This window comes from Micromonospora sp. NPDC047740 (assembly GCF_043204735.1).
GTDB lineage: Bacteria > Actinomycetota > Actinomycetes > Mycobacteriales > Micromonosporaceae > Micromonospora.
The window spans coordinates 167197-277103 of sequence record NZ_JBIDCT010000010.1; the positions used below are offsets into that span (position 1 = coordinate 167197).

Annotated in this window: 117 protein-coding genes, 2 pseudogenes and 1 riboswitch (2 of these 120 only partly in view); of the genes and pseudogenes, 61 read left to right on the forward strand and 58 right to left on the reverse strand. The window is 73.3% G+C overall.

Annotated features, from left to right (window positions below; translation table 11 throughout):
* Positions 1 to 571: the beginning of a lysine 2,3-aminomutase gene (locus ACGF4F_RS20225; protein WP_357438879.1), read on the reverse strand. 836 nt of this gene lie to the left of the window's left edge; 571 of the gene's 1407 nt are visible here — the first part of the coding sequence; it begins with the start codon at positions 569 to 571; the stop codon falls past the left edge of the window.
* Between the two features lie 149 nt (positions 572 to 720).
* On the opposite strand from ACGF4F_RS20225, the gene ACGF4F_RS20230 reads away from it, so the two are divergent.
* The 6 genes from ACGF4F_RS20230 to ACGF4F_RS20255 all read left to right on the forward strand — a co-directional run bounded on the left by ACGF4F_RS20230 (position 721) and on the right by ACGF4F_RS20255 (position 7463).
* Complete coding sequence (locus ACGF4F_RS20230) at positions 721 to 1779, forward strand: zinc-binding alcohol dehydrogenase (protein ID WP_393079335.1); 1059 nt, start codon at positions 721 to 723, stop codon at positions 1777 to 1779.
* 4 nt (positions 1780 to 1783) lie between these two features.
* The gene (locus ACGF4F_RS20235; protein ID WP_393079103.1) at positions 1784 to 3355 is read left to right on the forward strand and encodes an amidohydrolase; all 1572 of its coding nucleotides are present in this window, start codon (positions 1784 to 1786) and stop codon (positions 3353 to 3355) included.
* 64 nt (positions 3356 to 3419) lie between these two features.
* Positions 3420 to 4982, forward strand: coding sequence for a lysine 5,6-aminomutase subunit alpha (locus ACGF4F_RS20240; protein WP_393079105.1), 1563 nt, complete (start codon positions 3420 to 3422; stop codon positions 4980 to 4982).
* On the forward strand, positions 4979 to 5740 hold the full coding sequence (locus ACGF4F_RS20245; RefSeq protein ID WP_357438871.1) for an OAM dimerization domain-containing protein: 762 nt from the start codon (positions 4979 to 4981) through the stop codon (positions 5738 to 5740). Before ACGF4F_RS20240 ends, ACGF4F_RS20245 begins: the two co-directional genes overlap by 4 nt.
* Positions 5737 to 6129 (forward strand): hotdog domain-containing protein, encoded by a 393-nt coding sequence (locus tag ACGF4F_RS20250; protein ID WP_357438869.1) that lies wholly within the window; start codon positions 5737 to 5739, stop codon positions 6127 to 6129. Before ACGF4F_RS20245 ends, ACGF4F_RS20250 begins: the two co-directional genes overlap by 4 nt.
* Complete coding sequence (locus ACGF4F_RS20255) at positions 6126 to 7463, forward strand: glutamate mutase L (protein ID WP_357438867.1); 1338 nt, start codon at positions 6126 to 6128, stop codon at positions 7461 to 7463. Before ACGF4F_RS20250 ends, ACGF4F_RS20255 begins: the two co-directional genes overlap by 4 nt.
* A 411-nt stretch (positions 7464 to 7874) precedes the next feature.
* Here the strand turns inward: ACGF4F_RS20255 and ACGF4F_RS20260 are convergent, their stop codons facing one another.
* Positions 7875 to 9164, reverse strand: a complete 1290-nt coding sequence (locus tag ACGF4F_RS20260) for a low temperature requirement protein A (protein ID WP_357438864.1) — start codon at positions 9162 to 9164, stop codon at positions 7875 to 7877.
* A 232-nt stretch (positions 9165 to 9396) separates the two neighbouring features.
* Here ACGF4F_RS20260 and lnt point away from each other — a divergent pair, with 232 nt between their 5' ends.
* From lnt to ACGF4F_RS20275, 3 genes are read left to right on the forward strand one after another with little or no spacing between them, the layout of a single operon-like run.
* Complete coding sequence (lnt, locus tag ACGF4F_RS20265) at positions 9397 to 11001, forward strand: apolipoprotein N-acyltransferase (protein WP_393079338.1); 1605 nt, start codon at positions 9397 to 9399, stop codon at positions 10999 to 11001.
* Positions 11002 to 11023: 22 nt separating this feature from the next.
* Positions 11024 to 11818, forward strand: coding sequence for a polyprenol monophosphomannose synthase (locus ACGF4F_RS20270; protein WP_393079110.1), 795 nt, complete (start codon positions 11024 to 11026; stop codon positions 11816 to 11818).
* 54 nt (positions 11819 to 11872) lie between these two features.
* On the forward strand, positions 11873 to 12394 hold the full coding sequence (locus ACGF4F_RS20275) for an FxsA family protein (protein ID WP_357438858.1): 522 nt from the start codon (positions 11873 to 11875) through the stop codon (positions 12392 to 12394).
* Between the two features lie 63 nt (positions 12395 to 12457).
* On the opposite strand, the gene ACGF4F_RS20280 is transcribed toward ACGF4F_RS20275, so the two are convergent.
* Entirely contained in the window at positions 12458 to 12799 is a 342-nt protein-coding gene (locus tag ACGF4F_RS20280; protein WP_046564157.1) for an RNA polymerase-binding protein RbpA, read from the reverse strand.
* A gap of 223 nt (positions 12800 to 13022) precedes the next feature.
* Here ACGF4F_RS20280 and ACGF4F_RS20285 point away from each other — a divergent pair, with 223 nt between their 5' ends.
* A complete protein-coding gene (locus ACGF4F_RS20285; protein WP_393079113.1) occupies positions 13023 to 14504 on the forward strand; it encodes a peptide MFS transporter in 1482 nt (493 codons plus the stop codon).
* A gap of 11 nt (positions 14505 to 14515) precedes the next feature.
* Here ACGF4F_RS20285 and ACGF4F_RS20290 read toward each other — a convergent pair whose 3' ends face one another.
* From ACGF4F_RS20290 to ACGF4F_RS20300, 3 genes are read right to left on the reverse strand one after another with little or no spacing between them, the layout of a single operon-like run.
* A complete protein-coding gene (locus ACGF4F_RS20290; protein WP_357438852.1) occupies positions 14516 to 15106 on the reverse strand; it encodes a pyridoxamine 5'-phosphate oxidase family protein in 591 nt (196 codons plus the stop codon).
* Between the two features lie 54 nt (positions 15107 to 15160).
* A complete protein-coding gene (locus tag ACGF4F_RS20295) occupies positions 15161 to 15799 on the reverse strand; it encodes a hypothetical protein (RefSeq protein WP_357438849.1) in 639 nt (212 codons plus the stop codon).
* Between the two features lie 14 nt (positions 15800 to 15813).
* Entirely contained in the window at positions 15814 to 16932 is a 1119-nt protein-coding gene (locus ACGF4F_RS20300) for a hypothetical protein (protein ID WP_393079117.1), read from the reverse strand.
* Between the two features lie 69 nt (positions 16933 to 17001).
* Here ACGF4F_RS20300 and ACGF4F_RS20305 point away from each other — a divergent pair, with 69 nt between their 5' ends.
* Entirely contained in the window at positions 17002 to 17511 is a 510-nt protein-coding gene (locus ACGF4F_RS20305) for an NUDIX domain-containing protein (protein WP_393079120.1), read from the forward strand.
* Between the two features lie 24 nt (positions 17512 to 17535).
* Here the strand turns inward: ACGF4F_RS20305 and ACGF4F_RS20310 are convergent, their stop codons facing one another.
* A complete protein-coding gene (locus ACGF4F_RS20310) occupies positions 17536 to 18186 on the reverse strand; it encodes a LysE family translocator (protein WP_393079123.1) in 651 nt (216 codons plus the stop codon).
* A gap of 227 nt (positions 18187 to 18413) precedes the next feature.
* Between ACGF4F_RS20310 and ACGF4F_RS20315 the strand changes: the two genes are divergently transcribed.
* Both ACGF4F_RS20315 and ACGF4F_RS20320 read left to right on the forward strand, forming a co-directional pair.
* Positions 18414 to 18962, forward strand: coding sequence for a GNAT family N-acetyltransferase (locus ACGF4F_RS20315; RefSeq protein WP_357438840.1), 549 nt, complete (start codon positions 18414 to 18416; stop codon positions 18960 to 18962).
* 94 nt (positions 18963 to 19056) lie between these two features.
* A complete protein-coding gene (locus ACGF4F_RS20320) occupies positions 19057 to 19545 on the forward strand; it encodes a DUF1992 domain-containing protein (protein WP_357438838.1) in 489 nt (162 codons plus the stop codon).
* Positions 19546 to 19552: 7 nt separating this feature from the next.
* Here ACGF4F_RS20320 and ACGF4F_RS20325 read toward each other — a convergent pair whose 3' ends face one another.
* The gene (locus ACGF4F_RS20325) at positions 19553 to 20119 is read right to left on the reverse strand and encodes a maleylpyruvate isomerase N-terminal domain-containing protein (protein ID WP_393079341.1); all 567 of its coding nucleotides are present in this window, start codon (positions 20117 to 20119) and stop codon (positions 19553 to 19555) included.
* A 34-nt stretch (positions 20120 to 20153) separates the two neighbouring features.
* A complete protein-coding gene (locus ACGF4F_RS20330; RefSeq protein WP_393079127.1) occupies positions 20154 to 21356 on the reverse strand; it encodes an erythromycin esterase family protein in 1203 nt (400 codons plus the stop codon).
* A 58-nt stretch (positions 21357 to 21414) separates the two neighbouring features.
* Here ACGF4F_RS20330 and ACGF4F_RS20335 point away from each other — a divergent pair, with 58 nt between their 5' ends.
* The 6 genes and pseudogenes from ACGF4F_RS20335 to ACGF4F_RS20360 all read left to right on the forward strand — a co-directional run bounded on the left by ACGF4F_RS20335 (position 21415) and on the right by ACGF4F_RS20360 (position 27505).
* Positions 21415 to 22182 carry a TioE family transcriptional regulator gene (locus ACGF4F_RS20335; RefSeq protein ID WP_393079130.1) on the forward strand — a complete coding sequence of 256 codons (768 nt, stop codon included), beginning with the start codon at positions 21415 to 21417 and terminating at the stop codon, positions 22180 to 22182.
* 238 nt (positions 22183 to 22420) lie between these two features.
* Complete coding sequence (abc-f, locus tag ACGF4F_RS20340) at positions 22421 to 24055, forward strand: ribosomal protection-like ABC-F family protein (protein WP_393079133.1); 1635 nt, start codon at positions 22421 to 22423, stop codon at positions 24053 to 24055.
* A 78-nt stretch (positions 24056 to 24133) separates the two neighbouring features.
* Positions 24134 to 24583 (forward strand): annotated as a pseudogene (locus tag ACGF4F_RS20345) (ATP-binding cassette domain-containing protein); the annotation flags it as partial.
* Positions 24584 to 24605: 22 nt separating this feature from the next.
* Entirely contained in the window at positions 24606 to 25841 is a 1236-nt protein-coding gene (locus ACGF4F_RS20350; RefSeq protein ID WP_393079135.1) for an ATP-binding cassette domain-containing protein, read from the forward strand.
* 117 nt (positions 25842 to 25958) lie between these two features.
* Complete coding sequence (locus tag ACGF4F_RS20355) at positions 25959 to 26363, forward strand: YciI family protein (RefSeq protein WP_357438823.1); 405 nt, start codon at positions 25959 to 25961, stop codon at positions 26361 to 26363.
* Positions 26360 to 27505 carry a DUF6596 domain-containing protein gene (locus ACGF4F_RS20360; RefSeq protein ID WP_357438821.1) on the forward strand — a complete coding sequence of 382 codons (1146 nt, stop codon included), beginning with the start codon at positions 26360 to 26362 and terminating at the stop codon, positions 27503 to 27505. Before ACGF4F_RS20355 ends, ACGF4F_RS20360 begins: the two co-directional genes overlap by 4 nt.
* Positions 27506 to 27657: 152 nt before the next feature.
* Here the strand turns inward: ACGF4F_RS20360 and ACGF4F_RS20365 are convergent, their stop codons facing one another.
* The 8 genes from ACGF4F_RS20365 to ACGF4F_RS20400 all read right to left on the reverse strand — a co-directional run bounded on the left by ACGF4F_RS20365 (position 27658) and on the right by ACGF4F_RS20400 (position 35151).
* The gene (locus ACGF4F_RS20365; RefSeq protein ID WP_393079139.1) at positions 27658 to 28143 is read right to left on the reverse strand and encodes a DUF1062 domain-containing protein; all 486 of its coding nucleotides are present in this window, start codon (positions 28141 to 28143) and stop codon (positions 27658 to 27660) included.
* 350 nt (positions 28144 to 28493) lie between these two features.
* The gene (locus ACGF4F_RS20370; RefSeq protein WP_393079142.1) at positions 28494 to 29165 is read right to left on the reverse strand and encodes a DUF5946 family protein; all 672 of its coding nucleotides are present in this window, start codon (positions 29163 to 29165) and stop codon (positions 28494 to 28496) included.
* Positions 29166 to 29641: 476 nt separating this feature from the next.
* Complete coding sequence (gene helR / locus ACGF4F_RS20375; protein WP_393079145.1) at positions 29642 to 31879, reverse strand: RNA polymerase recycling motor ATPase HelR; 2238 nt, start codon at positions 31877 to 31879, stop codon at positions 29642 to 29644.
* A 232-nt stretch (positions 31880 to 32111) separates the two neighbouring features.
* Positions 32112 to 32579 (reverse strand): HNH endonuclease, encoded by a 468-nt coding sequence (locus ACGF4F_RS20380; protein WP_357438809.1) that lies wholly within the window; start codon positions 32577 to 32579, stop codon positions 32112 to 32114.
* Between the two features lie 64 nt (positions 32580 to 32643).
* Positions 32644 to 33273 carry a maleylpyruvate isomerase family mycothiol-dependent enzyme gene (locus ACGF4F_RS20385; protein WP_357438807.1) on the reverse strand — a complete coding sequence of 210 codons (630 nt, stop codon included), beginning with the start codon at positions 33271 to 33273 and terminating at the stop codon, positions 32644 to 32646.
* A 130-nt stretch (positions 33274 to 33403) separates the two neighbouring features.
* On the reverse strand, positions 33404 to 33688 hold the full coding sequence (locus ACGF4F_RS20390; RefSeq protein ID WP_357438804.1) for a hypothetical protein: 285 nt from the start codon (positions 33686 to 33688) through the stop codon (positions 33404 to 33406).
* 44 nt (positions 33689 to 33732) lie between these two features.
* Positions 33733 to 34041: a hypothetical protein gene (locus tag ACGF4F_RS20395; protein ID WP_357438801.1), complete on the reverse strand. Its 309-nt coding sequence runs from the start codon at positions 34039 to 34041 to the stop codon at positions 33733 to 33735.
* Between the two features lie 75 nt (positions 34042 to 34116).
* Positions 34117 to 35151 carry a LacI family DNA-binding transcriptional regulator gene (locus tag ACGF4F_RS20400; protein WP_357438799.1) on the reverse strand — a complete coding sequence of 345 codons (1035 nt, stop codon included), beginning with the start codon at positions 35149 to 35151 and terminating at the stop codon, positions 34117 to 34119.
* A gap of 281 nt (positions 35152 to 35432) precedes the next feature.
* On the opposite strand from ACGF4F_RS20400, the gene ACGF4F_RS20405 reads away from it, so the two are divergent.
* Both ACGF4F_RS20405 and ACGF4F_RS20410 read left to right on the forward strand, forming a co-directional pair.
* Positions 35433 to 36383, forward strand: a complete 951-nt coding sequence (locus ACGF4F_RS20405; RefSeq protein WP_357438796.1) for a LamG-like jellyroll fold domain-containing protein — start codon at positions 35433 to 35435, stop codon at positions 36381 to 36383.
* A 38-nt stretch (positions 36384 to 36421) separates the two neighbouring features.
* Positions 36422 to 38530 (forward strand): PQQ-dependent sugar dehydrogenase, encoded by a 2109-nt coding sequence (locus ACGF4F_RS20410; RefSeq protein WP_393079150.1) that lies wholly within the window; start codon positions 36422 to 36424, stop codon positions 38528 to 38530.
* 138 nt (positions 38531 to 38668) lie between these two features.
* Here the strand turns inward: ACGF4F_RS20410 and ACGF4F_RS20415 are convergent, their stop codons facing one another.
* Positions 38669 to 39751, reverse strand: coding sequence for a hypothetical protein (locus ACGF4F_RS20415; RefSeq protein WP_393079153.1), 1083 nt, complete (start codon positions 39749 to 39751; stop codon positions 38669 to 38671).
* Positions 39748 to 40314 carry an RNA polymerase sigma factor gene (locus ACGF4F_RS20420; protein WP_357438786.1) on the reverse strand — a complete coding sequence of 189 codons (567 nt, stop codon included), beginning with the start codon at positions 40312 to 40314 and terminating at the stop codon, positions 39748 to 39750. The genes ACGF4F_RS20415 and ACGF4F_RS20420 overlap by 4 nt, the downstream gene beginning before the upstream one ends.
* Before the next feature lie 125 nt (positions 40315 to 40439).
* On the opposite strand from ACGF4F_RS20420, the gene ACGF4F_RS20425 reads away from it, so the two are divergent.
* Positions 40440 to 40946, forward strand: a complete 507-nt coding sequence (locus ACGF4F_RS20425) for a SigE family RNA polymerase sigma factor (protein ID WP_357438783.1) — start codon at positions 40440 to 40442, stop codon at positions 40944 to 40946.
* Positions 40943 to 42304 carry a hypothetical protein gene (locus ACGF4F_RS20430; RefSeq protein ID WP_357438780.1) on the forward strand — a complete coding sequence of 454 codons (1362 nt, stop codon included), beginning with the start codon at positions 40943 to 40945 and terminating at the stop codon, positions 42302 to 42304. Before ACGF4F_RS20425 ends, ACGF4F_RS20430 begins: the two co-directional genes overlap by 4 nt.
* Before the next feature lie 40 nt (positions 42305 to 42344).
* Here the strand turns inward: ACGF4F_RS20430 and ACGF4F_RS20435 are convergent, their stop codons facing one another.
* The 7 genes from ACGF4F_RS20435 to ACGF4F_RS20465 are packed head-to-tail and all read right to left on the reverse strand — an operon-like array spanning position 42345 to position 49355.
* Complete coding sequence (locus tag ACGF4F_RS20435; protein ID WP_393079156.1) at positions 42345 to 43439, reverse strand: glycerate kinase; 1095 nt, start codon at positions 43437 to 43439, stop codon at positions 42345 to 42347.
* Positions 43439 to 44278, reverse strand: coding sequence for a sugar phosphate isomerase/epimerase family protein (locus ACGF4F_RS20440; protein WP_357438774.1), 840 nt, complete (start codon positions 44276 to 44278; stop codon positions 43439 to 43441). Before ACGF4F_RS20440 ends, ACGF4F_RS20435 begins: the two co-directional genes overlap by 1 nt.
* Positions 44275 to 45438 (reverse strand): dihydrodipicolinate synthase family protein, encoded by a 1164-nt coding sequence (locus ACGF4F_RS20445; RefSeq protein WP_393079157.1) that lies wholly within the window; start codon positions 45436 to 45438, stop codon positions 44275 to 44277. The genes ACGF4F_RS20440 and ACGF4F_RS20445 overlap by 4 nt, the downstream gene beginning before the upstream one ends.
* Positions 45435 to 46586, reverse strand: coding sequence for a Gfo/Idh/MocA family protein (locus tag ACGF4F_RS20450; protein ID WP_393079159.1), 1152 nt, complete (start codon positions 46584 to 46586; stop codon positions 45435 to 45437). Before ACGF4F_RS20450 ends, ACGF4F_RS20445 begins: the two co-directional genes overlap by 4 nt.
* 25 nt (positions 46587 to 46611) lie before the next feature.
* Entirely contained in the window at positions 46612 to 47433 is an 822-nt protein-coding gene (locus ACGF4F_RS20455; RefSeq protein WP_073833085.1) for an ABC transporter ATP-binding protein, read from the reverse strand.
* A gap of 7 nt (positions 47434 to 47440) precedes the next feature.
* Positions 47441 to 48460 carry an ABC transporter substrate-binding protein gene (locus tag ACGF4F_RS20460; protein ID WP_357438762.1) on the reverse strand — a complete coding sequence of 340 codons (1020 nt, stop codon included), beginning with the start codon at positions 48458 to 48460 and terminating at the stop codon, positions 47441 to 47443.
* A 16-nt stretch (positions 48461 to 48476) separates the two neighbouring features.
* The gene (locus ACGF4F_RS20465; RefSeq protein ID WP_357438759.1) at positions 48477 to 49355 is read right to left on the reverse strand and encodes an ABC transporter permease; all 879 of its coding nucleotides are present in this window, start codon (positions 49353 to 49355) and stop codon (positions 48477 to 48479) included.
* Positions 49356 to 49549: 194 nt separating this feature from the next.
* Between ACGF4F_RS20465 and ACGF4F_RS20470 the strand changes: the two genes are divergently transcribed.
* Positions 49550 to 50578 (forward strand): LacI family DNA-binding transcriptional regulator, encoded by a 1029-nt coding sequence (locus tag ACGF4F_RS20470; RefSeq protein ID WP_393079164.1) that lies wholly within the window; start codon positions 49550 to 49552, stop codon positions 50576 to 50578.
* A 25-nt stretch (positions 50579 to 50603) separates the two neighbouring features.
* Entirely contained in the window at positions 50604 to 51770 is a 1167-nt protein-coding gene (locus ACGF4F_RS20475; protein ID WP_387423998.1) for a mandelate racemase/muconate lactonizing enzyme family protein, read from the forward strand.
* An 18-nt stretch (positions 51771 to 51788) separates the two neighbouring features.
* Here ACGF4F_RS20475 and ACGF4F_RS20480 read toward each other — a convergent pair whose 3' ends face one another.
* The 3 genes from ACGF4F_RS20480 to ACGF4F_RS20490 all read right to left on the reverse strand — a co-directional run bounded on the left by ACGF4F_RS20480 (position 51789) and on the right by ACGF4F_RS20490 (position 54191).
* Complete coding sequence (locus tag ACGF4F_RS20480; RefSeq protein ID WP_393079167.1) at positions 51789 to 53252, reverse strand: hypothetical protein; 1464 nt, start codon at positions 53250 to 53252, stop codon at positions 51789 to 51791.
* 112 nt (positions 53253 to 53364) lie between these two features.
* Positions 53365 to 53955 (reverse strand): ankyrin repeat domain-containing protein, encoded by a 591-nt coding sequence (locus ACGF4F_RS20485; RefSeq protein ID WP_393079170.1) that lies wholly within the window; start codon positions 53953 to 53955, stop codon positions 53365 to 53367.
* Between the two features lie 80 nt (positions 53956 to 54035).
* Positions 54036 to 54191: a hypothetical protein gene (locus ACGF4F_RS20490; RefSeq protein ID WP_393079173.1), complete on the reverse strand. Its 156-nt coding sequence runs from the start codon at positions 54189 to 54191 to the stop codon at positions 54036 to 54038.
* A gap of 127 nt (positions 54192 to 54318) precedes the next feature.
* Between ACGF4F_RS20490 and ACGF4F_RS20495 the strand changes: the two genes are divergently transcribed.
* Positions 54319 to 55794, forward strand: a complete 1476-nt coding sequence (locus tag ACGF4F_RS20495; protein ID WP_393079176.1) for a von Willebrand factor type A domain-containing protein — start codon at positions 54319 to 54321, stop codon at positions 55792 to 55794.
* Between the two features lie 31 nt (positions 55795 to 55825).
* On the opposite strand, the gene ACGF4F_RS20500 is transcribed toward ACGF4F_RS20495, so the two are convergent.
* From ACGF4F_RS20500 to ACGF4F_RS20515, 4 genes are all read right to left on the reverse strand, one after another.
* The gene (locus ACGF4F_RS20500) at positions 55826 to 56242 is read right to left on the reverse strand and encodes a hypothetical protein (protein ID WP_393079179.1); all 417 of its coding nucleotides are present in this window, start codon (positions 56240 to 56242) and stop codon (positions 55826 to 55828) included.
* Positions 56242 to 56532, reverse strand: a complete 291-nt coding sequence (locus ACGF4F_RS20505) for a hypothetical protein (protein WP_357438740.1) — start codon at positions 56530 to 56532, stop codon at positions 56242 to 56244. Before ACGF4F_RS20505 ends, ACGF4F_RS20500 begins: the two co-directional genes overlap by 1 nt.
* A gap of 66 nt (positions 56533 to 56598) precedes the next feature.
* On the reverse strand, positions 56599 to 57414 hold the full coding sequence (locus ACGF4F_RS20510) for a TIGR04222 domain-containing membrane protein (protein ID WP_393079182.1): 816 nt from the start codon (positions 57412 to 57414) through the stop codon (positions 56599 to 56601).
* A 31-nt stretch (positions 57415 to 57445) separates the two neighbouring features.
* Positions 57446 to 58990, reverse strand: a complete 1545-nt coding sequence (locus tag ACGF4F_RS20515) for a glycosyltransferase family 39 protein (RefSeq protein ID WP_357438736.1) — start codon at positions 58988 to 58990, stop codon at positions 57446 to 57448.
* A gap of 126 nt (positions 58991 to 59116) precedes the next feature.
* On the opposite strand from ACGF4F_RS20515, the gene ACGF4F_RS20520 reads away from it, so the two are divergent.
* On the forward strand, positions 59117 to 59602 hold the full coding sequence (locus ACGF4F_RS20520) for a GNAT family N-acetyltransferase (RefSeq protein WP_393079185.1): 486 nt from the start codon (positions 59117 to 59119) through the stop codon (positions 59600 to 59602).
* A 20-nt stretch (positions 59603 to 59622) separates the two neighbouring features.
* Positions 59623 to 60018 carry a cupin domain-containing protein gene (locus tag ACGF4F_RS20525; RefSeq protein WP_357438731.1) on the forward strand — a complete coding sequence of 132 codons (396 nt, stop codon included), beginning with the start codon at positions 59623 to 59625 and terminating at the stop codon, positions 60016 to 60018.
* 9 nt (positions 60019 to 60027) lie between these two features.
* Here the strand turns inward: ACGF4F_RS20525 and ACGF4F_RS20530 are convergent, their stop codons facing one another.
* Complete coding sequence (locus ACGF4F_RS20530; protein ID WP_357438728.1) at positions 60028 to 61263, reverse strand: MFS transporter; 1236 nt, start codon at positions 61261 to 61263, stop codon at positions 60028 to 60030.
* A 69-nt stretch (positions 61264 to 61332) separates the two neighbouring features.
* Between ACGF4F_RS20530 and ACGF4F_RS20535 the strand changes: the two genes are divergently transcribed.
* From ACGF4F_RS20535 to ACGF4F_RS20545, 3 genes are read left to right on the forward strand one after another with little or no spacing between them, the layout of a single operon-like run.
* The gene (locus ACGF4F_RS20535; protein WP_393079190.1) at positions 61333 to 61836 is read left to right on the forward strand and encodes a MarR family winged helix-turn-helix transcriptional regulator; all 504 of its coding nucleotides are present in this window, start codon (positions 61333 to 61335) and stop codon (positions 61834 to 61836) included.
* A gap of 43 nt (positions 61837 to 61879) precedes the next feature.
* Positions 61880 to 62425 carry a GNAT family N-acetyltransferase gene (locus ACGF4F_RS20540; protein WP_357438722.1) on the forward strand — a complete coding sequence of 182 codons (546 nt, stop codon included), beginning with the start codon at positions 61880 to 61882 and terminating at the stop codon, positions 62423 to 62425.
* Between the two features lie 35 nt (positions 62426 to 62460).
* Positions 62461 to 62892: an Hsp20/alpha crystallin family protein gene (locus ACGF4F_RS20545; RefSeq protein WP_357438719.1), complete on the forward strand. Its 432-nt coding sequence runs from the start codon at positions 62461 to 62463 to the stop codon at positions 62890 to 62892.
* A 14-nt stretch (positions 62893 to 62906) separates the two neighbouring features.
* Here ACGF4F_RS20545 and ACGF4F_RS20550 read toward each other — a convergent pair whose 3' ends face one another.
* Positions 62907 to 63929, reverse strand: a complete 1023-nt coding sequence (locus ACGF4F_RS20550) for a YafY family protein (protein ID WP_357438717.1) — start codon at positions 63927 to 63929, stop codon at positions 62907 to 62909.
* A 141-nt stretch (positions 63930 to 64070) separates the two neighbouring features.
* Here ACGF4F_RS20550 and ACGF4F_RS20555 point away from each other — a divergent pair, with 141 nt between their 5' ends.
* From ACGF4F_RS20555 to ACGF4F_RS20570, 4 genes are all read left to right on the forward strand, one after another.
* Entirely contained in the window at positions 64071 to 65063 is a 993-nt protein-coding gene (locus tag ACGF4F_RS20555; protein WP_393079194.1) for a tyrosine-type recombinase/integrase, read from the forward strand.
* A gap of 41 nt (positions 65064 to 65104) precedes the next feature.
* Entirely contained in the window at positions 65105 to 65740 is a 636-nt protein-coding gene (locus tag ACGF4F_RS20560) for a helix-turn-helix domain-containing protein (protein ID WP_357438713.1), read from the forward strand.
* Positions 65737 to 66111 (forward strand): VOC family protein, encoded by a 375-nt coding sequence (locus ACGF4F_RS20565; RefSeq protein WP_357438710.1) that lies wholly within the window; start codon positions 65737 to 65739, stop codon positions 66109 to 66111. The genes ACGF4F_RS20560 and ACGF4F_RS20565 overlap by 4 nt, the downstream gene beginning before the upstream one ends.
* Before the next feature lie 80 nt (positions 66112 to 66191).
* Positions 66192 to 66698 (forward strand): VOC family protein, encoded by a 507-nt coding sequence (locus ACGF4F_RS20570; RefSeq protein WP_357438707.1) that lies wholly within the window; start codon positions 66192 to 66194, stop codon positions 66696 to 66698.
* A 100-nt stretch (positions 66699 to 66798) separates the two neighbouring features.
* On the opposite strand, the gene ACGF4F_RS20575 is transcribed toward ACGF4F_RS20570, so the two are convergent.
* A complete protein-coding gene (locus ACGF4F_RS20575; RefSeq protein ID WP_357438704.1) occupies positions 66799 to 67203 on the reverse strand; it encodes a helix-turn-helix domain-containing protein in 405 nt (134 codons plus the stop codon).
* Positions 67204 to 67300: 97 nt separating this feature from the next.
* Between ACGF4F_RS20575 and ACGF4F_RS20580 the strand changes: the two genes are divergently transcribed.
* Positions 67301 to 68122 (forward strand): SDR family oxidoreductase, encoded by an 822-nt coding sequence (locus ACGF4F_RS20580; RefSeq protein WP_393079199.1) that lies wholly within the window; start codon positions 67301 to 67303, stop codon positions 68120 to 68122.
* A 55-nt stretch (positions 68123 to 68177) separates the two neighbouring features.
* Here ACGF4F_RS20580 and ACGF4F_RS20585 read toward each other — a convergent pair whose 3' ends face one another.
* A complete protein-coding gene (locus ACGF4F_RS20585; RefSeq protein WP_393079202.1) occupies positions 68178 to 68549 on the reverse strand; it encodes a VOC family protein in 372 nt (123 codons plus the stop codon).
* A gap of 56 nt (positions 68550 to 68605) precedes the next feature.
* On the reverse strand, positions 68606 to 70312 hold the full coding sequence (locus tag ACGF4F_RS20590; protein ID WP_357438696.1) for an acyl-CoA dehydrogenase family protein: 1707 nt from the start codon (positions 70310 to 70312) through the stop codon (positions 68606 to 68608).
* Positions 70313 to 70419: 107 nt separating this feature from the next.
* Here ACGF4F_RS20590 and ACGF4F_RS20595 point away from each other — a divergent pair, with 107 nt between their 5' ends.
* Positions 70420 to 70878: a hypothetical protein gene (locus tag ACGF4F_RS20595; protein WP_357438693.1), complete on the forward strand. Its 459-nt coding sequence runs from the start codon at positions 70420 to 70422 to the stop codon at positions 70876 to 70878.
* A gap of 43 nt (positions 70879 to 70921) precedes the next feature.
* Positions 70922 to 70999, forward strand: a riboswitch (ZMP/ZTP riboswitch).
* Positions 71000 to 71007: 8 nt separating this feature from the next.
* Positions 71008 to 71910 carry a metallophosphoesterase family protein gene (locus ACGF4F_RS20600; RefSeq protein WP_393079207.1) on the forward strand — a complete coding sequence of 301 codons (903 nt, stop codon included), beginning with the start codon at positions 71008 to 71010 and terminating at the stop codon, positions 71908 to 71910.
* Positions 71911 to 71921: 11 nt separating this feature from the next.
* Here ACGF4F_RS20600 and ACGF4F_RS20605 read toward each other — a convergent pair whose 3' ends face one another.
* The 3 genes from ACGF4F_RS20605 to ACGF4F_RS20615 all read right to left on the reverse strand — a co-directional run bounded on the left by ACGF4F_RS20605 (position 71922) and on the right by ACGF4F_RS20615 (position 74899).
* Positions 71922 to 72638, reverse strand: a complete 717-nt coding sequence (locus ACGF4F_RS20605; RefSeq protein ID WP_357438688.1) for a thymidine kinase — start codon at positions 72636 to 72638, stop codon at positions 71922 to 71924.
* An 87-nt stretch (positions 72639 to 72725) separates the two neighbouring features.
* On the reverse strand, positions 72726 to 74117 hold the full coding sequence (locus ACGF4F_RS20610; protein WP_393079210.1) for an MFS transporter: 1392 nt from the start codon (positions 74115 to 74117) through the stop codon (positions 72726 to 72728).
* Between the two features lie 14 nt (positions 74118 to 74131).
* On the reverse strand, positions 74132 to 74899 hold the full coding sequence (locus ACGF4F_RS20615; RefSeq protein WP_357438683.1) for a glycerophosphodiester phosphodiesterase family protein: 768 nt from the start codon (positions 74897 to 74899) through the stop codon (positions 74132 to 74134).
* 99 nt (positions 74900 to 74998) lie between these two features.
* On the opposite strand from ACGF4F_RS20615, the gene ACGF4F_RS20620 reads away from it, so the two are divergent.
* The gene (locus tag ACGF4F_RS20620) at positions 74999 to 75454 is read left to right on the forward strand and encodes a helix-turn-helix domain-containing protein (protein WP_357438680.1); all 456 of its coding nucleotides are present in this window, start codon (positions 74999 to 75001) and stop codon (positions 75452 to 75454) included.
* The gene (locus ACGF4F_RS20625; RefSeq protein WP_357438677.1) at positions 75447 to 75818 is read left to right on the forward strand and encodes a DUF4180 domain-containing protein; all 372 of its coding nucleotides are present in this window, start codon (positions 75447 to 75449) and stop codon (positions 75816 to 75818) included. Before ACGF4F_RS20620 ends, ACGF4F_RS20625 begins: the two co-directional genes overlap by 8 nt.
* 31 nt (positions 75819 to 75849) lie before the next feature.
* On the opposite strand, the gene ACGF4F_RS20630 is transcribed toward ACGF4F_RS20625, so the two are convergent.
* The gene (locus ACGF4F_RS20630; protein WP_357438674.1) at positions 75850 to 76629 is read right to left on the reverse strand and encodes a lysophospholipid acyltransferase family protein; all 780 of its coding nucleotides are present in this window, start codon (positions 76627 to 76629) and stop codon (positions 75850 to 75852) included.
* Positions 76630 to 76805: 176 nt separating this feature from the next.
* Here ACGF4F_RS20630 and ACGF4F_RS20635 point away from each other — a divergent pair, with 176 nt between their 5' ends.
* Genes ACGF4F_RS20635 through ACGF4F_RS20645 form a run of 3 tightly spaced genes read left to right on the forward strand, consistent with a single transcriptional unit; the run spans position 76806 to position 80328 of the window.
* Positions 76806 to 78218 carry a cytochrome ubiquinol oxidase subunit I gene (locus tag ACGF4F_RS20635; RefSeq protein ID WP_357438671.1) on the forward strand — a complete coding sequence of 471 codons (1413 nt, stop codon included), beginning with the start codon at positions 76806 to 76808 and terminating at the stop codon, positions 78216 to 78218.
* Between the two features lie 14 nt (positions 78219 to 78232).
* Complete coding sequence (cydB, locus tag ACGF4F_RS20640) at positions 78233 to 79231, forward strand: cytochrome d ubiquinol oxidase subunit II (protein WP_393079215.1); 999 nt, start codon at positions 78233 to 78235, stop codon at positions 79229 to 79231.
* 59 nt (positions 79232 to 79290) lie between these two features.
* Positions 79291 to 80328, forward strand: a complete 1038-nt coding sequence (locus ACGF4F_RS20645; protein ID WP_393079218.1) for an NAD(P)H-dependent flavin oxidoreductase — start codon at positions 79291 to 79293, stop codon at positions 80326 to 80328.
* 5 nt (positions 80329 to 80333) lie between these two features.
* On the opposite strand, the gene ACGF4F_RS20650 is transcribed toward ACGF4F_RS20645, so the two are convergent.
* On the reverse strand, positions 80334 to 81014 hold the full coding sequence (locus ACGF4F_RS20650) for a hypothetical protein (protein WP_357438662.1): 681 nt from the start codon (positions 81012 to 81014) through the stop codon (positions 80334 to 80336).
* A gap of 155 nt (positions 81015 to 81169) precedes the next feature.
* Between ACGF4F_RS20650 and ACGF4F_RS20655 the strand changes: the two genes are divergently transcribed.
* On the forward strand, positions 81170 to 81898 hold the full coding sequence (locus ACGF4F_RS20655) for an SDR family NAD(P)-dependent oxidoreductase (RefSeq protein ID WP_393079221.1): 729 nt from the start codon (positions 81170 to 81172) through the stop codon (positions 81896 to 81898).
* A 53-nt stretch (positions 81899 to 81951) separates the two neighbouring features.
* Here ACGF4F_RS20655 and ACGF4F_RS20660 read toward each other — a convergent pair whose 3' ends face one another.
* The 3 genes from ACGF4F_RS20660 to ACGF4F_RS20670 form a co-directional block, all read right to left on the reverse strand.
* Positions 81952 to 82077: a hypothetical protein gene (locus ACGF4F_RS20660; RefSeq protein ID WP_274534520.1), complete on the reverse strand. Its 126-nt coding sequence runs from the start codon at positions 82075 to 82077 to the stop codon at positions 81952 to 81954.
* Entirely contained in the window at positions 82074 to 83486 is a 1413-nt protein-coding gene (locus ACGF4F_RS20665) for an OFA family MFS transporter (protein WP_357438656.1), read from the reverse strand. Before ACGF4F_RS20665 ends, ACGF4F_RS20660 begins: the two co-directional genes overlap by 4 nt.
* A gap of 254 nt (positions 83487 to 83740) precedes the next feature.
* On the reverse strand, positions 83741 to 84979 hold the full coding sequence (locus tag ACGF4F_RS20670) for an MFS transporter (RefSeq protein WP_393079224.1): 1239 nt from the start codon (positions 84977 to 84979) through the stop codon (positions 83741 to 83743).
* A 460-nt stretch (positions 84980 to 85439) separates the two neighbouring features.
* On the opposite strand from ACGF4F_RS20670, the gene ACGF4F_RS20675 reads away from it, so the two are divergent.
* From ACGF4F_RS20675 to ACGF4F_RS20690, 4 genes are all read left to right on the forward strand, one after another.
* Positions 85440 to 87242 carry a CocE/NonD family hydrolase gene (locus ACGF4F_RS20675; protein ID WP_393079227.1) on the forward strand — a complete coding sequence of 601 codons (1803 nt, stop codon included), beginning with the start codon at positions 85440 to 85442 and terminating at the stop codon, positions 87240 to 87242.
* 261 nt (positions 87243 to 87503) lie between these two features.
* A complete protein-coding gene (locus ACGF4F_RS20680) occupies positions 87504 to 87629 on the forward strand; it encodes a hypothetical protein (RefSeq protein WP_393079230.1) in 126 nt (41 codons plus the stop codon).
* A gap of 73 nt (positions 87630 to 87702) precedes the next feature.
* Positions 87703 to 88710 carry a tyrosine-type recombinase/integrase gene (locus tag ACGF4F_RS20685; protein WP_393079233.1) on the forward strand — a complete coding sequence of 336 codons (1008 nt, stop codon included), beginning with the start codon at positions 87703 to 87705 and terminating at the stop codon, positions 88708 to 88710.
* Positions 88711 to 88772: 62 nt separating this feature from the next.
* The gene (locus ACGF4F_RS20690; protein ID WP_357438645.1) at positions 88773 to 88973 is read left to right on the forward strand and encodes a hypothetical protein; all 201 of its coding nucleotides are present in this window, start codon (positions 88773 to 88775) and stop codon (positions 88971 to 88973) included.
* A gap of 6 nt (positions 88974 to 88979) precedes the next feature.
* Here the strand turns inward: ACGF4F_RS20690 and ACGF4F_RS20695 are convergent, their stop codons facing one another.
* The 3 genes and pseudogenes from ACGF4F_RS20695 to ACGF4F_RS20705 form a co-directional block, all read right to left on the reverse strand.
* Positions 88980 to 89519, reverse strand: a complete 540-nt coding sequence (locus tag ACGF4F_RS20695) for a DUF6194 family protein (RefSeq protein ID WP_357438642.1) — start codon at positions 89517 to 89519, stop codon at positions 88980 to 88982.
* A gap of 72 nt (positions 89520 to 89591) precedes the next feature.
* Positions 89592 to 89789, reverse strand: a complete 198-nt coding sequence (locus ACGF4F_RS20700) for a hypothetical protein (RefSeq protein ID WP_393079347.1) — start codon at positions 89787 to 89789, stop codon at positions 89592 to 89594.
* 53 nt (positions 89790 to 89842) lie between these two features.
* Positions 89843 to 89947 (reverse strand): annotated as a pseudogene (locus ACGF4F_RS20705) (hypothetical protein); the annotation flags it as partial.
* 471 nt (positions 89948 to 90418) lie between these two features.
* Here ACGF4F_RS20705 and ACGF4F_RS20710 point away from each other — a divergent pair.
* From ACGF4F_RS20710 to ACGF4F_RS20735, 6 genes are all read left to right on the forward strand, one after another.
* Positions 90419 to 91018 carry a DUF998 domain-containing protein gene (locus ACGF4F_RS20710; protein WP_393079236.1) on the forward strand — a complete coding sequence of 200 codons (600 nt, stop codon included), beginning with the start codon at positions 90419 to 90421 and terminating at the stop codon, positions 91016 to 91018.
* 7 nt (positions 91019 to 91025) lie between these two features.
* The gene (locus ACGF4F_RS20715) at positions 91026 to 92282 is read left to right on the forward strand and encodes a sensor histidine kinase (RefSeq protein WP_393079239.1); all 1257 of its coding nucleotides are present in this window, start codon (positions 91026 to 91028) and stop codon (positions 92280 to 92282) included.
* Positions 92283 to 92284: 2 nt separating this feature from the next.
* On the forward strand, positions 92285 to 92983 hold the full coding sequence (locus ACGF4F_RS20720) for a response regulator (protein WP_393079344.1): 699 nt from the start codon (positions 92285 to 92287) through the stop codon (positions 92981 to 92983).
* A 114-nt stretch (positions 92984 to 93097) separates the two neighbouring features.
* On the forward strand, positions 93098 to 94681 hold the full coding sequence (locus tag ACGF4F_RS20725; RefSeq protein WP_393079242.1) for a metallophosphoesterase family protein: 1584 nt from the start codon (positions 93098 to 93100) through the stop codon (positions 94679 to 94681).
* A 31-nt stretch (positions 94682 to 94712) separates the two neighbouring features.
* A complete protein-coding gene (locus ACGF4F_RS20730; RefSeq protein ID WP_393079245.1) occupies positions 94713 to 95738 on the forward strand; it encodes a hypothetical protein in 1026 nt (341 codons plus the stop codon).
* A 94-nt stretch (positions 95739 to 95832) separates the two neighbouring features.
* Entirely contained in the window at positions 95833 to 96711 is an 879-nt protein-coding gene (locus ACGF4F_RS20735) for a bifunctional 5,10-methylenetetrahydrofolate dehydrogenase/5,10-methenyltetrahydrofolate cyclohydrolase (RefSeq protein ID WP_393079247.1), read from the forward strand.
* Between the two features lie 11 nt (positions 96712 to 96722).
* Here the strand turns inward: ACGF4F_RS20735 and ACGF4F_RS20740 are convergent, their stop codons facing one another.
* The 3 genes from ACGF4F_RS20740 to ACGF4F_RS20750 all read right to left on the reverse strand — a co-directional run bounded on the left by ACGF4F_RS20740 (position 96723) and on the right by ACGF4F_RS20750 (position 99565).
* Complete coding sequence (locus tag ACGF4F_RS20740; protein WP_393079250.1) at positions 96723 to 97760, reverse strand: alpha/beta hydrolase; 1038 nt, start codon at positions 97758 to 97760, stop codon at positions 96723 to 96725.
* The gene (locus tag ACGF4F_RS20745) at positions 97757 to 98671 is read right to left on the reverse strand and encodes a hypothetical protein (protein WP_393079253.1); all 915 of its coding nucleotides are present in this window, start codon (positions 98669 to 98671) and stop codon (positions 97757 to 97759) included. Before ACGF4F_RS20745 ends, ACGF4F_RS20740 begins: the two co-directional genes overlap by 4 nt.
* A gap of 114 nt (positions 98672 to 98785) precedes the next feature.
* The gene (locus ACGF4F_RS20750) at positions 98786 to 99565 is read right to left on the reverse strand and encodes an endonuclease/exonuclease/phosphatase family protein (protein WP_393079256.1); all 780 of its coding nucleotides are present in this window, start codon (positions 99563 to 99565) and stop codon (positions 98786 to 98788) included.
* Positions 99566 to 99752: 187 nt separating this feature from the next.
* On the opposite strand from ACGF4F_RS20750, the gene ACGF4F_RS20755 reads away from it, so the two are divergent.
* Entirely contained in the window at positions 99753 to 100526 is a 774-nt protein-coding gene (locus tag ACGF4F_RS20755; RefSeq protein WP_393079259.1) for a sulfite exporter TauE/SafE family protein, read from the forward strand.
* 22 nt (positions 100527 to 100548) lie between these two features.
* Here ACGF4F_RS20755 and ACGF4F_RS20760 read toward each other — a convergent pair whose 3' ends face one another.
* Entirely contained in the window at positions 100549 to 101148 is a 600-nt protein-coding gene (locus tag ACGF4F_RS20760; RefSeq protein ID WP_357438614.1) for a malonic semialdehyde reductase, read from the reverse strand.
* Between the two features lie 93 nt (positions 101149 to 101241).
* Here ACGF4F_RS20760 and ACGF4F_RS20765 point away from each other — a divergent pair, with 93 nt between their 5' ends.
* The 3 genes from ACGF4F_RS20765 to ACGF4F_RS20775 all read left to right on the forward strand — a co-directional run bounded on the left by ACGF4F_RS20765 (position 101242) and on the right by ACGF4F_RS20775 (position 104135).
* Entirely contained in the window at positions 101242 to 101604 is a 363-nt protein-coding gene (locus ACGF4F_RS20765) for a winged helix-turn-helix transcriptional regulator (RefSeq protein WP_393079262.1), read from the forward strand.
* A 24-nt stretch (positions 101605 to 101628) separates the two neighbouring features.
* Positions 101629 to 102402: a GNAT family N-acetyltransferase gene (locus ACGF4F_RS20770; protein ID WP_393079265.1), complete on the forward strand. Its 774-nt coding sequence runs from the start codon at positions 101629 to 101631 to the stop codon at positions 102400 to 102402.
* A gap of 158 nt (positions 102403 to 102560) precedes the next feature.
* Positions 102561 to 104135 (forward strand): VWA domain-containing protein, encoded by a 1575-nt coding sequence (locus ACGF4F_RS20775; protein WP_393079268.1) that lies wholly within the window; start codon positions 102561 to 102563, stop codon positions 104133 to 104135.
* A 46-nt stretch (positions 104136 to 104181) separates the two neighbouring features.
* On the opposite strand, the gene def is transcribed toward ACGF4F_RS20775, so the two are convergent.
* Together def and ACGF4F_RS20785 are read right to left on the reverse strand one after the other, a co-directional pair.
* Positions 104182 to 104691, reverse strand: coding sequence for a peptide deformylase (gene def / locus ACGF4F_RS20780; RefSeq protein ID WP_357438607.1), 510 nt, complete (start codon positions 104689 to 104691; stop codon positions 104182 to 104184).
* 10 nt (positions 104692 to 104701) lie between these two features.
* On the reverse strand, positions 104702 to 105022 hold the full coding sequence (locus ACGF4F_RS20785) for a TetR/AcrR family transcriptional regulator C-terminal domain-containing protein (protein WP_393079271.1): 321 nt from the start codon (positions 105020 to 105022) through the stop codon (positions 104702 to 104704).
* On the opposite strand from ACGF4F_RS20785, the gene ACGF4F_RS20790 reads away from it, so the two are divergent.
* Positions 104990 to 105385, forward strand: a complete 396-nt coding sequence (locus tag ACGF4F_RS20790; RefSeq protein WP_393079274.1) for an ABC transporter permease — start codon at positions 104990 to 104992, stop codon at positions 105383 to 105385. The genes ACGF4F_RS20785 and ACGF4F_RS20790 overlap by 33 nt on opposite strands.
* Before the next feature lie 46 nt (positions 105386 to 105431).
* Here the strand turns inward: ACGF4F_RS20790 and ACGF4F_RS20795 are convergent, their stop codons facing one another.
* Positions 105432 to 105923, reverse strand: coding sequence for a MarR family winged helix-turn-helix transcriptional regulator (locus ACGF4F_RS20795; RefSeq protein ID WP_393079277.1), 492 nt, complete (start codon positions 105921 to 105923; stop codon positions 105432 to 105434).
* A 51-nt stretch (positions 105924 to 105974) separates the two neighbouring features.
* Between ACGF4F_RS20795 and pip the strand changes: the two genes are divergently transcribed.
* Positions 105975 to 106922, forward strand: a complete 948-nt coding sequence (pip, locus tag ACGF4F_RS20800) for a prolyl aminopeptidase (protein ID WP_393079280.1) — start codon at positions 105975 to 105977, stop codon at positions 106920 to 106922.
* A gap of 58 nt (positions 106923 to 106980) precedes the next feature.
* On the opposite strand, the gene ACGF4F_RS20805 is transcribed toward pip, so the two are convergent.
* Positions 106981 to 108162 (reverse strand): chorismate-binding protein, encoded by a 1182-nt coding sequence (locus ACGF4F_RS20805; protein WP_393079283.1) that lies wholly within the window; start codon positions 108160 to 108162, stop codon positions 106981 to 106983.
* 123 nt (positions 108163 to 108285) lie between these two features.
* Here ACGF4F_RS20805 and ACGF4F_RS20810 point away from each other — a divergent pair, with 123 nt between their 5' ends.
* Positions 108286 to 108486: a DUF5999 family protein gene (locus ACGF4F_RS20810; protein ID WP_036371784.1), complete on the forward strand. Its 201-nt coding sequence runs from the start codon at positions 108286 to 108288 to the stop codon at positions 108484 to 108486.
* 85 nt (positions 108487 to 108571) lie between these two features.
* On the opposite strand, the gene gcvP is transcribed toward ACGF4F_RS20810, so the two are convergent.
* Positions 108572 to 109907, reverse strand: the final stretch of a protein-coding gene (gene gcvP, locus ACGF4F_RS20815; RefSeq protein ID WP_393079286.1) for an aminomethyl-transferring glycine dehydrogenase. Its footprint extends 1484 nt past the window's final position; 1336 of the gene's 2820 nt are visible here — the last part of the coding sequence; its start codon lies off the right edge, out of view; its stop codon occupies positions 108572 to 108574.

Below are 109907 nucleotides of genomic sequence, written 5' to 3' on the forward strand. Positions count from 1 at the left end.
CGACGAGGTCCATCCGGGTGCAGTGGCCGCAGTACTGCGGGCAGGTGGAGAGCAGTTCGGCGAGGACCTTGGTGGGGTAGCGGTGGGTGAGGCCTTCGGCGACCCACATGTCGTGCTCGTGGAGGCTGTCGCGGCTGGCGTAGGGGTGGGAGGGCCAGTCGGTGCGCCGGTCGGAGGCGACGGGGATCATGTAGCGGCGGATCGGGTCGGCGAGGAAGGCCTCGGTGGTCATGGGCGCGAACGGCACCATGGTGTTGAGCATTTGTGGGGGCACCAGCATGGACATGGTGGCCAGGGCCTTCTGGTCGGCCTCGAGGTCGGCGTAGAAGGTCTCGTCGACGAGGTCACCGAGGACGGTGCGCAGCTGCTTGATGTTCTTGACGCAGTTGACGCGCTGCCACTGGGCGTTCTCCCACTGTTCGCGGGTGACGTGGCGCCAGCCGGGGAAGCGGGTCCAGTCGGGTTCGACGAGTGGGCGGCGGCGGTATTCGTAGGGCTGTCCGGCGGTGGGGACCGCGGCCGGTGCGGGGTGGGGCGCTGGGATGGTCTCCACCGGTTGGGTCTGGGTCACGGCCCCTCCTGCTGGTCGGTGCGGGTGGATCAACGGTCACGAAGGCTACTGGAAAATATCCGGTGAAGAAATTAGTCTGCCGGAAGTTTTCCCGCGACGCGAGTCCTGGCCAGGGGCTTCGAGCGGCTGGACGGAGGAGGGTCGGCGTGATGTCACCGGTGGGACTGCACCGTGTCGTGGAACCCGCGGGGGTGCTGCCGCAGGCGGCCTGGCGGCTGGACGCCGATCCGCGGATCGCTTCGAACGAGGTGCGGATCCGGGTGGAGCGGCTGAACCTCGACGCGGCGAGCTTCCGGCAGCTGTCGGAGAAGCACGGCGGTGACGGGGAGAAGGTCCGCGCCGAGGTGCTGGAGATCATCTCGACCCGGGGGAAGATGCAGAATTCGGTCACCGGGTCGGGCGGCATGCTGATCGGCACGGTCGAGGAGGTGGGCCGGCGGTCCCCGCTGGGGCTCACGCCGGGTGACCGGGTGGCCACGCTGGTGTCGTTGACGCTGACGCCGCTGACGATCCTGGACGGGCTGGCCCGCTGGGACGGGCGCAGCGAGCAGGTGCCGTGCGACGGGTACGCGATCCTGTTCGCCCGGTCGATCGCGGCGGTGCTGCCGGCGGACCTGCACCCGGAGCTGTCGCTGGCGGTGCTGGACGTGTGCGGGGCGCCGGCGTTGACCGCGCGGGTGGTCGACGAGCAGGTGCAGCGCCGGCGGCGGGCCGGTGACGCCCGGCCGGTGCGGGTGGCGGTGATCGGCGGTGCCGGCAAGAGCGGGTCGCTGTCCCTTGCTGCGGCGCGGCGGGCGGGTGCCGGGCGGACGGTCGGGGTGGTGCCGGTGGTGGCGGAGCGGGACGCGCTGACGGCGGCCGGGCTGGCCGACGTGGTCGCGTTGGCCGACGCGCGGGACCCGGTGGGGTTGTCCACGGCGGTGACCACCGCGTTGGGTGCGCCGGCGGACGTGACCGTGGTGTGCGTGGACGTGCCTGGTTGTGAGCACGGGGCGGTGCTGGCCACCGAGGACGGCGGCACGGTGATCTTCTTCTCGATGGCGACGAGCTTCGCGGCGGCGGCGTTGGGTGCGGAGGGCCTGGCGGCGGACGTGACGATGCTGGTCGGCAACGGGTACGTGCCGGGGCACGCGGAGTTGGCGTTGGAGCTGCTGCGCGCCGAGCCGGGGGTGCGTCGTCTGTTCGAGGCGCGGTTGGCGGCAGACTGACACCATGACGAACCCCTCGACGTTGTACCGCGGCGGCGTGCTGCACTGTCCGGCCGATCCGAGCGCGACCGCCCTGCTGGTGCGGGACGGCCGGATCGCCTGGTTGGGGGCGGACGCGGACGCGCCGGCTGCCGACCGGGTGGTGGATCTGGCCGGTGCGCTGGTGACCCCGGCGTTCGTGGACGCCCACGTGCACGCCACCGACACCGGGTTGGCCCTGTCGGGCCTGGACCTGTCCGGGGTGCGGTCGGCGGGTGAGCTGCTGGACGCGGTGGCGGGGTTCGCGACGGGCCTGCCGGGTGACGCGGTGGTGCTGGGGCACGGCTGGGACGAGTCGTCCTGGGCGCAGCGGGCGTTGCCGGACGCGGCGGCGCTGGACCGGGCGGCCGGGGGGCGGCGGGTGTATCTGTCGCAGGCGTCGATCCATTCGGCGCTGGTGTCGCGGGCGTTGCTGGCGGCCTGCCCGGACGTGGTGGCCGCCGCCGGGTACGACCCGTCGGGCTGGTTGCGGCGTGACGCGCATCACGTGGTGCGGGCGGCGGCGTTCGCGTCGGTGACCCGGCCGCAGCGGGTCGCCGCGCAGCGGGCCGCGTTGGCGCACGCCGCGTCGCTGGGCATCGCCGCGGTGCACGAGTGCGGCGGCCCGGAGATCTCCGACGAGGAGGACTTCACCGGGCTGCTGGGCATCTCCGGCGCGGGGCTGCCCGAGGTGTACGGGTACTGGGGTGAGCTGCTGGGTGCGGCGCGGGCGCGGGAGTTGGGTGCGGTCGGGGCCGGTGGTGACCTGTTCGCCGACGGGGCGCTGGGGTCGCGGACGGCGCACGTGTCGCAGGCGTACCTGGACGGGGAGCCGGGCGGGTGCGGGCACGGGTATGTGAGCGCCGAGCAGGTGCGGGAGCACCTGTTGGACTGCGCGGCGCACGGGCTGCAGGGTGGTTTCCACGCGATCGGCGACGCGGCGATCTCCACGGTCCTCGACGGGTTCGCGCAGGCGGCGGAGAAGTTGGGGGTGGATCGGCTGCGGCTGGCCCGGCACCGGGTGGAGCACGCGGAGATCATGAACAAGCGGTTGATCGCCGGGTTCGTGGAGTACGGGATCGTCGCGTCGATGCAGCCGGCGTTCGACCGGCTGTGGGGCGGCGCCGGCCGCATGTACGAGTCGCGGCTGGGGTTGTCGCGGTCGTTGGAGTCCAACCCGATGGGGGCGATGCACGCGGTCGGGGTGACGTTGGCGTTCGGGTCGGATTCGCCGGTGACGCCGCTGGACCCGTGGGGGTCGGTGCGGGCGGCGGCGGCGCACCACAACCCGGTGCAGCGGATGAGTGTGCGGGCGGCGTTCGCCGCGCACACCCGTGGCGGGTGGCGGGCGGTGCATCTGGACAACGAGGGTGTCCTGGCGCTGGGCGCGCCGGCGACGTTCGCGGTGTGGTCCTCCCCGGCCGGGGTGGACAGGGGTCTGCCGGTGTTGCAGGCCGAGGATCCGGAGCTGCGCGGCGCGGACGATCCGACGCCGCTGCCGGTGTGCCGGGCCACGGTGCTGCGCGGTGACCTGATCTATGAGGAAGGGTCTGCGTGAGCGAGGGAAGCATCGGGACGGGGGCGTGTCGCGCCGCCGTCGCGGAGCGAAGCGGAGTGGCGGCGTGAGCGGCAAGCTTGAGCTGGATCCGGCGCTGGTGGCGCGGGCGCGGGAGTTGGCGCGCCGCGCCGGGCAGCCGGTGGTGGAGTTGGCGCGTAGCCACACCACCGTGTCGGTGGAGCGGGCGGTGCTGCGGCTGGCCGGGGTGACCGGCGCGGACCCGGACGGGATCCCGTGGGTGAACCGGCTCGTCGACGCGGTCGTGGCTGATGTGGGGCTGGGGCACGGGGTGGCCGTGCCGGTGTTCGACGCCCTGGCGCGGGAGCAGATGACCGACGTGACGTTGCTGGCGCAGAAGGCCGCGGCGGGGTCGGTGCGGTTCACCCAGCCCACCGGCCGGGCGGCCACTGCGGCCCGCAGGGCCGCCCGCAAGGCGGTCGCGGCGGGCATCCGGAGCATCGACCGGCGCCGCGCGGAGCGGGACCGGCTGGTGCGGCGGTACGGGGATCCGAAGCAGCGGCCGTGGATCTATCTGATCGTGGCGACGGGCGACATCTACGAGGACATCCCGCAGGCGCAGGCCGCCGCGCGGGCGGGGGCGGACATCATCGCGGTGATCCGTTCGACGGGGCAGTCGCTGCTGGACTACGTGCCCGAGGGGGCGACCCGGGAGGGGTTCGCGGGCACGTACGCCACGCAGGAGAACTTCCGGCTGATGCGGGCCGCCCTGGACGAGTCGTCGAAGGAGCTGGGCCGGTATGTGCGGTTGACGAACTACGCGTCGGGCCTGTGCATGCCGGAGATGGCGACCCTCGCCGGTCTGGAGCGGCTGGACATGATGCTCAACGACTCGATGTACGGGATCCTGTTCCGCGACATCAACCCGATCCGCACGTTCGTCGACCAGCGGTTCTCGCGGCAGGTGCACGCCCGCGCCGGGATCATCATCAACACCGGTGAGGACAACTACCTGACCACCGCCGACGCGGTCGACGAGGCGCACACGGTGACGGTGTCGCAGCTGCTCAACGAGTATTTCGCGCACGAGGCGGGGTTGGCCGACTGGCAGTTGGGGCTGGGGCACGCGTTCGAGATCAACCCGGATCTGCCGGAGTCGTTCCGGCTGGAGTTGGCGCACGCGCTGCTGGCCCGGGAGTTGTTCCCGGACGCGCCGTTGAAGTGGATGCCGCCGACGAAGCACATGACCGGGGACGTGTTCCGCGGCAACCTGCTCGACGGGTTCTTCAACCTGGTCGGCGCCATGACCGGGCAGGGGATCCTGCTGGTCGGCATGATGACCGAGGCGGTGGTGACGCCGTGGCTGTCCGACCGGGACATCGCCCTGCAGAACGTGCGGTATGTGCTGGGTGCCGCCGGTGGGCTGCACGAGGACTTCGTGCCCGCGCCGGGCGGGTTCATCCAGCAGCGTGCCCACCGGGTTCTCGGTGAGGCCGTCGACCTGCTCGACCGCATCGGCGACCAGTCGCTGCTCACGGCGATCGCCGAGGGCACGTTCGGGATCATGAAGCGGCCCGCGGACCGCGGCAAGGGCCTCGACGGGGTCGCGAAGCACGAGGCCGACTACTACAACCCGGCCACCGAGATCCTGGAAGGAGACCGTCCGTGACGGCCCCGGCGGAAAAGAAGATCGTCCGACCGTACGGGGACACCACCGGCGACGGCATGGTGCAGGTGTCGTTCACGCTGCCGGTGCCGCACGACAAGCGGGCCGAGGGCGCGGCGGTGCAGCTGGCCAACAAGATGGGCATCGACCCGGCGATGCTGGTGCACGCCAAGCAGATGGGCGACGAGTTCACCTTCTTCGTGGTGTACGGGCGGGTGAACCATCTGGTGGACCTGTCGCAGGTGCAGGTGGTGGAACGGGACTTCCCGCTGCTGTCGGCCAAGGAGGTCAACGCGGTGGTGAAGCAGAAGTTGCGGCGCAAGCTGTCGGTGGTGGGGGCGTGCATCGGCACGGACGCGCACACCGTCGGCATCGACGCGATCCTCAACGTCAAGGGCATCGCGGGGGAGAAGGGCCTGGAGTACTACCGGGAGTTGAAGGTCAGCAACCTGGGCGCGCAGGTCAGCGTTCCGGAGCTGGTGGAGGCGGCCCGGCGGGAGAAGGCCGACGCGGTGCTGGTGTCGCAGGTGGTGACGCAGCGTGACGCGCATCTGCACAACACGCGGGAGATGTCCGCGGCGTTCCGGGAGGCGATGCCGGCCGGGAAGCGGCCGCTGCTGATCGTCGGCGGGCCCCGCTTCGACGAGACGATGACCGGGGAACTGGGCGTCGACCGGATCTTCGGCCGCGGCACCACCCCCGGCGAGGTGGCCAGTTATCTGGTCCACGCCCTGATCACGAACAAGAAGGCGAGAGCATGAGCGATTCCCGCGTCGGTCTGACGGTGACGCATCGGCGGTACGTGCCGTACTCGCACGCCCACTACGCCGGGAACCTTGTCGACGGGGCGTACGCGCTGGGCCTGTTCGGGGACGTCGCCACCGAGGTGTGCATCCGCACCGACGGTGACGAGGGGCTGTTCGCCTCCTACTCCGATGTGCAGTTCAAGGCGCCGATGAAGGCCGGGGACGTGCTGGAGGTGGTGGCCACGGTGACCCGGGTGGGCACCCGCAGCCGCACCATCGACTTCGAGGCGCGGGTGGTGTGCCGGGGACGCCCCGACAGGAGCGAGTCCGCCGCCGAGGTCCTCGCCGAGCCGATCGTGGCGGTCACCGCGACCGGCACCGTGGTCGTCCCCGCGGCGGCGTGAACGCCGCCGTCTGCGCCGACGTCGGGTCCACGTACACCAAGGCCGCGGTGGTCGACCTCGACGACGGCCGGCTGGTCGCGGCGGCGTCCGCGCCGACCACCGTCGGCACGGACGTGCTGCACGGCCTGGACGCCGCCGTCGGCGCGGCCACCGCCCGCGCCGGGGTCCGGGACCTGCCCTGGTACGTGTGCTCGTCGGCCGGTGGTGGGCTGCGGCTGGCGGTCGTCGGCTACGAGCCGCTCGTCACCGCGCAGGCCGGCCGGCGGGTGGGGCTGTCGGCCGGGGCGAACGTGGTGCACGTGGCCGCCGGGCGGCTCGGCGCGGCCGAGCTGACCGCGTTGCGCGCCGCCCGTCCCGATGTGGTGCTGCTCGTCGGCGGCACCGACGGCGGTGACGTGGAGACGTTGACGCACAACGCGACCCGGCTGGCGAAGGCCCGCTTTCGGGTGCCGGTGGTCCTTGCCGGCAACGTCGAGGTCCGTGACGACCTGCATGCGCTGCTCGCCGCCGCGAAGGTGCCGGTGACCGTCGCCGACAACGTGCTGCCCCGCATCGGGGTGCTCGCCCCCGCGCCGGCGCGGGCGGCGATCCGGGAGGTGTTCCTGCGGCACGTGATCGGCGGGAAGAAGCTGTCCCGCGGTGGCCGGTTCGCCCGGCTGGTGCGGGCGGCCACGCCCGACGCGGTGCTGACCGGGGTGGAGGTCCTCGCCGACGCGCTCGGCGGGGATCTGGCCGTCGTTGACGTCGGCGGCGCCACCACCGACGTGTACTCGGTGCTCACCCCCGACGAGCGGGACAGCGGGCCGGGCCGGGAGGTCGCCGGCACCCTGTGGCGGGCCCGCACCGTGGAGGGGGACCTGGGCATGCGGTGGAGCGCCCCCGGTGTGGTCCGCGCCGCCGCCGAGGAACGTCTGCTCACCGGCGGGGAGGAGGAGCAGTTGGCCGCGGCGGCGGCGGTGCGGGCCGCCGATCCCGGGTTCCTGCCCGCCGACGACACCGGCCGGGCCGTCGACCGGCGCATCGCCGGGCTCGCCGCGACGGTGGCGTTGCGCCGGCACGCCCGCGGCGCGGCCACCGGGGAACGCGCCGGCCGGGACCTGCGCGACGTGAAGCTGATGGTCGGCTCCGGTGGGGTGCTGCGGCACGCGCCGGCCGGCGACGCGGCCGCGGTGCTGGCCGCGGTGCTCACCGACCACGCCGGCGGGTGGCCGCTGCCCCGGGCCGCCCGCGCGGTCGTCGACGTCGACTACGTCCTCGCGGCCGGTGGGCTCCTCGCCGCCGACCACCCGGTAGCGGCGGCCCGGCTGCTGCGCCGGCATCTGGGCGGAGACTGAGCCGCCACCCGGCACGGATCGAGACGCGCCGACGCGACACGCCGTGGCGCAACACACGACAGGCCGGGGTGGGTTGACAGCGGCGGGGGTGCACGCCGTACCGTCTTTGAGTCCTACCACGGGAAGCGGCTGTTGTTCGCTTCGTCCCTTCGTCCGCTGGCCGAGCGACCCGAGTGGTTGCGGCGGCCAGGTCCAGCGGGCGGGGGTCGGCGGGGCGGCGCGAACCGGCCGCGGTTACCGGTGTACGGGCAGGGTGAAAGGCACGGCCAGTAGACAACGGCCAGGCGGGGGCAGCCAGTCCGCGTCCGGTCGGTCCGAAGGTCGGCGCCGCTCATTCTCGCCCCACCGGCCGGGAAGGGCCTGGGAGCATCGGGGCGCGGCTCGCGCCGCGCCCCGATTTTCGTTGCGCCGTCACAGGTGGCGGCGGCGCCACTCGGACTGTTCCTGCTCGGTGGCGATCTGCTCCTGCAGCGCGACCTGCCGGACGTGGCGGCGCAGCGGGTCGCTGGTGCGCAGCCCGGCCAGCACCAGCGCGACGCAGGCCGCGGCGAGCACTGCCAGGCCGGCGACCGCCGGCAGGCGGCCCGCGGGCAGCAGCACGACGGCCAGCGCCACCACCGTCACGGTCGGCAGCAGCCGTACCCGGTGGCTGGCCCGCACCCACAGCGCCAGCAGGCCCACGATGTAGATGATCACGCCGGCGAACAGCACTCGGTTGTCCAGGCCGACCGCCCGCACCCGCCACGGGTCGACATGCGGGTCGGCGATCACGGCGAGGTAGCGTTTCAGGCCGAGGGCGAACAGGATGATCCCGACGACCAACGGCAGATGCAGATACGCGTAGACGTCCCGGGCGAAGGTCGCCCGTTCGTCGACGTCGCGGGTGCGGTGCAGCTTCTGTTCCAGGGCCGGCGCCAGGGTGTCGAAGTACATCCACCACAGCGCCGCGATGGTGGTGACGCCGAACACCGACGCCACGATCACCGCCCAGCTCAGCGGGAGGCCGACGGCCGGTTTGGGGCCCAGCCCCAGCGAGATGATCGACTCGCCGAGCGCGATGAGCAGGATCAGCGCGTACCGCTCCGCCCAGTGGGCGGCGGAAACCACTGCCAGGCCGACGCTGCGGACCTGGCCCCCGGCGGTGAACTCGATGACCACGGCGGCCGCCCACAGCGCCACCCGCAGCCAGGTCGGCCCGACCCCCGGCTGTTGCGGCAGCGCCCCGGCGACCACGATGAGCGTCACGCTGGCCAGCAGCGGCAGGCCGAAGCGCAGCGCCGCGTGGCCCGGGGCGTCGGCGCGGGTCAGCACCACCAGCACCTGCACCGCCCGGATGATCAGGTAGCAGGCGGCGAAGACGAGCGGGCCGGGTGGCCCACCGGGACGGCTGGTGAACGCCTGCGGCAGGCTCAGGTTGAGCACGAACAGGGCGACCACCGTCACCACACCGATCAGCGGCAGCACCCCCTGGTCGGTGCGGACCACGTTGCCGAGGGCGGCGAACGAGACCCAGCACCACCACAGCAGGGCCAGCACCACGAGCCCGGCGAGCAGCGTGCGCACGCTCAGGCTCGCCGCCAGCAGGACGGTGACGTTGAGGAACGACAGCACGAACACCAGGTCGTAGAACAACTCCAGGCGGGTGACGCCGGACCCCGGCGCGGCGGGCAGGATGCGACCCCGCCATCGGCCTGCGCTCATGCTGCCGAGTCTGGCAGCGCCGGCCGCCGCCGCGCGCCAAAGCCGCCGAACCCGGACGCGCGGCGGCCGGCCGGGCCGCCGTGCGCTGCCACCTCGACCTGGCCACCACTGCGCTGCCGTGTTTCACCCACGACGCCCCGGATCCTGCCTGGGCTGGCCCCGTTCACCGGGGCACGGGCCGGCGGCCGGGCCGGGCGGGTAGCCTTCGGCGCGTGATCGTGGTGAGGTGCCGGTGACGACGCTGGACCGGGAAGAGGTGCGTGCCCCGCAGGGGGCACACGAGGCGGCGGGGCCGCGTCCGCTGCCGCTGCGGGTGGCCGCGCCGCTGGCCGTCGCGGCCGGGCTGGCCCTGCTGGTGGCGTTCCCCCCGTACGGGGTGTGGCCGCTGGCGCCGGTCGGGGTGGCGCTGCTCGCGGCGGCGGCGCACCGGCGGCGGCTGCGTGCCGGTGCGGGGCTGGGTTTCCTCACCGGGCTGGCGCTGTTCGCGCCGCTGCTGGAGTGGACGAACCTGCACACCGGCGCCCTGCCGTGGATCCTGCTGTCCCTGCTGCAGGCCGGCTACCTGGCGCTGCTCGGCGCGGCCACCGCCTGGGTGTCCCCGCTGGTCGACCGGCACCGGGCGGCGTGGCCGCTGCTGACCGGGGTGCTGTGGGTGGGGCAGGAGGCGCTGCGGGACCGCACCCCGTTCGGCGGGTTCCCGTGGGGGCGGCTGGCGTTCAGCCAGGACACCTCCCCGCTGCTGCGGCTGGCCGCCCTCGGCGGCGCCCCGCTGGTCACCTGCGCCGTCGCGCTGGCCGGCGGGCTGCTGGTCACCGCCGCCTGGCGGGACTGGCGCCGGCCCGCCGGGCACTGGCGGCCCGTGGCGGGGCTCGCCGCCGCCCTGGCGGCTCTGCTGGCCGCCGGGTCGGCCGTCCCGGTCGGGGTGCGCGGGGGTGGCGACACCGTCACCGTCGCCATCGTGCAGGGCAACGTGCCCCGCCTCGGGCTGGACTTCAACGCCCAGCGGCAGGCCGTGCTCAACAACCACGTCGACGCGACCCTGCGACTGGCGCAGCAGGTCACCGCCGGTACGCAACGCCGCCCCGACCTGGTGGTGTGGCCGGAGAACTCCAGCGACATCGACCCGCTGCGCAACCCGGACGCCGCGGACCGCATCTCCCAGGCCGCCGACGCGATCGGCGCGCCGATCCTGATCGGTGCGGTGCTGCTCGGCCCCGACGCCGGGCAGGTCCGCAACGCCGGCCTGGTGTGGCGGCCCGGCACCGGTCCCGACCTCTGGCAGCTGTACGTCAAGCGGCATCCGGTGCCGTTCGCCGAGTACGTGCCGCTACGCAAGATCGCCCGGATGGTCAGCGATCAGGTCGACCGGGTCCGCGCCGACTTCGTGCCCGGCGCCGCCCCCGGCGTGCTCAACGCCGGGGCGGTCACCCTCGGCGACGTGATCTGCTTCGAGGTCGCCTACGACGGCCTTGTCCGGGACACCGTCACCGGCGGCGGGCAGCTGCTGGTGGTGCAGACCAACAACGCCACCTTCGACGAGGCGGAGGCCCGCCAGCAGTTGGCCATGGTGCGGCTTCGTGCCGTCGAGCACGGCCGTGCGGCGTTGATGGCCTCCACGGTCGGCGTGTCCGGGTTCGTTTCCCCCGACGGGCGGGTAGACGGGGCCACCGGGTTCAACACCGCGGCGGTGGTGGTCCGGCAGCTGCAGCTCGGGCACGGGCGTACCACGGCCACCCGGGCGGGGGTGTGGCCGGAGGTGGCTCTCGCGGCGCTGGCCGTGGCGGCGCTGGCCGGCGCGGCGGTGCTGCGCCGGCGGCGGGAGGTCACCCCCGGGTAGGACGAGGGAAGGGCGGTACGAGGTGGGCGTGGCAGCCGGGAAACGGACGGCCGGCCATCCCGGGGTGGGCCGGGTGCTGGTGGTCATCCCCACCTACAACGAGGCCGACAACGTCCGGACGATCGTCGCGCGGGTCCGCGAGGCCGCGCCGGCGGTGGACATCCTCGTCGCCGACGACAACAGCCCCGACGGCACCGGCGCGATCGCCGACAGGCTGTCCCGTACCGACCCGCACGTGCACGTGCTGCACCGGCAGGGCAAGGACGGCCTCGGCGCGGCCTACCTGGCCGGTTTCGCCTGGGCCCGGCAGCGCGGCTACGACGCCGTGGTGGAGATGGACGCCGACGGCTCGCACGCCCCGGAGGACCTGCCGGCGCTGCTGGCCGCGGCCCGCGACGCCGACGTGGTGATCGGCTCCCGGTGGACCCGCGGCGCGCGGGTGCTGAACTGGCCGCTGCGGCGGCTGCTGCTGTCCCGCTGCGCCAACCTGTACACGCGGCTGGCGTTGGGCATGCCGGTCTCCGACGCCACCGGCGGCTACCGGGTGTACCGGACGACCGCGCTGGACGCCATCGACCTGGACTCGGTGTGCTCGCAGGGGTACGCGTTCCAGGTCGAGCTGTCCCGGCTGGCCCACCGGGCCGGGGTGCGGATCGTGGAGGTGCCGATCACGTTCGTCGAGCGGGAGCACGGCGACAGCAAGATGAGCCCGCTGATCATGGCGGAGGCGTTGTGGCGGATCACCAGCTGGGGGCTGCGGGACCGGCGTCCGTCGGTGCGTCGGGGCGCCCCCGCCGAGTTGGCGCGGTGGCCGTGAGCGCGGGCGTGTCATGCTGGAGGGGCGTGATGACACCCTGGCTTGTGAGGTGAGATGCGCCGAGGACTGAGGTACGTGCCGCCGGCCCTGCTGCTGCTCGCGGTGCTGGAGCTGACCGTGTTCGTCCTGGTGGGGCGGGGCGTCGGGTTCGGGGCGGCGTTGCTGCTGGTGTTCGCGGCGTCTCTGCTCGGCCTGGTGCTGCTGCGCCGGGAGGGGGTTCGGGCCTGGCGGGGTTTCCGGGCGGCTGTGGAGTCCGGGCAGCCGCCGGGGCGGCAGGTCACCGACGGGCTGGTGGGTCTGCTGGGGGCGTTGCTGCTGGCGTTGCCCGGCCTGCTCAGCGGCGCGGTGGGGCTGCTGTTGCTGGTGCCGCCGGTGCGGCGGCTGGCCCGGGTCGGGGTGCAACGTCTCGCCGAGGGCCGGGTGTCGTCGATGGTCGCCGGTGACCTGTTCGGCCCGCGCCGGGTCCGGGTGTACCGGGGCGCGCCGCAGCCACCGCCGGCCCCGCAGCAGCAGCCGCCGGTTGTCGAGCCGGGCCGGCCGATCGAGGGGGAGATCATCGAGCCGGGCCGGCCGTGACCGCCCAGACGTGACGAAGCGCCCCCGGGGTGATCCCCGGGGGCGCTTCGGTCGTTGGTGCGCTCAGGCGCGGCCGCGGCGGGTGCGGACCTCCTGGAGCCGCTCGGCGAGGATGTCCTCCAGTTCGGCGATGGAGCGCCGCTCGAGCAGCATGTCCCAGTGGGTACGCGGCGGCTTGGCCTTCTTCTGCTCCGGCTCGCTGCCGTCGACCAGCCGGGCGACGCTGCCGTCGAACTTGCACTCCCAGGTCGTCGGGACCTCGGCGTCGACGGCGAACGGCACCTCGAACTGGTGTCCCTTGGCGCAGAGGTACTCGCGGGTCTGGCGCGGCGCGAGCTCCGTGTTGCGGTCGGATTCGTAGCTGACCGCGCCCAGGCGGCTTCCGCGCAGCATGCGCTCGCCCATGATCGGCTTCCCCTCGTTCGTGGTGCTGGTCTTCTCGGTGTAACGGTCCCTGCCCGCCCGGCCATTCCCGCCCACGCGGAACCGGCCCGCATCGGTCGGGACCCTGCAAGGGTAGCCGGCCATGACAGGTGCCCGGCGGGGTCGTCCCCGGCCGGGTCGAATGGGTGGAGTGATTTGGCTGTCATTGGGGATGTTAGCCGCCGCAGGTGTGCGGGAGGTGACGATGACCAGTGACGCGCCGATAGACGCCCGACCGCCCGGGGGAAGGACGTTTTTCGGCCACCCCCGGGCGCTGTCGACGCTGTTCCTCACCGAGATGTGGGAGCGGTTCAGCTTCTACGGCATGCGGGCGATCCTGGTGCTGTACCTGACCGCGGCCGTCGCCGACGACGGCCTGGCCATCCCGGAAACCACCGCCAACGCCGTGTACGGCACCTACAACGCGATGGTCTACCTGATGGCGCTGCCCGGCGGTTGGGTCGCCGACCGGCTGCTCGGCGCCCGGCGCAGCGTGCTGTGGGGTGGCATCGTCATCGCCGCAGGCCACTACGTGATGGCGGTGCCGGCAAGGTGGAGCGTGTTCGCCGGCATGACCCTGATCGTGCTCGGCACGGGCCTGCTCAAACCGAACATCTCCACCATGGTCGGCGACCTGTACGACCGGGACTCCCCGCGCCGCGACGCCGGCTTCTCCATCTTCTACATGGGCATCAACCTGGGTGGGTTCATCGCGCCGCTGGTGACCGGTTTCCTCGGCGAGAAGATCAACTGGCATTTGGGGTTCGGTGCCGCCGCGATCGGGATGACCTTCGGTGTCCTGCAGTACGTGCTGGGCCGGCGGAACCTGGGGGAGGCCGGCGCGCGGCCGGTCGACCCGCTGCTCGGGGCCGACCGGCGGCGGGCGCTGACCCGCATCGGCGTGGTCGTCGTGGTGGCGCTGGCGGTGCTGGCCGCACTCGCCGTGACCGGACTGTTCACCGTCAACACCGTGGTGAACCTGCTCACCGTGCTCACCGTGCTGGTGGCCATCGGCTACTTCGCCCGGATCCTCACCGACCGGGAGATCAGCCGGACCGAGCGCAGCCGGATGAAGGCGTACCTGTGGCTGTTCGTGTTCGCGGCCGCGTTCTGGCTGATCTACGACCAGGCCGGGTCGGTGCTGAACATCTTCGCCGCCGACAAGACCGACCGGTCCGTGCTCGGCTTCACGTTCCCGGCGTCCTGGCTGCAGTCGGTGAACCCGATCCTGATCATCATCGGGGCGCCGCTGGCTGCCTGGCTGTGGCTGAAGCTGGGGCACCGGGTGTCCACGCCGATGAAGTTCGCCGTCGGGCTGGTCCTCAACGGCCTGTCGTTCGTGCTGATGGCCGCCGCCGCCCGGGCTGCCGTCGGTGGCGAGCTGGTGTCGCCGTGGTGGCTGGTGGCCGTGTACGCCATCCAGGTCGCCGGTGAGCTGTCGCTGAGCCCGGTGGGCCTGTCGGCCACCACGAAGCTGGCCCCGGTCAAGTACGCCAGTCAGATGATGGGGCTGTGGTTCCTCGCCACGGCCGTGGGTGACGCGATCGGTGGCCAGGTGGCCCGGCTGGCGGGGACCTGGTCGGAGTCGACGTATTTCCTCACCTTCGGGCTCGCGTCGGTGGTGCTGGGGGTGAGCGCGGTGATGTTCACCCGGCACATCCGGCACCTGATGGCCGGGATCCACTGACGTGCGGGGGGTCAGGGTGCCGGGGTGGGTGGCAGCGGCAGCGGCAGGCCGGGCAGTCCGTCGATGCTGGTGGCGATGTGCGGCTTGCCGGCGAAGTAGGCGCTCAGGGACGCGTCGTCCTCCCGGGCGAACCGCCGGCCGTGCAGGTCGCGGTCCGCGTCGTAGGTCATCAGCGGGACCGCGTACCCGCAGGTGTCGCGGATCAGGTCGGCGCGGACCACGATGATCGCCCGCAGCCCGTGCACGCTGGCGTCGATGTCGGGGAAGTGGCGCAGCAGGTCCGCCCAGCGGGGATCGTCGCGGAACACCGGCTCGCCGCGTCCGTGCACCCGCACGATGTTCGGCGGGCCGGTGAACGCGCACCACATCAGCGTGATGCGGCCGTTCTCCCGCAGGTGGGCGATGGTCTCCGCGTTGCTGCCGGCGAAGTCGAGGTAGGCGACCGTGTGCTCGTCGAGCACGGCGAGGCAGCCGCGCAGGCCCTTCGGGGACAGGTTGACGGTGCCGTCGCCGGCCAGGGGGGCGGTGGCGGTGAAGAACATCGGCTGCGCCTCGATGAAGGTGCGCAGCCGACCGTCGATGCGCTCGTACGTCTTTCCCACACCCGCATCATCGCCGTCGCCGGGCTGTCGGCGCCGCCCCGTCCCAGCCCGTGATCAGGCGGACAGCCGCTCCCGCAGCCAGTCGGACAGGCCGGTGAGGGCGGGCGGGGCGATCTGGTGGCCGACTGGGTCGCGTCGGGCGGTGGCGGCCGCGCCGGACTCGCCGCGCAGGTACGCCCAGGTGCGGTCGAGCAGCTCGCGGGGGATGACGGTGTCGTGCTCGCCCTGGGCCACGAACACGGGCACCCCGGCCAGCCGGCCGGGCGTGGTGGGCACCCCGGCGTCGAACGGCAGGGTGCCGTGGAGGATCGCGGCGCCGGCGTACCGGGTCGGGTCGTCGAGCAGCAGGCCACCGGCGAACGCGGCGCCGCCGCTGAAACCGACCAGCGCCACCGGCCGGCCGGCGGGGGCCACCTCGTCGAGCCAGCCGCGGAACCAGCCCATGGCGGCGCGCAGCGACGCGGCGACCGGGCGGCCGACGCCCCGGTTGGCGAACCAGGCGTAGCCGCCGCCCTCGGCGATCGGCGCGCGGACCGCCGCGTACGCCGGGCCGGCGGGCAGGTGGCCGGCCAGGGAGAGGATCTCCTGCTCGTGGCTGCCGCGGCCGTGCAGCAGCACGACCAGCGGGGCCGCCGGGTCGGGGTTGCCGGCGGTGGCCGTCACCGGCGGCGGGAACGCCATGTGGTTGTGCATTCAACCAAAATACGTCAGGTGTCGCGGGCGCCGAGCCTCGCCAGGGCGCTAGCCAGGTCGCTGACCTGGTCGGCGAGCTGGGCGGCCCGCCGCTGCGCCGCGTCGCGGTCGGTCTCGGCGGCGCGCAGCCGTACCGTCAGCTCGGCCAGCCGAGCTTCGGCGGCGCCGGCGGCCTCCCGCGCGGCCGCCAGGTCCGCGGCGAGGGCGTCCCGCTCGTCGGCGCGGGCCGCCGCCTCCTGCCGCGCCGACTCGGCCGCCGCTACCGCCTCCGCCCGGGCGGCCTCGGCCTGCTGCGCGGCGGTCCGCGCCTGCTGCTCGCCCCGCCGCGCCTCGGCGGTCTCCGTGCCGGCCCGCTCGGCTGCCGCCCGGGCCGTCTCGGCGTCGACCCGGGACCGGTCCGCCTCGGCGGCCAGCCGCTCGGCGCGTGCCACCGCCTCCCCGGCCGAACGGGTGGCCCGCTCGGCGTCACCGCGGGCGGCGTCCCGCTCGGCGGTCAGGTCGGTGACCCGCCGCCGCTGGCCGTCGAGCTCGGTGCGCGTGGTGCGCAGCTCGTGGCGGGCGGCGTCGCGGTCCCGTTCGGCCTGCACCCGCAGCGCCTGCGCGGCGCTGGCCTGCCCGCGCGCCTCGTCCCGGGCCGCCTCGGCGTGCCGCGCCCCCGCCACGGCCTGGGCGGCCTCCGCCTCGGCCTGGTCGGCCCGCTGCCGGGCCGTGTCCCGTTCGGTGGCCGCCGTCTGGGCGTCCTGTCGGGCGCGGGCGGCGGCCGCGGCAGTGTCCTCGGCGTCGCGGCGGGCGTCGTCGCGTTCGGTGTGCGCGGCTGCGACCTGGGTGGCCGCCTCGGCACGGACCTGGGCGACCTGCCGCTCCACCCCGGCCGGGGACAGCTCGGCGTGCAGCGCCTCGGTGAGGCTCTCGACGATCTGGTCGAGCCGGTCCACCGCCTCCCAGGTGCGGGCCACCTGCCCGGGCAGGCCGGGAGCGTTGCGGTGGCGCATCCGGGAGTTTCGGGAAGCCCGCTGGCAGGCGCCGTCGTTGTCCCGGCAGTAGCGGAACGGGCGGCCGGCGCCGGCACGCTGCGGCACCTCCCGTCCACAGTGCGCGCAGGGGCGGGTGTCGGGGGTGGGGTGGGCGTCCATCGGGGCGAAGTGTAGTGACCGGTCCGGGCGGCCCGGCGGGCCGCGCCGGCGGCGGGTAGGTTGCCGGGCATGCCTGTCTCGCCGTACGTCGCGCGGCTGCGCCAGCACATCGGACACGATCTGCTCATGCTCTTCGGGGTCAGCGCGGTGGTGACCGACGACGCCGGGCGGCTGCTGCTGGCCCGCCGCGGCGACAACGGCCGCTGGTCGCTGCCTGCCGGGATGGTCGACCCGGGTGAGCAGCCGGCCGAGGCGCTGCTGCGCGAGGTGTACGAGGAGACCGGGGTGCGGGTGGCGATCGACCGGATCGGCGGGGTGGCCACCCATCCGGTGCGCTACCCGAACGGCGACACCTGCGAGTACCTCAACGTGTGGTTCCGCTGCCGGGCGGTCGGCGGCGCCGCCACCGCCGACGGCGACGAGTCCGTCGCGGTCGGCTGGTTCGACCGGACCGACCTGCCGGAGCTGGACGACTGGAGCCGGCTGCGCATCGACACGGCGCTGCGCGAACAGGCGCGGGCCTGGTACGCCGCGCCGGGTGAGCGGCATCCGGGGCTCACCGGACCCGACAACCTCTGACCGTGCGGCGGCCGCGCGTGCCGGTCAGGGGGTGGCGACGGCGGCGCGGGACCGGTCCGCGGCGATGCGGACCGCGAGCCCGGCCAGCACGCTGCCCATCACGTACCGCTGCGCCCGCTCCCAGGCCGGCCGGCGGGTCAGGAACGACGACACCGTGCCGGCGGTGAGCACGATCAGCCCGTTGACCGTCAGCGCGATGCTGATCTGGGTCAGCCCCAGCAGCAGGCTCTGCACCGCCACGTGACCGCGCGCCGGGTCGATGAACTGCGGCAGCAGCGACACGTACAGGATGGCGATCTTCGGGTTCAGCAGGTTGGTGACCAGGCCCATGGTGAACAGCCGCCGGGGGCGGTCCGGCGGCAGCGCCGTGGGCGTGAACGCCGACCGGCCGCCCGGGCGCAGCGTCCGCCAGGCCAGCCACAGCAGGTACGCCGCCCCGGCCAGCTTCACCGCCACGTACAGCGGCGGCACCAGCACGAACACCGTGGCGATCCCGGCGACCGCCGCGACCAGGTAGACCAGGAAGCCGGCGGCCACCCCGAGCAGCGAGATCAGCCCGGCCCGCCGGCCCTGGGCGACCGACCGGGACACCAGGTAGACCATGTTCGGGCCGGGCGTGAGCACCAGGCCCAACGCCACCAGGCCGATACCCACCAACGCTCCGGCAGTGACCATGACGCCCCCGTTCCGGTGAATCTGCCGATCACCCTACGCCTGGGCCGTCGCGCCCGGATCCGGTGGACACTGGCCGTCCCACCCGACGGGCCGGCGCAGCCGGGCTGCGTGACGTGGCTACGGAACCGGCGGCGGTCGGCGCACACCCCTTACGTCCGGCGGCTCAGGCGACCAGGAGATGATCGACCCGCTTCCGGCGGGCGGCACCGAGGCGCGAGAATGCGGGCATGTCCATGGTCCTGCGCGCCGACGCCACGGCCACCGCCCCCGCACTCGTGCTCCGACCGTGGCGCGCCGGCGACGCCGAAGCCCTGCTGGCGGCGTACCGGGACCCGGTGCTGCGCAGCTGGACCCGGTTTCCGGTCACCACCGCCGCGGACGCCCGGACGTTCCTGCGCCGGGCCCGCCAGGGCTGGGCGGCCGGCCGCCGGTTCAGCTTCGCCGTGCTGGAGCCGGAGCCGGACGGGGAGCGGCTGGTGGCGAACGTGGTGCTCAAGGAGATCACCCCCGGCCGCCCGTACGCCGAGGTCGGCTACTGGACCGCGGCGCCGGCCCGCGGTCGCGGGGTCGCGCCCCGCGCGGTCACCGCGGTGAGCGACTGGGCCTTCGCCCGCTTCGCCGCCGGCGGGCTGACCCACCTCGAGTTGCTGCACCAGGTGGACAACCTGGCCTCCTGCCGGGTGGCGGAGAAGAGCGGGTACGCCTTCCAGGAGGTGCTGCCCGCCCGGCCCCCGTTCCCCCGTGACGGGCACCGGCACGTGCGCTGGCACCGCTGACCCTGCTGGAGGCCGGGTGGGAATGGTCCGCCACCGCCTCGGCGCTGACCTCGCAAGGGAGCGGCGGCTACGGTGGGAGCGGGAGGTGACGGCGGTGACAACCAGCTGGGATGCGGCGGTCGAGGCGCAGATCCGCTCGGCCCAGGAGCGCGGCGAGTTCGACAACCTGCCCGGCGCCGGCAAGCCGATCCCCGGGCGGGGCCTGCCCTACGACGAGTCGTGGTGGATCAAGAGCTTCCTGGAGCGCGAGCGGATTCCGGGCGACCTGCTGCTGCCCACCCCGTTGCAGCTGCGCCGCCGGGTGGAGCGGCTGCCCGGCGAGGTGCGGGACCTGCCGACCGAGGAGTCGGTGCGGGCGGCGGTCACCGCCCTGAACCGGGAGATCGTGGACTTCCTGCGCGCGCCGAGCGGACCCCGGGTGGTGGTCCGCCCCGTCAACGTCGAGGAGACCGTCCGGGTCTGGCGGGAGGAACGCGCACGGGCCACCGCCGAGCGGATCGCGGCCGCCGCGACGGCGGACAGCGCCGGCGTCCCGGTCCGCGGGCAGCGCCGACGTTGGCGGCTGCCCTGGCGCCGCCGCTGACCCTGCCTCAGCCGAGTGCGGCCCGCCAGGTCCACGCGGTACGCCGCGGCCGGTCGCCGAGCCGTGCCCGGCCGGTCATCCAGAGCAGCACCGCGACAGGATCGCCGTCCGGCGCGTCCGGGAACAGCCGGCCCAGCACCCCGGCGCACAGCTGTGGTGGCGGCGACCAGTCCAGCCCGAGGCCGCCGGTGATGTCCCGGGTGTGCAGCAGGGTCTCGGCGACGCCCATCGCCGCGAAGCCGCCCGGATCGCACGGCCCCCAGTGCCAGGCGCGGCTGTCGGGGGCGGCGGTGTCGACGGCGGCGGCGAGCAGCCCGGCGCTCGCGGCGATCACGGTCAGCAGGTCGGCCGGGGTCGCGTCGGCGCGTACCCGCAGGTCGAGGGGGAGGTAGCCGTCGGCCGGCAGGCCGGTCAGCTGCGCCGCGTAGGCGAGCAGGTCGTGGGCGACGTGCGCCGCGGTCGTCCAGCAGGTCCACTCCAGGTCTGCTGCCGGCACGGTCCAGACGCGGTCCACGGCGGGCCGCAGCACCCGGGTCATCTCGGCGGCGGCGCGGTGGACGTCCGCCGCGGTCATCCCCGTCATGTGTCCTGTGGGCACCACGGTGATCCTAGTTCCGCGGGGCGTCCTTGACGAACACGATCCCGTCGCTGCTGGCCAGGTGGGCCGGGTCCAGCGGGGCGTAACCGAACCAGGGGGACACCCGGGCAGCGGGCGTCACGTCGCCGAGGGCGTCGGCCAGTCGGCGGGCGTCGACGACGTATCGGTCCTGCGGTAGCGCGTACAGGAGCCCTTCGATGGTGTCCGGGGGTGGGGTCTGCACACCGTGGTGGCGGATCGTGCCGAGGGCCGTGGCCAGGACGGCGTACCCCTCACCCAGTTGGACGCTGACGATCGCGCCGGCGCTCCACCACTGCACCGGTCCCTGCCACATCTGCATCGTGCTCTTGTCCCGCTGCAGATGTGCGTTGTGGGCGTTCACCAGCGTCGGACCCCGCTCGGCGAGGGCGAGCAGGTTGGCGGCCATCATCGAATCCCGCACGCCGAGCAGCCATGCCATGCGCCTCGGCGCCGGGTCGGCCATCCAGAAGTGGTAGCGCAGCAGGCCGGTGGCGGTGCGCCCGTACAAGCGGGCCCGGTCCCAGTCGTCGGGTGAGGACGCCGCGATCAGGTGGGGCGTCTGCGCGTCGAGCAGGGCTACCAGGTCGTCGGCGAGCAGTCGCAGCTGGGTGGCCCCGGGCGTCTGCCCCACGGACTGGGACGGGTCCATCATGGCGGCGGGATTGGTCCACCGGTAGTCGGCGCCGAGCAGGCGGTCGAGCGTTTCCGCGGTGCAGGGGAGCAGGTCGGCGTCCACCCGGGCGGTGAGGTAGGAGTGGAGTGCGGTGAGGGCCTGGCGGGGGCTCGCGGCGCCGGTGATCTCCAGCGGGCCGTCGAAACCGGCGAAGCGCACCTGCTCGGACGCGGGCCGGCCGTCGTTGTACGCGCGCATCCAGCGCACCAGCTCGCGGTTGGCCGCGAATTCGCCCCACTCGTGGCTGAAGCCGCGCTGCATGACCTCGTCGAGGGTGCCCGTACCCGACGTGACGTAGTCGTCCACGACCAGGCCCATCATGCAGTCGCTCTCGATCGCGATTGTCCGGTAGCCCTCCTGCTCGACGAGTTGCCGGAAGAGATCGTTGCGCACCTCGAGCAGTACGTCCTCGCCGTGGGTGGGCTCACCCAGGGCAAGCAGCCGCGGCCGGGCCGGGAGCAGTCCCATGACGGTCGCGGCGTCAACGGCGTGGGCGGTGTCTGTGATGCCAGCAGTCATGCTGTCAACGGTATCGTTGAATCAACGGTTGAAACTTCTCCGCGATATTGGCAGGACAGTGAGGCGAAACCTTCAAGACAGCGGCCGGCTGAGGCCGATTGACCTGGCGCGCGGGCACGGCCTGTCCACGCAGGCGATCAGGAACTACGAGGCGGCGGGCATCCTGCCGGGCGCGGAACGCACCCCGCACGGCTACCGCACCTACACACGGCTGCACGCGAACGCCCTGCAGGCGTTCCTCGCCCTCGTACCGGGACACGGCCACCAGACGGCCACGTCGATCATGCAGGCGGTCAACCGGGACGCGACCGAGGAGGCGCTTCGGCTCATCGACGAGAGCCATGCCCAGCTGCTCGACGACCGCCGTACCCTCCGGGCCGTCGAAGCCGCGCTGCACGACCTCAGTCCCGTACCGCCGGAACGCGGCGACACGTTCGTCGGCCCCCTGTCGAGAAGGCTCGGCATCCGCCCGGCCACCCTGCGCAAATGGGAACGCGCCGGCCTGGTCCAGCCGCGCCGCGACCCGCGGACCGGCTACCGGGTCTACCGCGCGGCCGACGTACGCGACGCCCTGCTGGCCCACCAGCTCAGACGAGGCGGCTACCTGCTGGAGCAGATCGCCCCGCTGATCGCCCAGGTCCGCTCCGCCGGAGGCGTCGCACCCCTGGAGTCGATGCTGCGTGACTGGCGCGCCCGCCTCTCGGCCCGTAGCCGCGCCATGCTCACCGGCGCCGCCGCACTGGATGCCTACCTCGGCTGCCGACCGGTCGGAGGCAGGCCGAATGCCGCACCCGCAGCGCCGGGCCCCCTGCGGCCGGCCGGATGATCCGTCGTGTCTCCGGTCCCACGCCCGCTGCTGTTAGAGTGGTGGCGGCGTTGATCGTTTGTTGAGGAGACCAGACATGGTGGTGGACGACGACATCTCCGGGTGATACCCGGACCCGACAGGCCACCGGCCCGGCGCGTGGAAGCGCCGCCGACGTGGCCTTGCTGTCGTCCCCTCTTTCCCTGTCTGCCCCGGGGCAGAAGTGTCTTCCCTGCCCCCTCATCACGAGGTCACCTCCATGTCCGACGTCTCCATCGTCTGCTCGAACCTGTCCTTCGCCTGGCCCGACGACACTCCCGTCTTCCAGGACCTGTCCTTCACCGTCGGCTCCGGCCGCACCGGCCTCGTCGCGCCCAACGGCACCGGCAAGAGCACGCTGCTCAAGCTCATCGCCGGTGAACTACGGCCCGACACCGGGTCGGTCTCCGTGACCGGCACCCTCGGCTACCTCCCGCAGAGCCTCCCCCTGACCGGCGACCTCACGGTCGCCGAGGTGCTGGGCGTCGCCGCGATCATCCAGGCCATCGACGCCGTGGAGTCCGGGGACGTCGACGAGAACCACTTCACCACCATCGGCGACGACTGGGACATCGAGGAACGCACCCGCGCCCAGCTCGACCGTCTCGGTCTGGCCGACCTCGCCCTGGACCGCAGCCTGAGCACCCTCAGCGGCGGCCAGGTCATCTCCCTCGGTCTCGCCGCCCAGTTGCTGAAGCGGCCCGACGTGCTGCTGCTCGACGAGCCCACCAACAACCTCGACCTCGACGCCCGGCACAAGCTCTACGACGTGCTGGAGGACTTCAACGGCTTGCTGCTCCTGGTCAGTCACGACCGCGCCCTGCTCGACCGCATGGAACGCATCGCCGAACTCGACCGCGGCGAACTGCGCTTCTACGGCGGCAACTTCACCGAGTACGAGGAGACCGTGCGGGCGGAGCAGGAAGCCGCCGAGAAGCACGTCCGCAACGCCGAGCAGGAGCTGAAGCGGGAGAAGCGGGAGATGCAGCAGGCCCGCGAGCGCGCCGAACGCCGGCAGAGCAACGCCGCCCGCAACCTGAAGAGCGCCGGCCTGCCCCGGATCTTCGCCGGCACCATGAAGCGGGGCGCGCAGGAGTCCGCGGGCCGGGCGGGCCAGATGCACGCCAACCGGGTCAGCGAGGCGAAGGCCCGGCTGGACGAGGCCGGGCGTGCGCTGCGCGAGGAACAGAGCATCACGCTGGCCCTGCCGGACACCGACGTGCCCGCCGGACGCACCCTGTTCCTCGGCGAGCAGCTCCGTGTCCGCCTCGGCGACCGGGACGTGTTCGCCGGCCAGGGCGTCGACCTGACCGTCCGAGGCCCGGAGCGCATCGCGCTGACCGGTCCCAACGGTGCCGGCAAGAGCAGCCTGCTGCGCCTGATCAACGGCGACCTGACACCGCAGAGCGGCGAGATCAAGCGGGCCGACGGCCGCATCGCCTACCTCTCGCAGCGCCTCGACCTGCTGGACGTGGACCGTACGGTCGCCGAGAACTTCGCCGACTACGCCCCGGAGCGGCCGGAGGCCGAGCGGATGAACCTGCTCGCCCGCTTCCTCTTCCGGGGGCCCCGCGCCCATCTGCCCGTCGGGGTGCTCTCCGGAGGCGAGCGGCTGCGCGCCACGCTGGCCTGTGTGCTGTGCGCGGAACCAGCTCCGCACCTGCTGCTTCTGGACGAGCCGACGAACAACCTCGACTTGGTCAGCGCGGGCCAGTTGGAGAGCGCCCTGAACTCGTACCAGGGGGCCTTCGTGGTGGTCAGCCACGACGAACGGTTCCTGCGCGACATCGGCGTGAACCGGTGGCTGCGGCTGGCCGACGGCGTGCTGAAGGAGACGGGGGCCCCTGAGGTGTGAACCGCCGGCGTGTCGACCTGGCCCGTGTCCGAGGCATCCGCCCCGCGGGCCGCGCACCGATCACGTTGGACGGATCCCATGCCTCAGCCCGCTCTGCTCGCCCACGACCTCGTCCACACCCTCGGCGACCGACGGGTGCTCGACGGTGTCTCCCTGACCGCCTCGCCCGGGCACCGCATCGGGCTGATCGGGGAGAACGGCGTCGGCAAGTCGACCCTGCTACGCCTGCTGGCCGGGACGGACCAGCCCCACGCCGGCAGCGTCACGCGCCCACCCGACCTGGGCTTTCTCCAGCAGGAGATGCCCTACGACACCGACGCGACAATCGCCGACGTACTCGACGACGCCCTGCGCCAGGCCAGGGAGGACCTGGCCGAGCTGGACCGGCTCACCGATCAGCTCGCGCGGACCGCGCAGGACGCGCCCGAGTACCCCGGCCTGCTCGACGCGTACGGCGCCCGGCTCGAACAGGCCCAGGAACGGGAGGCCTGGGACGCCGACCGGCGTGCCGCGCTCGTGCTCGACGGCCTCGGCCTCGGCAGCGTCGGCCATGACCGGACGCTCGGGTCGCTGTCCGCCGGACCAGCAGCGCGGCCGGCTCGCGCTGGCCGCGCTGCTGGTCCGGCGGCCCGCCGCGCTGCTGCTGGACGAACCGACCAACCATCTCGACGACCGTGCCGCCGGCTTCGTCGAGGAGCAACTGCGCACCCTGCCCGGGGTCGTCGTGGTGGCCAGCCACGACCGGGCCTTTCTGGACGCCGTGTGCACGGACCTGATCGACCTCGACCCCGCGATGCAGGGCCCGGTCCGCTACGGCGGCAACTACAGCGCCTACCTGGCCGAGAAACGTGCCGAGCGGGACCGCTGGGAGCGCCGCTGGGCCGAGGAACAGGAGGAACTGGCGGCGCTGCGGGTCTCTGCCGAGGTCACCGCGCACCGGGTCGCACCGGACCGGGGGCCGCGCGACAACGAGAAGATGGGCTACGGCCATCGCGCCGGCCGGGTGCAGAGCCAGATCTCCCGCCGGGTGCGCAACGCCATCCGCCGCCTGGAGGAGCTGGAGCGCTCCCAGGTCGGCGAGCCGCCGAAGCCCCTGCGGTTCGAGAGCACGGCACTCGCCGCACCCGCGGCGGAAGGCGACGGTCCGCTGGTGTCCCTGGCTGACGTACGGGTGCCGGGCCGGCTCGCACCGGTGAGTGCGCAGGTGTCGGCGACCGACCGTCTGCTGGTCACCGGGGGGAACGGGGCGGGCAAGTCGACCCTGCTGGCCGTGCTCGCCGGGCGGCTCACACCCGAGGGTGAGGTGCGGCGGCGGCGCGGGTTGACCGTGGGACTGCTCGCCCAGAACACCGTATTCGACCGGCCGGAGCGGTCCGTCCGGGCCACCTATGAGCTGGCGCTGGGCGCCGAGCGGGCCGAGGCGGTGCCGCTGGGCTCGCTGGGCCTGATGCACGAGGCGGACCTGGACAAGCCGGTCGGCCGGCTCTCGGTGGGGCAGCGCCGGCGTCTCGCGCTGGCGCTGCTGGTGGCGCGACCGCCGCAGTTGCTGCTGCTCGACGAACCCACCAACCACCTGTCGCCGCGCCTGTGCGACGAGTTGGAGGCGGCGCTGGGCGGCGGCCCCGGCGCGATCGTGCTGGCCAGCCACGACCGCTGGCTGCGCAAGCGCTGGCAGGGGCGGGAGATCCGGCTCGGCTCCGACCACGAGCGCTTGGACAGTGCGGGTCACAAGCTGCTCGCCCGCGTAACGCCGCCACACCCGCAGGGAGCCGGCCGGAACGGATAGCAGAGTCTGCCCGGGTGTCCCGGATCGTTGTCGTGTCGGGTGTCGAGAATGTGGCGCTGGCTCCGTCCCAGGGACACGAGCGGCCACGACGGGCCGCGCGGGAAGAAGGAGGACACCATGAAGTACCTGCTGCTGAAGCACTACCGCGGCGCCCCGGCTCCGGTCAACGACGTGCCGATGGACCAGTGGACGCCGGAGGAGGTCGACGCGCACGTGCAGTTCATGCGCGACTTCGCTGCCCGCTTGGAGGGGACGGGTGAGTTCGTCGACGGACAGGCACTGTCGCCCGAGGGCGCGTTCGTGCGGTATGACGGCGAGGGGCGCCCACCGGTGACCGATGGTCCGTTCGCCGAGACCAAGGACCTCATCGCCGGCTGGATGGTCATCGACGTGGAGTCCTGGGACCGCGCGGTCCAGCTGGCGGGGGAGCTGTCCGCCGCTCCCGGGGCCGGCGGCGAGCCGATCCACGAGTGGCTCGAGGTGCGACCGTTTCTCACCGAGTTGCCCACGGTGACCGAGTGAACGAGTCGCTGCTGCGGGAACTCGTGCCCGCGGTGATCGGTGTCCTCGTCCGGCGCGGAGCTGACTTCGCGTCGGCCGAGGATGCCGTGCAGGAGGCCCTGATCCGGGCGCTGGACACCTGGCCGGATGATCCACCGCGCGATCCGAAGGCATGGCTCGTCGCCGTCGGGTGGCGCAGGTTCCTCGACGCCGCCCGCGCCGAGGCGTCGCGGCGGGGGCGGGAACTCGCCGTGGAGGTCGAGCCTCCCGCCGGTCCGGCGCCCGCCACCGACGACACGCTGCGGCTCTACTTCCTGTGTGCGCACCCCACCCTGCCGCCAGCCTCGGCCGTCGCCTTGACGCTGCGCGCGGTCGGTGGCCTGACCACGCGGCAGATCGCGGCGGCATACCTCGTTCCCGAGGCGACCATGGCGCAGCGGATCAGCCGGGCCAAGCGGCGGATCGCGGGGCTGCCGCTGGACCAGCCCGGCGATCTCGGGACGGTGCTACGGGTGCTCTACCTCGTCTTCAACGAGGGGTACGGCGGAAACGTCGACCTGGCGGCCGAGGCGATCCGCCTCACCCGCCAGCTCGTCGCCTTGACCGACGAGCCCGAGGTCGCGGGGCTGCTCGCGCTCATGCTGCTGCACCATGCGCGCCGCGCGTCCCGCACCGGCCCGGGAGGTCGCCTGGTGCCGCTCGGTGAGCAGGACCGATCGCGTTGGGACACCGGCCTGATCACCGAGGGGGTGACGATTCTGCAGGCCGCGCTGGCCCGCGACCGGCTGGGCGAATACCAGGCACAGGCCGCGATCGCCGCCCTGCACGCGGACGCCCGGAGCACCTCCGAGACGGACTGGGTGCAGATCGTGGAGTGGTACGACGAACTGCTGCTCCTCACCAACAGCCCGGTGGTGCGGCTCAACCGCGCAGTGGCCGTCGGGGAGGCCGACGGACCGCAGGCCGGCCTGGTGGCGCTGGCTCACGTGAACCCCGACCTGCCCCGTCACGCCGCGGTGACGGCATACCTGCACGAACGTGCCGGCGACCTCGAGCACGCCGCCGAACTTTATGCCGAGGCCTCCCGCGCCGCTACCAGCGTGCCGGAGCGCGACCACCTCACTCGAGAGGCCGCCCGGGTGCGGCAACTGCTGCGTCCGTGAGTGCGGCATGGGGGTTGAGGCACATCGGAACGGTAGCCGGCGGTGAGCCTTTCGAGGGACTTGTGACCTCGAGTTGATTGGTGCCAGAGCAGCGGTCGCGGATTCGGGGAATGTAGCCGGGCGGGCCGGGTGCCCGCCCGGCTACATTCCCGCTAGTCCCCGGCCATCACGGTGAAGGTGAATCCGGCGCTCGTCGGACGGCGCAGCGGAATATCGCACTTGATCCGGCGCAGTGCCTCGTTCCTGCTGAGGCCGAGCCCTTGCGCGATGAGCCGTTCTGGGCGTACCGGTACCGGATCCTCGAAGACGACGTCCACCTGGACCGGCCACGCCTCGTCGAGCCAGGCCGACGGGGTGTCCAGCCGCCAGGCCCCTGTCCAGTCCAGGGTGAAGCGGTTGCGCCGGGCGAGCAGCGGATCCAACAGCCTGGACGCCACCAGTTCCGGATCGTTGACGCTGTAGCCGTGGAGCTCGGGCGGATCGAAGGATCTGACCGGCGCTCGCTCGTGCACCGTGAGCTTGCTCGTCCGATTGCAGGATACGCAGCGGACCAGCAGCCACACGTCCAGCAGCTTGCCGTTGGCGTTGACGCGGAACCTGCCCTCGCCGGTGGTGGCCGACTCCGACCGGCAGTCCACGCACTGCAACGACAGCAGAGGCAGCCTGGTCCGACGAACGACCCAGGGCAGCACGGTATGAGGTTGTGAAGACATGATCTTTCTAGACCTGATCTCTCTAGACCTGACACGAGGCCGATGACGCGCGGCCTCAAACGCTGTATGACCGGGCGCACAAGGGCAGCCCGGCGGACCGACGGGAGCGTCGGCTACAGGTGAGTGGAAGAAGGTGTCAGGTCTAAAGAGCAGGCGGGGTCACGCGGTTTTGTCCTCTGTCCTCATTGCGACGGGCCGCAGGCAACCTACGGGGATGCGGAACGACGGCTCAAACGGTTTTCCGAACGAAGCTTCGTCAGTGCTACCGGGACCCCTCAGTGGCAGACAGATAGCGGAGGTAGCCCGTCAGCAGCGCGGGCATCTGGTCGGCGTGCGCTGCCAGGCGCGTGCTCTCGCTGGTGTGTGCGCTGAGGCCCTGAGCGGCGGTGCGGATGAATCCCCGTCCATCGCGCATGACTCGGCGTTCGTTCACACCGAGCGTCCGGTACCCGGCGAGGGACGAGCAGATGGTTCCAGGCCCGGACCTGGGTGTGGTGGTCCGACCAGGCGTCCCACACCGAGCGAGCCCACTCAGCGGCCAGGGCCGCGTGCTGGCTGTGTGGCGGCGCGAGGAGGTGCCGGTGCGTCAGGACTCCATCGAGATCCGGTGTCGCCAGGGGCGTGAAGATGTCCGGATGATTCCGCATCATCTCCTGGTGCATGGTCGACCCCTCCGAGACCGGCTGCCCGCACTCGAGGTAGAGGTCCATGGTCATCAGGCACAGCGCGGTGGTCTGCACCCCGATCCGGGTGCTCGGGTCCGCATGCAGGCACGCGTAGGCATCGACGACATACTGCCTGTACGCCAGCAGGTCCGGCGCGTAGAACGCGGCCTGCACCGCCCCGGCCTCGGCCACGCACTCCCCGGTCGCAGCCCGGTTGGGCACGACCGGCAGGCCTCGGTCGGTGTGGGTCAGGCCGCATCCGGGGCAGGTGATCAGGCTCATGTCGTCTCCAAGGGCGCAACGCGTCGAGGGTCTGGACGTACGGTGGCGCGTCCGGGTCACGTGCTGCCCCGCCTGCCGCCGACGTTGACGTGCGCGTCCGGTGCCTCATCGGGCCTCCAACAGGGCGTCGGTCCACACCCGGTACGAGGCCCCCACAGCCACAACGTTCCATGGCAAGGAACGTAGAGCCGCCCGTCGCGTGAGGGTCAACCCCATCCATCCCCAACGGAGTCGGCGCGTTTGGTGGCACGTTCGTTGGCGGAGCCCTCCACCCACCGGCCCGGATTATCGGATTGTAGTTACCAGTAATCCATTAATAGAAACGGACAGATCCGGACAAGATACTGCTACATCATAATGACAGTTCTTTGGCGTAATGAATGAGGCTGCTGTAAATCCGACCTCGCATCAGGGGTGCCGGCCTGGGCACGCCTGGCCGTTACAGGGCCGCCGATCAAGCCCAGGCCGACACGTGGTCAGGGTCTGGTGAGGATGACGAGTTGCTGGGTCGCCCGGGTCATCGCGACATAGCGGTCGACCGCGCCTTCGACGCCGTTGCCGAATCCCTCGGGGTCGACGAGGACGACCAGGTCGAACTCCAGCCCCTTCGACAGCTCCGGCGTCAGCGACCGGACGCGGGACGTCGCCCGGAACGCGGGATCGCCGATGACACACGCGATCCCGTCGGCGTGCGCGGCGAGCCAGCTGTCGAGGATCGAACCCAGATCCGAAACAGATCCGTGTACGACGGGGACGTCGCCGCTGCGGACGGAGGTCGGCACGTTGGCGTCCGGGAGCACGGCCCGGATGACCGGCTCGGCTTCCGCCATGACCTCTTTCGGCGTCCGGTAGTTGATGCTCAGCGAGGCCAGGTTGATCCGGTCGAACCCGATCCGCTCGAGCCGCTCCTGCCACGACTCCGTGAACCCGTGCCTGGCCTGGGCGCGGTCCCCGACGATGGTGAAGCTGCGGGACGGGCAGCGGAGCAGCAACATCTGCCACTCCGCGTCGGTCAGTTCCTGCGCCTCGTCGACGACGATGTGCGCGAACGGGCCGGCGAGCACGTCCGGGTCGTGGGCGGGCGGCGGCGCGACGCCGTCGGCCAGGGCGTCCTGCAGGTCCCCTTGGTGCAGCATGGTCATCAGGCCCTCGCCGTCGTCGTACGCGGCGGAGGCGATCAGGTCGTCGACGACCTGGGCCATCTGCTCGCGTCCGACGGAGGCGGCGGCGTCATGCCGGCGCCGGCGCTCAGCGGCCTCCGCATCGCCGAGCCGCTGCCGCGCGGCGTCCAGCAACGGCAGGTCAGAAACCGTCCAGGCCTGGGCGTCCGCGCGCTGGAGCTTACGGATGTCGTCCGTGCTGAGCCAGGGGGCGCATCTGCGCAGGTAGGCGGGTACCGACCAGAGGTCTCCGACGACGTCGGCCGCGTCGAGCAGCGGCCACGCGCGGTGGAAGACCGCGCGCAGTTCCCGGTTCCGCTCCATCGACGCGCGGAACCGGGCCTCCGGCTCGTCGCCGTCGTACTTCTCGAGCAGGATCGTGAGCAGCGCGTCCCAGATCTGCTCGCGCGCCTCGTTGTGCGGCGTGCCCGGATCCGGCGCCTCGAACGCCTCCGCCCAGTCGTCGGCGCTCAGCCGGATCTCGGACCACTCGGTCGCGACCGTCATCCCCTTCGCGGGCGGCTCCTCGTAGAACCGTACGGCCGCCTCGATCGCCTTGACCATGTCGGCGGACGACTTCAGCGCGGCCACCTCCGGGTCGACCTCGATCCTGGCTGCGGCGCCCTCGGGGACGAGGTCCCGCAGTGTGCAGGTCTGCACGTCCTCCTCGCCGAGGCTGGGGAGGACGTCGGAGACGTACGCCAGGTAGGGCTGGTGCGGGCCGACGAACAGCACGCCGCCCCGGCGGTGACCGAGGCGAGGGTCGGAGTAGAGGAGGTACGCAGTGCGGTGCAGGGCGACGACGGTCTTCCCCGTACCGGGGCCGCCGTCGATGACGAGAGCGCCGGCGGATCCCGCGCGGATGATGGCGTCCTGGTCGGCCTGGATGGTGCCGAGCACGTCCCGCATCCGGGCCGACCGGTTGCCGCCCAGGCTGGCGATGAAGGCGGACTGGTCGTCGAGCGCGGCGTGCCCTTCGAACCCGTCCGGGGTGAACACCTCGTCCCAGTAGTCGGTGATCCGGCCGCGGGTCCAGCGATACCTGCGGCGGCTCGCCAGACCCATGGGGTTGGCGTGGGTCGCCGCGAAGAACGGCTCGGCCGCGGGGGACCGCCAGTCGACCAGCAGCCGGCGACCCGCGCCGTCCGTGAGGCCGAGTCGTCCGACGTACCCGGGCTCGGGGTCGTCCGCACTGACCATGCGGCCCAGGCACAGGTCCCGGCTGAAGCGGCGCAGGGCGCGCAGGCGAGCGGTCAGCCGGTGGATCGCCTGGTCCCGGTCCAGCGCCTGCCGGCCTTTGCCGCCGGGCGCCTTGAGTTCGGCATCGAGACGGCCGGACAGGTCGGCGATCGTCTGCTCAAGGCTCTCCGCGATGGCCGCGAAATGCTGCTCGTCGCCGGCGATGAGCGCCGGGTCGGCCTTGGGGGAGAGGTGGTCGGGAAGATCAAACGCGCTGGTGGTCAGCGGGGTCACGTCATCAGCTCCGATCTGAGGCCGCAGCCGTCGTCGTGGTGCCCGCGCAATACGTCGACGCACGCATTTCGCGGTTCCCATTTCGTCAAGTTCTGGCCTCGGCCGGCGATTCTGCGGCACGACCCGGGTCTTGCCGCAAGCCCCCCAGTGCGCTATATGTTGATAGTGGCAGGGAGTAGGTGCTCTCCCTGCTTTTCTGTTTATCGCCCCCGGTGGATGGGCCATCTCCCCGCGAAGCGGCAGCATTCTGCGCGACGGCATCGCCAAGAGCGTCAGCGAGCGTTCTCCACCCAGCTGGGTGCAGGTCCGCTTGTCAATCCGTTGGGCGGCCGTAGCTGGCGCGGGCCTCCGCCACCTGGCGGGCTTGCCGGTCGCGCCACCGCTTCTGCGCATCGCTGTTGCAGCGCCGGCAGACCTTGCGATAGCGGCCGGTCCGGGGATCGATCTCGCGGTCGTGTCCGTTGCGGCACTGCGGTTGCTGTTTCCGGTTGCCACGGTTCTCGCCATGACCGACCTGACGCAGGTGGGTGGGCTCGATACAGTCCGGCACGCCGCAGACGTGGTGAACATCCAGCGCCGGGTCGTAGCCGCCGACGAAGACGACGAACGCGGCGATGTGTGCCCACGCCCGACCCGCCACCTTCTGATATACGCCGCGCTGGTTGCCGTAGCCGCGCACGACGAGGCAACCGTCTTCCGTGCGGGCTGAGCGGTCGCGCAGGTACGTCCGGAGCGTTTCCTCGGTGAAGTGGCGAGACAAGCCCTTGATCTGCGACAGCACGTCGTGAGGGTAGAGGGCTCCGCTGACTTCGGTCGCTCGCGCGTGAGTCGGCGTACTCAGGCGCTCACCGGGTCGAGCGGGCGCGCAGGATCTCCGCACCCTCGCCGGCCAACTCGGGCAGGACGACCAGTCGCCCGGTGAGGGCCAGCAACAACGCCTCCACCGTGCCGCGGACCTCCGGCCCGTCACCCCGGGCCCAGTCCAGGTCGGTGGCCGCGAACCGCAGCCCGGCCCGGAGCCGGCGCGGCCCGAACGCCACCGACCGGCGGCTGACCAGGAAGTCGAGCGAGGTCCGGGCGTGATCCGGGTCGAGCTCGGGCGGCAGGCCGAGTGGGCGGCGTACGTCCTGGCCATGCACCTGCAGGTCGGTGAGCTGGCCGAAGAGGCCGACCACGGGCGGCTTGAACGGGTTGCGTTCGTTGCGGCGCAGCTCGGCCACCACTTCGGCGGTCGGCCGCCGGGCGATCCTGCGGGCCAACTCGGCGTTGGCCCGGTGCAGGTTGAAGCGGCTACGCAGGATCAGCGGCAGGAACCAGCGGGGAGGCGTGGCGAACGGGGCGATCAGGTGGCCGGCCACCTCCTTGACCGTCCACTCTCCGCAGAGGCTGGGCGTGTCCAACTGTTCCGGCGTCAGCGAGTCGATCAGGTCGGCGAACCGGCGTCGTTCCGCCGCGACCATGTCCAGAAGAGCCACCCCGGCGACGCTACCGGCACACCGCACCGCACGCCGCCCCGGCGTCCGGCCGCCCAACCTTCAAGCCAGGTCGGGTTTGAACGTGCGCCGGGGCGGCCTCGCGCCGCGAGGCCGCCCCGGGACTGCACCCTCACCGCTCGGTGCGGTCTTCGATCTCGGTACCGGACTCCTCGGGCAGGGCACCGATCGCCTGCTCGGCGGCACGGCCGCCGGTGCTCTCGTCACCCAGGTTGAGGTCGCTGCGGGGCATGCCCTCCACCCCGGCGGCGATGCCGGTGCCGTCCGTTGGGCCGGCGGTGCGGGAATCACCGGTACGGCCCCGCGCCACACCGCGTTCGTCCAGGCGCTGGTGCGCGGTCTCGCCCCCCAGGTGATCGGCTCGGGACTTCGCCACGCGCTTGATGTCGTCGCTCATGTCGCCTCCCGTGTGCTGGCTGTCGAGCTGGCCGGCGGTGCCGGTCAGCGGCCGATGGCCGGCCGACCCGGGCCGGGCGGGCCCGGTCGTGGCGCCGCCGTCTGGGCAGCTGGACCACCCGAGGACTCGCGGCGACCCACCCCCTGGCCGTGGTGTATGCCCTCGTCCGTGCCCGGATCGCCGGGATCGGCCAGGCTGGTGTCGATCGGCCCGCCGGTCGGTTCGGACAGGCCGGCCCGGCGCAGCGCGGTGACGAGCTCGTCGTGTGACATCCGCTCGCCACCCGGGATCCCGGCGGCGTACGCGATGGCGCGCAGCGTCGCCAGGTCCTCATCCACGAAAGATTCGGCCATGCCGGTGCCTTCCCGGGGCTCGGGCCGGGAAACCCGCCGCCGCCGGTTTGTCGCCGTATCGCGTACCCGGCCCGGTCAGCCGGCCGGCGCGGGGCCGGTCGAGTCGCGGACGACCAGGGTGTGGCCGGTGGGCCGGCGGCGGGGGCGGGTCGACCTGGGCTTGAGGGCGAGGGTGAGGGCCATCCGTCCCATTTCGGTCATCGGCAGGCGTACCGTGGTGAGGCTCGGGGCGAGGTCGGCGGCGACCGACACGTCGTCGAAGCCGACCACCGACATTCGTTCGGGCACCGGGATGCGCCGGGCCCGCAGGATGGACAGCACGCCGATCGCCATCGCGTCGTTGAGCGCGATGATCGCGGTGCTGTCCGGATGCTGGTGCAGGATCCGCTCGGCGGCCACCCGGCCACCGTCGCGGGTGAAGTCGGAGTGCACGACGGGCAGTTCGTCGAGCGAGAGCCCGTGCGCGGACAGCGCGGCGGCGACCCCGGCGAGCCGGTCGGCCACCGTGGTCAGTCCCGGCGTGCCGGCGGCCACGGCGATCCGCCGGTGGCCGAGTCCCAGCAGGTGTGCGCCGATCGCCCGGCCGCCGGCCTCGTTGTCGGGTGCGACGGCGTCGACGCCGAGGGCGTGCCGGCCGATGACGGCGACCCGGCCGCCGGCGCGCTGGAACGCGGCGAGTTCGGTGCGCGCCTCGCCCTCCACGCGCGGGTCGTCGTAGCCGGACCCGGCGATCAGGATGATGCCCACCTGCTGAGCGATGAGGTGCCGCAGCTGGCGCAGCTCATTCTCGGGGTCGCGGCCGGAGTGGGCGATCTGGACCAGCAGCCCCTCCTCGGCGGCGACCTCGACGACCCCGCTGGCGATCTCCGAGAAGTAGGGGTCGTCGATCTGGTGGACGATCAGGCCGACCGTGGAGCTGGCACCGCCGGCGAGGGTGCGGGCGTACGGGTTGGCGACGTAGCCGAGCTCGCGGGAGACCTGCCGGACCCGGTCGGCGACCTCCTCGCTGACGCCCTCGCGGCCGGCCAGGGCGCGGGAGGCGGTCGCCAGCGATACGCCGGCGCGTTCCGCCACGTCGACGAGGCGTAGCCGCGCACCGGGTTTGGGCATCCACGAACTCCTGACGTCACATTGATCCGCACCGGGCTCTTGCCTGTGGCGTAAGGCACAGCATAGAGTACGAAAGCGCTTTCGTAAGCGCTTTCGTACGTGCGGCACCGCCACTGCCCGACCGCCGTCCGGCGAGCGTCACCTCGCCCGGCCAGCGGCCCGGGCGGCCCTCAGTCCTGTCCAGACGTACCTCCAACTTCAGCGACCGGAGCACGGTCCCGCGCCTCACGTAAGCGCTTTCGTCAGCGACCACCACGCACCGACGAACGGAGCACCGTCCAATGAGAAGAAGCAGAAGGGCAGCCATCGCGGCCACCGCCCTGCTGGGCCTGGCCCTGACCGCCAGCGCGAGCCCCGCCCAGGCCGACCGGCCCGGCCCGCACGACGTCCACCCCGCCCTGTGGTCGCATCTGGTCGCGTTCTACGACTTCGACCACCCGATGCCCGGCGACGCCGCGCTCGAACGGGACCTCGGCCGCTCGAGCACCGAGATCGAACTGGTCAACGGCGGCGCGGACATGCGGGTGCCCGACCAGGCGTACAAGAACAGCGGCAACGCGTTGCAGACCCGGCAGGTCAACCCGGAGGCCGCCGGCAACGACGACTGGAAGGCCGGCACCTGGTCGTCCAGCGGCGTACGGACGCTGCGCGCGTTCAGTGGCGCCGAGGGTACGACGGTGATGGGCTGGTTCAAGCGGGAGATGGACGGCCCGGCACCGAACTCCACCACCGCCAACCCCACCGACCGGTACAACGCGATCGGCCTGGCCGGCGTGCTGACCGGCGACTCCGACGGGCACGGTGTGCGGGCCCTGCTCGAGCTGATCGACGTCAACGGCGAGCTGCGCCTGGTCGCGCTCGGCCGGCGCCTCGACGGCGGATCCTCGCAGACGTTCGCGGCGAGTGAGGACTGGCGCACCCTGCTGCCGAAGGGGGAGTGGGTGCACCTCGCCGCCACCTACGACTTCACCACCGGCACCATGGCGCTCTACCGCAACGGCGAGCCGGTCGACGGCTTCTACACCGTCGCCGGTGACCCGTGGAAGGTGTCCGGGCCCGGCCCGCACGTCACCAGCGCCACCGACCCGCGCGGCATCAAGATCGGCGGGAGCTTCCCGCAGAACAACCTCGAGCGCAACCCGTGCGACTGCCGCATGGACGGGCTCATGTTCCTCGACAGCGTGATCCCGGCGAGCGACATCGCCAAGCAGTACCGCTACATGGCCCGCTGACCGTTCCTCGGTCCGTCCCACCGAGAAGGAGAACCCGCGTGTTCATTCGCGCTGGCAGCACCGGCAGGCTCCGCAGAGCCGCCCTCACCGCCGGGGTCACTGCCGCCACCCTCGTCCTGTCCACCCTGGTCGCCGGACCCGCCCGGGCCGCCGGCGCCGTCTACGACCCGATCCCCGAATCGCCGATCCAGTCCCAGTTGGGGCTGGTGCTGGAGGAGTACGCCAGCTTCCCGCAGTCGAACCCGAACCCGGCCCCCGTCGACCAGCGGCTGGTCCGCAAGGCCCGGATCAACACCATCAACGAACTGCCCGACGGCTCCGGCCGTCGCGCCGTGCCGGACCTCAACGGCAACCTCTACTTCGTCGAGAACGGCGTGCCGCACGTCTACCTCGACGTGGCCGCGACCTTCGCGCCGCAGTTCTTCTCCGGCCGCGGCCTCGGCCAGGGCTTCGGGTACGTCGCGTTCCACCCGGACTTCGCGCACAACGGCCGCTTCTACACCATCCACACCGAGCAGGCCTCGCTCGCCACCCGGACCCCGGACTACGCCCAGCCGAACACCATCTACCAGGGCGTCATCACCGAGTGGACGGCCACCGACCCGGCCGCCGACACCTTCTCCGGCACCCACCGCGAGCTGCTGCGCATCGGCTTCGGCGGCCAGATCCACGGCATCCAGGAGATCAACTTCAACCCGACCGCGAAGCCGGACGACGCGGACTACGGCATGCTCTACCTCGCGGTCGGTGACGGCGGGCAGGGCTACCGCAACGGCGACCCGCAGAACATGGGCATGCCGCACGGCAAGCTGCTGCGGATCGACCCGCAGGGCACCAACGCGCCCAACGGCCGGTACGGGATCCCGGCCGACAACCCGTTCGTCGGTCGGGACGGCGCGCTCGGCGAGATCTACGCGGTGGGCTTCCGCGACCCGCACCGGTTCAGCTGGGACCGGGCCACCGGCCGGATGTTCCTCGGCCACATCGGCGAGCACGCCATCGAGTCGATCTACGAGGTTCGGGCCGGGGACAACTTCGGCTGGAGCGAGCGCGAGGGCTCGTGGGTCTTCGACAAGACCGCGACCAAGCCCTGCGACAAGCTCTACCCGCTGCCGGCCGACGACGCGAAGTACGGCTACACGTACCCGGTCGCCGCGTACGACCACAACCCGGCCCCGGGCTGGAACTGCACCTCCGACGTGGGCGTCGCGGTGGCGGGCGGCTTCGTCTACCGCGGCCACACCCTGCCGGCCCTGATCGGCAAGTACGTCTTCGGTGACCTGGTCGACGGCCAGATCCTCTACACCCAGGCGGACGAGATGCGCCGCGGCGAGGGTCTCGCCCCGATCCACCGGCTCGCCCTCTACACCACCGCCGGCGACCTGGTACGCATGCGCGACCTCTCCGGCCCGGGTGCGCCCGGCGACCCGAACCGGGTCGACCTGCGCTTCGGCACCGACGCGGCCGGCGAGCTCTACATCGTGGCCAAGGCCAACGGGAAGATCTGGAAGGTGGTCGGCACCAAGAAGGTGGCGAAGGGCGACGTGGGCAAGACCAAGGTCGTCCACACCGGCGGCGCCGAGAACTGGACCCCGGTGACCCCGTCGAAGTGGCAGTTCGACGGCGACCAGGTGATCCTCGCCGAGGCCGGCGTGAGCCGCCCCGGCCCGCGCCGCCCGTTCGAGTACGCCCTCCTCAACAAGGGCCCGTCGGCCTGGTCGTCGGTGCAGATCGACGCCCGGGTACGCCTCGACACGCCCGTGGAGGTCAGCAACCGGGACATCATTATCGTCTTCGGCTGGCAGTCGGACACGCAGTACTACTACGCGCACCTGTCGACCGACAACACGATCTACCCGCACAACGGCATCTTCAAGGTCAACAACGCCGACCGGGAACGCATCGACCACCAGTGGAACGGCCGCTCCCGCGGCGCCAACCCGGCGATCACCGACGCCGACTGGCACAAGGTGCGGGTCGTGCACCTGCCCGCCACCGGTGAGATCGCCGTCTACGTCGACAACGCCAAGGACCCGCTGCTGACCGCGAAGGACACCACCTTCGGCTCCGGTCGGGTGGGCTTCGGCTCGTTCGACAACATCGGCCGTACCCGCCTCTTCACGGTCACCGGTACGCCGGCGGCCTGACCAACGCACAGCCCGGGGGCGGCGGCGCATCCGCGCCGCCGCCCCCCGCGTCTCAGGGTGCAGGAGCACGGGCCGTGCGTACCTCCGGAATTCCGCCACCAGGCGGCCGCTCTCGCCGGCACGACCGGCGATGACCGGTCAGTCGCAGCCCAGCCCCTGGGCGTACCCGGCCGGCGGGTGTCCGGCGGCGACCTTGTCGGCGATCTCCCAGAACACCTCCGGCCAGTCACCCTTGTCGTTCACCTCGTGCAGCACCCGCCATTTGTGGCTGCTGCGCAACGCATCGGCGGCGCGCTGGAGTGCGGCGTCGTCGCCGGCCCGCCTCGCGCGCAGCCATTCCGCGATCCAGGCGCAGCCGACGCGGGAAGTCACCTGGGCACCGAACTGGTAGGAATCGTTGGTGCCGACGTCATTGAGCGCAGCGACGTCGAAGTTCGGCGGCAGCGGCACGTCGGCGAGCACCTTGGCCGCCTGGGCTTCCACGCGGGCCGGCGTGACGATCTCCGGCGGAAGCGCCGCCAGCCAGGTGCGCACGTCGACGCGCACCACGTCGGTGAGGACCTGGTCGAACGTGTCCCGGGTCCAGTGGCCTCCGGTACGGAGTTCGACGAAGACACCGTCGCGGGGGCGCAGCATGACCGCGAAGTCGTCCGCGCTGTAGCGGAAGAGGTCACCCGGCCAGCTGTCGACCGTCACCGGTTCCGGCGCGCTGACGTGGAGCCGGTCGGTGCGGTAGCCGTCGTACTGGCCTGCGGGGTACCAGTTCATTTCCAACTGCCGCCCGCCGTTGCTGAAGTCGACGGTCCCCTGCTGCTCGGCGAACCCGTAGACGGTGGTCACCTGCCAACCGGGCTGGTCGATGAGCAGCCGCGGGTTCTCCTCGGCGGCCTTCATCGCCACCGGCGAGTAGACGACGGGGGTTCCGGCACCGGGGATGCCGGTCGGGGCCGCCTGCTGATCATCGGGATGCTGGCGAAGCACGGTGGACACGGCGACGATGCCGATGAGAACCGCGGCGGCGGTCAGCGCGCCCGCGAAGCGGCGGACGATGCCGCGGTTCGCCGGGGAGGGTGGTTGCGGTGGTGCGACGACGCGGTGGAACGTCGGCTCGGACATGATCTCCTCCAGGAGGGCCTGCTTCGCCCCGGCGAGGTGCCCGATGACATCGGGCGGGTAGGGGTCGGCATCCCGAACGATCCGGTCGAAGTGCTCCTCGGTCATCTGCCCTCCTTCGGGGTGGACGCGGTCAGGACATCGAGTACATGTCCCGGTGGGCCGAGGTCGTCACCGACGAGATCGCGCAGCCTGGCTCGCGCCCGTGACAGGCGGGTGCGGACTACGGCCGGGTCCAGCCGAAGGACCGCGGCCGCCTCGCGCGGCGCCAGGCCCTCCCAGACGGTGAGCATCAGCAACTCCCGGTCCAGCGGGTTCAGCCGGGCCAGCGCGGCCTGGACGGCGAGCCGTTCGGGCACCTCACTGCCCGGGTCGGCGGGCATCGCCGCCGTGATCCGTTGCCGTAGCCGCTCACCCAGCCGCTGCCGGCGGACGCCGCCGCGGTGGTGATTGGCGAGTACGCGTCGGGCCACGCCGTACAGCCAGAGCCGGGCCTCATCCTCGGCGGGTAGGTCACGTCGGCGGCGCCAGGCCACCAGGAAGGCCTCCGCGACCACGTCGGCGGCGTCCTCGGGGTGCTCGACGCGCCGCAGGGCGTACGCCAGCAGCCGCTCGAAGTTGGCCGCGTAGACGAGTCGGAAGTGGTCCTCGTGCTCGGTCCCGGAGCTCACCTTCACCCCATGTCCGGTCGGTCGCCAATCGTGACAGGCACCGAGTCATCCTGGACCGAACCTCGTCCAGCGGCGCCACAACCGAACCGGGTCCGGGGCCCCTCTTAGTGTGGTGGGAGGCCGGGTTGCGGAGTGAACGAGAGTACGTCGAGTACGTCCAGGCACGCATGTTGTGGCTGCGCCGGCTGGCGTACCGGCTGTGCGGGCAGTGGTCGGCCGCCGACGACCTGGTGCAGGAGTGCCTCGTCGCGCTGTACCGGCACTGGCGGAAGGCGACGGCGGCGGACTCGCTCGACGCGTACGTCCGGGCGATGCTCGTCCACGCGTACCTGGCCGAGCGGGAACGGTCCTGGACCCGCCGGGTCCGGCCGGTGGCCGACGTGATCGCGCCCGCGACGGCACCGCTGGCCGGTGCCGACCACCGCGTCGACCTGCTGGCCGCACTCACCAAGCTGTCCCGGGGGCAGCGCGCGGTGCTGGTCCTGCGGTACTGGGAGGACCTGGACGTCGCGCAGACCGCCGCCGTGCTGGGCTGCTCGGCCGGGACCGTCAAGAGCCAGACCTCGTACGCCATCGCGGCGCTGCGCCGCCTGCTGCCGAACTACGTGCCGGGAGGGTCGGACACACCATGAGAGACCAGTTCGCCACCCTGCCGGATGATCCGCCGCCGCTGCCGCCCGGCTACCTGGACACCGTGCTCGCCCGGGGCCGCCGCTCGGTCCGGCGCCAGCGGATCGGCGTCGCCGCTGCCTGGGCGATCGTCGTGCTCCTCCTGGCCGTCCTGGTGGTGCCCGGCGTCCCGCTCCCCGTCCAGCCAGCAGCCCCGTCGACGAAGCCGAGCCTGCCGGACCGCTTCGCCGGGTACTCGATCCTCACCAGCACCGTCGCGTCGGCTCCGCCCGGCCGCGCGATCGCCCTCTACGGCTACGGCAACGGCGAGGCGTTCAACATGTTCCAGTCGTTGGTCGTCGGGGCCGACGGGGACACCTACCGGCAGGTCGACGCCATGGAGGAGCGGGACCGCCCGTCGGCGCTGCTCGACCCGGACGGCACCCGCGTGCTGCTCGGCGACGAACGCGGCGCGACCGCCGACCTGATCCTCGTCGACCTGACCACCGGCAAGCGCCGGTCGATCCCGCTCGGCGACCCGGTCGGCGTGCGGCTGCTGGCCTGGTCGCCCGACGGCCGTCACGTAGCGTACAGCGCCGCGCCCGTCATCCGCACGGACGAGTTCGGCACCGTCAACGTCGTCGAGGCCCAGGTGGCCCGCACCGGCACGCTGCGGCTGCTCGACCTGTCGACCGGGCGCAGCACGGAGCTGCCGGCGATCAAGCCGGCGTGGACGGCGGCGTTCGCGCCGGACAGCCGTCGGCTCGCCGTGCAGGTCGGCCAGACGGCCCACCTCGTCGACGTCGACGGCCGCGAGTACGGCAGCGTCCCGATCCCGCGTGGACGCGAGCTGGCCGCCGACGTCGGCTGGTCGCCGGACGGCACGTTCCTCGCCACCGTGCCGTGGCTCACGGACGGACCGTTCAACGGCACCTCCGGCGGCAACACCAGCCACGGCACCTTCCTGTGGAAGGCCGGTGACGTCGAGTTCGTGCCCGTCTCCGGTGGCGGCACGGCACCCGCGCCCGTCCCGGACGTGGTGCAGCTGCTCGGTTGGCGCTCGGTGGGCAGCGTGGTCGTCGCGACCATCAACGCCGCGGGCCAGGTGGCGCTGGTCGAGGTGCACCTCGGCGCCGGCACCCGCCGGACCCTGTCCCGCTTCGACACCGGTAGCACCTGCGAACTCGGCACCCAGGGATGTCAGGTCTTCGACCTGCACCTGGCCACCGGACTGCTGACCGACCTGACGGTGCGGCACGCCGGTCGCCCACACCGCGGCCCCTGGCCGATGGTCCTGAACGCCGTCGTCGGCGTCGTCGTCCTCGGCGCCGCGTTCCTGCTGTGGCGCCGGAGACGAACCCGACGGGCCCGATTGGAATAGCCGCAGCCACCGCCCGGCGCATTTCCCGGGTGTCTCGGCGTCAGAGTGCGCCGAGCCGGTCGGCCAGCACGCCACCGGCCTGGACCAGCCAGCGCGCCGGGTCACCCAGCGCCGCGTCGACTGAGCCGGCGAGCTCCACCAGGGACACCGCCGCCGACACCGACCCGGGCACCGGCCCGCCGACCTGCCCCGCGGCCACCCCCACGGGCACGGCGGCGGACGCGGCTGCCGCCAGCAGCGAGCCGACCACCTTGCCGGTCAGCGAGGTCTCGTCGAACCGTCCCTCACCGGTGAGCACCACGTCCGCGCCGGCGAGCGCGTCCGTCAGCCCGACCAGTTCCCCGATCATCGTCGCGCCCGGCACGATCCTGGCCCCCCACAGCGCCGCGAGGCCGTACGCGGTGCCGCCCGCCGCCCCGGCTCCCGGCTCGTCGGGGTGGCCGCCGGCCTGCTCGGCGAGCCGGCGCAGCGCCGCGTCCAGCAGCGTCACGTCGGCCGGTTCCGCGCCTTTCTGCGGCCCGTACACGGCGGCGGCGCCGGCCGGGCCGGTCAGCGGCGCGGTCACGTCCACCAGCAACTGCACCCCGCCGGGCGGCGCGGGCAGCAGTTCGGTGGTGTCGACGTGGTCCAGGTCGGCCAGGGCGGCGCCGCCGAGCGGCAGGTCCCGGCCCTGGGCATCGCGCAGCCGCAGCCCCAGGGCGCGCAGCGCGCCGGTGCCGCCGTCGGTGGACGCCGAGCCACCCAGGCCGATGACGAGGCGGGTGGCCTGGGCGTCGAGGGCGGCCCGGGCGACCGCGCCGAGCCCGTACGTGTGTGCGTGCAGCGGGTCCGGGGCGGCCATCAGCGGCAGCCCGCTGGACTGGGCGAGTTCCAGCACGGCCGCCCCGTCGGGCAGCAGCAGCCAGGCGGCGGTCACCGCCCGGCCGTCCGGCCCGGGCACGGCCACCGTGCGGCGTTCGGCGTCGGGCAGCGCGGCGGCGAAGGCGTCCACGGTGCCTTCGCCGCCGTCGGCCAGGGGCAGCAGCCGTGTCTCGTCACCGGGCCGGCGGGCGAGCCAGCCGCTGGCGAGGGCCCGGGCGGCGGCGTCGGCGCCCAGGCTGCCCTTGAACGAGTCGGGTGCGACGACGAGGCGCATCAGTCGGCCAGCACGAGCCGCAGGTAGCGGTCCTTCATGGTCGCGAGGACCTCGTCCGGGTCGGTCGCCCACACCTCGGCGTTGAAGATCTCCACCTCGGTGTCGCCGGTGTAGCCGGCCTGCTCGACCGCCCGCCGGAACGGCGGGAAGTCGATGTGGCCGTCGCCCATCATGCCCCGGCCGAGCAGCACGTCGGCCGGCAGCGGCGTGAGGAAGTCGCAGACCTGGAAGCTGGCGATGCGCGCGCCGGCCCGGGCGATCTGCCGCCACACGTCCGGGTCCCACCAGATGTGGAAGGTGTCGACCACGACGCCGACCTGCTCGACCGGGAACGGTTCGGCGAGGTCGAGCGCCTGCCCGAGGGTGGACAGGACGGCCCGGTCGGCGCAGTACATCGGGTGCAGCGGCTCCAGCGCCAGCCGGACGCCGCGTTCGCCCGCGTACGGGGCCAGCTCGGCGAGCGCGTCGGCGACCCGCTGCCGGGCGCCGCGCAGGTCGCGGGAGCCGGGCGGCAGGCCGCCGACCACCATGACCAGGCAGTCGGTGCCCAGGCCGGCGGCCTCGTCGATGGCGCGCCGGTTGTCCGCCAGCGCGGCGCGGCCGGCGTCGCCGTCTGCGGTGAGGAAGCCACCGCGGCACAGCGACGACACCCGCAGTCCGGCGTCGGCGACGAGTTTCGCGGCGGCGGCCACGCCGATCTCGGCCACCGGCTCGCGCCACAGGCCGATCGCCGGGATGCCGGCCCGGACGCAGCCCTCGACGGCCTCGCGGACCGACCACGACTCGGTGGTGCGCTGGTTGAGCGACAGCCGCGCCAGGCGCGGGTCGACGGCGCTCACGCGCTCACCCCGGCGACCGACAGGTACCGGCGCATCCGCTCGACCGCCAGGTCCGGGTCGAGCAGCAGGCCTGCGGTGTCGGCGAGGCGGAACGCCTGCACCAGGTGCGGCACGCTGCGCCCGCTGTGCAGCCCGCCGACCATGGTGAAGCCGGGCTGGAAGCCGTTGAGCCAGGACAGGAACGCGATGCCGGTCTTGTAGTACTGGGTGGGCGGGGCGAAGACGTGCCGGGACAGCGGCACGGTCGGGTCGAGGATCTCCCGGAAGCCGGCGGTGTCGCCGGTGTCGAGGCGCTGCAGCGCCGCCGACGCGGCGGGGGCGATGGCCGCGAACGCGCCGAGCAGGGCGTGGCTGAACTGCCGGCCGTCGCCGGCGATCAGCTCGGGGTAGTGGTAGTCGTCGCCGGTGTAGACCCGGACGGTCGGCGGCAGCAGTTCGCGTAGCCGGACCTCCCGCTCGGCGTCGAGCAGCGACACCTTCACCCCGTCGATGACGTCGGCGTGGGCCTGCACCAGCGACACGAACGTCTTGGTCGCCTCGTCGAGGTCGGTCGAGCCCCAGTAGCCGGCGAGGGCCGGGTCGAACATGTCGCCGAGCCAGTGCAGCACGACCGGCGCCGTTGTGCCGGCCAGCACCTGGTCGTAGACGCGCAGGTAGTCGTCGGGGCCGGTGGCCAGCGCGGCGAGCTGCCGGCTGGCCATGACGACCGCGGTCGCGCCGCACTCCTGGACGAAGGCGACCTGCTCGGCGTACGCGGTGACGACGTCGTCGAGGGTGTCGGGCAAGCCGGTCAGTTGGTCGGTGGCCGCGCCGGCGACGATGCGTCCGCCGCAGGCGGCGGCGTCGGCGGCGCTGCGGCGGATCAGTTCCTGGGTGGCGGCCCAGTCGAGGCCCATGCCGCGCTGGGCGGTGTCCATCGCCTCGGCGACGCCGAGTCCCCAGGACCACAGGTTGCGCCGTACGCCCAGGGTGGCGTCCCAGTCCAGCCGGGCGGGCTGGCCGGGGGCGTTGTCGGCGTACGGGTCGGCGACCACGTGTGCCGCGGCGTACGCGATCCGGCTGGCCGGGGGGCCGGCCGGCCGCTGCCAGCCGGCCGGTTCGCGCAAGGTGAGGGCCTCGGTGCCGCCGCCGGGGATGGGCAGGGTGATCCGGGCGGTCACCGGGTGATCTCCTCGATCTCCACCCGGCGGCCCTCGCGCGCCGACCGCAGGCCGGCTTCGGCGAGCTGCACGCCGCGGGCGCCGGCCAGGAAGTCCCACGGGAACGGCTCGTCGTCGACGACGTGGCGCAGGAACGCCTCCCACTGGACCTTGAACCCGTTGTCGAAGTCCGCGTTGTCGGGGACGGTCTGCCACTGGCCGCGGAAGTTCTCGGTGACCGGCAGGTCCGGGTTCCACACCGGCATGGGGGTGGCGCCCCGGTGCTGGATGCGGCACTCGCGCAGCCCGGCCACGGCGCTGCCGTGGGTGCCGTCGACCTGGAACTCGACCAGCTCGTCGCGGTAGACCCGTACGGCCCAGGAGGAGTTGATCTGGGCGGTGATGCCGCCGGCCAGCTCGAAGATGCCGTACGCGGCGTCGTCGGCGGTGGCCCGGTAGGTCTGGCCGGTCTCGTCGACCCGCTCGGGGATGTGGGTGGCGATGTGCGCGGTCACCGCGGTCACCGGAGCGAAGATCTGCTCCAGCACGTAGTGCCAGTGCGGGAACATGTCGACGACGATGCCGCCGCCGTCCTCGGCCCGGTAGTTCCAGCTCGGCCGCTGGGCGTCCTGCCAGTCGCCCTCGAACACCCAGTAGCCGAACTCGCCGCGTACCGACAGGATCCGGCCGAAGAATCCGCCGTCGACGAGCCGCTTGAGCTTGCGCAGGCCGGGCAGGAACAGCTTGTCCTGCACGACGCCGTTCTTGATGCCCTTGGCGGCGGCGAGCCGGGCCAGTTCCAGGGAGCCGGTCAGCCCCTCGGCGAGCGGCTTCTCGGTGTAGACGTGCTTGCCCGCGTCGATCGCCGCCCGGATGGCCTTCTCCCGCTGGGCGGTGACCTGCGCGTCGAAGTAGATCTGGTGGGAGTCGTCGGCGAGCGCGGCGTCCAGGTCCGTCGTGTACGACGTCAGCCCGTGCCGGGCGGCGATCTCGGCGAGCTTGGCCTCGTTGCGGCCCACCAGGGTCAGCTCCGGCCAGATGCGGCTGCCGTCGTGGGCCGGCAGTCCGCCCTGCTCGCGGATGGCGAGCAGGGATCGGACGAGATGTTGGCGGTAGCCCATCCGTCCGGTCACGCCGTTGAGGATGATCCCGATAGACGTGCGCTCCACTGTGTTTCCTTCCCAGGTCCGGTGGTTATTCGGCGGTCGTCGTCGCACCCAGGAGGTCCCGGATGCGTCCCGTGGCGCGCGCGAACTCCGGCTCCGACATCGTCTGGCCGTAGTCGCGCTCCACGGGGAGGTCGACGTCGATGACCTCGGCGACGGTGCCGGGTCGAGGGGTCATGACGATCACCCGGTTGGCCAGGTAGACCGCCTCGGCGATGGAGTGGGTGACGAGCAGGACGGTGGTGCCGGTCTCCCGCCAGATGCGCCGCAGCTCGACGTTCATCTGCTCGCGGGTGAGGGCGTCCAGCGCCCCGAAGGGCTCGTCCATGAGCAGGACCGGGGGGCGGTGCAGCAGCGCGCGGCACAGGGCCACCCGCTGCTGCATCCCGCCGGACAGTTCGTTCGGGTACGCGTCCTCGAAGCCGGTCAGGCCGGTCATCGCGATCAGCTCGTCGACGCGCTGGCGTACCTGCGCCTTGGGCAGGCGCCGCATCTCGGCCTGGAGCAGGATGTTCTTCCGGGCCGTACGCCACTCCAGCAGGGCGGCGCGCTGGAAGACGTACCCGATGTCGCGCCGCGGCCCCCGCACGTCCTCGCCGTGCAGGCGGACCTGGCCGGACGAGGGCCGCAGCAGGCCGGACACCAGCTTCAGCAGCGTCGACTTGCCGCAGCCGGAGGCGCCGACGATCGAGACGAACTCGCCGGGCTCGATCCGCAGCGAGACGTCGCGCAGCGCGGTGACGTCCTTTTTCTTGGTACGGAAGCGGACCGCGACCTGGTCGATCTCGACCGCGGCGCCGGTCGCCGTGGCGTCAGCGGGCCGCTGCGTGGTGGTGTTGCCGACCGTCATCTCGGGTTCATCCCTTCGGCGCGAAGCTCGCGTCCCAGTAGGTCGCCGGGGACTCGGCCTTGTTGATCACGCCGGCGTCGGCGAACACGTTGATCGTCTTCGTCCAGTCGGCTTCGTCGTTGATGCCGGGCGCCTGGCCCTTGGTGGCGTCGGTGTGCAGCAGCTGCAGGGTGGCGTTGAACTGGTCGGTGAGCACCTTCTCCGACGGCAGCTGCTGGGAGGCGCCGGCCATGGCCGCGACGGCGCCGGCGGCGTCCTTCTCGGCGGCGGCCCAGGCCTCGCTGCTGGCCGCGACCATCCGCTTGACCAGGTCCTGCTTGTTCTTGATGGTGTCGGTGGAGGCGATCAGGCCGTTGCTGTAGAAGGTCAGGCCGTTCTCGGCGAACTTGAGGTAGGAGACCGGCTTGCCGGCCTTCTCCTGCATGGTCGGGCCCTGGTCGGTGGCGAAGCCGAGCAGCGCGTCGGTCTTGCCCGACATGACGGCGGCCATCTTGCCGGCCGGGTCGGTGTTCTGCAGGGTCACGTCGGAGGGGGCCAGGCCGTTGGCCTTGAGGAAGGCCGGGAAGGTCTTGCTCAGCGCGTCGCCGGCGGTGGAGGCGATGGTCTTGCCCTTGAGGTCGGCGGGGGAGCTGATGTTCTTGTCGCTGAAGAACTGCACCGACGACGGGGTGGTCTGCAGGAAGACGCCGACGCTCTTGACGTCCATCCCCTGGCCCACCGCGGAGAGCAGGGCGGGGGTGTCGGCCCAGCCGAAGTCGGTCTGCCCGGCGGCGGTGGCCTGGACGGTCTTCTGCGAGCCCTGGCCGGCCTGGATGGTCAGGTCGATGCCGTGCTTGGCGAAGATGCCCTGCTTTTGACCGTAGTAGAACGGGGCGTGCTCGCCGTACGGGTACCAGTTGAGGGTCAGGGTGACCTTGTCGTGGCCCTGGGCGGTCTTGGCCTGCTCGTCGGAGGACGAGCCGCAGCCGGCGGTGGCGGCCAGTATGAGGGCCGGCACGAGCGTGGCGGCGAGGGTGCGCAACTTCATGGGACGGGTCTCCTATTCAGAGCGACGTCGTAGCGGCGTCGGTACGGCGGCTGGCGTGCCATGGAAGGACGAAGTACTCGAGCAGTTCCACGACCACGAACAGGACCACGCCGAGCAGCGACATGATGAGCAGCCCGGCGAACAGCGTCGGGGTGTCGAGGTTGCCGTTGGCCTGCAGGATCACGTAGCCGAGGCCCTCGTTGGCGCCGACGAACTCGCCCACCACGGCGCCGGTGACGGCCATCGTGGCGGCGACCTTGAGGCCGGAGAACAGGTGCGGCAGGGCGGCCGGGAAGCGGATCTTCCGGAAGGTCTGGCCGGGGCCTGCGCCCATGGTCGCCGACAGTTGCAGCATCTCCGGGTCGATCGACTTGAGGCCGGTGACCGTGGAGATGACGATCGGGAAGAAGGCCATCAGGACCGCGACGACGACCTTCGGGGTGAGCCCGAAGCCGAGCCACACGATGAACAGCGGCGCGATCGCGATCTTCGGGATGACCTGGGCGAACAGCAGCAGTGGGTAGAGGCTCTTCTCGACCGTCGGGGAGTACACCATCACGACGGCGGACAGCACGCCGACCACGATGGCGATGGCGAAGCCGAGGATCGTCTCGTAGGTGGTGATCCAGGTGTGGTGGGCGAAGTAGCCGGTCTGGGCGAGGACGACGTCCAGCGTGGTGCCTGGCGCGGGGACCAGGTACGGCTTGACCAGGTCCGCCGCGGTGACCGCCCACCAGGCGACGAAGATGGCCGCGAGGACCGCGGCGGGGCGCCAGGTGCTCTGGACGAACCGGAGCAGGCCGCCGCCGGCCCGACCCCGGCGGCGGGCGGCCCGCGCGGGGGTGCGGGCGGGAGCGGTCGGCTCCCGTTGCTCGATGGTGCTCTGCGCGGCCATGACCCTCCGTTCTCCCTGGCTGTCCGGCGGTTCCGGGTACTCAGCCGCTGGGTAGGCGCGTGCCGTCGGTAGGGCCGAGGACGTCCGGAAACTCCAGGTCTCGGCCCTGAATGCGCTTTCAGTAAGCGCTTTCAGGGTGCTACGGTAACCACGCCGAAATAATCCGGTCAAGAACTTCCGCAGGGGGAAAGTCCATGCAGCCACGGACGCACGTGACCCTGGAAGACGTGGCCAGAGCCGCCGACGTCTCGCTGGCCACGGCCTCCCGGGCACTCAACGGCATGCGGGTGACCCCGCAACTGCGGGACCGGGTGCTGGCGGCGGCGGAGCAGTTGGCATACACGCCGAACGCGCACGCCCGCGCCCTGGCCGGCGCCTCCCACCGCACGGTCGGCGTGATCTGCCACGACGTCAGCGACCCCTACTTCGCCGCGGTGGCCGGCGGCGTCATGCGCATCGCCGGCAACAACGACCTGCTGGTGATGCTGGCCAGCACGTTCCGGGACCCGGAACGGGAGATCGCGTACGTGTCGATGCTGCGCGCCGAGCGGGCGCCGGCCATCCTGCTCATCGGTTCCGGATTCGAGGACTCCCGCTGGGAGCGGGCCCTGGACGCCGAGCTCAAGCCCTACCTGGAGGGTGGCGGGCGGGTCGCCGTGGTCAGCCGGCACCGCAGCCTGAAGGTCGACAGTGTCCTGCCGGAAAACCGGGCCGGTGCGGCCGCCATGGCCCGCGCCCTGCTCGACCTGGGGCACCGCCGGTTCGCGGTGCTCGCCGGGCCGCCGGCGCTGACCACGGTCGCCGACCGGCTGGGCGGCTTCCGCGACGAGCTGAAGAAGGCCGGCGTGTCGCTGGACCCGGCCGACATCGTGGAAGGCCCGTTCACCCGCGACGGCGGGTACGGCGCCATGACCGAACTGCTGGCCCGCCGGTCGACCGCCACCTGCGTGTTCGCGCTGACCGACGTGATGGCCATCGGCGCCTGCGCGGCCCTGCGCGACCACGGCCTGTCCGTGCCGGACGACATCTCCGTCGCCGGCTTCGACGACATCCCGATCGTCCGCGACCTCACCCCGCCGCTGACCACCGTCGCGCTGCCGCTGCAGCAGCTCGGAGAGAAGGCGATGGAACTGGCGCTGACCGAGAACACCGGACGACGCCGGCGGATCCTGCGGATGGGCGGCGAGGTGGTCGTCCGGGCCAGCACCGCCAAGCTGACCTGATCCCACCCGTACGAAAGGCCCACCCGTGACCCCTCTTGCCACTGCCCTGGCCGGACTGACCATCGACTCCGTCGAGACGTACGCCGTCGCGCTGCCCACCGTGCGCTCGTTCGGGGTGTCCGGCGGGTCGGTCGCCGTCGCCGGCACGCCCAGCATCCGCGTCCTGGTCAAGGTCAGCGCCGACGGTGTCGCCGGCTGGGGCGAGGCCACCCCGATCCCGGCCTGGACCTATGAGACCGCCGAATCCATCGTCACCACCATCGACCGGTATCTCGCCCCGGCGGTGCTCGGCCGCCCGGCCTGGGACCTCGACGGCGTGACCGCCGCATTCGACCGGGCCGTCAACCGGGGCTTCACCATCGGCGCGCCGCTGGCCAAGTGCGCCGTCGACGTCGCGCTGCACGACCTGCTCGGCCGAGCGCTCGGCGTGTCGGTCGGGGTGCTGTGGGGGCAGCGCCGCCGGGAGAGCATCGAGCTGGGCTGGATCGTCTCCGGGCAGACCGCCGGCGAGGTGGCCGACGCGGTGGCGGAGGGACACGCCCTCGGCTACCGGGCGTTCAAGGTGAAGGTCGGCCTGCACCGCGAGGCCGAGGACGCCGCCGTGGTGCGGGCGGTCCGCGAGGCCGCGCCCGAGGCCGCGCTGTGGGTGGACGCCAACCAGGCGTACACCGTGGACGCCGCGCTGCGGATGGCCCGCCGGCTGGCCGACCTCGACGTCACCGCGTTCGAGCAGCCGCTGCCGGCCAACGACGTCGCCGGGCTGCGCCGGCTGCGGGAGGCCTCTCCGGTGCCGGTGGCGCTCGACGAGAGCCTGCGCCACCCCAGCGACCTGGCCACCTTCGTGAAGCTCGACGCGGTGGACGTGGCCATCGCCAAGGTGCAGCGCAGCGGCGGGTTGACGCTGTCGCGGCGGCTGTGCGCCCTGGCCGAGGACTCCGGCGTGCGGCTGATGGGCTCCGGGCTCACCGACTCCGACCTGGGCCTGGCCGCCTCGGTGCACCTGTTCGCGGCGTACGGCATCGACACGCCGGTGGACCTCAACGGGCGGCAGTTCCTGGAATCGTCGTACGCCACCGGGGCGACCGTGCAGGTGCGCGACGGCGTAGCCCAGGTGCCGACCGGGCCGGGGCTCGGCGTGGACGTCGACGAGTCGGTGGTGAAGGAACTCGCCGTCGACGTCCTGGCCAGGTAGCCGCCGGCCAGCCCCGGCTCAGCCCCGGGCGGCGCCGAGGCCCAGCAGGACGGCCAGCCCGAGGGCGCTGCGCGGTGCGTACGGCACCCGCCAGAGCCCGCCGTGCGCCGCCCCGTGCGCCTCGTCCCGCCACGGGTGGTCCTGGGCCGGGCCGCCGCCGGTGCGCAGGTCGTGCACGAGCAGCGCGGCCATCAGGGTGTTGCTGGTGGCCGGGTCGAACACCTCGATGCCGAACCGGTGCGCGCCCGCGTACGCGGCGGCGAGCGCCCGGTTGCGCAGCACCGAGCGGGTACGCGTCGGCGGCGCCACCGTGAGCGACACCGTCGCCCCGGCGTCGCGTGCCACCGCCGCCCGCCACCGTTGCAGCCGCTTCGCGAGGGCGTAGTTCGGGCCCTGCTGCGGCACGAGGCTGTCGTTGATGCCCGGGTCGGCGTCGGGCGGGTAGTTGCGGTGCAGCAGTCGCCCGCCGGAGAGCACCCGCAGTGACCGGCGGGCCAGGCCGCGGGCCGCGTACCCCCGCTCGGCGTGCGCGACCGCCTCGGCGGGGACGGCGTACACGTCGGTGGGGGTGGCGAGGAAGGCCAGCGCCAGGTCGTCGCGGCGCTGCTGCAGGTGCCGGGTGAGCGCGTCGACGGCCATGGCGACCCGCACGTTGGTGGCGCCGTCGGCGTAGACGTAGTTGCCGAGAACGAGCGGGCCGTCCACGCCGAGCAGCCACTGCGCGGCCTGCGGCAGCCGATGCAGCAGGTCCGCGCCGGCGGCCGCGGCGAGGGCCTCGTCGTCGTCGCCGGTGCCGGGGCGCACCGGCAGGTGCAGCCGGCCGCCGTACCGGTGGGCGGTGCGCAGCAGCCGCCGCCAGATGTCCGGCCGCGGCAGGTCGACCGCGACGACGTCGCCGCCCCAGCGCAGCACCGACGGCAGGGGACCCATCTCGGCGCCGGCGCCGAGCACCACGATCCGCTGGTCGCGCAGGTCGAGCCAGTCCGGGTTGGCGATGACCACGCGGACCGCCTCGGCGCAGGACGGCTCGATCACGCCGGCGGCGACCCAGGCGTCGAGCCGGCGGTGCAGCTGATCGCCGCGCAGCCGCTGCCCGCGGTACGGCAGCGACAGTTCCCGCTCGGGCTCGCCGGTGCCGGTGACCGTGGCGGTGTCCAGCGGCGGCTGCCCGGCGCCGGCGGCGAACACCTCGTCCAGCGGGAATTCCGTACCGCCCTCCGCGACGACCCGCATCCGGGCGTGCAGGGCGGCCAGGCCGTCGCGGGCGATGGTGACCGCGGCGTCGCGGGAGAGCAGGCCGGCCTCGACGAGCCGGCGGAAGTGGACCAGATAGCCGTGCCGCCAGTTGGTCTCGTGTTCGGCCGAACGCGCGCCGACCGGGTCGACCGCGCGCAGCGCGTCGGCGACGACCGCGCGGCCGAGCGCCGTGGTGCTGCGGGTGCCGTCGGTCTGGGGGAACACCACCCCGGTCGGGCCCTCCACCGGCCACCGCCTTTCTGGCTCCGGCCGTACGCCGGCCGCCGGTGTCACTGTGCCGCATGGGCCGCCGGCCCGCAGCGGGCGGTCGTCGTGGTGGCGGCCGCCCGCACGATGCTCAGCGTGACAGGACGGCGACGATCTGGTCGTACCCGCGGTCGCGGGCGTGCCGCAGCGCGTCGACGCCGTCCTTGTCGGGCAGGTGGACGTCCGCGCCAGCGGCCACGAGGATCTCCGCGATCTGCTGGTAGGGCTTCGTCCCGTCGCCGAGGAGGACGCATTCCAGCAGGGCGGTCCACCCGAGGTTGTTGACGTGGTTGACGTTGATGCCGGTATCGACGACGCGGCGGACGTAGTCGACGTGGCCACGCTCGCTCGCCGGGATGATCGAGATGCCGCCGTACCGGTTCACGATCGTGAAGTCCGGCCCCGCGGGCAGCAGGACCTCGAGCATCGGCACGCTGCCGGTCACGCCAGTCACCAGCCACGGGGTGTCGTGCTGGTCGTCGAGCGCGTTCGGGTCCGCGCCCGCGTCGACGAGCACGCGGGCGGCTTCGACGTGGTCGTTCGCGGCGGCCAGCAGCAGCGCCGTTCGCTGCCGCGCGTCGCGGGCCTCGCGGTCCGCGCCGGCCGCCAGCGCGGCGCGTACGCCGGCCGCGTCGCCGGCGCTCGCCGCAGCGAGCAGAGCCTTGTCGGCGGGGGTGCTCATGGGGTCCTCCCAGGGTCGGATCGGGTCGGGCCGCGGGCAACCGCCGGCGGCCACGGTGAGGGTGAGCAGGGCGCAGCGTTTCACAGCCGGATCAGCTTCCGCTCCACGGCGGCGTGCACCGCCGCGGTGCGGGAGTCGACGCCGAGCTTGGCGTACCCCGGCCCTGCGCCGTCCCGCCCGTCGGCATCGGGCGCGGTTGGCTGCGGCAGGTCACGTCTTGCATACGGGACGGTCACGACGTTCACGCTTGCGTATCGGCTCGGCTACGGCGGGATCCGCCGGACTGTCCAGCTGCGTCAATGACCGGGACGGATCCGATGCGCTGCGCCGGATCGCCCGCCCCAGCCTGCCCGGGAGGAACAGATGGTCCACATACGACGGTCGCTGCTGCTGACGGCGCTCGCCCTCACCATGACGGTCACCGCCTGCTCCGCCGGTGGCGCACAGCGCAGCGACGCGGCGCACGGGCCGGTCCGCCAGCACGACGGCACACCCCGGTCGGGTGGGGCCGAAACAGCGACGGAGGACGACTCGCGCTCCACCTTCGGCGTCGACGTCGACACCGCCTCGTACGGCTACGCCCGCCGGCTCATCATGGACGGGCAGCTGCCCGAGCGGACGGCGGTGCGGCCTGAGGAGTTCGTGAACTCGTTCCGGCAGGACTACCCCGAGCCGGCCGGCGACGGCTTCGCCGTACACGTCGACGGCGCGCGGCTGCCGGAGTCCCACGAGGCGGCCGGGGAGGTCCGGTTGATGCGGGTCGGCCTGCAGACCCGCGCGGAGGACGCGGAGAGCCGTCCCGACGCCGCCCTCACCTTCGTCGTCGACGTCTCCGGATCGATGCGCGAGCCCGGTCGGCTCGATCTGGTGAAGGACGCGCTGCACACCCTGGTGGACCAGTTGCGCCGTACCGACTCGATCGCCGTCGTGGCGTTCAGCGACGAGGCCCGGGTGGTGCGGGAGATGACCCGGCTGTCCGACGCCGATGAACTGCACGACGCCATCGGTTCGCTGCGTACCCAGGACAGCACGAACCTCGAAGCCGGCCTGGTGCTCGGCTACCGGGTGGCCCGTGACGGATTCCGACCCGGCGCGACGAACCGGGTGATCGTGCTCTCCGACGGGCTCGCCAACGTCGGCCGGACCGAGGCGGAGCCGATCCTGCGCCGGGTACGCGACGAGGCCGAGAAGGAGATCGCCCTGCTCGGCGTGGGGGTCGGCAGCGAGTACGGCGACGAGTTGATGGAGCAACTCGCGGACAAGGGCGACGGCTTCGTGGTGTACGCCAGTGAGCGCGACCAGGCCCGGAAGGTGTTCGTCCGGCAGTTGCCGGCGACGTTGAGCGTCCGGGCGCTCGACGCCAAGGTGCAGGTCAGCTTCGAACCGGCCGCCGTGCGGTCCTACCGGCTCATCGGGTACGACAACCGGGCGATCAGCGACGAGGACTTCCGTGACGACCGCGTCGACGGCGGCGAGGTCGGTCCCGGGCACAGCGTCACGGCGCTCTACGCCGTCCGGCTGGCCGACGGGCCGCCCCCGTCGGCCCGGGTCGCCCGCGTGCAGGTGCGCTGGACCGACCCGACGAACCGGGCGCCCGCCGAGGCGTACGAGTCGGTGACCGTCAGCGACCTGAACCGGGCGTTCGGCAAAGCGTCGCCGCAGCTGTGGACCTGCTACGCGGCGGCCTATTTCGCGCAGTCGCTGCAGGGCGGCCCCTACGGCCGGGAGGTGCGCCTGGGCGACCTGGCGACGATCGCGGAGCGGGCGGCCGCCGCCAGCGAGGACCCGGAGGTGGATGAGTTGGCGCGGGTGATCCGGCTCGCTGAGAAGATCCGCTGATCCCCCCATCACATCCCCGTGCCCGCCACGGTCAGGCGTCGTCCACGGGGATGTGATGGATCAGTTCGGGAGCGATCACCGCCGGAACCAGGTGCGGCTCGCAGGTCAGGAGGTATGCGTCGTGCCGCAGTGCCGCCCACACGGCGTGGGCACGGGCCAGGTCGCCCTTGGTCAGGCGCACCGTGGTGGCGGCCTGGGCCGCATCGGGAGCGGACAGCGGCAGCACCGCCACGCCGGGCAGGGTGGCCAGCACGCCGAGCCGGGCGGCCGCCGGTCGGTCACTGGTCTGCGCGTACGCCTCGAGCAGCGCGACGGTGGGCAGGCCCAGGTAGGCACCCTCGTCGGCGATGTCGACCAGCAGCTCACCGACGTGCACGTGGCCGCGGGAATAGGACAGGATGGCGGAGGCGTCCAGGATCGCCCGGATCTCGATGTCGTCGGTGGGCATCAGGCAGCAGCCGCGGAGCCGGCCTCCGGCCAGGTGCCGTCCCGGAGCATGTCGCGGCGTCGCGCGTTCTCCGCCCGCTGCTCGGCGGTGAGGGGAGGCAGTTTTCCGCGTACCCGGGCCACGCCGTCGTCCGTCACGTCGATGCCGACGGCACGCAGCATCGCGGCTGTCGCGGCGGCCCGGTCCATGCGGGCGCGCAGCGCGTCGGCGACCGCCGCCGAGGCGTTCTCCTCCCGCTCCAGGTAGGCCGCTACGTCGTCTGGCAGGCTGACCGTCACCCGCTTCGTCATACTCGGATCATACTGCCGCGCGGGCGAGCCGGACGGCGCGCCACGCGCGTCCTGCCGCGGTCAGGGTCAACGCGCGGTCTTCGCGTACTCCCGCGGCCGGGTGCGCTCGGCGTCGACCCCGACCAGCTCGGCGAAGCGCGGGTCGACGGCGAGCAGCGGGCGCGGCCCGAACACCGCCATCGCGGTCAGCAGCTCGTCGGTGCCCCGCTCGCTCCACGCGGGCCGCCGCTCCGGCGCCAGCTCCGCGTACGTGCAGCGCTGCCGGCGCAGCAGCCGCCGCGCGGCCGCACCGGTCTCCGGCACCTCGCACAGCCACCAGCCGCCGAGCACGGTGGCCAGGCAGCACAGCAGCAGCCCCACCACGGACGCCGGGCCGCCGGCCGTGCGCCCCTCGACCGCGCTGTCCACCAGCCGGGTCACCCCGACCGCGGCGACCGCGAACAGCGGCAGGGTGCCCAGCGCCAGGCGGCGCCGCTGGCCCGGGGTGAGCAGCCAGCCGTCGCGGACCAGCCGGCCCACCAGCCGGCGCAGCGCACGGCCCACACCGGGATCGGCGAGCACGGCGGCCCAGGTCTGCGGCCGGCGCAGCGCGGCGTGCAGGGCGCGCACCAGTGGGGCGGACCCGGGCGGCGGTGGCCCGTCCACCGACAGGGTGGCCAGCTCACCGAGCTGCACCACCCCGGCCCGGCGCAGCGCGGCCATACCCACCTGGCAGGCCAGTCCGGCCCGATCGGTGAGGTACGCCAGCTCGACGGTCGACAGCGGCTCGCCCCGCGTCCGCCATCCGACCAGCGCCCGCACGGACAGGGCTATCGCGAGGGCCCCGGCCACCCCCGCGACGTAGTCGAGGAGGAAGACCGGACCACTGACGCCCCAGAGCATGCCGACAAGTATTCACGGTGCCCGGGCATGCTCAGCCGGCGTGGCGTACCTCGGTGTCCCAGAGCTGCGACCACGGTCGCCGCAGCCCCCGGCAGACATAGACGGGCAGGCCGTTCTCGTCGTTGTCGACGTCGACCCGCTGGTTGATCCGGCCGGCCTCGGTGACCTCGGTGAACCAGCCCCGCAGCTGGTCGGGGCCGGCCCAGCCGACCGCGATCACCACGTCGGCGTCCTCGGGCGGGCGGCCGAATCCGGCCATGCTGTTGTGCCCGGAGTACGCCCGCGGCAGGCCCCGTTGCGGCCCGTAGCGGGCCACCGCGCCCGCCTCGCCGTAGTTGCCGGTGAGGATCACCGCGCGGGTCCGCTGCTCCGGCGGCAGGCCGCGGTGCACGGCGGCGAGCGAGTCGGCGAACGCCGGCCAGCCGATGGTCTCGCCGGCGTCGTAGTTGACGTCGACCACGAAGCCGGGCAGCCGGTCGGCCGGCAGGGTGGGCAGCAGCAGGACGGCGCTGCCGGCCACCGCCACGGCCGCGCCGGCGGCGAGCAGCGCCCGCCGGGCGAGCACCGCGCCCCGACCGGCCCACTCGGCGGTGACGACCGCGCCGGCGGCGGTGACCACCAACAGCAGCGGGGCGTCATAGTAGCCCTTGCCACCGGCGAGCAGCACGATCGCGAACACCACCAGCCAGGCCCAGCCGATCGCCCGGTACGCCCGCCAGGCCGGCCGGCGCAGCAGCGCCACCAGCCCGGCGACCCAGATCGGCACCGCGTACGGGCTGATGATGACCAGTTGCAGCTGCAGCGCGTCCAGCCGGCCGCTGTAGGAGCTGTCGCCGCCGGCGATCGAGGAGGCCACGGACAGCTGGGGGAAGCCGTGCGCGGCCTGCCAGAGCAGGTAGGGCGCGGCGAGCACGGCGACGATGCCGGCGGCGGCGTACACCCATCGGTCGCGCAGCAGCCGGCGTGGCCCGCCGATCGCCACCCCGGCCAGCAGGCCCACGGCGAGCAGGGCGGGCAGCAGCTTGTTCAGCATGCCGACGCCGAGCGCCAGGCCGAGGCAGAGGGCCCAGCGGGTGTCGCCGGTGCGCAGCATCCGCACCGCGCACCAGGCGGCGACGAGCCAGACCAGCAGGTCGACGGTGGTGGTGCTGAGCAGATGCCCGGGGGCGAGCACGATGCCCGCCACCGCGGCGAGGAACGCGGCGAACAGCTGCCCGCCCCGGCCGCCGCCGAACTCCCGGGCGATCGCCGCGACCACCACGACCGCCGCGCCGGCGATCAGCGCCGACGGCGTACGCAGCACCACCAGGTTGCCGGGCGCGAGGGTGTCCAGCAGCCGGGCCAGGGCCGGCACCAGCGGACCCTGGTCGACGTACCCCCAGTCGAGGTGCCGGCCGCAGAGCAGGAAGTACAGCTCGTCGCGGTGGTAGCCGTACCGGCCGGCGAGCAGCAGCAGCACGGCACTGACCGCACCGCCGACCAGCCACGGCCCGACGGTGCGGGGACCGGCCGGCGGTGGTGCGGCCACCTCGGGCGGCGCCTCGCGACTGTCCAGGTCGGTGGCGGGTTCGACCATGCGTCCCATGATGGGCGAGGCCCGCCCCGCGCGGGGTCCCGTGCCACGGCCGGCAGGTCACGGTTCGGGTACGGAGGCCGGAAACCGGTTCGCTCCGCGGCGGGCCGGCTGACTAGGGTGCCCGGGATGCGGATCCGGGAGTTCACCGAGCCCGACTGGGCGCAGGTCTGGCCGATCGTCGAGGACGTCATCACCGCCGGGGAGACCTTCCCGTACGACCCGGCGTGGCCCGCGGAGGTCGCCTACGACGTGTGGGTGGAGCGGCCGCCCGGTCACACGGTGGTCGCCGAGGTGGACGGCACGGTGCTGGGCACCGCGAAGATGGGCACCAACCGGCCCGGCCCCGGCGCGCACGTGGCCACCGCCAGTTTCATGGTGGCCGCGCACGCCCGGGGCCGTGGCGTCGGCCGGGCCCTGGCCGAGTACGCCCTGGCCTGGGCCCGCCACCGGGGCTACGCCGCGATGCAGTTCAACGCCGTGGTGGAGAGCAACGTGCCGGCCGTTGAGCTGTACCGGCGGCTCGGCTTCACGGTGATCGGCACGGTGCCGGAGGCGTTCGCGCATCCGACCCTGGGCCGGGTCGGGTTGCACGTGATGCACCGTCCCCTGTGATCGTGGGCGACGATGGGTGGATGGAAGCTGAGCCGATCGAGCTGGCAGCCGCCCTGGGGCGCTTCGACCAGCTGTGGAGTCCGCGCATCGTGACCACCGTCAACGACTACGACGTCCGGATCGCGAAGGTGGCCGGCGAGCACGTCTGGCATTCCCACGAGCACACCGACGAGTTCTTCCTGGTGCTCGACGGGGAGTTGCGGATCGCCCTGCGCGACGGCCGGGACGGCGCCGAGCGGGAGGTGGTGCTGCCGCGTGGCGCGGTGTTCGTGGTGCCGCGCGGGGTGGAGCACCGGCCGTCCGCGCCGGACGGCGCGTCGATCCTCATGTTCGAGCCGTCCGGGACGTCCAGCGTGGGGGACCGGCACGGCGAGGTGCCCGACCACGTGGACGCGACCACGGGGCATCGGCTCTGACCGGTCCGGTCAGCGCCCCGCCGGCACCTGCGCCACGGGCGCGGGCGGGGCGTCGACCGGCCAGCGCATCCGGCGTACGCCGGGGACGGCGGCGGTGCCGGCGCAGGCGAGCAGCACCAGCACGCCGGCCACGGCGAGGGGCGTCGACGGCCCCCAGGCGCGGGCGGCGAGCGGGGCGAGGGCGTATCCGATCGGCATGGCGCCCAGCGACATCAGCCAGTCGTACGAGGTGACCCGGGCCAGCACGTCGGGCCGGAACTGGCCCTGCACCACGGTCTCCCAGACCGGGTTGAGGAAGCCGAGCGCGACCAGCGCGAGGCAGTACGCGGCGATGCTCACCGGGGCGGGCGCGGCGACGGCGAGCAGGAGCAGCGGCGCCGCGTACGTGGCCAGGGCCAGGTTGCCGAGCAGCACCGGCCGGGCGGGGCGTACCCGGGCGGCGAGCAGCGACCCGAGCAGCAGGCCGACCGCGCCGCCCTGCTGCAGCAGCACCCAGACACCCTCCCCGCCGAGGCGGTCCACGGCGACCACCGGGCCGACGGTGAGCAGCACCGCCGCGGCGCCGTTCCACACGCCGTGCGCGAGCAGGCTGCTCCAGTACCAGTCGCGGGCGCGGACCTCCCGCCAGCCGAGCGCCAGGTCGGCGCGGAGCGACCGGTGTGGGACGGCGACGTGCCGGACCCGGATGACCGACAGCAGGGCGGCGCTGACCGCGAACGAGGCGGCGTCCAGCACGAACGCCCAGCCCGGGCCGGCGGTCCAGACCAGCAGGCCGGCCAGGGCGGGGCCGGCGAGCCGGCTGGCGTTGGCGGTGACGCCCATCAGCGCGTTGGCCCGCTGCCGCCCGTCGGCGTCGACGGTGCCGGCGACGAGCGGGGACGCGGTGGGCATGGCGAAGGCCGAGGCCGCGCCGCCGACGGCGGAGGCGACCGCGAGGTGGAGCAGCGCGGGGGCGTCGCCGAGCAGTTCGACACCGACGACCAGTTGGGCGGCGCAGCGCACCAGGTCGGTCACGAGGGCCACCCGGCGGGCGTCGAACCGGTCGGCGACCACGCCGCCGAGGGGGAGCAGCAGCAGCCGCGGCACCATGGCGCAGCCCAGCACCACCGCGAGGGCGCTGGTCGAGCCGGTGGCGCGGAGCACGGCCAGGGCGAGGGCGGTGGGGACGACGGCGTCGCCGAGGGCGGAGACGGTACGGCCGAGGAAGAGCAGGCGGAAGGCGCGGAGCCGGAGGGGGTGTGTCACCTCGGCAGGATTCTTCGGCGTCGAACATTTCGACAACGAATATTTCGGCGACGGCGTACCGTGGGACGGGTGACCGACCGCGACCGCACCGACCAGCACGTGGCGCGCTGGCTGCCCGTCCTGCCCGACCTCGACCCCGACGTGGAGGGCGCGGTCACCCGGATGTCGGTCCTCACCCGGCACCTGCGCGAGGTGAAGGACCGGGCCCTCGCCGACCTGGACCTCCAGGAGAAGGAGTACGGCACCCTGCACGCCCTGGCCGGACGCGGTGGCCGGGCCGCCCCCTCGGAGATCGCCGGTGACCTACGCATGGCGCCCGCCTCGATCACCGCCCGGGTGGACGCGCTGGTCCGCCGCGGGTTCGTCCGGCGGATCCCCTCGCCGGTGGACCGGCGGCGCATCGACGTCGAACTGACCGAGGCCGGCCGGACGGCCTGGCGCCGCGCGCTCGGGGTGGTCGGCGACGAGGAGCACCGGGTACTCGGCGCGCTCACCCCGCAGGAGCGGCGGCTGCTGTCGGACCTGCTGCGCCGGGTCGCCCTCGCCGCCGAGCACCCGCCGGCTCACCCCTGACCGGCGGGCGAAAGCCGTTTGACGGTGCGGTGAGGATCAAGCGGTGACGACCTGGACGACCAGTCCCACCCCACCCCACGCCCCCGAAGCGGCGATCCTGCTGCGCGAGTACATGGCGGAGATGGTCCGCCGCTGGCACCGCCGGCCGGAACGGCCGGCGGAGGTGACCGAGGCGCTGGCCGAGATGCCCAGCGACGACCTCGCGCCGCCCACCGGGCTGCTCGTGCTGGCCCGCCACGACGGGCAGCTCGCCGGCTGCGCCGGCCTGCGCTGGCGTCCCCGCTGGGCGGAACTCACCCGGGTCTACGTCCGCCCCGCGCACCGCGGCACCGGCGGCGGGGCCGCCCTGCTGGCCGCCGTCGAGGCGTACGCCCGGTCGAGCGGGGCGGACCGGCTCCGGCTGGACACCCGCGCCGACCTGGTCGAGGCCCGCGCCCTGTACGCCCGCCACGGCTACCGCGAGATCCCCGCGTTCAACGACGGCCCGTACGCCCAGCACTGGTTCGAGAAGCTGCTGCCCGGGTTGACGAGGCCGCCGCTCCACGCTAAACAAGAAATCGAGGACTTGAGCCAACTCGGCTCAACTTAAACATCTTCGGCCAGGAGAACCGAGGAGGCACGGCCATGTTGATGCGTACCGACCCGTTCCGTGAGATCGACCGGCTCGCCGAGCAGTTCTTCGGCACCACCGCCCGGCCGGCGGTCATGCACCTCGACGCGTACCGCGACGGCGACTTCTTCTACGCCGCATTCGACCTGCCCGGCGTCGACCCGGACAGCATCGACTGCACAGTCGAGCGCAACGTGCTGACGGTCCGCGCCGAGCGGCGCCGGGCCACCGGGGACAATGTCGAGCTCGTCGCGGCCGAGCGACCGATGGGGACCTTCACGCGGCAGCTCTTCCTCGGCGACAGCCTCGACGCCGACAAGCTGGAGGCCGGCTACGAGAACGGGGTGCTGACCCTGCGCATCCCGGTCGCCGAGCGGGCCAAGCCGCGGCGGATCAGCATCACCGCGACCGCCAGCGGAAACGGTCGCAGGCAGATCAGCGCCTGACGGCGCCGCCAGGATCAGCGCTCGATCGCGGGGGTGTCCGTCCCGGGCGCCCCCGCTGCCGTCGCCGACGGATAGAGCCGGGCCAGGGCGTGGGCGGTGGCGGCCAGCCGCTCCCGCAGCTCGGCCGGCGCCAGCACCTCCACCTCCGCGCCCAGCTTGAGCAGTTCGGTGTGGCCGTGCTTCACCGACTCGATCGGCACGCTGGTCTCCAGCCAGCCGTGCTCGTCCGGCTCGCCGGCCGCCGCCCGGGCCGCCCGGCTCATCTCGGGCGGGAAGACGTACTGCGCGAACTCCAGCGCGGCCACCGTCATCCGCACCCGGGCCTGCCCGCGGTAGACGTCCCGTTCGTACCGCCTGGTCCACTCCTGCCAGTACCCGGCCAGGTCGAAGTCGGCCGGCCGCGCGTACCGCTCGTCGCGCACCACCAGGTCGAGCACCGCGCCGACCCGGTAGGTGCGCAGCTGCTCGCCGCACCGGGCCACCAGATACCAGCGGCCCGCCTTGAGCACCACGCCCAGCGGGGCCACCACCCGGGTCACCTCGCGCGGGGCCCGCCAGCGCCGGTAACGGATCTCCACCAGCCGGTCCTCCCACACCGCCCGGGCCAGCGTGGCCAAATGCGGGGTGGGCTCGGGCTGGCGGAACCAGCCCGGCGCGTCCAGGTGGAACCGCTGCCGCACCTGACCGCTCCGGTCGGCCAGCTCGTCGGGGAGCGCGGCGAGCACTTTCAGCTCGGCCGCGGCCACCACTTGACCGAGGCCCAGCTCGGCGGCCGGGCCGGGCATCCCGGCCAGGAACAGCGCCTCCGCCTCCGGCGCGGTCAGCCCGGTCAGCCGGGTCCGGTAGCCCTCCAGCAGCCGGTACCCGCCGGCCGGGCCGCGGTCGGCGTACACCGGGACGCCGGCGGCGCCGAGCGACTCGACGTCGCGGTAGACGGTCCGGACGGAGACCTCCAGGGCGTCGGCGAGCTCCTGGGCGGTCATCCGCCCGCGGGTCTGCAGGAGCAGCAGCAGGGACACCAGGCGGCTGGCACGCACCCGGTGACGGTATCCCGGACCGGAAAACCGCTGGTGGCCCGCCCAGGCGGCTGGCAGGTGGCGGAACGGTGTGATCTTCGTCGGATTCCGGTCGGGCGCGCCTCGTCGCGATTCCGCCCGCCGACTGAGAACCTTTCTCGCATGCTGCGTCCCGAGGTGCTGCCCCGCGGGTCGGTGCTGCCCGCCCTGACCGGCGGGCCGGCCGACTTCACCGAGGCGTGGCTGCGAAACCGGCGCCTGTCGGAGCACACCCGGGACGCGTACCGGCGCGACGTGGCCGGCTGGCTGAGCTGGTGCGCCGGCCGGGGCCTCGACCCGCTGCGGGCCAGCTTCCTCGACGTCAACGCCTACGGCCGGGAGTTGGAGGCCACGCTGGGCGTGCGCAGCGGCCGGCCGCTCACCCCGGCCACCGTCGCCCGCCGCCTGTCCGCGCTGTCCAGCTGGTACGACTTCCTGGTCAAGCTGCGCGCGGTCGACGCCAACCCGGTCGCCGCCGCCGACCGCCCCCGGGTCGACCGGGACCACTCCGCCACGGTCGGCCTGACCCCGCAGGAGGTCGACGCGCTGCTCACGGCCGCCGAGGCGGACACCGGCCCGACCGCCGCTCGCAACCGGGCCGCCATCGCCCTGCTGGCCGACCTGGGCCTGCGAGTCGGTGAGCTGATCTCGCTGGACCTGACCGACCTGGGCGCGGAGCGCGGGCACCGCAGCCTCCGGTTCGTCGGCAAGGGCGGCAAGGTCCGCCGCCGCGCGCTCACCCCCGGCACCGCGTACGCGGTGGACGCCTACCTGTCCGCCCGGGCCGCGGCGCAGGGGGTGACCGTGCCCGAGCTGACCGGGCCGCTGCTGGTCACCGCCAGCGGCGCCCGGCTGGACCGGCACTCGGTGTTCCGGCTGGTGCGCCGGCTCGCCCGGGCCGCCGGGATCCCCGCCTGGGCGAAGCTGTCCCCGCACTCGCTGCGGCACGCGTTCGCCACCACCGCCCGCGCGGAGGGGGTGCCGCTGGAGGACGTGCAGGACGCCATGGGGCACGCCGACCCGCGCACCACCCGCCGCTACGACCGGGACCGGCACAACCTGGACCGGGATCCCGCGTACGTCATCTGGGCCGCCCGGTCCCGACGGCGGGGATAAACCGTTGACGGAGTGAGTAATCACTCCGCATGCTGAGTGCCATGACGGACCCTGAGACACCCCGGCGCCGCGCGCCGGGACTGAGCCCCGACCAGCGTCGTGCCATGATCGTGCGGGCCGCGTTGCCGCTGCTCGCCACGCACGGCGCCACGGTCACCACCGCCCAGGTCGCCCGCGCCGCCGGCATCGGCGAGGCGACCGTCTTCCGCGCCTTCCCCGACAAGGACGCCCTGCTCGACGCCTGCGTCGCCGAGGCGCTGCGCCCCGACACGGCCCTCAGCGAGGTGGCCGCGATCCCGCTCGATCAGCCTCTCAGCGACCGGCTCACCGCCGCCGCCACGGCCCTGCGCGCGCACCTCGACCGGATCGGCGCGGTGCTCGTCGCCGCCCACGCCGCCGGCCGCCCAGGCCGCGGGCAGCGCGACGTTCCGCCGGTCCGCGACCGCGCATCGGCCCGGGAGGAGTCGGCCGACGCGGTCCGGGCCGCCGTCGCCGCGCTGCTCGCGCCCGAGGGGGACCGGCTGCGGCTGCCCGCCGACCAACTCGCCGCGCTGTTCCTGGCCGTCCTGGTGCCCAGCCGCACCCCGCTGGCCGGCGCAACGCCGACCCCGGCCGAACTGGTCGACCTGTTCCTGCACGGCGCGCTGGCGCCGGCCGAAGCGGAGAAGGACCGATGAGCGTCACCCTCAACCACACGATCGTCCCGGCTCGGGACCACCGGGCGGCGGCCCGGTTCTTCGCCGACATCATGGGGCTGCCGGTGCTTGCGCCGGCCGGGCGCAACGGCCACTTCGCCCCGGTACGGGTCAACGATCAGCTCACCCTGGACTTCCTGAGCGTGCCCGCGCCGGAGGGCCACCACCTGGCGTTCGACGTGGACCCGGACACCTTCGACGCGATCCTGGCCCGGCTACGCGACGGCGGGGTGCCGTACGGCAGCGAGCCCGGCGCACCCGACAACGGACGGACCGACCATCCACTGTGCGCCCGAGGGCTGTTCTTCCGCGACGACTCCGGCAACCTCTACGAGGTGATGTCCCCGGCGTAGTGGGGGTGGCCAACCCGGCGGCCCGCGGTGAGTGACACCACCGCCTAAAGGCCAGGTCACCCCCCGCCAGCTGGCCTCCCGTGCTCGGCACCGCAGGGTCCGGTCCCGATCGCGGCGGCCGTGCGCTCGGTGTGCCCGCCCGGGTATCGGCTGACGAGCTCGGCGCCGATGCGGGCGAGTTCGTCCTGGACGGAGCGAGGCGCGATGACTTCGATCAGCGTGCCCCAGCCGGCGAGGTGTCGGGCGATGTCCGTCAGGCGGACCTCGAGCCGTACTTCACCCGTCCGGTCCAGGGAGCGCCCGGCTACGTCGAGTTCCGCATCGGCGACCAGCAGCACGAGCTCGGCATCATCGACCGCCGTTTCGCCCCTCGCCCGCGCCCGCAGGAGGCCAGCGGCGCGGTGATCTACTGGCACGTGGACGACGTCGAGACCGCATTCGAGCGGCTGCTGTCGCTGGGCGCCACGGCGTACGAGAAGCCGGTCCAGCGCGGTCCCGGCTTCGTCACCGCCTCTGTGGTCGACCCGTTCGGCAACATCTTCGGCGTCATGTACAACGAGCACTACCTGCAGATGGTGGGCCGATGACGCACCTCGCGGCGGCCGCCGGACGGGAACCGTCGACGTACCCGTCCAGAGCGCCCCGGCGCACCCGGGAACGGGCGGGCGCGACCTGTGCGCCCGGCGGTCAGCGCCGGCCGGTGCCTCGCTGCCGGGCGTCGTAGTCGCGGCGGGCCTGGTCGACCTGGTCGAGGTTGACGGCCGACCACTCGGCGAGGGTGGCGAACAGCGGCGCGAGGCTGCGCCCCAGCTCACTGATCTCGTATTCGACGCGCGGCGGGACCTCGGGGTGGTAGGTGCGTACGACCAGGCCGTCGCGCTCTAACTGCCGCAACCGCTGGGTGAGCACCTTCGGGGTGATGGTGGTCAGGCGGCGTTCCAGTTCCACAAACCGTTGCCGCCCGTACTCGTGCAGCGCCCAGAGGATCGGGGTGGTCCAGCGGCTGAACACGATGTCGACCACCGGCGCGATCGGGCAGGCCTGCTCGGGGTCGAGCGCCACCGGGGACACCGGCGTGGTGCTGCTGCTCACAATCGCCTCCCCGGCCATTACTTTCCTCTAGGTACCTACTATATCCAGGCAACTAGCGTCCTGAGGTGTCCAGAGAGCACACCGAAAGGAAGCAGTCATGATCGTGGTGACGGGAGCGACGGGGAACGTCGGGCGGCCGCTGGTGCAGGCGTTGGCCGCGGCCGGGGAGCCGGTGACGGCGGTGTCGCGGCAGGTCACGGCGGCCGACCTGCCGGCCGGCGTACGGGCCGTGCCCGCTGACCTGGCCACGCCGGCCGACCTGAAGCCGGCGCTGCACGGCGCGGAGGCGCTGTTCCTGCTGCTCACCGGGGAGTTGCTGGCGGCCGACCCGAGCGAGATCCTCGCCGCCGCCCGCGACGCCGGGGCACGCCGGGTGGTCCTGCTCTCCTCCCAGGGGGTGGGCAGCCACCGCTACCCGCCGCAGATCGAGGAGGCAGTGACGGCGTCCGGCCTGGAGTGGACGGTGCTGCGGCCCAGCGGCTACCACACCAACGCCTTTGCCTGGGCGGAGACGGTGCGCGGCACCTGGGCCGTCACCGCGCCCTTCGGTGACGTCGGTCTGCCGTTCGTGGACCCGGCCGACGTCGCCGAGGTCGCCGCGGTGACCCTGCGGCACGACGGCCACGGCGGGGCCACGTACGAGCTGACCGGCCCGGAGCTGGTCACGCCCCGCCGGCAGGCGGCGGCGATCGGCGACGCGCTCGGTGAGCCGGTGCGGTTCGCCGAGCTGAGCCCGGCGCAGGCCCGCGCGCAGATGCTGCAGTTCATGCCCGAGCCGGCCGTGACCGCCACGCTGGGCATCCTGGGCGCCCCCACGCCGGCCGAGCAGCGGGTCAGCCCCGACGTCGAGCGGTTGCTCGGCCGGGCGCCGCGTACCTTCGCCGACTGGGCGGCGCGACACGTGGCCGCCTTCCGGTGACCGGCCCACCGGCTCGCCGGGCGGTGGTCGCCCGACGAGCCGGCCGGTCCACCGCTCAGCCCTGCGGGCGCTGGCAGATGCAGAACGGCTGGCCGATCGGGTCGATCAGCACGGTCCACCGCTCGCCGCCCGGCTGGAACTCCGGCCTGGTCGCTCCGGCCGCCACGAACTCCTTCTCGGCGACGGTCAGGTCGTCGACGTACACGTCCAGGTGGTAGCGCTTGCCGGCGGTTTCGTCCGGCCAGGCCGGCGGCGTGTATCCGTCGACCAGGCCGAAGCCGATCGACGTCCCGTCCTTGCTGATCATGGCGTATTCGGCCTGGCTGTGGGTGACCTCCCAGCCCAGGACGCGGGAGTAGAACCCGGCGTGGGCGGCCGGGTCGGAGCTGTCGAGGTTGACCATCGCGAGGTCGGCGTGCACTGTCATGCCGGCCATCCTGTCGGCAGATCCTGACATCCTCTGGCAGGTACCGGTCGACTCTTTCAGCAGAGCAGCTCCAGGTGCCGGTGGGCGTCGGCGGCGATGTCCTCGTGCCGCAGCCGGCGCCGGGCCCAGAGCCAGGCCGCCGTCTCGGCCTGCTCGTCGCCCCACGCGGCGTGCTCGACCAGCAGCGCGGCGGTGAGCGCGTACGCGGTGCGCAGCGCCAGCCCGCGCGCCCCGGCGACCACCTCGACGGCGGCCGGGTCGGCGGTCACCTCGGCGAGCCGGGTGCGCAGCTCCTCGGTGACCGCCGCCAGGGTGTCGGCCAGGGCGGGGGAGAGCGGGCGGGCCAGGTCGACGGCGGCGGCCAGCCGGCGCAGCAGCGGCGCGCCGGCGTCCTCCCGGGCGACCGCGCGCAGCACGTCCAGGGCGAGCACGTTGGTGGTGCCCTCCCAGATCGGCAACACCTGCGCGTCGCGCAGCAGCCGCGGCACCCCGGTGTCCTCGACGTAGCCGGCGCCGCCGAACGCCTCGACGTACTCGCTGGCGGAGGCCACGGCGAGCCGCCCGGTGGCGAGCTTGGCCAGCGGCGCGACCACCCGCAGCTCGGCGGCCGCGTCCGGGTCGCCGCCGACCTCGACCCGCCCGAGCAGCGCGAACGCGTGCCCGGCGAGGACGAACGCGCCGGCCGCGTCCACGGCGAGGGCGCCGAGGGTGGCCCGGTGCAGCGGCGACTCGATGAGCCGTCCGCCGGTCACCTGCCGGCCCTCGGCGTACGCCCGGGCGTACGCCAGGCCGCGGCGCATGCCGGAGGCGGCGGCGGAGGCGTTGTGCACCCGGGTCACCACGACCAGGGTCATCGCCCGGACCAGCCCGGGCACGGCCGGGTCGCCGAGGGGCAGCGCGTACGCGTCGCGCAGCCCGATCTCGGCGGTGGGCAGCGCCCAGGTGCCGAGCTTGTCCTTGAGCCGGTGCACGGCCACCCCGGGCGCCGGCGCGTCGGGGGCGGCGGAGGCGCCGGCCAGCGGCGAGTCGGCGGCGTAGCGGGGCACCAGGAACGGCGCGAGGACCCGGCTGCCCCGGCCGGCGCCGTCGGGCCGGGCCAGAGCCACCGCCATCGGCGAGTCGGCGGCGGAGCAGAACCATTTCTCCCCGGTCAGCCGCCACGACCCGTCCGCGGCGGGCCGGCCGATGGTGCTGGACCGGGACAGGTCGGAGCCGCCCTGCGACTCGGTCATCCACTGCCCGCTGACGATCGCGGTGTCCGGGTCGGTGGAGATGAGCCGGGGCAGCCAGGCCTCCCGCACAGCCCCGTCGACCTCGGGGAGGCTGAGCAGCGCGGCGGCGCCGTCGGCCATGGCGACCGGGCAGGAGAAGGTGGCCGACTCCGGGGCGTACAGGTGCAGCAGGGCGTGCTGGACGACGCGGGCGGCGGCCCCCCAGGTGCCCCGCGCGGACTCCAGATAGGGCAGCGCGACCACGGCGTGCCGGGCGGCGGCGGCGCGCTGGGCCTGCCAGCCGGTCGAGGTGTCGATCCGGTCGACGCGGGCGCCCCAGGGGTCGTACCGGACCAGGGTGGGCGGGTGCGCCTCGGCGTCGGCGTGCGCGGCCCGCAGCGGCCCAACAACGTCGGCGGCCAGGTCGGCCAGCCGGCCCTTCGCGGCGGCGTGCCCGGCCGGGCCGAGGTGCCGCTCCAGCCAGGACCGCAGCAGCGGGTCCCCGCTGTACGGGTCGTCGGGGGTCGGTGCCGGCTGCACGTAGCGGGTCATGCTCACTCCTTCGAGGGGTGTGGGCCGACGGTAGACGATGCCGCCACCGACGCGACAGGGTCAATGTGGCTGCGCGGTGACGTAACGGGCACATACGGTCGATCCCGATGGGCAAGGAGCAGGCGTGGAGCCGGCCGGCCCGGCCCCGCCGGCCGGTCCGCAGCGGTCTGGTGCTGGCCGGCCTCGGACTGGGCCTGTGCCTGATCGGCGTGGCCGGTCTGGGCGTCTGGAACGTGCAGATGATGCTGCAGGCCAACGGCCCGGTCCGGGACACCGCCGACGCGTTCCTGCGGGAGGTGGCGTCGGGAGACACCGACAAGGCTTACCAGAAGCTGTGCCGGGACGCGCGTAGCCGGTGGAGCGCGGTCGGCTTCGGCAGCTGGGTGCGCACCCCGCCGCAGATCAGCGGCTACGAGATCACCGACGTGTCGGTGGCCACCGAACGCGGCATCCCGCGCGCCACGGTGAAGGCGCGGCTGACCCGCGACGGCGGCGCCAGCGAGGAGCGCAGCCTGCGGGTGGTGCAGGAGGACGGCAAGTGGCGGGTGTGCGGGGACCCGTTCTGACGCCGCAGCCGGGGACGACACGGTGGGCGGCGGTGCCCTATGGTGTCGGCACCACGACTGGCGAAGGTGGGTCACCACCGGGGAGTGCGGATCGGGGGCGTCGACCGCCTGGGTGCCCTCATCAACGAGATGAGGAAGCACATGCCCATCGCCTCGGCCGGTCGTCATCGGATCCTGCACCTGTCTGACACCCACGTCACGGCGAGCGGCGTCGACGAGGACGGCGTGGATGCCCTGGCCGCCCTCGATCGCATCCTCCACGACGCGCGTTTCGTGCCAGGCATCGACCTGGTGGTCGTGAGCGGGGACATCGCCGACGACGGGTCCGTCGCCGGCTGTGCCGCCGTGCGGGCGAGGGTCGGCCACTTCGCACGGGACAGGGGGATCCCGCACGTCTACTGCCCCGGCAACCACGACACCCGCGAGTCGTTCGCGAAGGTGCTGGGCACCGGTCACCTGGCCGCGGACGGCACCGACATGGGTGAGCCAGCCGACCTGGGGTCCGACGAGCGGGCGGCCGTGAGCGTGATCCGCGGGCTGCGGGTGATCACGCTGGACAGCCTGGTGCCCGGGGCGGTGCACGGCGTGGTCGGTGCCGAGCAATTGCGCTGGCTGCGGTCAGTGCTGGCCCGGCCCGCCGAGGCGGGCACGGTCGTCGTGCTGCACCACCCGCCGATCGCGCTGCACTCGTCGCCGCTGATGGGCTCGGTCAACCTGCGCAACGCCGAGCAGTTCGCCGCGGCCGTTGCCGGTGGCGACGTGCGGGCAGTTCTCTGCGGGCACTACCACCTGCAGCTGTCCGGGTCGTTGGACGGCATTCCGGTGTGGGTCACACCCGGCGTGGTCACCCGCATCGACCTCACCGCCCCGCCGCGGCTGGAGCGGGCCGTCACGGGCGCCGGCGCGTCGGTCGTCGACCTCGGCGGCCCGTTCTCGCCGATGTGCCACACCCTCCACGCTCGCGACCCGCGGGCGGGACAGCAGGTCTACCTCGTCGACGCCGTGTCGGGCGTGGACGTGCCGACGGAGTGACGGCCGAGCGCTCAGGCGCGCGGGCCGAGGTCCCCGGAGCGGTAGTGCCGGCGGCAGAGCACCTGGTAGCGCACGTCGGCGTCGTCCACGGTGTCGCCGATGACGACCTGCTCGCCCTCGCGGACCACCCGCCCGTGCACGACCCGGGCGTTGAGCAGCCCTTCCCGGCCGCACCAGCAGAGCACCTCGACCTGGATCCGGGCCACCTCGTCGGCGAGTTCGAACAGCCGCTGCGCGGCCGGGAAGAGGCAGGAGCGGAAGTCGGTGGCCAGGCCGAACGCGTACACGTCGACGTCGTACTCGTCGACCAGCTCGGCCATCTGCTCGACATGCTCCAGGTTGTAGAAGGAGGCCTCGTCGCAGATCAGGTAGTCGACGCGTACCCCGTCGGCGAGCGCGTCGCGGACCAGATCGCGCAGGTCGAGCTCGTCGGTGACCTCGATGGCGGCGTGCGCCAGGCCGATGCGGGTGGTGACCTGCGGGCCGAGTGACCGGTCGATGCGGGTGGTGACCAGGCCGCGGCGGCCCTGCCGGGCGTGGTTGTAGTTCATCTGCAGGGCCATCGTGGACTTGCCGCAGTCCATCGGCCCCCAGAAGAACTTCAGCGCGGCGGCGTGCAGCGGCCGCCCGTCGCCGCCACGGGCGGCGGCGCAGCCACCGGCACGGTCGGTGCCGGGGCCGGAGAGGGGCCGGGCCAGGCAGATCGGGGCGGCGGCGTTGTCGGTCACGTCGGGGCAGCCTAGTCCATCGACGCGAGAGGATCTTGCTGGTGCGCGGGCCGGGATGTCGTGCCCGGCCCGCGCGTCCGGCCCGGGCTACAGCACCCGGGGCGGGGTGTTGCCGGCGGCGACGATGGCCCGGCGGATCGGCACCGCGGCGAGCAGCGCGAACCCGAGCACGAAGAAGATCAGCAGGGAGACCAGGCCCACCCGGTACGAGGCGGTGAGCTGGAACACCAGCCCGAAGGCGAGCGGCCCGAGCCAGCTGGTGCCCTTGTCGCTGATCTCGTAGAAGCCGTAGTACTCGCCTTCCTTGCCGGCGGGGATGAGCTGGCTGAACAGCGACCGGCTCAGCGCCTGGCTGCCGCCGAGCACCAACCCGATGCAGCCGCCGAGCACCATGAACGGCAGCGGCGCCTCGGCGGGCAGCCGGAACGCGGCGATGATCACGGCGGTCCACAGCACCAGGGACAGCAGCACGGTCTTCCAGGCGCCGATGCGCCGCGCGAGGGCGCCGAGGGCGAGCGCGCCGCCGAAGGCGAGGAACTGCACCAGCAGGATCGTCACGATCAGGGTGCCCTGCTCCAGCTTCAACTCCTCGGTGCCGTACTGGCTGGCCAGGGTAATGACGGTCTGGATGCCGTCGTTGTAGATTAGGAAGGCGAGCAGGAAGAACAGCGTCAGCGGGTACGCCTTGATCTCCCGCAGGGTGCGGCCGAGCTGCTTGAACCCGTCGGTCAGCACGTTGCCGCCGGCGTGCAGCGCCGCGGCGGTGGGGTGTTCGCGCAGCCAGCGCAGCGGCAGCAGGGTGAACGCGGCCCACCACACGCCGGCCGAGACGATCGACCAGCGGGCCAGGTCCAGGGTGCGCTGCGGGTTGCCCTCCTCGCTGAGCATGCTGACCGCGACCAGGTTCAGCGCGAGCAGCAGCCCGCCGCCGAGGTAGCCGATGGCCCAGCCGCGGCTGGAGATGGCGTCGCGGTCGTCGGGGCCGCCGAGCTGCGGCAGGAACGAGTTGTAGACGACGACGGCCGCGCCGAAGGAGATGTTGGCGATCAGGAACAGCGCCCCGCCGAGCAGGTACCGCTCGCCGGTGACGAAGGCGAACACGATGGTCGCCCCGGCTCCGGTGAACGCCGCGGCGGCCAGCAGCTGCTTCTTGTGCGCCGACCGGTCGGCGATCGCCCCGATCACCGGCAGCACGAACACGGTGAGGAACACCGACAGCGAGATCAGGTACGGGTAGTAGGAGCCGGCGGCGACCCGGATGCCCAGCGGGTGCACGTACCCGTGGCAGCTGTCGGCGCCCAGCTCGCAGCCGGCGGCCAGCTCGGTGACGGTGGTGAGGAACGGCCCGAGGAACACCGTGATCACGGTGGTCTGGAAGGCGGAGTTCGCCCAGTCGTAGAAGTACCAGCCGGTGCGCTCGCGGCGGGTGCTGCCCGGCTGGGCGGGCTCGGCGACGGCGGGGGTGACCGTTTCGGCCATCGGGGTCCTTCGTCTCAGGCGGCCCAGTGGCCGCGGCTGCGGTAGACGTCGCGCAGCACGCCGACGTGATCGGTCATGATGCCATCCACACCAAGATCAAGTAAGTCGTGCATGTCGGCAGGTTCGTCGATCGTCCAGACGTGCACCTGCAACCCGATCCGGTGGCAGTACGCGAGGAACCGCCGGTCGACCACGGGGATGCGCCCGTACCGGACGGGCACCTGGGCGGCGACCACGGACGGGGGCAGCCGCAGCGACCGCCCGTGCAGGGAGGCCATCCGCAGCCGGGCCACCCCGCGCATGCCGAGGCTGGTGGCGACCTTCGCCCCGGCGAGGGCACGCAGCCGGGTCAGCCGGGCGTCGCTGAACGAGGCGAGCAGCACCCGGCCGCCGGCGCCGGCCCGGGTGACCGTGTCGACGGTCGGTGCGACGCCGCCGTCGGCCTTGACGTCGATGTTGAACCGGACCTCCGGCCAGGCGGCGAGCACCTCGTCGAGGCGGGGCACGAGGGCGGCGCCGCCGACGCGTATCGAGGCGAGGTCGGCCCAGCGCAGGTCGGCGATGCGGCCCCGTTCGCCGGTGACCCGGCGCAGGGTGGGGTCGTGGAAGATCACCGCCACGCCGTCGGCGGTGGCGTGCACGTCGGTCTCCACGTACCGGTAGCCGAGGGCGACGGCCCGGGCGAACGCGGCGGCGGTGTTCTCGTCGCCGTCGGCCGCGCCGCCGCGGTGGGCGAAGGCCAGCGGTGCGGGGGCGTCCAGGTAGCCGTGACGGGGCTGCACGCCGGAAGTATGCCGGGCCTCGGTGGCGTCCCGGTGACCGGCCGACGTCGCCCCAACGAACTTCCCTATCCTTCCCCATCATGCCTAAGATGGGGCACGATGAGTAATGACATGTACTCGGTCGAGCAGGTGGCCGAGCTGCTCGGGCTGCACGTACGCACCGTGCGCGGCTACATCCGCGCCGGCCGGCTGCGCGCGGCGCGGATCGGCAAGCAGTACCGGATCTCCCGCGCCGACCTCGACGCGCTGACCGGGCGGCCCGCGCCGGCGCCGCCCACCGGTACGCCGGCGCTGGAGGTGTCGAGCATCGTGCAGGTCGACGGCGTCGACCGGGCCGCCGCCGACCGGCTCGCCACGCTCGTGCTCGCCGGCGTCAACACCGGCCACGACCCGACGCGCCCGCTGCGCGTCCAGACCGTCCACGACGAGGAGCGCCACCGTATGAAGATCATTGTGCTGGGCGACGCCGCTGCCACCGCCGAGCTGCTGCGCCTGCTCGACGCGGTCCTGCAGGGCGGCAACGGCCTGCTCGCGGGGGAGGTCCGGGATGCCTGACGTGCTGCAGGAGCGGGCCGGGGTGGCGGTGCTGGTGTGCGACCCGGCGGGCCCGCCGGTGACCACCACGCAGGAGGCCCTCGACCTGATCGGCGGTGCGGCCTTCGGCGGCGCCGAGGTGGTGGCCGTGCCGGCGGACCGGCTCGACCCGCGCTTCTTCTCCCTCGGCACCCGCTTCGCCGGGGAGATCATGCAGAAGTTCGTGAACTACCGGCTGCGGCTGGTCGTGGTCGGGGACATCACCCGGCACCTCGCGGCCAGCGCGGCACTGCGGGCGCTGGTGGCCGAGTCCAACCGCCACGACCACGTCTGGTTCCTGCCCGACCTGGCCGCGCTCGACGCCCGGCTGGCCGCCGCCACCTGACCCCTGCGGCCCCGGGCGCTCACGCGCGCGGTCACCGGCCCGGCCGGCGGCGACGGTGGGCGCGAGCCGTGTCGGCCGGGCGGCCGGGGTCCACGTGGCGGGGCCAGTACGGCTCGTCGGGGCGCAGCCGCGCCAGGTTGTCGGTGATCGCGTCGATGATCCGGTCGGTGGCCCGCCGGGCGGCTCCGGGCGTGCCGGGATTCAGGTGGCTCAGGACCACCGGGGTGCCGAAGTGCACCCGGATCACCGGTCGCCGCACGACCGCCCGGGCGACGGCGCGCAGCAGGCCCTTGGGCGCCCGGTACGGCAGCACCTCGTGGGAGCCCCACTGGGCGACCGGCACGACGGGGGCGCCGCTGGCGAACGCGAGCCGGGCGGCGCCGGTCTTGCCGCGTTCGGGCCACATCCCGGGGTCCAGCCCGATGCGCCCCTCCGGGTAGAGCAGCACCACCGAACCGCCGGCCACGGCCGCCGCGGCGGCCTCCAGGGACTGGTGCACGGCGCTGGTGCCCCGGTCGACCCGGATGTGCCCGGCGCGGCGCATCAGCGGGCCGAGCACCGGGGCGCGGAACAGCCCGCCGGTGGCCATGATCCGCGGGGCGACGCCCCGGGCCCGGCAGGCGGCGGCGAGGACCACGGGGTCGAAGGGGTTGATGTGGTTGGCGGCCAGGATCAGCGGCCCGTGGCGCAGGCCGGCCGGCACCTCGCCGGTGACCTCGAGGCGGCCGAGCAGGCCGACGACGACGCGGGCGAGCAGCTGCGCGGCGCGCCACAGCAGCGGCGCCCGCCAAGGGGTGGTCGGGGTCTCCATCAGTGCTGGATGGTCGCACGCGTCGGGGTGGGCGCGAGACCCGATCCCGGGCCGTGCGGCACAGGTGATCAAGGTCATTGGTCCCGGGCCGGTTCGGGACCGCCGGCCCTGCCGATTCGTCTACGACGCCGAGTAGTATTTACTACGTCCCGTAGTACGCACAGCTGGGGGTTTCAGTGGACGCGTTGGACGTCGCCCGCTGGCAGTTCGGTGTCACCACCGTCTACCACTTTCTCTTCGTGCCGTTGACCATCGGCCTGTCCGTGCTGGTGGCGATCCTCCAGACCATGTGGCACCGCACCGGCAAGGAGCGGTACCTCAAGCTCACCAAGTTCTACGGCAAGCTCTTCCTCATCAACTTCGCGATGGGCGTGGTCACCGGCATCGTGCAGGAGTTCCAGTTCGGCATGAACTGGTCGGACTACTCCCGCTTCGTCGGCGACATCTTCGGCGCGCCGCTGGCCATCGAGGCCCTCGTCGCGTTCTTCCTCGAGTCGACCTTCATCGGGCTGTGGATCTTCGGCTGGGACCGGCTGCCCAAGCGGCTGCACCTGGCCGCCATCTGGGCCGCCGCGATCGGCACCAACCTGTCCGCGTACTTCATCCTCGCCGCGAACTCCTTCATGCAGAACCCCGTCGGATACCGGGTCAACCCGAGCACCGGCCGCGCCGAACTGACCGACTTCTTCGCGGTGCTCACCAACAAGGTCGCCCTGATCACCTTCCCGCACACCCTGGCCGGGGCGTTCCTGGTCGCCGGGTCGCTGATCGTCGCCGTCGGCCTGTGGCACCTCATCCGCAACCGCGGCAGCGCCGACACCGACGCCTACCGCTTCGCCACCAAATTCGGCTCCTGGGTGGTGCTCGTCGCCTCCGCGGCGGTGCTGTTCACCGGCGACATCCAAGGCAAGATCATGACCGAGGTGCAGCCGATGAAGATGGCCGCCGCCGAAGGCCTCTACACCACCGAGAGCCCCGCCTCGTTCTCGGTACTCACCGTCGGCAGCCTCGACGGCAGCCGCGAGGTCTTCGCCCTCAAGATCCCGTACCTGCTGTCGTTCCTCGGCACCGGCGACCCCAACGGCACCGTGCAGGGCATCAACGACCTGCAGGCCCAGTACGCCGCCCAGTACGGCGCCGGCAGCTACACCCCGATCATCCCGGTCACCTACTGGAGCTTCCGCTTTATGATCGCCCTCGGCCTGGCCGCCGCCGCGATCGCCCTGATCGTGCTCTGGACCCAACGCAAGGGCCGCACCCCGACCAGCCGGTGGCTGCTGCGCGCCGGCCTCGTCATGCCGCTGCTGCCGCTGCTGGCCAACTCCTTCGGCTGGATCTTCACCGAGATGGGCCGCCAACCGTGGATCGTCTTCGGCGAGATGCTCACCCGCAACGGCGTGTCCCGCAGCGTCTCGCTGACCGAGGTGCTCACCTCGTTCACCGCGTTCACCCTCATCTACGCCACCCTCGCCGTGGTCGAGTTCAAGCTGCTGGTCCGCTACGCCAAGGCCGGCGTACCCGACCTCACCCCGCAACCCGCCGACGACGACACCGACGACGCCGAGCGCCCGCTGGCGTTCGCCTACTGACCCCGGAGCCCATCGTGGAACTGACCACCGTCTGGTTTCTCCTCGTCGCCGTGCTCTTCACCGGCTACTTCATCCTCGAAGGCTTCGACTTCGGCGTCGGCATGCTGCTGCCCGTCCTCGGCCGCGACGACCGGGAACGCCGCGTCCTGATCAACACCATCGGCCCGGTCTGGGACGGCAACGAGGTCTGGCTGATCACCGCCGGCGGCGCCATGTTCGCCGCCTTCCCCGAGTGGTACGCCACCCTCTTCTCCGGCTTCTACCTGCCGCTGCTGCTGATCCTGCTCGCCCTGATCGCCCGCGGGGTCGCCTTCGAATACCGGCACAAGCGCCCCGAGGCGTCCTGGAAGCGCCGCTGGGACCAGGCCATCTTCTTCGGCTCGCTGCTGCCGGCGATCCTCTGGGGCGTCGCCTTCGCCAACATCCTGCGCGGCGTGCCACTTTCCGCCGACCACGAGTACGTCGGCGGCCTGCTCGACCTGCTGCACCCGTACGCCCTGCTCGGCGGGGTGACCACCCTGGGCCTGTTCCTCACCCACGGCGCGATGTTCCTCGCCCTGAAGACCACCGGCGACATCCGCGCCCGCGCCGGCACCCTCGCCGTCAAACTCGGCGCCGGCACCGCCGTGGTGGCGGTGGCCTTCCTGGCCTGGACCCTGTCCATCCGCTCCAGCGCGGCCGCCGTCGTGCTCGCCGCCGGCGCCGCCCTCGCCCTGCTCGGCGGTGTCGCCGCCGCCCGGGTACGCCGGGAGGGCTGGGCGTTCACCGGCACCGCCGTGGCGATCGGCCTGGCCGTGGCGACCCTGTTCGCCGCGCTGTTCCCCAACGTGCTGCCGTCCACCCTGGACGCCGCCGGCACCCTGACCGCCAGCAACGCCGCCTCCACCCCCTACACCCTGAAGATCATGACCTGGGTGGCGGTGGTGTTCACCCCGATCGTGCTGGCCTACCAGGGCTGGACGTACTGGGTGTTCCGCAAGCGCATCGGCGTGGCCAACATCCCACAACACTGAGCCCGCACGCGGGGCCGGGACGACCCGTCGCCCCGGCCCCGCGCACTACAGTGAGCCGAGTGACCGACGCACCGTGGACCCGCCTGTCCGGCAGCGCGACCCCGCTCGTCGGCGCCCCGATGGGCGGCGGCGCCACCACCCCGGCCCTGGTACGGGCCGTCACCGCAGCCGGCGGCTTCGGCTTCCTCCCGGCCGGCTACAAGACCCCCGACGCGGTCGCCGCCGACCTGGCCGACCTGGCCGCCACCGGCACCCCGTGCGGGGTGAACCTGTTCGTGCCCGGCCCCGCCGAGATCGACGAGACCACCTTCCGCCGGTACGCCCGGCAGATCGCCGCCGAGGGCGAACCGTACGACCTCGACCTGGCCGACGCGCCGCTGGTCCACGACGACGACCACTGGCCCGACAAGATCGACCTGCTGGTGCGGCACCCGGTGCCGCTGGTCAGCTTCACCTTCGGGCTGCCCGACCCGGCGGCCCTCGCGGCGCTGCGCCGCGCCGGCTCCCGGGTGCTGGTCACCGTCACCTCGGTCGCCGAGGCGCTCGCCGCCCGCGACCTCGGCGTCGACGGGCTGGTCGCCCAGGGCACCGAGGCGGGCGGGCACAGCGGCACCCACACCCCACGCCGGCCCGCCCCGCCCACCTCCACCCGAGCACTCGTCCGCGACGTCGCCGCCGCCACCGGGCTGCCCGTGGTGGCCGCCGGCGGCGTCGCCGGCCCCACCGACGTACGCGACCTGCTCGCCGCCGGCGCGGCCGCGGTGGCCGTCGGCACGCTGCTGCTGCGCACCGACGAGAGCGGAGCCAGCCGCACCCACCGCGACGCCCTGGCCGACCCGGCCCGCACCAGCACCGTGCTCACCCGCGCCTTCACCGGCCGACCCGCGCGGGGCCTGCGCAACACCTTCATCGACCGGTACGAGCCGACCGCCCCGCTCGGCTACCCCGAGCTGCACCACCTGACCCGGGGCATGCGCGCGGCGGCCGCCGACGCCGGCCACCCCGACCGGGTGCACCTGTGGGCCGGCACCGGCTACCGGCACGCCGGCACCGGCCCGGCCGCCGCCGTGGTCGAACGGCTGACCGCCGCGCTCTGAGGCCCCTAGTGCGCCTCGCGCAGCTCCGCCAGCCGGGCCTCGATCTCCGCCAGCTCCGCACGCAGCTTCTCCGCCTGCTGCTCCGCCTCCGCCCGCTCCGCCGCCAGGATCTGCTCCACCGCCTCCTGCACCCCCGGCACGTCCACCAGCGCCACCATCCGCAACGCCTCCGCCGGCTTCACCACGTACGGCTTGGCGAGGGCCTTCGCGCCCTGCTGCGCGGCCACCGTCCACTCACCCTCGGCGTACGCCAGGGTGACCGTCAGCCCGGCCGGGCTCTTCGGCTTCGCCGCCTTCACCGCCCGACGCGCCGGCTTGGCCTCCACCTGCTGCTCCACCTTCGGCTCCTCCCGGCGCGGCGCCGGCACCCGCGGCGTGTCCAGCACGAACTCCGGCTCCGCCGGCGCCGGCGGCTCCTCGACCTCCGGCTTCGGCTCCGCCGGCTTGCGGCCCGCGCCGCGCGGCGCCATCGCCACGTCGGCGGGGGAGAAGGGCAGCTCGTCGCGGCCGAACCGCACCACCACGAACTCCTCGGACACCTCCGGATCGGTCAGCTCCACCACCTGGCCGACCTGACCCGCCATCTGACCCGCCGCCGCCGTGAACACCACCTTCGGTTTACGGCCCGCGGCCAACGCCTCCCGAATCCCCTGCACCTCGTCAGTGGACAAACCCTGGCCCGCCATCACACGCCCTCTTCCGTACACACGTTTGATTGCAGCCTTGATACCAGCCGGCTGCGACACGGGGAAGATCAGCCCCCCGTGTGATCTTCCCCGCCGCAGGCCAGGGCCGGCCACGGTAACGTCGGCCCAGCAGCCACAGCAGGGGAGGGGCAACAGTGGATCCGGTCACCGTCGTCACCGGCGGCAGCCGCGGCATCGGCGCCGCCACCGCCCGCCGCCTCGCCGCCGGCGGGCACCACGTCGCCGTCGGCTACCGCCGCGACCACGACGCCGCCGCGGCTGTCCTCGCCGACATCCACGCCGCAGGCCGCCAAGGCGTCGCCGTGCCCGCCGACACCACCGACCCCGACCAGGTCGCCGCCCTCTTCGACGCCGCCGCCGACCTCGGCCCCCTCACCGGCCTGGTCAACAACGCCGGCGTCACCAGCCCGATCGGCCCGTTCACCGAGCTGCGCCTCGACGACCTGCGTCGGGTCGTCGACGTCAACCTCATCGGATACGTGCTGTGCGCGCAGCAGGCCGCCCGCCGGATGACCCGCGGCAGCGCCATCGTCAACGTCTCCTCCGCCGCCGCCACCCTCGGCAGCCCCGGTGAATACATCCACTACGCCGCCGTCAAGGCCGCCACCGACACCCTCACCGTCGGCCTGGCCAAGGAACTCGCCCCGCAGGGCATCCGGGTCAACGCCGTCGCCCCCGGCATCATCCGCACCGACATCCACGCCCTGTCCGGCGTTCCCGACCGCCCCGACACCGCCGCCGGCCGCATCCCGCTCGGCCGCGCCGGCGAACCCGACGAGATCGCCGGCGCCATCGCCTTCCTCCTCGGCCCCGACGCCTCCTACACCACCGGCGCCGTCCTGCGCATCGCCGGCGGCCTCTGACCCACGCGCCCGCGGCCCGGGGCGTGCTGCCCGGGGCCGCCCGTCCTAAGGCCTCAGCTGGTGAACAGCTTCGCCGCGGTGATCACCGTCTGCACCACCCCGTAGCCCAGCAGCACCGACACCACCAGCCAGGAGACCACCAACCGGGCCTGCTGCCCCCGCGGGTTGCCCTCGCTCATCGCGTACCGCTCCTCTCCGCCACCACATCCTCGACCACGTCCCGGCCCGCCGCCGGCTCGTGGAACCGCTCCGGCACCGGCCGGATCAACAGGTTCGCCACGAACCCCACCGCCAGCACCCCGACCATCGTGAACAACGCCGGCCGATACGCCGCCGCCGTCAACGTCCCCGGCTTGCCCTGGGCGTCCAGGAACCCGTTCACGATCAGCGGCCCGGCGACCCCCGCCGCCGACCACGCCGTCAACAGCCGGCCATGGATCGCCCCCACCTGGAACGTGCCGAACAGATCCCGCAGATACGCCGGTACCGTCGCGAACCCACCCCCGTAGAACGACAGGATCACGCACGCCAGCAGCACGAACAACGCCGTCGCCGCGTGCCCGACCACGGCCAGCAGCACATACAGCACCATCCCGACACCCAGATACACCAGATAGATCGGCTTACGGCCGATCACGTCCGACGTCGACGACCACACGAACCGGCCGCCCATGTTGAACAGCGACAGCAGCCCCACGAACCCGCCGGCCGCCGCCACCGACACCGACGACGTCCCACCGTCGCGGAAGAAGTCCTGGATCATCGGGCTGGCCTGCTCCAGGATCCCGATACCAGCGGTCACGTTGCAGAACAACACCACCCACAGCAACCAGAACGACCGGGTCCTCACCGCATTCGCCGCCGACACGCTCGCCGTGGTCACCAGCGGCTTCGCCGCCACCCGCGCCGGATCGAACCCCGCCGGCCGCCAGCCCGCCGCCGGCACCCGCACGTTGAACACCCCGAACATCATGATCACGAAGTAGCCGACGCCCAACGTCACGAACAACCACACCAGCGCCGCCCCCGACGCCGTCGAGGCCGCGTTCGCCGGGTCGTACCCCGCGTCGTAGAACGACAGCAACTGCCGGGACAGGGGAGAGGCCACCATCGCCCCACCACCGAACCCCATGATCGCCAACCCCGTCGCCAGGCCCGGCCGGTCCGGAAACCACTTGATCAACGTGGAGACGGGGGAGATGTACCCGATCCCCAGACCGATCCCACCCAGCACCCCGTACCCGAGATACAGCAGCCACAACTGCCGCGTCGCGATGCCCAACGCACCGACCAGGAACCCGGCCGCCCAGAAACACGCCGACACGAACATCGCCTTCCGCGGCCCGCTCGCCTCCACCCACGTGCCCGCCACCGCCGCCGACAACCCCAGCATCACGATCGCGATGCTGAAGATGACCCCGACTGCCGTCTGGCTCGCGCCGAAATGAGCGATCAGCGAGGTCTTGTACACGCTCGTCGCGTAGACCTGCCCGATGCAGAGATGGATCGCCAACGCCGCCGGCGGAATCAGCCAACGGCTGTACCCCGGCGGCGCGACGGTGTGCCGACGATCGAGTGCGGAAAGCATGCTGCTTCCTCCCCGGAAGAGGCCGAGAAACGTCGCCCCTACATGCCCCCACCGCACTCCGCGCCCAAACCCACCACGCGCCGGACGGTCGAAACCGTGAGCCGAACGGTCGGGGCGCTTCCTCCCCGGCCGCGCCACCCGACCCCGTCAGGACGCCCTGCCGCCAGCAGGTCACCGTGCGACACGTCGCCGGGAGCAAGGCCATCTCGCCCCAAGCCGCCGAGTGGGTCAGGCGCCCCGGCAAGGCAGGCCGCTCATGGCGACACGGATCGCCGGCGCCGCTGACCCACCACCGCGATCCAGGAGGCCACGGCAGCGGCCAGCGGGGCGATCAGAAAGCCGAACACCGGCCGCCCCACCGCATCCACCAGCGCCCCGCCCGCCGCCGCGCCACCCGCGCTGCCGACCGAGAACGCGGTCGCCGCCCAGGCGAACGCCTCGGCCACCGTGCCCGCCGGTGCCGCCTCGTCGATCACCACGAAGGCGATGGTCAACAGCGGCGGCAACGCGAGACCGCTGACCGCCATCAGCACCAGCATCACCGCCGGCGCCGGAGTCAGCAGCAACGGCAGGTAACCGACCGCGAACACGCCGATGGCGCGGGGGAGCGTGGCGTGCCGGCGCAGCCCGGCGAAACGCACGTACAGCAGGCCCCCGACCAACGCCCCGGTCGCCTGCGCGGCCAGCAGCCAGCCCGCCCAGGACCTGGCTCCGGCCGACTCGGCATACCCGGCCACGGCGACGGTCACGCTCCCTACCGCCGCTCCGACCAGCAACAGCGCACCGAGAGTCAACCGCAGCCGGCCGGCCCGCAGCGGCCCCGCCCAGTGTCGCGGCGCCGGCTCGCCCCGCCAGCGCCGCACCGCGTCGGTCGTGGCGAACCAGACGGTGCCGACACCCTGCACGAGCGCGGCCGCGGCCAGACCACCGGCCGGACCGACCAATCCCACGGCGCCGAGCGTGACCACCGGACCAAGAATAAAGATCACTTCCTGCACTGCGATGTCCAGGGTGTACGCGGTCTGCACCTGGTGCGCGGGAAGCAGGTCGCGCCAGAGCACCCGCAGGCACGACTCGAACGGCGGCGCGCCCGCCCCGGCCAGCCCGGCCGCGAACACCGTCACCGCAAGATTGACGTGCGCGGCGGTGAGCGCGAAACCGACCGTCGACGCGGTCATGGCCAGCCACAGCACCGGCGGCTGGCGCCAACGGTCCGCCATGCGGGCGAGCATCGGCTGCCCGACCGCGGTACCGGCGGTGAACGCGGCGACCAGTAGGCCCGCGACGGTCAGCGTCATCGTCTCCCGGGCGAACACCAGCAGGGCGAGCGGAGCCGCGCCGAGCGGAATCCGGCCGAGCATGCTGGCGGCCAGGACCCGGGCGGTCCGTGGCGCGCGGAGCACCGCCGCGGCCGAGGTGTCGGCCGAGCGTGGAGGGATTGCGGAGGAACCGCCCGCGGGCGGGATCAGATGGGTGTTGTCGGACACGGGCATGACGAGACGCTCCCGGGAGGTGGGGAATTGACCGGACGGTGGGCGCAGGAGCGGGCCCGGTCAGGGAGCGAAGTCGGAGCGATCGTGGTCGCTGCCGTACAGCGGCAGGTCCGGCGTGGTCCAGCGACCGTACGCGGCGGCGACGGCTTCGAGGGGGACCACGCGAGCAGTCTACGTCCCGACGCGCGCGTGAGGAACCGGTGGCCGAAGCCGACGAACTCGCCGGAACAGTCGGCACAGCACGACATCTGTCGTAACGGACAAGAGGCCCTCCGCTACGGATGGTCATTGACCCGCTCGATCAATATCGACCACGCTGTATCAACCATGTGTCTCTGGAGCTGACGGAGGTAGGGACATGGGAGTTGTACGGCGATTGCTAGCCGTCGGAACTGTCGTCGGGGCGGTGATCATGAGTGCGCCCGCCTCGGCGAGCGCGACAGCGGACACCCCCGGGATCGTGATCGAAAACGGTGTGACCCAACCGGTCTTCTCCTACGCCGAGGCGATCCAGGAGGTCGTCTACGTCGAGGCGCCGATGGACAGTGACGCCGACGGCCGCCGGGATCTGATCGAGGTCGACGTCATCCGGCCGGCCGAGACCAAGGCGGGCCTCCGGGTCCCCACCATCATGGAGGCCAGCCCCTACTACGGCCGGGACCCCGGCGACCCGCTGCCGGACAAGACCCGCGGATTCCCCGGCTGGTGGGACGAGTACTTCGTCCCCCGGGGCTACGCCGTCGTCCAAGTGGAGATGCAGGGCACCTCACGGTCCTTCGGCTGCCCGACCACCGGCGGACCCGAGGACACGATCAGCATCAAGGCGGTCGTCGACTGGCTCAACGGCCGCGCGCCGGGCTTCCACCACGACGGCAGCGCGGCGGTCGCCGACTGGAGCACCGGGAACGTGGGGATGCAGGGCGTGTCCTACGTCGGCACCCTGCCCAACGCGGTCGCCACCCAGGGCGTACCCGGCCTGCGGACCGTGGTGCCCATCTCCGCGATCTCCAGCTGGTACCGGTACGTGAACGACCAGGGGATCGCCTGGTCGACCTGGAGCGAGAACGTCAACTTCCGGTACACCGAGTACCTCGCCGACTACGTCTCCGTCGGCCGGACGCTACCGGGTTCCGCGTCGGCGCCGGCCTGCGAGTCGGTCATCACCGGGCTCGGCGACGCCGAGCAGGCCAGCGCCTCCGACTTCACCCCGTTCTGGCAGCAGCGGAACTACCTGCCCGACGCCAACAAGATCAAGACAGCGGAGACGTCCGTGTTCATGGTGCACGGCCTCACCGATTTCAACGTCAAGACCATGCACTTCGCCGATCTGTGGCGTGAGGTCGAGAAGCGCCAGATGCCGCGCAAGATCTGGCTCCACCGCGGCGCGCACGTGAACCCGACCAGCTTCCGGCTCCCCGAGTGGCAGGCGGTCATGCACAGGTGGATGGACCACTGGCTGTACGACATCCCCAACGGGATCATGGACGAGCCGATGGCGGACATCCAGCGTCCCGACGGCACCTGGGAAACCCACTCGACCTGGCCGGACGCCGCCGCCGAGAAGGTGGACCTGCGCTTCGGTCCGACGACGGCCGACGCGGCGGGCACCCTGTCGCTCAACGCGCCGAAGGGCAACCCCTCGCAGAGCTTCGTCGACCAGATCGAGTCGCAGGCAGTCAAGATCGGTAACGCGGAGCAGACCAAGCCCGGCCGGCTCGCGTACGTGACCCCACCGCTCGCTGCGGACGTACGCCTCTCCGGCACGCCGGAGCTGGCGGTCCGGATGTCGACGACGGCCGGGACGGCGCTGCTGTCGGCCCTCCTCGTCGACTACGGCGCGGGACCGACCGTCACCGTGGCGGGCAAGGAACCGCTGGAGGTGGTGCAGGAGTCCTGCGAGCCCGCGGACCTGGCCGATCGGACCGGGTGCGCCGAGCCGATGGAGGCGAGCGTCGCGATCACGCCGGAGCGCGTCCTGGCCTGGGGCCACATCGACGTGAAGAACTCGCCCGACATTCGGCGGAGCCACGCGCTGACGCCGGGCGAGGAGTACAACGTGCGGTGGAAGACCCTCCCGTCCGAGCACGTCATCCCGGCCGGACACCGGATCGGCGTCGTCATCACCGGCAACTACAACGCGAACCCGACGTCCAACCGCCCGGCGCGCGACGCGGCCGCGGTGGGCAGCCAGGTCACCGTGTACCTGAATGGCAGTGCGCTGACGCTGCCCGTCGTGGGGGGCACCGGCCGCCTGGGCTTCTGACCAGGAAGTCCGTTGTTGACTGCCTGAACGAGCGGGCGGTCCCTCACCAGGGCTTGCAACCGAGGTGAGGGACCACCCGCTAGGTGGCGCGTCACGCCGCCTGAACACGCTTCCGCTGACATTCGATAATGCACATTATGTCAAGTAAGACCGACGGGCCCTTCCCTGACAGGGTATTCGGCGAGCCAGGCGGGCGCGGCCCGGATGATCTTCAAGGGGCCGGTCGGCCGTTCCGCGCCAGCCGCCCCGCCCGTACCCGTGGTGAACAGGCGCAAGGTCATCGTCGCAGGGCTCGGGATCGTCGCCGCCGAACTGGTCGCCAGTGCCTGGCTGAGCGGCTGGCGGGCGACCCGCCGAGCCCGGCACGACGTGGCCGACCCCGCCTGACTGCCGGCGGCTGCGCCCTGCTCCCCCTGCTGGCGGCGTGACCCGAACGCGAAAATCATGCATAATATGCCTTATGCATGACAAACCGGACGAGTCGGTCGGGCGATTGATCGAGGAGTTCCTGACCGCCCGGGCCACCCGCAAGCCCTCCCCCCACACCCTCGCCGCGTACCGGCGGGACCTCACCACCATCGCGGCCCTGGTCAGCGAGGACGAAACCACTCCCCTCCCCCTCGATCAACTGCCGATCACCGCCCTCTCCCCCCGGGTCATGCGGACGGCGTTCGCCCGGTTCGCCGCCCCGCGCGCCGCCGCCTCCGTACATCGGGCCTGGTCCACCTGGAACAGCTTCTTCACCTTCCTGGTGGCGGAGGGGGTCGTACCGGGAAATCCGATGCCGGCGGTGGGGCGGCCCCGCACCCCGCTCCCCCAGCCCAAGCCGCTGCGCGGCGAGGACACCCCGGAGGAACTCCTGGCCGCGGTGGCCCGGGACGACGGCCGGCAGCGCGACCCGTGGCCCGAGCGCGACCTGGCGGTGCTGTCGCTGGCGCTGTGCGCGGGGCTGCGCCTGTCGGAGCTGTTGGCGTTGCGGGTGGCGTCGTTGGCCGGCCGGCCCGGCGAGCGGCGGGTGGACGTGGCGGGCAAGGGCGGCCGCCCCCGGACCGTGCCGATCGAGTCGGGTGTGGATCGGGTGCTGGCGGACTACCTGGACAGTCGCCGGCGCCGGTTCGGCGCGCGCAGCGTACGGCCGGACTCGCCCTTGCTGGTGGACCGGCGGGGTGAGCCGTTGCGTCGGGGTGGCCTGCAGTATCTGGTGGAGTCCTGCTACCGGCGGGCGGGGATCGGTGACCGGGTGCCGCGGGGGGCGCGGCTGCACGCGTTGCGGCATACGTTCGCGACGCGGTTGGCGGAGGACGGGGCGAGCGCGGCGGAGATCATGCGGCTGCTGGGGCATGCGTCGTTGGCGTCGTCGCAGACGTACATCGAGGTGACGGCGGGTCAGCAGCGGGCGGCGGTGCGGTCGAACCGCACGAATCGTGCGTTGGCGGTGCTGGTGGGTGGGCGCGGCGACGATTCCTGATCGGGCGGGTGAGCTTCGCCGGTTCGGGGTGTCGTCGGGGGCTGGGGCGTGATGCTGCACGTATGCGAGAGGTAGCTGATGTCCCGATCGTGGGTGGGCCGGCCGACGGGCGGACCGCGACCGTGGAGCTGGACGATCGCGGCGACCCGCCGGCCGAGTTGCACCCCGGTGAGGTCGATGTGGTCGGCGACGGCCTGTACGTGCGGGAGCCGGTGGTCGGGTCGGGGCCGCCGTGGACGTACCACTGGCAGGCGGCCTCGTGACCGGGGTCAGTCGGGGCGGTGCCGGCGGTCGAGGGTGCGGCGGTGTCGTTGCAGCGCCCGGTCGTGGGCATAGGCGAGCAGCCGTTGGGTCTCGGTGAGGCTGGCGATGCCGGGGTTGAGGACGCACGCCCATCCGTGGGTGCCGTAGACGGGGTGGGGCTGGATCTCGTCGAGGGTGGTGGCGTCGAGCGAGGGCCGGTGGTCGGTGAACTGGGCGGGTGGGTAGCCGAAGTGGCGTTCGAACTCGGCGCGGCCGAGGTCGAGGTTGAGCCGGTAGACGCCGGGCCGGTCGAGGTGGGAGTTGTCGTCGAAGCCGGGCATGTCGTGTTCGGCGAGGGTGGCGAACGGCCGGCGGCGGTCGGGGCCGACGAAGAAGAACCGGTATCCCCAGCTCACGGGTGGGGCGCCCGAGGCTTCGTCGGCGACGATGACGGTGACCTCGGGCAGGGCGAGGATGCGGTCGGCGATCTCGTCGGCGGTCGGTGCGGGTCCGGCGAGGTGCGGCGGGGCGTCGTGGGAGCGGCCGGGTGCGGGAGGGTTAGCCATGACCTCTACCGTATCGTTGACCCGCCCTTTGAGACTTTTCTGCTTGCCGGCCGGGAATCCTCGGCCGAACCTTCAAACCGCAGTGCATGTGTCGGCCGGCGGGGCTTGCCTGGTGGACTGCCGGGCGGCGGTGCGGCGCTGACGGGGCCCGATGGTCGTGGCGGTGGTGACGGCGAAGGCGCCGAGCAGCGCCAGCGCGGTGGCGGGGGCGAGCGCGGCCCAGGGGGCGCGTTCGACGTACGGCATGGCCTCGGCGAGCAGGAGTCCCATTCCGGGGTGGGTGGCTGGGCGCCGAGGCCGACGAAGCCGAGGGAGGCGATCGCCAGGGCGATGCCGGGCAGCCGTAGGACGGCGTGGCGGGTGACCGCGGGTAGCACCCCGGGTAGCACGTGGGTGCGGAGGATGCGGGTGGGGCTCGCCCCGAGCATGCGGCTGGCCTGCACGTGGCCGCTGCCGCGTTCGTCCTAGACGAGGGCGGCGGTGTGCGCGGCCAGTGGCGCCCAGGCGGTGGCGGCGACCGCGACGGCGGCGCCGGTGGTGCTCGGGCCGAGTGCCGCCGCGACCAGCAGTCCGGCGATCACGGGTGGGCAGCCGGCTGGTGACTGACCCAGTGCTTGGCTGTCGGCTCGCGTTTCAGGAGCGGGTGACGGCTACACCGATTGGTGTAGGCGGTACTCGATCGGCGTCGATCAAGGTGACATCCCTGGGATGACGCGACGCAGGCCGGGATTTCATAGCGTCGGAGCATTCCCGAGTGAGGAGGCTCCATGTTGAGCGCTGGCCCGGCCGACACTTCGCCGACATCCCCTGGACCACAGTCGATCGAGCCCGCAGCGGTGCCGGGCTCGGCGCGCACCGCCCGCCGGATTGCCGTGGAGGGCGTGCTAGGTGGGCTGGCCTTGCCGCTGATCGGCTTCGCTGTGGTCGACGTGATCAACCCGGATTGGAGCCCGGCCGAGGCGATGATCAGCCACTATGTGCACGCTCCGCGTGGCGGGTGGCTGGTTCCGCTCGGCGTGCTGGCCCTGGCTGTCGCTTCGGGGACACTGACGTGGCTGGCTGCTGCGTACACCCGCGGGCGTGCCGGTCTGGTGCTGCTCGGTGTCTGGACGTCTGCTCTGTTGGTCGCCGGCGTGTTTCCGGCCGACCCGCCCGGCCGCTGGGACAAGCCGCCGACTACGGCCGGCACGCTGCACGGCGTTGCCGGGCTGCTTGCCTTCGCGGTCCTGCCCGCAGCTGCGGTCGTGCTCAGCCGGGTGTGGCGCCGGGACTCCCGGTGGCGTTCGGTCGCCGGTGGGCTGGCCGTTACTACGGCGCTGTCAGTGGTCGCGTTCGTCCTGTTCATGATCACGTTCCTCGACGTGCAGGGCGGCCCCTCCTTGGCGGTCGGACCGTGGGCAACCATCACCGGTCTCGCCGAGCGGGTGATGGTGTGGGCCTACGTCGGCTGGCTCGCTGTCGCGGCGGGCGGGCTGCGCCGTATCGCGCGGGGAGGATAATCCTCTGATGACACAGGCGGCTGCATCGATGGAACGCTCCTCCACCGCGCTGCCTACGATGTGGACCGGGTTGCCGCGTTGGGCCGTCACCGCGGTCCTGGCCGTGCTGACCCTGGTCGGCGTGCCGACGGGAATCGCGCTCACCGGTGGCAGCGTGACCGTGTACGGCGCAGTTCCGCTGGCCGAGACCCTCGCCATTCTGGTGATGCTGCGTCGGCGGTGGCCCTTGGTCACTCTGCTCGCTTCGGTGGCGGCGGTGACGGCGATGCGGGGTGCCGGCCTGGTGGAGGGAGGTTGGGTCTGGCCGGCCACCGTCCTGTTCGCCCACGCTGTCATGATCGGGCGCATCGGCTGGGCTGTCGGCATCGGCGCGGTCGTTCTGGCCTATGCCGCCAGTTGGGAGTGGGCGGTGCTCGGGTACAGCCCGAATCTGGTGGTCGGCCGGGTCGGTGGCGAGGTGTTCTGGCTGGCTCTCGTGGTGACGATCGGTGTCGCGTACCGCAACCGGCGCGGCTGGCAGCAGGAACTGGCCGCCCGGGTAGCGCAATCCGCGTACGAACGCGAGCTTGACGCCCGGCGCCGGCGGGCGGAGGAGCGGGTACGGATCGCACGCGAGCTGCATGACCTGGTCTCGCACACCCTCGCCGTGGTCGGGGTGCACCTCAACGTGGCCTTGGACACGTTGGAGTCGGCGCCCGATGAGGCCAGGGACGCGCTCCAGTTGGCCCAGGACGTGCGCGGCAAGGCGATGGCGGACCTGCGGGCACTGGTCGATGTGTTGCGCGACGGGTCCGCGCCGACGATCGAGTCGCCGGCGGCCCAGTTGGACGGGCTGGCCATCCTCATCGAGCAGGTGCGTGCCGCCGGGATCGACGTGGAGCTGCAGGAGACCGGCGACCGGTCGGCGGTGCCCGCCCCGGTGGCGCTGGCCAGTTACCGGATCGTGCAGGAGGCGTTGACCAACACCGTCCGCCACGCTGGGGCAACCCGGGCCGTGGTGGCACTGTGCTACGAACAGGCCCGGGTCACCGTCACCGTCACCGACAACGGCACGTGCGCCAAGGTCGGCTGGACTGCCACCACCAGCGATATAGACCTCCCAAAGATCAGCGGACCGGCTGGCGAACCCGGGAACGCGGACTCCGCCGGGCATGGCATCGCCGGGATGCGTGAACGCGTCAACGCGCTCGGCGGTTCCCTGCGTGCCGGTCCAGCCGCCGAGTCCGGGTTCACGGTGCATGCGTCGATTCCGGTGACCGGGTGACCATGGCGATCACCGTGCTCCTCGCGGACGACCAGCACTTGGTTCGTTCCGGGTTCCGCAGTCTGCTCAAGCGGGACCGCGACATCGTCGTCCTCGGTGAGGCATCGACCGGGGACGAGGCAGTCCGCACCGCCCGGGCGCTGCGGCCCGACGTGGTGCTGATGGACATACGGATGCCGGGCATGGACGGGATCGCCGCCACCCGGCAGATCGTCGCCGACCGGCAACTGCAGGGCAGCCGGGTGGTCATCCTCACCACCTTCGAAACAGATGAGTACGTCTTCACCGCCCTGGCGGCAGGGGCAAGCGGGTTCCTCACCAAGGACATCGACCCGGAGGGCCTGCGCCGGGCCGTACGGGTCGTGGCGGCCGGTGAAGCGCTGCTCTCACCGGGCGTTACCCGCCGCGTGATTGCGCAACTCGCTCACCGGCCGGCGGCCGACACCGGTTCGGCGCGGCTCGCCGCACTCACGGAGCGCGAACGGGAGATCGTCCGGTTGGTGGCGAGCGGCCTGTCCAACGACGCCATCGCCGGTCACCTCGTGATCAGCCCACTGACGGTGAAAACCCACATCACTCGGGCCATCGCCAAGCTCGACGTCCGAGATCGAGTTCAGCTCGTGATTTTGGCCTACGAGACAGGTCTCGTCCGCCCGGGCTGGGCGGCCGCGCCGACCGAACAGCCACCGTCGGGCGGGTGACGACTCCTCAGCAGAACGGGAGGCTCGGCCTGCCGCGGTGGAGGTTCTCCTACTCGCGGGCCCGGACAGTGCCACGGGACGCAGCGCGGAGCGGGCGGCCCGCATACTCGTGCGGTGACGTTGCTGTGCGAACCGTACCTGCTCGACCCGCAGCCGGACGGAGTCCACGTGCTCTGGCACACCGAGCGCGCCGGCCGGTGCCAGGTCGTCCTGGTCGGCGGGGACGTGCCGGAGATGACCGAGCAGGCGGCGTACGCCGCCGCGACCGGTCCCGCCGAGTCCGGTGGCGGGTGGCGGCGGTTCCGCGCCGAGACCCGGCCCCTGTCGCGGATGCGGGAGGACGCCGAATCGTCGGTGCCGGGCCGGGCGTACGTCGGGGTGACCCGGCGCCCGGTGTACCGGCAGTTGGCCGAGGTCGGCGGGCTGCCGGCGGGGCGCCTGCCGTACCGTGTGGTGTCGATCGACGACGACGGACAGATCACCGTCACGGCCAGCTACAGCCTGGCTCCGGCGGTGCCGCCGGGACGACCGGTCCGGCTGCTGCTGACCAGCGACCACCAACTCATGCCGATGGTCCCGGCGAACCTGGCCCAGGTCGGCGAGACGGCCGGCACCGCCCTGGACGGCGTGCTGATGGCCGGTGACATGGTCAACGTGCCGGACCGGGCCAGCGACTGGTTCGACAGCACCCGCCGGCCGGCCTTCTTCGCCAGCTTCGCCGGCCGGGCGACCGGCCGCTGGCCGGGCGCGCCGATCCTGCCGAACAGCCCGCTCTACCCGGCCATCGGCAACCACGAGGTCATGGGGCGCTGGTCGGAGACCGGCTCGCTGGAGGAGCAGTTCAACGACGCCCGGCCCGACGACTGGGACGTCACCACCTACGGGGAGCTGTTTCCGGTGCCGCGCAGCGACGCGGGCGGGCCGCGCTGGTGGTCACGGACGATCGGCGACGTCCATCTGATCAGCCTGTTCGCCACGGCGGTGTGGCGTTCGCCGAAGCCGATCGGGCGGGGCAAGTTCCAGGAGGCCGCCCAGGACGTCGACCGCCCGCAGCGGTGGGGGCACGGCCAGTTCATCTTCGCACCGATCGCCCGCGGCTCGGCGCAGTACCGCTGGCTGGCGAACGAACTGGCGTCCCCCGCGGCCCGGGCGGCCCGGTACCGGGTGGTGATGTTCCACCACCCGAGCCACGGGCTCGGTCACCACTGCGCGCCGCCGTTCACCGACCCGGTGCCGACGGTGCGGCCGGGTGGGATCACCTACCACTATCCACTCGGCGACGACCACATCCTGCGCGACGTCGAGCCGCTGCTCAGCGCGGCGCAGGTCCACCTGGTCCTCAACGGACACTCACACGTGTGGAACCGGTTCCGCAACGCGGCCGGGGTGCACTGGCTGGAGACCTCCAACGTCGGCAACAGCTACGGCGCCTACGACGTCACGTCCGGCCGGTCGCGTGAGCTGCCGCCCGGGTACGTCCAGCAGGGCGACCCGGGTGGGTTGGCCCCGGTCGTCCCCACCGTCGCGCCGCTGACCGGCCCGGACGGCACCGCCCTGCCCTACGTGGCGAGCAACGAGATCACCGTGTTCACGCTGCTGGACACCGCCGACGGACTGGTCCGCTCGTATCGCTTCGACACCGCCGATCCGGCCGCCCGGGTGGTGCTGTTCGACGAGTTCCCCCTCGCCGGGGCGTAGCCACCGGCCGCCGCCATGGCAGCATTGCCCGATGCGGGTGGGCGCGGCGAAAGCGGTGGCGGTCGACTGGGTACGCGAGCGGATGCGCCACGACCCGGCCGTGCGGGGCGCCTTCTTCAGCGGCTCCACGGTGGCGCTGCCGGAGCAGGCGATGCTGCCCGCGTCGTCCGACGTGGACGTCCTGCTGGTGCGCGACGAGCCCGGCGGGAAGCTGGGCAAGTTCCGCCACCGCGGGGTGCTGCTGGAGGTCACCGAGCTGACCTGGGCGGACCTCGGGTCGGCCGACGAGGTGCTCGGGTCGTGGGTGTACGCGCCGATGTTCCGCACCGACACCGTGATCGCGGACCCCACGGGCCGGCTGGCGGCGATCCGGGATCGGGTGGCGGCCGGGTTCACCGACCCGGGGTGGGTGCGACGGCGGTGCGCCGGGGTACGCCGGCGCGTCGAGGACGGGCTCCGACGGCTCGACGACACCGCGCCGCTGCACACCCAGGTGACCGCGTGGTTGTTCCCCACGTCGCTGACGGCGCTGCTGCCGGTGGTGGCGGCACGGCGGGACCCGACGGTCCGCCGCCGGTACGTGCTGGCCCGGCAGGTGCTGGCCGGGCACGGGCTGGCCGACCGGTACCGGGAACTGCTCGGCTGGCTGGACGGCGGTGGCATGTCCCCCGCCCGGGTGCGGGAGCATCTGGCGGGGCTGGCGCGCACGTTCGACGAGGCGGCACGCGTGGCGCGTACGCCGTTCGCCTTCGGTGCGGACATCACGCCGGCGGCCCGGCCGGTGGTGGTGGACGGCGGCGCGGAGCTGGTCGGGGCGGGCGCGCACCGGGAGGCGATGTTCTGGATCGTGGCGACGTACGCCCGCTGCCACACGATCCTGGCCGCGGACGCGCCGGCGCGGGAGGTGGCGTTGCGGCCGGCGTTCGAGGCGGCGGTGGCGGACCTGGGGGTGGCCTCGGCGGCCGACCGGCGGCGGCGGGCCGACGAGGTGCTGGCGGCTCTGCCCGGCTGGTGGGAGGTGTCGCGTGCGGTCGGCGGGTGGGATGTGGCAGGCTGAGCGTGGACGCGACTGGCGGCACGGGGATGGCAGCAACCATCGGGGAGCTCGTCGCGGGGGTCGACCGCCTGGGCCTCCGCGGGCGAGGTGAGCCATGTCTTCTGTGGAAACGACCGCCCGGATCCTGTCCGGCAAACCGGTGGCGGACCAGGTGCTGGCGGAGGTCACCGAGGCCGTGCAGGCGCTGCGCGCCGCCGGCGTGACCCCGGCCCTGGCGACCGTCCTGGTGGGCGACGACGACGCCAGCGCCGGCTACATCCGGATCAAGCAGCGGCAGGCGGCGGAGCTGGGGTTCGTCTCCCCGCACGTGCACCTGCCCGCCTCGGCGTCGCAGGCGGACCTGCACGCGGTGCTGGAGGGCTTCAACGCCGACAAGGACGTGCACGGGGTGCTGGTGCAGCATCCGATCCCGGGGCACCTGGACTACGACCGGGCGTTGCAGGTCCTCGACCCGGACAAGGACGTCGACGGGATGCATCCGGTGAACATGGGCCGGCTGGCGTTGGGCCTGCCGGGTCCGCTGCCGTGCACGCCCGCGGGCATCGAGGCGCTGCTGGCGTACCACGGGGTGCCGGTGTCCGGCCGTGAGGTGGTGATCCTGGGCCGGGGCGCCACGTTGGGCCGGCCGCTGGCGATGCTGCTGGCGCAGAAGCGCCCCACGGCCAACGCGGCGGTGACGGTGGTGCACACCGGGGTGGCGGACTGGCCCCGCTACACGCGGCGGGCGGAGATCCTGGTGGCGGCGGCGGGCGTGCCGGGCATCATCCAGCCGGAGCACGTGCGCCCGGGCGCGGTGGTGGTCGGCGGCGGCGTGCGGTACGAGGGGCGGCGCCTGCTGCCGGACGTCGACGAGTCGTGTGCCGCGGTGGCGGGGGCGATCACGCCGCGGGTCGGCGGGGTGGGCCCGACGACGGTGGCGATGCTGTTCCGCAACGCGGTCCGGGCGGCGCAGCGGGCGGCCGGGATGGCCTGAGGCCGCCCACGTCAGGTGGCGGGGACGGGGCGGCCCAGCCAGCTGGAGAGCCAGTCGAACGCGGGATCCTCGGTGGCTTCCCAGACGGACATGCTGTGGCCGCCCCCGTCGACGTAGGCGGTGGTGACGGCCAGCGGCGCCCGGGCCAGGCAGCGCAGCGTCTCGGCGTCGTGGTGGGCCTTGCGGTCGGCGCGGCCGCTGGACAGGTAGAGGGCGACGGCCGGTGGGGGCAGGTGCCGCAGCCGCCACCGGTCGTCGTTGAGGGTGTGTTCGCTGCCGTCGCCGACGGTGATGCCGGGGTCGGCGTAGCCGGAGAGGCTGGCGGCGGCGGCGTACCGGTCGGGGTGGCGCAGGGCCAGGTTGGTGGCGCAGTAGCCGCCGGCGGAGTAGCCGATCAGCCCCCAGCCGGCCCGGTCGGTGCGCACCCGCAGCTGGGCCGCGGCGGCCGCCGGCACGTCGACGGTGAGGAACGTTTCCGCCTGCGGCCCGTGAACCAGGTTGGTGCATTCGGTGTCCAGCAGCGGGCTGGGGGTCTGCGGGGGGAACAGCACGACGGTGGGCGCCATCCGGCCCGCGCTGATTTCCTGGTCGAGGTGCCGGGCGGCGGCGAGGCGGTTGAGCCAGGCGGCGGGTGAGCCGGGGTAGCCGTGCAGCGCCTCGACGACGGGGAACCGTTCGGTGGGCTGCCGGTCGTAGGCGGCCGGCAGGTAGGCGGCGACGTGCAGGGTGAGACCGCTGGCGGCGCCGGCGACGGTGAGCGTGACGACTCGTCCCCCGCCGGGGCCGGCGGCGGGTGCGGCGGCGTCGGCGGCGGCGGAGTCGCGGCCGAGCAGCGTCGACCAGCTGGTCCAGGTGTCGACCTGCCGGTTGACCCAGATCCCGGCGGCGGCGACGGCGGTGAGCAGGCACAGCAGCGCCGTGGCGGCGCGCCCGGCGACGCGGCGGGCCCCGGCGCCGCGGTCCCAGAACGCGGACAGCAGCACGGCGGCGGCCACCGCGACGCTGGTGGCGGTGAGCGCGGCGGCGAGGCTGTCGGGGGCCACGGTCACCGCCCACCGGTCGGGGAGCCGGCCTGCGGGGGCGGCGGGATCAGCGGCGCGGGCCCGCCCAGGGGTGCGGGCGTCTGCCGGCAGGCCCAGCGCAGCGCGGTGGGCAGCGGGTCGGCGGGGCGGCCGGGCTGGTGGGTGGCCGCGCCGATGACGGCGACGGTCTCCGTGGCGGGCAGGTCGGCCGGCACGGCGACGCCGCCGGGTTCCGGCGCGTCGTCGACGAGGGCGAGGGCGGGATAGCGGGTGGGTGCGGCGCGGACCACGGCCCCGGCGAGCCCGGCCAGGTCGGCCGGGGCGATCAGCGCCCAGCTGTGGCTGGTGACCCGCAGGTCGCGGGCGAGGCCGGCGGGCAGGGCCTCGGTGAGGACGGCCGGCGCGGCGGTGGGCCGCAGGTGGGTGAAGACGACGATCACCGGTCCGGTGTCGGCCTGGACCGTGCGGGCGGCGGTGGCCTCCCCGGCGCCGGTGGCGTGGTCGGCCAGGACGGCGATCACCGGGTACCGGCGGGTGGGGTGCTGCGGGTAGTCGGCGGGCACGACCACGGTGGGCGTGGCGGTGACCGGCCAGCGACCGCCGCGCGGCGGGTGCCACGGGAAGGCGACCGGGGTGGTGGGGGCCGCGCCGGCCCGGCTGGTGATCCAGCGGTCGAGGCGCCCGGACCGGGTGGGGTCGGTGTCGTGGCGGGCGACCCCGGCGGGCAGCAGGTCGCCCCAGGTGGGATAGAACCCTTCAGCACGGTTGACGGCGAGGCCGACGGCCAGCAGGGCGAGGACCTCGGTGAGCAGGACGGCGACGGGTCGGGTGAGGGCCTGCCAGCGGCCGTGGCGACGCCAGGTGCGGGCGGTGCCGACAGCGGCGCCGGCGGCGATGACCCCGATCGTGATGAGCAGCGGCAGGCCGGTCAGCGACATGGCTGGCCCCTCCCCTCGACGTCCCATCGCTATCACGGGCGCCCGGCGGCCGGACGGGTTTGGCTGTTCCGTCGCGCCGCGCGCCTCCCCGACGGTAGGGGTTCCCGGCACGCCTCAGCCGAGGTCGACCAGCAGCGGCCGGTGGTCGGAGATGGTGGACAGCGGGGTGTCGACGGCGGTGACGGGCGGCAACCGGTCCCGGCCCTGCCGGTCGGCGAGGATGTGGTCGAGTTGGACGCGGGGCTGCCCGGCCGGGTAGGTGGGACGCCGCCCGAGGGGACGCCACCGGGACAGCAGGGCGGCGGGGCCGGCGGGCAGGTTCAGGTCGCCGAGCAGGATCCGCGGGGCGGGCAGGGTGCGCAGCGCCCGCACGACGCGGCGCAGTTGCAGCACGTTCCAGCCGGGGACGAACGACAGGTGGGTGGCGGCGACGGTGAGCGGCCCGTACGGGGTGTCCAGCACGGCGGCGAGGACCACCCGGGGTTCGTCGCGCAGCAGCACCAGCCCGCCGCCGGGCCCGGGAACGTAGACCGGGGAGCGTACGGGGGCCGGGCGCAGCCGGGTGACCTGCCAGGAGCGGACCGGGTGGCGGCTGACCAGCCCCACCCCGTAGCAGGGTTCGCCGTCGCCGTCGTCGTCGTGGGTCAGCGGGCGGAACGCTTCGCCGGGGGTGCCGACGACGGCGGCGGCGAACCGGTGCTCGGGGGCGTCGAGGGCGCGGGCGGCGATGGCGGTGAGGTCGAGCTTGCCGCTGCGGGACTGGTCGCGGTCGACCTCCTGCAGGGCGAGGACGTCGGCGTCGAGTGCGGTGACAGCGGCGGCGAGCCGGTCGGGGTCGACGAGTCCGTCGGTGAGGGACCGGCCGTGCAGCAGATTGAACGTGGCCAGGCGCACCTGCACACCCTACGTCGCCGTGGCAGGCTTGCCCGGTGCTGAAGGCGTTGGTCTGTTCGATCCTGGTGTTCGTGGCGGTGGCGGCGGCGGGCCTGTGGTTGCGGCGGCGCCGGGGCCGCTGAGCCGGCGGTGAACCTGGCCACAGCGGCACTCGTCGGGGCGGCGGCGGTGGGAAGAATGGCCGCCCGTGGACCCTCTGTCGTTGACCACCCTGCTGACCGCGGCGGCCCTGGCGGGCTGGGTGGACGCGGTGGTCGGCGGTGGCGGGCTGTTGCTGCTGCCGGCGCTGCTGGTGGCCGCGCCGGGCGTGCCGGTGGCCACGGCGTTGGGCACCAACAAGCTGGCCGCGATCTTCGGCACCTCCACCGCGGCGATGACGTACGCGCGGCGCACCAAGCTGGACTGGGCGGTGGCCGGGCCGGCGGCCGGGCTGGCTGTGCTGACCGCCGGGCTGGGCGCGGCGCTGGCCGGGGCGGTGCCGGCGGGCGCGTACCGGCCGGTGGTGCTGGTGGTGCTGCTCGCGGTGGCGGTGTTCGTGCTGACCCGGCCGCGGCTGGGCGTGGTGTCGTACCCGCATCGGCGTACGCCGGCGCGGGTGACGGCCGCGGTGGCGGTGGCCGGGGTGGGTATCGCCCTCTACGACGGCCTGATCGGCCCGGGCACGGGCACGTTCCTGGTGTTGGCGTTCACCGCGCTGATCGGCGCGGACTTCGTGCAGGGTTCGGCGATGGCGAAGGTGGTCAACGCGGGCACCAACCTGGGCGCGCTGGTGGTGTTCGCGGCCACCGGGCACGTGTGGTGGCTGCTCGGGGCGGCGATGGCGGTGTGCAACGTCGCTGGTGCCGCGCTGGGCGCGCGGATGGCGCTGCGGCGCGGCGCCGGTTTCGTCCGGGTGGTGCTGCTGGTGGTGGTGCTGGCCCTGGTGGTGAAGCTGGGCTACGACCAGTGGCGGGCCGGCTGAGCCGGCCCGCCACCGCGTCGGCTCAGGCGTGTCGGACGACCTCGTCGTAGTCGAGGCGGGGCAGCCGGGGGAACCAGGCGTCCGGGCCGGGCTTGCCGATGTTGACCACGAGCAGGGACCGCCAACTGCTGTCGGCGAAGAACTCCTTGTCGACGCCGGCGGCGTCGAAGCCGCCCATCGGGCCGGCGGCCAGGCCGGCGGCGCGGACGGCGAGCAGCCAGTAGCCGATCTGCAGGGTGGCGTTGAACCGGGCCATCTGCTCGCGGCCGGCGGGGTCCTCGGCGAGGGCGTCGCGCATCTGCGGGCGGATCGGGAAGACCCGCGGGACGAACTCGTGGAAGTCGGTGTCGGCGGCGAGGACGGCGACGACCGGCGCGGTGGCGGTCTTGGCGCGGTTGCCCTCGTTCATGTGGGTGAGCAGCCGTTCGCGGGGCTCACCGTCGCGGAGGAACAGCACCCGCAGCGGCTGGGTGTTGGCGGCGGTGGGCGGGTACTTGGCGAGCTCGTGGATGGTGCGCAGCTGCGCGTCGCTGACCGGTTCGTCGGTGAACGTGTTGGCGGTGCGGGCGTCGGTGAACAGCAGGGCCTGCGCTTCGGGGTGCAGGGTGATCAGGTCGCTCATGGGTCCTCGTTTCAGCGGCGCTACTCCATGCACGGGAGTAGCTAGCTTTTTAGTAGTGCCTTGCGGGGCGAGCGTAGCGCGTATCCTGAGGGCATGACGACGAGGCCCCAGGTGGAGCACACGCCCCGTTCCTGCGACGGGGGGTTGGCCCGGGCCTTCGCGTTCCTCGGCAAGCGGTGGAACGGGGTGCTGCTGGGCACCCTCGCCAATGGGCCCGCCGGCTTCGCGGAGCTGGCCCGGGCGCTGCCCAGGATCAGCGAGTCGGTGCTGTCCGACCGGCTCGGTGAGCTGTGCCGGGTGGGCCTGGTCTCCCGCACCGTGCGGGAGGGACCGCCGGTGGGGGTCAGCTACCAGCTCACCGACCGGGGAGCCGCCCTGCTGCCGGCCCTGGACGCCCTGGCCCGCTGGGCCCACGACCACCTGCCCGCCGAGACGGGACGCCCCGGCGGCTGCTGACCGCCGCCGTGTGATCATCGGCGGATGCCCGTACGCGCCGAACACGACCGGACCGTCCTGGCCGACCTGCTGGGCCGGGACCCGGTGCTGCACGCCTACCAGCTGGGCGACCTGGACGACTTCTTCTGGCCCTACACGTCGTGGTACCGCCGGGGCGACCAGGTGGCGTTGCTCTACCACGGCGTCGACCTGCCGACGCTGCTGGCGTTCACCACCCCGGAGCGGACCGGGCAGCTGGCGGCGCTGCTGGGCGAACTCGCGCCGGTGCTGCCGGCCCGGCTGTGGGCGCACCTCTCCCCCGGCCTGGACGCCACCGTCGCCCGCTGGTATGAGGTGTCCGACGCCGCCGTGCACCACCGGATGGCGTTGACCGACCCGGACCGGCTGGCCCGGGCCACCGCCGCCGGGGACGTGCTCGACCGGTCCGACCTGCCGGCGCTGCTCGACCTCTACGCGGTCGCCTATCCGGACAACTGGTTCGACCCGCGGATGCTGGACACCGGCCAGTACGTGGGGATCCGGGAGGCCGGCGAGCTGGTCACCGTGGCCGGGGTGCACGTCTGGTCCCCCACCTGGCGGGTGGCCGCCCTGGGCAACGTCACCACCCACCCACGGGCCCGCGGCCGCGGCCTGGCCGGCGCCGCCGTGGCCGCGCTCTGCGCCCGGCTGCGGGCCCGCGTCGAGCATGTGACGCTCAACGTCCGGGCCGACAACACCGCCGCCGTGCGCCTCTACGAGCGGCTCGGCTTCACCCGGGTCGCCGACTTCACCGAGTGCGCGCTGCGCCGCCGCCCGTGACGACGCGGCCGGCCAGTCTGCCCTGTCCAGCCGCCACGCCGGGTCAACAACCCGACGCTGACCTGGGCATGTGTCGGACCGGCCGGGCTCGGCCGGGCCCCTAGCGTCTGCTTCGAGGCCGCGTCCGGGGCGGGCGCGGCGGAGTCGAAGGAGACACGATGGGTTTGACAGCAGTGGCCCGCGGGCGCGCCAGGGGGGTGACCGTCGCCGCCGTGGCCGCGATGGTGACCGCGGTGGCGGCCCCCGCCTGGGCGGCCCCGGGGGTCGACCCGGGCACGGTGGACCGGTCCGCCGATCCGGGCGCGACGATCCCGATCAGCAAAGTGGTCTCGACGCCGCCGATCCCGCCGAAGCCGGACGTGGTGCTGCTGGTCGACACGACCGGCAGCATGGGCCCGGCGATCGCCAACGTCCGGACCAACCTCCAGCAGGTGATCACCAACGTCCGCACCGCACAGCCCAGCGCCGAGTTCGCGGTCGCCTCCTACCGGGACGAGGGTGACGGGCCGGAGCTGTTCCGGGTCCGGCAGGACCTCACCGCCGACGCCACCGCCCTGCAGACCGCCGTGGACGGGCTGGCCGCCGCCGGCGGTGGCGACACCCCGGAGGCGTGGGTGAACGCCCTGTTCCAGGTCTCCGACGGCGCGATCGCCTACCGGTCGGGCAGCAGTCGGATCGTGGTGCTGGTCGGTGACGCACCCAGCCACGACCCCAGCGCCGGACACACCCTCGCGCAGGCCACCGCCGCGCTGCAGGCCGACGCCGCCCGGCTGCTCGCCGTCAACGTCAGCGGCGGGGGCGGCGGGCTGGACGCCGCCGGCCAGGCCAGCAGCGTGGCCGCCGCCACCGGCGGCCAGGTCGTCGGCAGCGCCCCGGACACGGTGACCGCGGCCATCCTGAACGGGCTGCGGAACCTGGACGTCACCGTCACCCCGACCGTGACCTCCTGCGACCCGGGCCTGTCGGTGAGCTTCGACGCCGCGTCGCGGACCCAGCAGAGCGGCAGCGACGTGCCGTTCGCCGAGACCATCACGGTGGCCGGGAACGCCGCCCAGGGCGCCACCCTGCACTGCACGGTGGACTTCCTGCTCAACGGACTCTCCGGCGGGCCGGAGTTCGTCGAGCACATCAGCGTGAAGGTCAACGACGTCACCCCGCCGACGGTGGTCGTCGACGACCGGACGGTCGAGGCGACCAGCCCCGCCGGCGCGGTGATCAACTACCCGGCCAGCGCGACCGACAACGTCGACGGGCCGCTGACCCCGACGTGCGCGCCGCCGCCCGGCAGCACCTTCCCGCTGGGCGCCAGCACGGTCACCTGCACCGCCACCGACGCGGCCGGCAACACCGGCAACGACACCGCGGTGATGCGGGTGGTGGACACCACCGCCCCGACCACGCGGTGCGTGCCGACGAACAACCCGAGCGGCGGCAACGTTCCGGGCTCCTACAACCCGGACGGGTTCTACCAGCTGACCGCCACCGACCTGGTGGACACGAAGGTGGACGTGTACATCGGGGACGCCGCCGACCCGTCGGTGAAGTTCGGGCCGTTCCCCGCCGGCACGAAGATCAAGCTGGTGCAGGCGCCAGGGGCGCAGTCCCGGGTCAAGGACGGCGCCGGCGACGTCGACTACAAGGTCACGCTGCGCGGCGACGCGGTGATCACCGGCGTCGACGACGCCGGGAACACCTCGACCGCGACCTGCCTGGTGGCCCCGCCGCCGAAGTGATCCGGTGAGCGGACGCGGGGGTGGCCCGACGGCCACCCCCGCGTCGTCACAACCCCCGACTGGGCGAGTCGAACCGCCCGGCCCGGATTTCCCGCAACGCCCGGCGGCGGGTGTCGCCGCGCAGCGTGTCCACGTACAGGCGGCCGTGCAGGTGGTCGGTCTCGTGCTGCAGGGCCCGGGCCAGGAACCCGCTGCCGGAGATGGTCAGCGGCTGGCCGTACTGGTCGAAACCGTGCGCGGTGGCGTGCATCGCCCGCGCGGTCGGGAAGTACAGCCCGGGGATGGACAGGCAGCCCTCGTCGTCGTCCTGCGGCTCCGTGGACAGCTCCAGCCTCGGGTTGATCAGGTGGCCGCGGTGGCCGTCGGCGTCGTAGACGAACACCTGCGCGCTCACCCCGATCTGCGGGGCGGCCACCCCGGCGCGGCCAGGCGCGCCGAGCAGCGTGTCCATCAGATCCTGCACGAGCGCGCGCAGCTCGGCGTCGAAGCTGGTCACCGGCTCGCACGGGGTACGCAGCACGGGGTCGCCGATGATCCGGATCGGGCGCATAGTCATGCCCGGAAGGCTAACCGCCCGTTACCTGTCCGGTCGCGCCCACCCGCCCGGCCGGCCGGTTGCGGATCAGCACCTCGATGCCGTCCAGGATGCGGGCCAGCCCGAACTCGAAGGCGCGGGCCGGGTCGCCGGCGGCCTGGTACTCCTCGCCGGCGGTCGTGCCCACCCGGGCGGCGAGGGGGAACCCGATCACCTGCGGGCCCAGCGGGGGGCGGGTGGTGGCGACCTGCAGCAGCCACGGGTGGCGCAGGTACAGCGCCCGGTTCTCCCGGGCGATGTGCTCGAGGCGAGCGCCGTGGTGACCGGGCGGGCCCTGGCCGACCTGCTGCACGCCGCGGTGGCGCTGCTGCTGCTCCTGCGCTTCGCGATGATCTGGGTCGGGGTCTACCTGGCGTTGCTGCTGCGCCGTCCCGAGGCGGTGGCCGCGCTGCAGATCCTGGTCTGGCCGCTCGGCTTCGCCTCCAACGCCTTCGTCGCCCCGGCCACCATGCCCGGTTGGCTGGCCGCCATCGCCGCCTGGAACCCGCTGTCGGCCACGGTGGCCGCCTGCCGGGACCTGTTCGGCAACCCCGGCTGGGGCGCCGACACCTGGCCCGCCGAGCACGCCGGCGTCCTGGCCGTGGCCTGGCCGCTGCTGCTCATCGCGGTGTTCCTGCCGCTGTCCGCGCGCCGCTGGCAACGCCTCGACCGGTGACCGCTCCGGGCTGCCCGCCGGGGTCGCCCGGAGCTGCGGGGTCGCCTCAGGCCGGCCGGCCGGTGGGGGCCAGGCCGGTGTCGGCGATGCGGTCGCGCAGCGGGCGGCGGCGCAGCGCCGCGAGGACCGCGTACAGCTCGTCGGCCAGGGGTACGGGCAGTTCGGCGTCGAGCTGCCGCATGGCGGTGGTGGTGGCCGCCCATTCGGCCTCGATGACGGGCAGCAGGGCGCGGGCCCGGTCGGTGAGGGTGACGATGCGCTGCCGGGCGTCGGCGCCGGGGGTGAGGGCGACCAGGCCGGCGCGGCTCATCTGGGCGACGGTCTGGCTGGCCGCGGAGTGGGTGACCCCGACCCGGGCGGCGAGGTCGCGGATGGGCAGCGGCCCGTCGGCGACCAGCACCCGCACCAGCGGTGAGTACCGGGGCCGGTAGTCGGCCAGGTCCAGGTCGTCGTAGACGGCGGCGACGTCGCCGTCGAGCAGCTCGAGGACGTGGCGCAGCAGGGTGCCGAGCGCCTCGCGGTCTGGGGTGGCGGTCACGTCCGCTAATGTAACAGCGCTGTTGTATCTGGGCCTCGGGAGGGGAACCGCATGTATCCGGAGATCGAGCCGTACGCGCACGGCCTGCTCGACGTCGGCGACGGCCAGCGCGTCTACTGGGAGACCTGCGGCAACCCCGACGGGCGCCCCGCCCTGGTGGCGCACGGCGGCCCCGGCTCCGGCGCCACCGCGTCCTGGCGGCGGCTGTTCGACCCGGCCGCCTACCGGATCATCCTGTTCGACCAGCGCGGCTGCGGGCGCAGCACCCCGCACGCCAGCGACCCGGCCGTGGACCTGTCGGTCAACACCACCGCCCACCTGCTCGCCGACATGGAACAGCTGCGCGAGCACCTCGGCGTCGACCGGTGGCTGCTGTGCGGCGCCTCCTGGGGCTCGTCGCTGTCCCTGGCCTACGCCCAGCGCCACCCGCAGCGGGTCACCGCGCTGGTGCTGTTCAGCGTGGTCGCCAACACCCGCCGCGAGATCGACTGGGTGACCCGGGACATGGGCCGGATCTTCCCGCAGGAGTGGGCCCGATTCCGTGACGGGGTGCCCGCGGCGGACCGGGACGGCGACCTGTCCGCCGCGTACGCCCGCCTGGTCAACAACCCGGACCCCGCCGTGCGGGAGCAGGCCGAGCGTGACTGGTGCGCCTGGGAGGACGTGCACGTCTCCCTCGCCGGCGGCTTCACGCCCAGCCCCCGCTACGCCGACCCGGTGTTCCGGGCGTGCTTCGTCCGGATCGTGACCCACTACTGGAGCAACCTCGGCTTCCTGCCCGACGGCCAGTTGCTGCGCGACGCCGGGAAGCTCGCCGGCATCCCGGGTGTGCTGGTGCAGGGCCGCCTCGACGTCAGCGGCCCGCCGGACATCGCCTGGCAGCTCACCCGGGACTGGCCGGACGCCCGGCTGGAGATCGTGGAGTCCGGCGGCCACGGCAGCGCCCACGGTGTGGGCGAGCGGGTGGTGGCGGCGCTGGACGCCTTCGCCCGCGCCTGACCGGCCCCGCCCGAGGGCCGCGCACCCGCACCCGCGGCCGGCGCCGCGCGGCGGGGCGTCAGCCGGCGGCGAGCAGCGCGCGCACCGGGGCGGCCTTCGCGGCCGCCTCGGCGACCTCGGCCGCCGGGTCGCTGCCCCAGGTGATGCCGCCGCCGGCCCACAGGTGCAGCCGTTCGGCGTCGGCCGCGGCGGTGCGGATGGTCAGCCCCAGGTCGAGCCGGTCGGGCCCGACCCAGCCGAGGGCGCCCATGCCGGCGCCCCGCCCGACCGGTTCCAGGGCCGCGATCCGGTCCAGCGCGGCGAGTTTCGGGGCGCCGGTCACCGACCCGCCGGGGCAGACCGCGCGCAGCAGGTCGGCCAGGCCCAGCCCGTCGGCGGGCGCCGCGGACACCGTCGACTCCGCCTGCCACAGGTCGCACCACCGGCGTACGGCGAACAGCTCGTCGACCCGCACCGAGCCGGTGCGGGCTACCCGGGCCAGGTCGTTGCGTTCCAGGTCGACGATCATCACGTGCTCGGCGCGTTCCTTGGCGGAGGCGAGCAGCTCCCGGCGTCCGGCGGGGGTGGCCGGCCGGGTGCCCTTGATCGGCCGGGTGACCAGCCGGCCGTGCTCGAGGGCGATCAGCGTCTCCGGGGAGGCGCAGCCGACCGCCCAGCCGAGCCCGGACAGGGTGCCGCCGTAGCGGGCGCCGGGCAGGGCGGCCAGCCGGGCCAGGGCGGGCAGCGGGTCCCCGGCGTACGGGGCGGCGGCGTGGCCGACGAGGTTGACCTGGTACACGTCGCCGCGGCCGATGGCGGCGCGCACCGCGGCCACGGCGTTCTCGTGCTCGCGGGGCGTCCAGCTGTCCCGCCAGTCCCCCAGCCACCAGCCGCCGCCGGCCGGCCGGGCGGGCGGGGACGGCGCGTGGCCGTAGACGACCACCACCATGTCCGGCAGCGCCGGTACGGGGCTGGGCGCCCCCGGCGCGCCGCCGGCGATCAGGGCCCCGGCGGCGGCGGACAGGTACAGGGCGGCGCCGCACACCCCGGTCGGGTCGTGCGTGCCGGGGCGGGCCAGGTCGTGCCAGGCGATCCCGTGGGCGGCGAGGAACTCCTGCGCCAGCACCGCGGGGTCGCCGCCGTCGGCGGGGTGCCACTGCAGCCGGGCCCGTTCCACGAGCCGGTCCCGGCATCCGGCGGGCGCGCCGGGCACGTCGACGCGTGGGAGCGCTTCCACGCCGAATGGCTTGTTGTTACTCATCCGTTCAGCCGATTTCGGGTGAACAAGACGGAAGCCTGCTCGATAGCGCGCGCTTCCGCTTGGTACTGTGCGTCACTGGTCATGTGAACCATGACACAGCGCCCCCACAGCCCGGAGAACCCGATGTGCCAGCACCAACCCACCTGCCCCTCCGCCGAGGCGACCGACCGCGAAGCCGCCCGCGTCCTCGCCTGCTTCCCTGAGCAGGGCTGGAGCCTGCTCTGCAACGGAGTCATCGTCTTCGAGGACACCGGCGAACTGCTCCCCGACGGCAGCACCATCGCCCCGCACCGCGGCCCCGCCCGACACGCCCTCGTCGCCTGACCGATCACGCTCCGTCAGGAGCGTACGCGTCGACCCGTCGACGCACCGGCCGGGGCGGCGAACCGCACCGCCCCGGCGCCACCCGTCAGCTCTCGAACGCCTCCGGCGACGGGCACGAGCAGACCAGATTCCGGTCGCCGTACGCCCCGTCGATCCGCCGCACCGGCGGCCAGTACTTCCCCGCCCGGTCCACGCCAGCCGGGTACGCCCCCACCGACCGCGGATACGGGTGCGGCCACTCGTCCGCCGACACCATCGCCGCCGTGTGCGGGGCGTTGCACAACGGATTGTCCCCGGCCGGCCACTCACCCGAGGCCACCTTGTCGATCTCCGCCCGGATCGCGATCATCGCGTCGCAGAACCGGTCCAGCTCGGCCAGGTCCTCACTCTCGGTCGGCTCCACCATCAGCGTCCCCGCCACCGGGAACGACATCGTCGGCGCGTGGAACCCGTAGTCGATCAGCCGCTTCGCCACGTCGTCGACGCTCACCCCGGTCGCCTTGGTCAACGGCCGCAGGTCCAGGATGCACTCGTGCGCCACCAGGCCCTTGTTGCCGGCGTACAGCACCGGGAAATGGTTCCGCAGCCGCGCCGCCACGTAGTTCGCCGCGAGCACCGCCACCCCGGTCGCCCGGGCCAGACCCTCGGCCCCCATCATCCGCAGGTACGCCCACGGGATCGGCAGGATCCCCGCCGACCCGTACCGGGCGGCCGAGATCGCCGGCCGGCCCTCCTGCGCCACCCCGGACGGGTCGCCGGGCAGGAACGGCGCCAGGTGCGCCCGCACCGCCACCGGCCCCACACCCGGCCCACCACCGCCGTGCGGGATGCAGAACGTCTTGTGCAGGTTCAGGTGCGACACGTCCGCCCCGAACCGGCCCGGCTTGGCGAACCCTACGAGGGCGTTGAGGTTCGCCCCGTCGACGTACACCTGACCGCCGGCGTCATGCACCTTCGCACACAACTGCCCGATGCCCGTCTCGTACACCCCGTGCGTCGACGGGTACGTCACCATGATTGCGGCCAGCGCGTCCCGATGCTTGTCGATCTTCGCGTCGAGGTCGACCAGGTCGACGTTGCCGTCCACGTCGCAGGCCACCACGACCACCCGCATCCCGGCCATCACCGCCGACGCCGCGTTGGTGCCGTGCGCCGACGACGGGATCAGGCACACGTCCCGATGCCCCTGCCCCCGCTGCCGGTGGTACGCCCGGATCGCCAGCAGCCCCGCCAGCTCACCCTGCGAGCCGGCGTTGGGCTGCACGCTGACCGCGTCGTACCCGGTCACCTCCGCCAGCCAGTCCTCCAACTGGCCGATCAGCTCCCGATACCCGGCGGTCTGCTCCGCCGGCGCGAACGGGTGCAGGTGCGCGAACTCCGGCCAGGTGACCGCCTCCATCTCGGTGGTGGCGTTCAGCTTC

Bases quoted from the DNA above. Each gene is read 5' to 3' on its own strand.
- ACGF4F_RS20715 (WP_393079239.1), top strand. From the start codon at position 91,026: ATGACACAGGCGGCTGCATCGATGGAACGCTCCTCCACCGCGCTGCCT.
- ACGF4F_RS20465 (WP_357438759.1), bottom strand. From the start codon at position 49,355: ATGGCCGCGCAGAGCACCATCGAGCAACGGGAGCCGACCGCTCCCGCC.
- ACGF4F_RS20745 (WP_393079253.1), bottom strand. From the start codon at position 98,671: ATGTCGCTGACCGGCCTGCCGCTGCTCATCACGATCGGGGTCATCGCC.
- ACGF4F_RS20230 (WP_393079335.1), top strand. From the start codon at position 721: ATGTCACCGGTGGGACTGCACCGTGTCGTGGAACCCGCGGGGGTGCTG.
- ACGF4F_RS20505 (WP_357438740.1), bottom strand. From the start codon at position 56,532: ATGACGAAGCGGGTGACGGTCAGCCTGCCAGACGACGTAGCGGCCTAC.
- ACGF4F_RS20515 (WP_357438736.1), bottom strand. From the start codon at position 58,990: ATGGTCGAACCCGCCACCGACCTGGACAGTCGCGAGGCGCCGCCCGAG.
- ACGF4F_RS20395 (WP_357438801.1), bottom strand. From the start codon at position 34,041: ATGGCCGAATCTTTCGTGGATGAGGACCTGGCGACGCTGCGCGCCATC.
- ACGF4F_RS20495 (WP_393079176.1), top strand. From the start codon at position 54,319: ATGGTCCACATACGACGGTCGCTGCTGCTGACGGCGCTCGCCCTCACC.
- ACGF4F_RS20690 (WP_357438645.1), top strand. From the start codon at position 88,773: ATGCGAGAGGTAGCTGATGTCCCGATCGTGGGTGGGCCGGCCGACGGG.
- ACGF4F_RS20485 (WP_393079170.1), bottom strand. From the start codon at position 53,955: ATGAGCACCCCCGCCGACAAGGCTCTGCTCGCTGCGGCGAGCGCCGGC.
- abc-f (WP_393079133.1), top strand. From the start codon at position 22,421: ATGTCCGACGTCTCCATCGTCTGCTCGAACCTGTCCTTCGCCTGGCCC.
- ACGF4F_RS20545 (WP_357438719.1), top strand. From the start codon at position 62,461: ATGTTGATGCGTACCGACCCGTTCCGTGAGATCGACCGGCTCGCCGAG.
- ACGF4F_RS20325 (WP_393079341.1), bottom strand. From the start codon at position 20,119: ATGACCGCGGCGGACGTCCACCGCGCCGCCGCCGAGATGACCCGGGTG.
- ACGF4F_RS20525 (WP_357438731.1), top strand. From the start codon at position 59,623: ATGGAAGCTGAGCCGATCGAGCTGGCAGCCGCCCTGGGGCGCTTCGAC.
- ACGF4F_RS20560 (WP_357438713.1), top strand. From the start codon at position 65,105: ATGACGGACCCTGAGACACCCCGGCGCCGCGCGCCGGGACTGAGCCCC.
- ACGF4F_RS20610 (WP_393079210.1), bottom strand. From the start codon at position 74,117: ATGGCCGAAACGGTCACCCCCGCCGTCGCCGAGCCCGCCCAGCCGGGC.
- ACGF4F_RS20555 (WP_393079194.1), top strand. From the start codon at position 64,071: ATGCTGCGTCCCGAGGTGCTGCCCCGCGGGTCGGTGCTGCCCGCCCTG.
- ACGF4F_RS20305 (WP_393079120.1), top strand. From the start codon at position 17,002: ATGCCTGTCTCGCCGTACGTCGCGCGGCTGCGCCAGCACATCGGACAC.
- ACGF4F_RS20760 (WP_357438614.1), bottom strand. From the start codon at position 101,148: ATGAGCGACCTGATCACCCTGCACCCCGAAGCGCAGGCCCTGCTGTTC.
- ACGF4F_RS20580 (WP_393079199.1), top strand. From the start codon at position 67,301: ATGATCGTGGTGACGGGAGCGACGGGGAACGTCGGGCGGCCGCTGGTG.
- ACGF4F_RS20295 (WP_357438849.1), bottom strand. From the start codon at position 15,799: ATGCACAACCACATGGCGTTCCCGCCGCCGGTGACGGCCACCGCCGGC.
- ACGF4F_RS20300 (WP_393079117.1), bottom strand. From the start codon at position 16,932: ATGGACGCCCACCCCACCCCCGACACCCGCCCCTGCGCGCACTGTGGA.
- ACGF4F_RS20730 (WP_393079245.1), top strand. From the start codon at position 94,713: ATGCGGGTGGGCGCGGCGAAAGCGGTGGCGGTCGACTGGGTACGCGAG.
- ACGF4F_RS20770 (WP_393079265.1), top strand. From the start codon at position 101,629: ATGCCCGTACGCGCCGAACACGACCGGACCGTCCTGGCCGACCTGCTG.
- ACGF4F_RS20630 (WP_357438674.1), bottom strand. From the start codon at position 76,629: ATGGAGACCCCGACCACCCCTTGGCGGGCGCCGCTGCTGTGGCGCGCC.
- ACGF4F_RS20235 (WP_393079103.1), top strand. From the start codon at position 1,784: ATGACGAACCCCTCGACGTTGTACCGCGGCGGCGTGCTGCACTGTCCG.
- def (WP_357438607.1), bottom strand. From the start codon at position 104,691: ATGACTATGCGCCCGATCCGGATCATCGGCGACCCCGTGCTGCGTACC.
- ACGF4F_RS20310 (WP_393079123.1), bottom strand. From the start codon at position 18,186: ATGGTCACTGCCGGAGCGTTGGTGGGTATCGGCCTGGTGGCGTTGGGC.
- ACGF4F_RS20600 (WP_393079207.1), top strand. From the start codon at position 71,008: ATGAGGAAGCACATGCCCATCGCCTCGGCCGGTCGTCATCGGATCCTG.
- ACGF4F_RS20510 (WP_393079182.1), bottom strand. From the start codon at position 57,414: ATGCTCTGGGGCGTCAGTGGTCCGGTCTTCCTCCTCGACTACGTCGCG.
- ACGF4F_RS20585 (WP_393079202.1), bottom strand. From the start codon at position 68,549: ATGACAGTGCACGCCGACCTCGCGATGGTCAACCTCGACAGCTCCGAC.
- ACGF4F_RS20520 (WP_393079185.1), top strand. From the start codon at position 59,117: ATGCGGATCCGGGAGTTCACCGAGCCCGACTGGGCGCAGGTCTGGCCG.
- ACGF4F_RS20775 (WP_393079268.1), top strand. From the start codon at position 102,561: ATGGGTTTGACAGCAGTGGCCCGCGGGCGCGCCAGGGGGGTGACCGTC.
- helR (WP_393079145.1), bottom strand. From the start codon at position 31,879: ATGGGAACCGCGAAATGCGTGCGTCGACGTATTGCGCGGGCACCACGA.
- ACGF4F_RS20685 (WP_393079233.1), top strand. From the start codon at position 87,703: ATGCATGACAAACCGGACGAGTCGGTCGGGCGATTGATCGAGGAGTTC.
- ACGF4F_RS20415 (WP_393079153.1), bottom strand. From the start codon at position 39,751: ATGACCGAGGAGCACTTCGACCGGATCGTTCGGGATGCCGACCCCTAC.
- ACGF4F_RS20670 (WP_393079224.1), bottom strand. From the start codon at position 84,979: ATGCCCGTGTCCGACAACACCCATCTGATCCCGCCCGCGGGCGGTTCC.
- ACGF4F_RS20330 (WP_393079127.1), bottom strand. From the start codon at position 21,356: ATGACTGCTGGCATCACAGACACCGCCCACGCCGTTGACGCCGCGACC.
- ACGF4F_RS20400 (WP_357438799.1), bottom strand. From the start codon at position 35,151: ATGCCCAAACCCGGTGCGCGGCTACGCCTCGTCGACGTGGCGGAACGC.
- ACGF4F_RS20700 (WP_393079347.1), bottom strand. From the start codon at position 89,789: ATGGGACTCCTGCTCGCCGAGGCCATGCCGTACGTCGAACGCGCCCCC.
- ACGF4F_RS20260 (WP_357438864.1), bottom strand. From the start codon at position 9,164: ATGAGCGCAGGCCGATGGCGGGGTCGCATCCTGCCCGCCGCGCCGGGG.
- ACGF4F_RS20430 (WP_357438780.1), top strand. From the start codon at position 40,943: ATGAGAGACCAGTTCGCCACCCTGCCGGATGATCCGCCGCCGCTGCCG.
- ACGF4F_RS20625 (WP_357438677.1), top strand. From the start codon at position 75,447: ATGCCTGACGTGCTGCAGGAGCGGGCCGGGGTGGCGGTGCTGGTGTGC.
- ACGF4F_RS20470 (WP_393079164.1), top strand. From the start codon at position 49,550: ATGCAGCCACGGACGCACGTGACCCTGGAAGACGTGGCCAGAGCCGCC.
- ACGF4F_RS20460 (WP_357438762.1), bottom strand. From the start codon at position 48,460: ATGAAGTTGCGCACCCTCGCCGCCACGCTCGTGCCGGCCCTCATACTG.
- ACGF4F_RS20735 (WP_393079247.1), top strand. From the start codon at position 95,833: ATGTCTTCTGTGGAAACGACCGCCCGGATCCTGTCCGGCAAACCGGTG.
- ACGF4F_RS20810 (WP_036371784.1), top strand. From the start codon at position 108,286: ATGTGCCAGCACCAACCCACCTGCCCCTCCGCCGAGGCGACCGACCGC.
- ACGF4F_RS20390 (WP_357438804.1), bottom strand. From the start codon at position 33,688: ATGAGCGACGACATCAAGCGCGTGGCGAAGTCCCGAGCCGATCACCTG.
- ACGF4F_RS20650 (WP_357438662.1), bottom strand. From the start codon at position 81,014: ATGGCGGGCCAGGGTTTGTCCACTGACGAGGTGCAGGGGATTCGGGAG.
- ACGF4F_RS20695 (WP_357438642.1), bottom strand. From the start codon at position 89,519: ATGGCTAACCCTCCCGCACCCGGCCGCTCCCACGACGCCCCGCCGCAC.
- ACGF4F_RS20660 (WP_274534520.1), bottom strand. From the start codon at position 82,077: ATGAGCGAGGGCAACCCGCGGGGGCAGCAGGCCCGGTTGGTGGTCTCC.
- ACGF4F_RS20250 (WP_357438869.1), top strand. From the start codon at position 5,737: ATGAGCGATTCCCGCGTCGGTCTGACGGTGACGCATCGGCGGTACGTG.
- ACGF4F_RS20355 (WP_357438823.1), top strand. From the start codon at position 25,959: ATGAAGTACCTGCTGCTGAAGCACTACCGCGGCGCCCCGGCTCCGGTC.
- ACGF4F_RS20280 (WP_046564157.1), bottom strand. From the start codon at position 12,799: ATGGGCGAGCGCATGCTGCGCGGAAGCCGCCTGGGCGCGGTCAGCTAC.
- ACGF4F_RS20455 (WP_073833085.1), bottom strand. From the start codon at position 47,433: ATGACGGTCGGCAACACCACCACGCAGCGGCCCGCTGACGCCACGGCG.
- ACGF4F_RS20350 (WP_393079135.1), top strand. From the start codon at position 24,606: ATGACCGGACGCTCGGGTCGCTGTCCGCCGGACCAGCAGCGCGGCCGG.
- ACGF4F_RS20805 (WP_393079283.1), bottom strand. From the start codon at position 108,162: ATGAGTAACAACAAGCCATTCGGCGTGGAAGCGCTCCCACGCGTCGAC.
- ACGF4F_RS20620 (WP_357438680.1), top strand. From the start codon at position 74,999: ATGAGTAATGACATGTACTCGGTCGAGCAGGTGGCCGAGCTGCTCGGG.
- ACGF4F_RS20565 (WP_357438710.1), top strand. From the start codon at position 65,737: ATGAGCGTCACCCTCAACCACACGATCGTCCCGGCTCGGGACCACCGG.
- pip (WP_393079280.1), top strand. From the start codon at position 105,975: ATGTATCCGGAGATCGAGCCGTACGCGCACGGCCTGCTCGACGTCGGC.
- ACGF4F_RS20720 (WP_393079344.1), top strand. From the start codon at position 92,285: ATGGCGATCACCGTGCTCCTCGCGGACGACCAGCACTTGGTTCGTTCC.
- ACGF4F_RS20370 (WP_393079142.1), bottom strand. From the start codon at position 29,165: ATGAGCCTGATCACCTGCCCCGGATGCGGCCTGACCCACACCGACCGA.
- ACGF4F_RS20595 (WP_357438693.1), top strand. From the start codon at position 70,420: ATGGGCAAGGAGCAGGCGTGGAGCCGGCCGGCCCGGCCCCGCCGGCCG.
- ACGF4F_RS20405 (WP_357438796.1), top strand. From the start codon at position 35,433: ATGAGAAGAAGCAGAAGGGCAGCCATCGCGGCCACCGCCCTGCTGGGC.
- ACGF4F_RS20435 (WP_393079156.1), bottom strand. From the start codon at position 43,439: ATGCGCCTCGTCGTCGCACCCGACTCGTTCAAGGGCAGCCTGGGCGCC.
- ACGF4F_RS20765 (WP_393079262.1), top strand. From the start codon at position 101,242: ATGACGACGAGGCCCCAGGTGGAGCACACGCCCCGTTCCTGCGACGGG.
- ACGF4F_RS20590 (WP_357438696.1), bottom strand. From the start codon at position 70,312: ATGACCCGCTACGTGCAGCCGGCACCGACCCCCGACGACCCGTACAGC.
- ACGF4F_RS20285 (WP_393079113.1), top strand. From the start codon at position 13,023: ATGACCAGTGACGCGCCGATAGACGCCCGACCGCCCGGGGGAAGGACG.
- ACGF4F_RS20275 (WP_357438858.1), top strand. From the start codon at position 11,873: ATGCGCCGAGGACTGAGGTACGTGCCGCCGGCCCTGCTGCTGCTCGCG.
- ACGF4F_RS20315 (WP_357438840.1), top strand. From the start codon at position 18,414: ATGTCCATGGTCCTGCGCGCCGACGCCACGGCCACCGCCCCCGCACTC.
- ACGF4F_RS20500 (WP_393079179.1), bottom strand. From the start codon at position 56,242: ATGCCCACCGACGACATCGAGATCCGGGCGATCCTGGACGCCTCCGCC.
- ACGF4F_RS20665 (WP_357438656.1), bottom strand. From the start codon at position 83,486: ATGCTTTCCGCACTCGATCGTCGGCACACCGTCGCGCCGCCGGGGTAC.